Annotated in this window: 79 protein-coding genes, 2 pseudogenes and 1 CRISPR repeat array (1 of these 82 only partly in view); of the genes and pseudogenes, 24 read left to right on the forward strand and 57 right to left on the reverse strand. The window is 53.4% G+C overall.

Translation table 11 applies throughout. The features are described 5' to 3' along the window. From BM485_01875 to BM485_01920, 10 genes are all read right to left on the reverse strand, one after another. A protein-coding gene (locus BM485_01875) for a ribosome biogenesis GTPase Der (GenBank protein ID OKY76838.1) crosses the window boundary here: on the reverse strand, positions 1 to 1,237 show its 5' portion. The gene continues 107 nt to the left of window position 1, outside the view; only the first 1,237 of its 1,344 coding nucleotides appear in the window; the start codon lies at positions 1,235 to 1,237; the stop codon falls past the left edge of the window. A 3-nt stretch (positions 1,238 to 1,240) separates the two neighbouring features. Further along, entirely contained in the window at positions 1,241 to 2,266 is a 1,026-nt protein-coding gene (locus tag BM485_01880) for a hypothetical protein (protein ID OKY76929.1), read from the reverse strand. Between the two features lie 122 nt (positions 2,267 to 2,388). Further along, on the reverse strand, positions 2,389 to 3,255 hold the full coding sequence (locus BM485_01885; GenBank protein OKY76839.1) for a hypothetical protein: 867 nt from the start codon (positions 3,253 to 3,255) through the stop codon (positions 2,389 to 2,391). A 25-nt stretch (positions 3,256 to 3,280) separates the two neighbouring features. Further along, entirely contained in the window at positions 3,281 to 4,114 is an 834-nt protein-coding gene (locus tag BM485_01890; protein OKY76840.1) for a hypothetical protein, read from the reverse strand. Further along, a complete protein-coding gene (locus BM485_01895; GenBank protein ID OKY76841.1) occupies positions 4,104 to 4,904 on the reverse strand; it encodes an acyl-[acyl-carrier-protein]--UDP-N-acetylglucosamine O-acyltransferase in 801 nt (266 codons plus the stop codon). The genes BM485_01890 and BM485_01895 overlap by 11 nt, the downstream gene beginning before the upstream one ends. 156 nt (positions 4,905 to 5,060) lie before the next feature. Next, entirely contained in the window at positions 5,061 to 5,507 is a 447-nt protein-coding gene (locus BM485_01900; protein OKY76842.1) for a 3-hydroxyacyl-[acyl-carrier-protein] dehydratase FabZ, read from the reverse strand. After that, on the reverse strand, positions 5,500 to 6,558 hold the full coding sequence (locus BM485_01905; protein ID OKY76930.1) for a UDP-3-O-(3-hydroxymyristoyl)glucosamine N-acyltransferase: 1,059 nt from the start codon (positions 6,556 to 6,558) through the stop codon (positions 5,500 to 5,502). Before BM485_01905 ends, BM485_01900 begins: the two co-directional genes overlap by 8 nt. 230 nt (positions 6,559 to 6,788) lie before the next feature. Next, on the reverse strand, positions 6,789 to 7,076 hold the full coding sequence (locus tag BM485_01910; protein ID OKY76843.1) for an integration host factor subunit alpha: 288 nt from the start codon (positions 7,074 to 7,076) through the stop codon (positions 6,789 to 6,791). Positions 7,077 to 7,126: 50 nt separating this feature from the next. Then, positions 7,127 to 8,419 (reverse strand): phosphopyruvate hydratase, encoded by a 1,293-nt coding sequence (locus BM485_01915; GenBank protein ID OKY76844.1) that lies wholly within the window; start codon positions 8,417 to 8,419, stop codon positions 7,127 to 7,129. A 120-nt stretch (positions 8,420 to 8,539) separates the two neighbouring features. Then, positions 8,540 to 9,748: a pilus assembly protein PilC gene (locus BM485_01920; GenBank protein OKY76845.1), complete on the reverse strand. Its 1,209-nt coding sequence runs from the start codon at positions 9,746 to 9,748 to the stop codon at positions 8,540 to 8,542. 414 nt (positions 9,749 to 10,162) lie between these two features. On the opposite strand from BM485_01920, the gene BM485_01925 reads away from it, so the two are divergent. Next, positions 10,163 to 10,432 carry a hypothetical protein gene (locus tag BM485_01925; protein ID OKY76846.1) on the forward strand — a complete coding sequence of 90 codons (270 nt, stop codon included), beginning with the start codon at positions 10,163 to 10,165 and terminating at the stop codon, positions 10,430 to 10,432. An 86-nt stretch (positions 10,433 to 10,518) separates the two neighbouring features. Here the strand turns inward: BM485_01925 and BM485_01930 are convergent, their stop codons facing one another. Both BM485_01930 and BM485_01935 read right to left on the reverse strand, forming a co-directional pair. Continuing rightward, on the reverse strand, positions 10,519 to 11,064 hold the full coding sequence (locus BM485_01930) for a hypothetical protein (protein OKY76847.1): 546 nt from the start codon (positions 11,062 to 11,064) through the stop codon (positions 10,519 to 10,521). 36 nt (positions 11,065 to 11,100) lie between these two features. Continuing rightward, entirely contained in the window at positions 11,101 to 11,493 is a 393-nt protein-coding gene (locus BM485_01935; GenBank protein OKY76931.1) for a hypothetical protein, read from the reverse strand. Between the two features lie 216 nt (positions 11,494 to 11,709). Between BM485_01935 and BM485_01940 the strand changes: the two genes are divergently transcribed. After that, positions 11,710 to 12,648 carry a hypothetical protein gene (locus BM485_01940; GenBank protein OKY76848.1) on the forward strand — a complete coding sequence of 313 codons (939 nt, stop codon included), beginning with the start codon at positions 11,710 to 11,712 and terminating at the stop codon, positions 12,646 to 12,648. Between the two features lie 122 nt (positions 12,649 to 12,770). Here the strand turns inward: BM485_01940 and BM485_01945 are convergent, their stop codons facing one another. Together BM485_01945 and BM485_01950 are read right to left on the reverse strand one after the other, a co-directional pair. Beyond that, positions 12,771 to 13,490, reverse strand: a complete 720-nt coding sequence (locus BM485_01945; protein ID OKY76849.1) for a hypothetical protein — start codon at positions 13,488 to 13,490, stop codon at positions 12,771 to 12,773. A 113-nt stretch (positions 13,491 to 13,603) separates the two neighbouring features. Then, on the reverse strand, positions 13,604 to 14,422 hold the full coding sequence (locus BM485_01950) for a hypothetical protein (protein OKY76850.1): 819 nt from the start codon (positions 14,420 to 14,422) through the stop codon (positions 13,604 to 13,606). A 74-nt stretch (positions 14,423 to 14,496) separates the two neighbouring features. On the opposite strand from BM485_01950, the gene BM485_01955 reads away from it, so the two are divergent. Together BM485_01955 and BM485_01960 are read left to right on the forward strand one after the other, a co-directional pair. After that, on the forward strand, positions 14,497 to 18,642 hold the full coding sequence (locus BM485_01955; GenBank protein ID OKY76851.1) for a hypothetical protein: 4,146 nt from the start codon (positions 14,497 to 14,499) through the stop codon (positions 18,640 to 18,642). A 75-nt stretch (positions 18,643 to 18,717) separates the two neighbouring features. Beyond that, positions 18,718 to 19,161, forward strand: coding sequence for a hypothetical protein (locus BM485_01960; protein ID OKY76852.1), 444 nt, complete (start codon positions 18,718 to 18,720; stop codon positions 19,159 to 19,161). Positions 19,162 to 19,285: 124 nt separating this feature from the next. Beyond that, positions 19,286 to 20,685: a CRISPR direct-repeat array (repeat unit 35 nt; unit sequence GTCGTAATCCCTTCGTAAATCAGGTCAGGTCGGTG). Between the two features lie 281 nt (positions 20,686 to 20,966). Here the strand turns inward: BM485_01960 and BM485_01965 are convergent. The 8 genes from BM485_01965 to BM485_02000 all read right to left on the reverse strand — a co-directional run bounded on the left by BM485_01965 (position 20,967) and on the right by BM485_02000 (position 25,973). Next, positions 20,967 to 21,245 (reverse strand): CRISPR-associated endonuclease Cas2, encoded by a 279-nt coding sequence (locus BM485_01965; protein ID OKY76853.1) that lies wholly within the window; start codon positions 21,243 to 21,245, stop codon positions 20,967 to 20,969. Continuing rightward, complete coding sequence (locus BM485_01970; GenBank protein ID OKY76854.1) at positions 21,245 to 21,520, reverse strand: CRISPR-associated endonuclease Cas2; 276 nt, start codon at positions 21,518 to 21,520, stop codon at positions 21,245 to 21,247. Before BM485_01970 ends, BM485_01965 begins: the two co-directional genes overlap by 1 nt. Before the next feature lie 9 nt (positions 21,521 to 21,529). Continuing rightward, positions 21,530 to 22,693, reverse strand: coding sequence for a CRISPR-associated endonuclease Cas1 (locus BM485_01975; GenBank protein ID OKY76855.1), 1,164 nt, complete (start codon positions 22,691 to 22,693; stop codon positions 21,530 to 21,532). A gap of 256 nt (positions 22,694 to 22,949) precedes the next feature. After that, a complete protein-coding gene (locus tag BM485_01980; protein OKY76932.1) occupies positions 22,950 to 23,441 on the reverse strand; it encodes a hypothetical protein in 492 nt (163 codons plus the stop codon). Positions 23,442 to 23,632: 191 nt separating this feature from the next. Continuing rightward, complete coding sequence (locus tag BM485_01985; GenBank protein OKY76856.1) at positions 23,633 to 24,781, reverse strand: hypothetical protein; 1,149 nt, start codon at positions 24,779 to 24,781, stop codon at positions 23,633 to 23,635. 124 nt (positions 24,782 to 24,905) lie between these two features. After that, entirely contained in the window at positions 24,906 to 25,313 is a 408-nt protein-coding gene (locus BM485_01990) for a hypothetical protein (GenBank protein ID OKY76933.1), read from the reverse strand. 94 nt (positions 25,314 to 25,407) lie between these two features. Further along, a complete protein-coding gene (locus BM485_01995; GenBank protein ID OKY76857.1) occupies positions 25,408 to 25,746 on the reverse strand; it encodes a MazF family transcriptional regulator in 339 nt (112 codons plus the stop codon). Next, a complete protein-coding gene (locus tag BM485_02000) occupies positions 25,731 to 25,973 on the reverse strand; it encodes a CopG family transcriptional regulator (protein ID OKY76858.1) in 243 nt (80 codons plus the stop codon). The genes BM485_01995 and BM485_02000 overlap by 16 nt, the downstream gene beginning before the upstream one ends. A gap of 408 nt (positions 25,974 to 26,381) precedes the next feature. Between BM485_02000 and BM485_02005 the strand changes: the two genes are divergently transcribed. Next, complete coding sequence (locus tag BM485_02005; GenBank protein ID OKY76859.1) at positions 26,382 to 26,675, forward strand: addiction module antidote protein, HigA family; 294 nt, start codon at positions 26,382 to 26,384, stop codon at positions 26,673 to 26,675. A gap of 189 nt (positions 26,676 to 26,864) precedes the next feature. Here BM485_02005 and BM485_02010 read toward each other — a convergent pair whose 3' ends face one another. The 9 genes from BM485_02010 to BM485_02050 form a co-directional block, all read right to left on the reverse strand. Further along, a complete protein-coding gene (locus BM485_02010; GenBank protein ID OKY76860.1) occupies positions 26,865 to 28,001 on the reverse strand; it encodes a hypothetical protein in 1,137 nt (378 codons plus the stop codon). A 1-nt stretch (position 28,002) separates the two neighbouring features. After that, on the reverse strand, positions 28,003 to 29,385 hold the full coding sequence (locus BM485_02015; GenBank protein OKY76861.1) for a type III-A CRISPR-associated RAMP protein Csm5: 1,383 nt from the start codon (positions 29,383 to 29,385) through the stop codon (positions 28,003 to 28,005). Beyond that, entirely contained in the window at positions 29,370 to 30,401 is a 1,032-nt protein-coding gene (locus BM485_02020) for a hypothetical protein (protein OKY76862.1), read from the reverse strand. Before BM485_02020 ends, BM485_02015 begins: the two co-directional genes overlap by 16 nt. 2 nt (positions 30,402 to 30,403) lie before the next feature. Next, positions 30,404 to 31,243, reverse strand: coding sequence for a type III-A CRISPR-associated RAMP protein Csm3 (locus BM485_02025; protein ID OKY76863.1), 840 nt, complete (start codon positions 31,241 to 31,243; stop codon positions 30,404 to 30,406). 11 nt (positions 31,244 to 31,254) lie between these two features. Beyond that, complete coding sequence (locus BM485_02030; protein ID OKY76864.1) at positions 31,255 to 31,671, reverse strand: type III-A CRISPR-associated protein Csm2; 417 nt, start codon at positions 31,669 to 31,671, stop codon at positions 31,255 to 31,257. A 13-nt stretch (positions 31,672 to 31,684) separates the two neighbouring features. Further along, on the reverse strand, positions 31,685 to 34,300 hold the full coding sequence (locus BM485_02035; GenBank protein ID OKY76865.1) for a type III-A CRISPR-associated protein Cas10/Csm1: 2,616 nt from the start codon (positions 34,298 to 34,300) through the stop codon (positions 31,685 to 31,687). 33 nt (positions 34,301 to 34,333) lie between these two features. Then, entirely contained in the window at positions 34,334 to 34,519 is a 186-nt protein-coding gene (locus tag BM485_02040) for a hypothetical protein (protein OKY76866.1), read from the reverse strand. Between the two features lie 514 nt (positions 34,520 to 35,033). After that, positions 35,034 to 36,152 carry a CRISPR-associated protein gene (locus BM485_02045; GenBank protein ID OKY76867.1) on the reverse strand — a complete coding sequence of 373 codons (1,119 nt, stop codon included), beginning with the start codon at positions 36,150 to 36,152 and terminating at the stop codon, positions 35,034 to 35,036. 4 nt (positions 36,153 to 36,156) lie between these two features. Further along, the gene (locus BM485_02050; protein ID OKY76868.1) at positions 36,157 to 37,086 is read right to left on the reverse strand and encodes a hypothetical protein; all 930 of its coding nucleotides are present in this window, start codon (positions 37,084 to 37,086) and stop codon (positions 36,157 to 36,159) included. Between the two features lie 500 nt (positions 37,087 to 37,586). On the opposite strand from BM485_02050, the gene BM485_02055 reads away from it, so the two are divergent. Together BM485_02055 and BM485_02060 are read left to right on the forward strand one after the other, a co-directional pair. Then, positions 37,587 to 38,030, forward strand: coding sequence for a hypothetical protein (locus tag BM485_02055; GenBank protein OKY76869.1), 444 nt, complete (start codon positions 37,587 to 37,589; stop codon positions 38,028 to 38,030). A gap of 12 nt (positions 38,031 to 38,042) precedes the next feature. Then, entirely contained in the window at positions 38,043 to 38,423 is a 381-nt protein-coding gene (locus BM485_02060) for a hypothetical protein (protein ID OKY76870.1), read from the forward strand. Positions 38,424 to 38,447: 24 nt separating this feature from the next. Here the strand turns inward: BM485_02060 and BM485_02065 are convergent, their stop codons facing one another. The 16 genes from BM485_02065 to BM485_02140 all read right to left on the reverse strand — a co-directional run bounded on the left by BM485_02065 (position 38,448) and on the right by BM485_02140 (position 54,421). Next, positions 38,448 to 39,581, reverse strand: coding sequence for a hypothetical protein (locus BM485_02065; protein OKY76871.1), 1,134 nt, complete (start codon positions 39,579 to 39,581; stop codon positions 38,448 to 38,450). A gap of 77 nt (positions 39,582 to 39,658) precedes the next feature. Further along, on the reverse strand, positions 39,659 to 40,501 hold the full coding sequence (locus BM485_02070) for a hypothetical protein (GenBank protein OKY76872.1): 843 nt from the start codon (positions 40,499 to 40,501) through the stop codon (positions 39,659 to 39,661). A gap of 10 nt (positions 40,502 to 40,511) precedes the next feature. Beyond that, positions 40,512 to 40,940, reverse strand: coding sequence for a hypothetical protein (locus BM485_02075; GenBank protein OKY76873.1), 429 nt, complete (start codon positions 40,938 to 40,940; stop codon positions 40,512 to 40,514). After that, positions 40,937 to 43,183, reverse strand: a complete 2,247-nt coding sequence (locus tag BM485_02080; GenBank protein OKY76874.1) for a hypothetical protein — start codon at positions 43,181 to 43,183, stop codon at positions 40,937 to 40,939. Before BM485_02080 ends, BM485_02075 begins: the two co-directional genes overlap by 4 nt. Next, positions 43,176 to 43,670, reverse strand: coding sequence for a pantetheine-phosphate adenylyltransferase (locus BM485_02085; protein ID OKY76934.1), 495 nt, complete (start codon positions 43,668 to 43,670; stop codon positions 43,176 to 43,178). The genes BM485_02080 and BM485_02085 overlap by 8 nt, the downstream gene beginning before the upstream one ends. A 51-nt stretch (positions 43,671 to 43,721) precedes the next feature. Next, positions 43,722 to 44,285 carry a 16S rRNA (guanine(966)-N(2))-methyltransferase RsmD gene (locus BM485_02090; protein OKY76875.1) on the reverse strand — a complete coding sequence of 188 codons (564 nt, stop codon included), beginning with the start codon at positions 44,283 to 44,285 and terminating at the stop codon, positions 43,722 to 43,724. A 67-nt stretch (positions 44,286 to 44,352) separates the two neighbouring features. Further along, positions 44,353 to 45,381 (reverse strand): aspartate-semialdehyde dehydrogenase, encoded by a 1,029-nt coding sequence (locus tag BM485_02095; protein OKY76876.1) that lies wholly within the window; start codon positions 45,379 to 45,381, stop codon positions 44,353 to 44,355. Positions 45,382 to 45,384: 3 nt separating this feature from the next. After that, positions 45,385 to 46,941 carry a 2-isopropylmalate synthase gene (locus tag BM485_02100; GenBank protein ID OKY76877.1) on the reverse strand — a complete coding sequence of 519 codons (1,557 nt, stop codon included), beginning with the start codon at positions 46,939 to 46,941 and terminating at the stop codon, positions 45,385 to 45,387. Between the two features lie 437 nt (positions 46,942 to 47,378). Further along, a complete protein-coding gene (locus BM485_02105; protein OKY76878.1) occupies positions 47,379 to 48,023 on the reverse strand; it encodes a phosphatidylserine decarboxylase in 645 nt (214 codons plus the stop codon). Between the two features lie 217 nt (positions 48,024 to 48,240). After that, positions 48,241 to 48,726: an acetolactate synthase small subunit gene (locus tag BM485_02110; protein OKY76879.1), complete on the reverse strand. Its 486-nt coding sequence runs from the start codon at positions 48,724 to 48,726 to the stop codon at positions 48,241 to 48,243. A 40-nt stretch (positions 48,727 to 48,766) separates the two neighbouring features. Beyond that, positions 48,767 to 50,467: an acetolactate synthase, large subunit, biosynthetic type gene (locus BM485_02115; GenBank protein OKY76880.1), complete on the reverse strand. Its 1,701-nt coding sequence runs from the start codon at positions 50,465 to 50,467 to the stop codon at positions 48,767 to 48,769. A 377-nt stretch (positions 50,468 to 50,844) separates the two neighbouring features. Continuing rightward, positions 50,845 to 51,723, reverse strand: coding sequence for a 1,4-dihydroxy-6-naphthoate synthase (locus BM485_02120; GenBank protein OKY76881.1), 879 nt, complete (start codon positions 51,721 to 51,723; stop codon positions 50,845 to 50,847). Next, positions 51,708 to 52,373 carry a futalosine hydrolase gene (locus BM485_02125; GenBank protein ID OKY76882.1) on the reverse strand — a complete coding sequence of 222 codons (666 nt, stop codon included), beginning with the start codon at positions 52,371 to 52,373 and terminating at the stop codon, positions 51,708 to 51,710. Before BM485_02125 ends, BM485_02120 begins: the two co-directional genes overlap by 16 nt. 8 nt (positions 52,374 to 52,381) lie before the next feature. Then, positions 52,382 to 52,780: an aspartate 1-decarboxylase gene (locus BM485_02130; protein ID OKY76883.1), complete on the reverse strand. Its 399-nt coding sequence runs from the start codon at positions 52,778 to 52,780 to the stop codon at positions 52,382 to 52,384. Between the two features lie 110 nt (positions 52,781 to 52,890). Continuing rightward, the gene (locus tag BM485_02135; GenBank protein ID OKY76884.1) at positions 52,891 to 53,736 is read right to left on the reverse strand and encodes a pantoate--beta-alanine ligase; all 846 of its coding nucleotides are present in this window, start codon (positions 53,734 to 53,736) and stop codon (positions 52,891 to 52,893) included. A gap of 4 nt (positions 53,737 to 53,740) precedes the next feature. Next, positions 53,741 to 54,421 carry a hypothetical protein gene (locus tag BM485_02140; protein ID OKY76885.1) on the reverse strand — a complete coding sequence of 227 codons (681 nt, stop codon included), beginning with the start codon at positions 54,419 to 54,421 and terminating at the stop codon, positions 53,741 to 53,743. Between the two features lie 387 nt (positions 54,422 to 54,808). On the opposite strand from BM485_02140, the gene BM485_02145 reads away from it, so the two are divergent. From BM485_02145 to BM485_02160, 4 genes are all read left to right on the forward strand, one after another. After that, entirely contained in the window at positions 54,809 to 56,152 is a 1,344-nt protein-coding gene (locus tag BM485_02145) for an exodeoxyribonuclease VII large subunit (GenBank protein OKY76886.1), read from the forward strand. A 48-nt stretch (positions 56,153 to 56,200) separates the two neighbouring features. Then, positions 56,201 to 57,418, forward strand: a complete 1,218-nt coding sequence (locus BM485_02150) for a hypothetical protein (GenBank protein ID OKY76887.1) — start codon at positions 56,201 to 56,203, stop codon at positions 57,416 to 57,418. 188 nt (positions 57,419 to 57,606) lie between these two features. After that, positions 57,607 to 59,337 (forward strand): multidrug ABC transporter ATP-binding protein, encoded by a 1,731-nt coding sequence (locus BM485_02155; protein OKY76935.1) that lies wholly within the window; start codon positions 57,607 to 57,609, stop codon positions 59,335 to 59,337. A 1-nt stretch (position 59,338) separates the two neighbouring features. Next, entirely contained in the window at positions 59,339 to 61,189 is a 1,851-nt protein-coding gene (locus tag BM485_02160) for an ABC transporter ATP-binding protein (protein ID OKY76888.1), read from the forward strand. A 97-nt stretch (positions 61,190 to 61,286) separates the two neighbouring features. On the opposite strand, the gene BM485_02165 is transcribed toward BM485_02160, so the two are convergent. From BM485_02165 to BM485_02175, 3 genes and pseudogenes are all read right to left on the reverse strand, one after another. Further along, a complete protein-coding gene (locus tag BM485_02165) occupies positions 61,287 to 61,907 on the reverse strand; it encodes a repressor LexA (GenBank protein OKY76936.1) in 621 nt (206 codons plus the stop codon). Further along, positions 61,907 to 62,242 (reverse strand): annotated as a pseudogene (locus BM485_02170) (hypothetical protein). Before BM485_02170 ends, BM485_02165 begins: the two are co-directional and overlap by 1 nt. A gap of 295 nt (positions 62,243 to 62,537) precedes the next feature. Further along, positions 62,538 to 62,951, reverse strand: a complete 414-nt coding sequence (locus tag BM485_02175) for a hypothetical protein (protein ID OKY76889.1) — start codon at positions 62,949 to 62,951, stop codon at positions 62,538 to 62,540. Positions 62,952 to 63,273: 322 nt separating this feature from the next. Here BM485_02175 and BM485_02180 point away from each other — a divergent pair, with 322 nt between their 5' ends. Beyond that, complete coding sequence (locus BM485_02180) at positions 63,274 to 65,418, forward strand: hypothetical protein (GenBank protein ID OKY76890.1); 2,145 nt, start codon at positions 63,274 to 63,276, stop codon at positions 65,416 to 65,418. Positions 65,419 to 65,437: 19 nt separating this feature from the next. Here BM485_02180 and BM485_02185 read toward each other — a convergent pair whose 3' ends face one another. Continuing rightward, a complete protein-coding gene (locus tag BM485_02185; GenBank protein OKY76891.1) occupies positions 65,438 to 65,968 on the reverse strand; it encodes a hypothetical protein in 531 nt (176 codons plus the stop codon). Here BM485_02185 and BM485_02190 point away from each other — a divergent pair, their 5' ends adjacent. After that, the gene (locus BM485_02190) at positions 65,969 to 66,247 is read left to right on the forward strand and encodes a hypothetical protein (protein ID OKY76892.1); all 279 of its coding nucleotides are present in this window, start codon (positions 65,969 to 65,971) and stop codon (positions 66,245 to 66,247) included. It abuts the gene before it with no gap. 145 nt (positions 66,248 to 66,392) lie between these two features. Here BM485_02190 and BM485_02195 read toward each other — a convergent pair whose 3' ends face one another. Then, on the reverse strand, positions 66,393 to 66,575 hold the full coding sequence (locus BM485_02195) for a hypothetical protein (protein OKY76893.1): 183 nt from the start codon (positions 66,573 to 66,575) through the stop codon (positions 66,393 to 66,395). A 6-nt stretch (positions 66,576 to 66,581) separates the two neighbouring features. Here BM485_02195 and BM485_02200 point away from each other — a divergent pair, with 6 nt between their 5' ends. Both BM485_02200 and BM485_02205 read left to right on the forward strand, forming a co-directional pair. Further along, positions 66,582 to 67,790, forward strand: a complete 1,209-nt coding sequence (locus BM485_02200; GenBank protein ID OKY76937.1) for a hypothetical protein — start codon at positions 66,582 to 66,584, stop codon at positions 67,788 to 67,790. A gap of 295 nt (positions 67,791 to 68,085) precedes the next feature. Then, positions 68,086 to 68,580, forward strand: a complete 495-nt coding sequence (locus BM485_02205; GenBank protein ID OKY76894.1) for a hypothetical protein — start codon at positions 68,086 to 68,088, stop codon at positions 68,578 to 68,580. 21 nt (positions 68,581 to 68,601) lie between these two features. On the opposite strand, the gene BM485_02210 is transcribed toward BM485_02205, so the two are convergent. Together BM485_02210 and BM485_02215 are read right to left on the reverse strand one after the other, a co-directional pair. Then, positions 68,602 to 69,987 carry a threonine synthase gene (locus tag BM485_02210; GenBank protein ID OKY76895.1) on the reverse strand — a complete coding sequence of 462 codons (1,386 nt, stop codon included), beginning with the start codon at positions 69,985 to 69,987 and terminating at the stop codon, positions 68,602 to 68,604. Positions 69,988 to 70,000: 13 nt separating this feature from the next. After that, the gene (locus BM485_02215; GenBank protein OKY76896.1) at positions 70,001 to 70,378 is read right to left on the reverse strand and encodes a ribosome silencing factor; all 378 of its coding nucleotides are present in this window, start codon (positions 70,376 to 70,378) and stop codon (positions 70,001 to 70,003) included. A 333-nt stretch (positions 70,379 to 70,711) separates the two neighbouring features. On the opposite strand from BM485_02215, the gene BM485_02220 reads away from it, so the two are divergent. The 6 genes from BM485_02220 to BM485_02245 all read left to right on the forward strand — a co-directional run bounded on the left by BM485_02220 (position 70,712) and on the right by BM485_02245 (position 77,911). Continuing rightward, a complete protein-coding gene (locus tag BM485_02220) occupies positions 70,712 to 73,279 on the forward strand; it encodes a preprotein translocase subunit SecF (protein OKY76897.1) in 2,568 nt (855 codons plus the stop codon). Between the two features lie 14 nt (positions 73,280 to 73,293). Beyond that, a complete protein-coding gene (locus BM485_02225; GenBank protein ID OKY76898.1) occupies positions 73,294 to 74,013 on the forward strand; it encodes a hypothetical protein in 720 nt (239 codons plus the stop codon). A gap of 116 nt (positions 74,014 to 74,129) precedes the next feature. Next, positions 74,130 to 74,807 carry a preprotein translocase subunit TatC gene (locus BM485_02230; GenBank protein ID OKY76938.1) on the forward strand — a complete coding sequence of 226 codons (678 nt, stop codon included), beginning with the start codon at positions 74,130 to 74,132 and terminating at the stop codon, positions 74,805 to 74,807. Between the two features lie 63 nt (positions 74,808 to 74,870). Next, the gene (locus BM485_02235) at positions 74,871 to 77,285 is read left to right on the forward strand and encodes a hypothetical protein (protein ID OKY76899.1); all 2,415 of its coding nucleotides are present in this window, start codon (positions 74,871 to 74,873) and stop codon (positions 77,283 to 77,285) included. Between the two features lie 31 nt (positions 77,286 to 77,316). Continuing rightward, a complete protein-coding gene (locus tag BM485_02240; protein ID OKY76900.1) occupies positions 77,317 to 77,514 on the forward strand; it encodes a hypothetical protein in 198 nt (65 codons plus the stop codon). Positions 77,515 to 77,536: 22 nt separating this feature from the next. After that, positions 77,537 to 77,911, forward strand: a complete 375-nt coding sequence (locus tag BM485_02245; GenBank protein OKY76939.1) for a hypothetical protein — start codon at positions 77,537 to 77,539, stop codon at positions 77,909 to 77,911. A 15-nt stretch (positions 77,912 to 77,926) separates the two neighbouring features. Here the strand turns inward: BM485_02245 and BM485_02250 are convergent, their stop codons facing one another. Beyond that, positions 77,927 to 78,325 carry a hypothetical protein gene (locus tag BM485_02250; protein ID OKY76940.1) on the reverse strand — a complete coding sequence of 133 codons (399 nt, stop codon included), beginning with the start codon at positions 78,323 to 78,325 and terminating at the stop codon, positions 77,927 to 77,929. Between the two features lie 84 nt (positions 78,326 to 78,409). On the opposite strand from BM485_02250, the gene BM485_02255 reads away from it, so the two are divergent. Further along, the gene (locus BM485_02255) at positions 78,410 to 78,718 is read left to right on the forward strand and encodes a hypothetical protein (GenBank protein OKY76901.1); all 309 of its coding nucleotides are present in this window, start codon (positions 78,410 to 78,412) and stop codon (positions 78,716 to 78,718) included. A gap of 172 nt (positions 78,719 to 78,890) precedes the next feature. Here the strand turns inward: BM485_02255 and BM485_02260 are convergent, their stop codons facing one another. Further along, positions 78,891 to 79,187 (reverse strand): hypothetical protein, encoded by a 297-nt coding sequence (locus BM485_02260; GenBank protein OKY76902.1) that lies wholly within the window; start codon positions 79,185 to 79,187, stop codon positions 78,891 to 78,893. 400 nt (positions 79,188 to 79,587) lie between these two features. Here BM485_02260 and BM485_02265 point away from each other — a divergent pair, with 400 nt between their 5' ends. Both BM485_02265 and BM485_02270 read left to right on the forward strand, forming a co-directional pair. Next, positions 79,588 to 80,487 (forward strand): TIGR01777 family protein, encoded by a 900-nt coding sequence (locus BM485_02265; GenBank protein OKY76941.1) that lies wholly within the window; start codon positions 79,588 to 79,590, stop codon positions 80,485 to 80,487. A 711-nt stretch (positions 80,488 to 81,198) separates the two neighbouring features. Beyond that, a pseudogene (locus BM485_02270) lies at positions 81,199 to 81,996 on the forward strand (hypothetical protein). Between the two features lie 470 nt (positions 81,997 to 82,466). Here the strand turns inward: BM485_02270 and BM485_02275 are convergent. Beyond that, on the reverse strand, positions 82,467 to 83,687 hold the full coding sequence (locus BM485_02275; GenBank protein OKY76903.1) for an IS256 family transposase: 1,221 nt from the start codon (positions 83,685 to 83,687) through the stop codon (positions 82,467 to 82,469). Positions 83,688 to 83,789: the final 102 nt, after the last annotated feature.

The raw sequence follows: 83,789 nt of genomic DNA on the forward strand, positions 1-83,789 counted from the left end.
AATGAATCCCCTTGGGATAATTGGCAAAGATCACCAGAGTCGCCGGTTTGCTGGCGACCTGGGTGGTATAGTAAAGCTTCAGCCGCTTGCCCTTGTGAATCGGCGGGGTATGCACCGCAACCGCCTTGGCAAGAATCTTATTGAGCCGGTTGGTTGTAAATTCCATTTTGTACTGACTGTATACCTCGTCCACTGCGGGAAGAATCTTGTTGACACCCGCGCCGCTCAAGGCGGAAATCTTCAGCACCGGCGCGTATTCCATGAAGCGGATGGCCATTGTCACTTCATCCATGATCCATTTCTGCTTCTTCGGATCACCCTTGACCAGATCCCATTTGTTGACCAGCACCAGGCAGGCCCTGCCCCTTTCCAGGGCATAGCCGATGACCTTGGTATCCTGTTCGGTGATGCCTTCGCCGGCGTCAACGAGCAGCAGGGCGATATCGCATTCTTCAAGGGCGGACAGGGAGCGCATGACGCTATATTTTTCCAGTTTCTCCGTGACCTTGCCCTTTCTCCTGATCCCGGCGGTATCAATCAGCAGATAGTGACGGCCGTTTTTTTCAAGCAGGGTGTTGACCGAGTCACGGGTTGTGCCCGGCACTTCCGAAACAACCATGCGATCCTTGCCGAGCAGCCGATTGATGAGCGACGACTTGCCCACGTTGGGCCGGCCGATGCAGGCGATTTTAACGGTATCCTCGGGCAGTGCCTCCAGCTCCTCGGCAGGTTCCATTTTCGCCACCAGAGTGTCGAGAAAATCAACGATTCCATAACCGTGCTCGGCTGAAACCGGCCAGACCTGATCAATGCCAAGCTCATAAAACTGAGAAAGCAGGGTCATCTCCTGCTCCGGGCCGTCGATTTTATTGACCACGTGAAATATTGGCTTTTCAATGCGGCGCAACATGCTGACCACTTCATAGTCTTCCGCCAGCAACCCACCCCTGGCATCGAGCAGCAGGACAATAATATCCGCCTCGTCAATGGCCTGCATGGTCTGCTGCTGGATGAGACCGCTCATGGTTTCATCCCTGTTTATCTCAATGCCGCCGGTGTCCACCAGCATGAACTGCCGCTCGTTCACCGTAACCTTTTCATAATGACGATCACGGGTTACACCGGGAGTTGGATCGACAATCGCCTTCCGTGCTCGGGTGATGCGGTTGAAAAGGGTTGATTTTCCCACGTTGGGTCGACCGACCAGGGCAACAATGGGGCAAGGGGTATAATCCATAATTTATTCATCCATTTGTAAGAATCGCGCTTTCGCATGCCTGTCCTGCAGTTCATCCACCAGGGAGGTTAACACAGGATACTCTTTTCCCATGGGTTTACGCAAAAGCATTTTCAGCGAGTAAAGGGCCGGGGCGATGAACTGCTCAAAAAAAATCTTTCCCTTCCGGCTGCTCAAAAAGGCAAAGGCCCCGAGGATCTGCAGATTGCGCTGCATGGCAAGACAATAATATCCTTCATAAAAAACACTATGATCCACCTGCAGCACACGGCCGAGTTTCGCAAGATAGGACGCAAGCAGCACATCCTGCTCTTTTTCCCCCAGACCCGCGTATGGATCAAGCAGCAGCGAGGCCAGATCATATCCAAGGGGACCGAGACGAGCGCCCTGGTAATCAATAATTCGCACTTGCCCCTGATGAACCAGGAGATTGCGGGACTGGAAATCACGATGCAGCAGATAACCGGAAGGCTCCCGGGCGGCTCGCCTGGCCAGCTTCTGAAATTCGAGGATCAGCCGGTGATCATCATCAATTTTCCCCATGTAGTCCCGGCAAAAGGAAAAACGGAAATAATCAGACTCCCGTTGCAGCATCAATTTCTCGTCATAACGGGGCGTATCCCAGCAGAAACGGGGATCAAAACCGACACTCCCCTCCAGTTGGAAACGGATGAGACCGTCCAGGGCCTGCTGATAAAGAGGTTCGATCTCGGCAAAGGAACCTGCCTTTTTGACCATCGCCTGCAGATGAAGATCACCCAGGTCCTCGAAAATCAGCAGCCCGTTTTGCCGGTCATAGGCCGCGATGTTCGGCACCGGAACGCCCTTGTCGTGCAGATGAACGCCGATGTGAAAAGCGGCGGCCTGCTCTTCCGCGCCTTTCTCCAGGGTCCGGGAGGGGAAAACTGCGACAAGGGACGTTGCCCCGTCTAACCGGATACGGTAAAATGATCTGTCCGAACCGTCACCGGACATGGCCTCGAGCACGGCGGAGTTCCCGTGGGGAAGCAACTTGTTTTCCTTGAGCAGAGCAATGATCCGTTGCCGCTCTTTTTTCCTGGTGTCCATAAGGGTAAAAAAGAAAAATTTGCGTTCGATGTTCTTGAATCGGATTCGGCAAAGGCGTCAAACGTCATTGTTGCCGCATGATTTCAGGAAATAATGGTGTCAATGAGATGAGTCCCGTCCGGCACCGTCACGCCGTCCCAGACAACCACCCGCTCCAGGCGGCATTGACGTCCCACCCGGATATGGGAGCCGAGGCAGAGCCAGTCCTTCTGCTGAAAATCATCCGCCACGGACACCTCCCTTCCCCGGTAAAATGGGCTTTCTCCCCTGAACGGCTCCCGGGTAAGAAGCGTTCGGTGCAAATCAAGATAATCCTGCGGGGTTCCCATGTCGGTCCAGTAATGCCCCTGCACGATTGTGCCGCAAATTTTTTTCCCGCGCGTCATCCAGTAGCGATAACAGTCGATGCTGTTATAAAAAACACCCGGAGGGATAATTGCAAGCAAAGCCGGATCAAGCACCTGAATGCCGGTGAAAGCCCAACGCGACCCACTTCCGCCTGCGGCAAAATCAACGATCCTGCCGTCCGGATTCATCCTGATCTTATTAAAGCGAGGATGATCGTGCAGCACCAGGGTCGCATCAGCGCCGGAACGACAATGGTCCCGATAGACCGCGGCAAGATCAATGGTATGAAAGATATCGCCGTTGGTGACCAGCACCGGTTCCGTGCCGAAAAAATCCATGGCCAGCCGCATGCCGCCGCCGGTCCCCAGCTCAATCGGTTCCTGCTGAAGATAAATATGCTCCCTGGGGCCGAGCAAATCGACAATCTGCTCCTTGAGATGATGACAGTTGACCAGAATGGGATGAAAACCATAATCGCCGAGCTGTTCGATCAGGCGCAGGAGAAGGGGCCGGTCCAGCACCGGGAAGAGCGGTTTGGGACGCAGCAGGGAATATGGCTTGAGACGGGTGCCGAAACCGGCGGCAAGGACCATCGCTTTCATCAATTTAAACCTTCAGGTTCGGTTCTCAGAAAACCAGGCTGCCGTCCGCTTCTTCGGTGACACCGACAACAACAAGGCCCGCCCTGTCAGCCTGGCGGATCATCGCCTCACGGTCAAAAAGCAGGGATTGCCCCGCTTCCACCGCCAGGACCGCGGCTTTGACCGCAAGCATGGATTCAATGGTGGCAAGACCGGTAGCCGGCAAATCAAAACGAAAATCCTGACTCGGCTTTTTCACCTTGACCACCACCGCTTTTTCCCGCGCCAAGGCACCGCCGCGCCTGATTGCGGCATCCGTTCCCTCGATGGCCTCCACCGCCACCACGGACATATCCCGCACCACCACGCACTGACCGATATCCAGCCTGCCCACGGCCCGAGCAACCTGAAATCCGAATTCAATGTCACGTCGCTGGTCGGCTGACGGTTTTTTTTTGGTCAACACCCCCGGAGGAAAAAGCAAATGCTTCAAATAAAGAGTGGAATCAAGCACCGAGATCCCTTCTTTCTCCAGTTCCCCGGCAATGGCCCGGAGAATTGCGTCATCCTGTTTGATATCGATCTTGTTCCAAAGAGAAATGCCCTTCAGATCAGGCAGGACATCACGGAAAATACGGGTTTTGGTGATGGTGCCGAGAAAAACCGTTTCTCGTACCTCTTCATCCCGGAAAAACTTGATGATCTTGCCCAGTTGCCCGAGCTTGACCCAGCAGAACCGGTCGGCAATGGATTCAAGATCCGGATGGCTCTCCCCTTTATGGGCGACAATCACCACCTCGAGTCCTTCCTTTTTCGCTGCTTCGGCAAAAAGATAGGGGAACTGCCCCCCTCCGGCGATGATACCGATCCTAGTCCTCATCACTGCTTAATCTGACCACGCTGCGGTTGGCAACCCTGAAAAACTCAACCATCCTGGAGACGGGAGCGCTATCGGGAATTTCCTGGACAACTTTTTCAAGCGCTTCCTGCAGGAGCAGCTCTTTTGTTTTGAAAATCAACGTAAAGGCCCGGCCCAGCTTGCGCATATCCTCCGGACTGAAACCCGCCCGTTTCAAACCGATACGGTTGATGCCCCGCACCTGCATGTCATTGCGGATGCCGGCGACAATGACATAGGGAGGGACGTCCATGCTGATTCCCGACATGCCGCCGACAAAGGCATATTCGCCGATGCGGGAAAACTGATGTACGGCCGACATGCCGCCGATGGTGGCACGCTCGCCAATCTCCACATGGCCGCCCAGGGTGACATTATTGACCAGGATTACATGATTGCCGAGTGTGCAGTCATGGGCCACATGCGCGTAGGACATAAGCATGCAGTTGCTGCCGATGGTTGTTACACCATGGCCTGACGGCGTGCCCCGATGCAGCGAACAGTATTCCCGGATAATATTATTGTCGCCGATAACCAGACGGGTTTCCTCGCCCTGATACCTGAGGTCCTGGGGAGGAGCCCCGATGGAGGTGAAGGCGCCGATCTGATTTGCCGCGCCTATCGTTGTCCTGCCCGAAAGATGCGCATGGGGACCTATCCGCGTTTCAGCGCCTATGCTGACGCCTTTTTCAATAACGGCATAGGGACCGACAATGACTGTCGAGTCAAGCTCGGCTCCGGGGTCGATTATGGCTGTAGGGTGAATATTCATTTTTATTTAAGAAGAAGAGTGAATGTCGCTCGATGCACCAGATGTGTCACTTTGTCACACAGGTGTCCGGCTGGGAGTCGGCAAGGAGATAAAAAGAGTGATTATCTACCACAAGGGCGATATTATCGCCACCTTTTCTTTGCCGAAAGGCCATTGTCACGAAAAGGTGGCCATCAGTTCCGCTTCCGCGGCCAGTTGCCCGTCAACATACGCCTTTCCGGCAATCTTAAACAACTTTCCCTTGCGCTTCATCACCGTGAGCTCAAAAATCAGTTGATCACCGGGAACAACCTTCCTCCTGAACCGGACGCCGTCCATACCGGCGAAATAAACCAGGTTGTTGCCTATCTTGTCCTGATCGGTCAGATAGGCGAGCAGGGCGCCGGCCTGGGCCATGCCCTCCATGATGAGAACCCCGGGCATCACCGGCTCGGTCGGGAAATGCCCCTGAAAAAACGGTTCATTCATGGTGACGTTTTTCAGGGCGCGAATGGACTCACCCGGTGTCACCGAAAGAATGCGGTCAACAAGAACAAAGGGATAACGGTGGGGAAGCAATTTCAGGATTTCAAGAATATCATATTGGCGGGAACCTTCACTCATCTTTCTCCTCCTTTGAATTTATACTGTCGGCAATGTCATCAAACTGTTTGCGAAGACGGCGGACATCCTTGAGCAGCTGCGGGATACGGGAGAAGGCGGTTGCCGCCTGCAGCCATTCCTTATAATTTATGGCGGGAAAACCGGCCACCACCCTGCCGGACGCCACATTGCCGTTGACCCCGCTCCGACCGGCAATCATCACCCCATCACCGACCTCGACATGGTCGGCGACAGCGGCCTGTCCGCCCATGACGACATGACGGCCCATTTTGCTGCTGCCGGCAATCCCGGACAGGGAAACGACAATGCAGGACGGGCCGATTTCAACATTGTGTCCGACCTGAACAAGATTATCAATTTTTGTTCCCCTGCCGATCCGGGTTGTGCCGAAAGTGGCGCGATCCACACAGGAATTCGCGCCGATTTCCACATCATCTTCAAGCACCACACAGCCCACCTGGGGCCGTTTGAGATGATTGCCTGCGGAATCGGTGGCATACCCAAATCCGTCACTGCCGATGACGGCGCCACTGGAAACGATGACTCTGCTGCCGATTTTACATCCATGGCGCACGACGGCATTGGCTTCCAGGATGGTTTCCGCGCCGATTTCCACATCATCGCCGATGACGACCCCGGACTCAACAATAACTCCTTCACCCAAGACGACCCTGCTGCCGATAACTGCCAGGGGAGCAACGGAAACGGATGGGGCGATGCGGCAATCAGCGCCCACATGGGCACCGGCATGAATTCCAGGGCACGGTCGAGGTCTTTGGTAAAAAAGATTATGGATAATCGCAGCGGCCAGATTCGGGTCCTTGACCTTTATGGCCGGCAAGGGGACATCGCCGATATCAAGAGGGACAAGAACCGCCGATGCCCTGGTGGCTGCCAACTTATCAGCCGATTTCGCCTTGGTGAGAAAAGTTATCTCGCCGGGCCCGGCGGAATTGACATCATTCAAGGCGAAGATGGAAACCCGGGGGTCACCGGATACTTCACCTTCAACCAGCGCGGCGAGTTCCGCCAAAGATTTTGTCACCTGCATCATTTGTCATCAACTCATAATTTATCAATCGTATCCGTCCGGCTCGTCGTATCCGCGCCATTGGTCATGTGGTTCATTTTTCCAGAACAATCGAACCAGTTGGGCAATGGAGGCCGACAAGGCAGACAAAAAAAGACGGGCGGCTTTTCTTTATGAAAAAACGCGCCCGTCTGCCTAATAATTACCATGAATCGTAAAAAGAATCGACAATCTCCCGTTGATTCGACAGGTTATTGGATTCCATTCACCCTATCGCGCAGAATCCCCGAAGGCTTGAAGGTCACAACTTTTCTTTCGGACAGGATAAGCTCCTTGCCTGTCTGGGGATTGCGCCCTCGCCTGGCCTTTTTTTCCTTGATATTGAATTTACCGAAACCGCTGATAAGCAGGTCATCACCGTTTGCCAGGCAATCTTTACTGATTTTCAGGAAAGATTCGACAATCGAGGTGGCCTGCGCTTTCGTCAAATTATGGGTTTGATAAATCTTTTGCACCAGATCAGCCTTTGTCAGGGTCATGTTGCGCAACCTCCATCACATTAGAATTATGCACTTGCAGGTAAAAAATACTATTTCAAATTTTTCATGCAGCCCATTCCGGCAAACTGTCCGGCCGCACCAAGTTCTTCCTCGATCCGCAGCAGCTGGTTGTATTTTGCCACCCTGTCGGTTCTGGACGGTGCGCCTGTTTTAATCTGTCCGGTATTCAAGGCAACGCTCAAATCGGCAATGGTCGTATCCTCCGTCTCGCCGGACCGGTGGGAAATGACCGCCGTAAATCCGGCGCGATGAGCCATGTCCACCGCGTCGATGGTTTCGGTTACCGAACCGATCTGGTTGAGCTTGACCAGGATGGAGTTGGCAGTTCCTTCCGCAATTCCCCGCGACAGGATCTTTGTGTTGGTAACGAAAATATCATCGCCGACAAGCTGAATTTTGCCGCCCAGGCGATCGGTCAATTTTTTCCAGCCCTTCCAGTCGCTTTCATCCAGACCGTCCTCAATGGAGATCAAGGGATATTTTTTTACCAAGTCCGCATAAAAATCAATTAACTGATCAACCGTCTTGTCCGGTGACTTTTCAGCGGCAAGCACATACTTTTTGCTCTTTGCATCATAAATTTCGCTGGCCGCCACATCAATGGCAATAAAAATGTCCTTGCCCGGCTTGTAGCCCGCCTTGGTGATTGCCTCAAGCAGGGATTCCATCGCCTCTTCGTTTGAACGCAGATTAGGGGCAAACCCCCCCTCATCGCCCACCGAGGTGAGATGACCCGCCTTTTTCAAAACCCCTTTCAGGGCGTGAAACGTCTCCACTCCCATCTGCAGGGCCTCTGCAAAGGAGGATGCGCCGGCCGGCATGACCATGAATTCCTGGATATCGACATTATTATCCGCGTGTGCCCCGCCATTTAATACATTCATCATCGGCACGGGCAGCACCTTGGCGTTGACGCCGCCCAGGTAGGCATACAAGGGCAGCCCGAGTTCAGCGGCAGAGGCCTTTGCCGCGGCAATGGAAACTCCGAGAATGGCGTTGGCACCGAGGTTTTTCTTGTTTTCCGTGCCGTCCAGCTTGAGCATCGCCATGTCAAGCAGCACCTGCTGGGTCGAATCAATGCCGATCAGCAGGGGACCGATCTTGTCATTGACATTGGCGACAGCGGTCTGAACCCCTTTGCCGAGAAAACGTTTTTTTCGCACATCACGCAACTCAAGCGCTTCCCTGGTGCCGGTGGAGGCGCCTGATGGAACCATCGCCCGCCCCATGACACCGGATTCCAGATGCACCTCCACCTCCACGGTGGGATTTCCGCGCGAATCAATAACTTCCCGGCCGATTACACCAACTATTTCACCCATTCATTTTCTCCTCAAATGTATAGCTTGCAATGCCGGCATCCGTGCGATGCCGGCACCTTTGTCTCCAACGACGATCATTCCCTGCTATAACTATTCTTTTTCTTTCGCTTTTTGTCAACATTAACCAACAACGCTGGCCATCTTGAAAATCGGCAGATACATGGCGATAACCAGACCGCCGATGAGCCCGCCGAGGAATACCATCATAAAAGGCTCAATCATGGCAGTCATGTTTTCCACCGCCTGATCGACCTCCTCATCATAAAAATCGGCAACCTTTTCCAGCATGGTATCAAGTGCGCCGGTTGACTCACCGACATTGATCATCTGCACCACCATGCTGGGAAAAACCCCGGTTTCCTCCAGCGGTTCGGCGATGGAACGCCCCTCGGTGATGCTGTCGGCAACACGAAACACCGCCTCTTCGATCACCTTATTTCCGGCGGTTTTGCCGACCACATTCAACGACTCGAGGATGGGCACGCCGCTGTGCAGCATGGTACCAAGCGTCCGGGTAAATTTGGCAACCGCCACTTTTCGCACCAAAGGCCCGAACACCGGCGCCTTCAACATGAGCATATCGATCTTTTTTCTGCCTTTTTCCGTATTGTAAATCTTTTTTACGGCAACAACGACCACGGCCAGGGCGACAAACATTAAAAAGAAATTGCTCTTCACAAAATTGCTGGCATCGACGACTATCTGGGTGGGCGCGGGAAGAGCGGAGCCGAAATCAGCAAACATCTTGGCAAAAACCGGTACGACAAAAATAAGAATAACCGCGGTAATCACCAGTGCAATACAGAGACAGATCACCGGATAGGTCATGGCGCCCTTGATTTTTTTCTTCAAAGCCATGCTCTTTTCCATGAATGCCGCCAACCGATTGAGAATGGTGTCGAGAATACCGCCCATTTCACCCGCGTCGATCATGTTGCAATAAAGATTGTCGAACACCTTGGGATGCTTTTTCATGGAATCGGCAAAGGTCATACCTGTTTCCACATCAAGACGAACCGCATTCAGCAGCTTCTTGAAAGTTGGATTATCCTGTTGCCCGGCCAGAATCTCCAGACTCTGCACCAGGGGAAGGCCGGCGTCGATCATGGTGGAAAGCTGCCGGGTAAAAATCACAACATCCTTGCCGGTAACCTTGGGCTGAAACATGGCGATATTGGAGAAAAGATCCTTGGGCGCCTCCTTCAAAACCGTGGGCTTGATCCTGATCTTCTTCAACTGGGCAAGAGCCCCGGCTTCGCTTTGCGCCTCCAGCTTTCCTTGTCTTTTTTCGCCGTATGAGTTTACTCCCTTCCATGTATAAACAGGCATGAGATATTTCCTTTCTTTTTTTTAAAAACGATGCAGCGGCCGGTGAAAAGCGCTTGTATCACGGATATGCGACAGGCGTCTCGTCACTAAATATAAATTTTATATGAAGATTTTTGGAAAAACAACACAATTAATAATGTTTTCCGTTTCTTAGCTGTTTTTTTTAATCCCGGCGGCCTCATTTGCCTTGGCCGATCGGAATCAAATAAAACCTTTTCTCCGTGCCCGGACCGCAACACGAGACAAAAACGGCAAAAAGCTCGTGCCGGCAAACCGGATGCCTTTTTTCTATTGACAGTATCCCCTCATTCATTTAAATAAATGTGTTTTGGTGATGTTATTAGAGTACAAAAGAAAATAAAATCTTTTTTCTCACGGATATAAATATTTTTGGAACAGAAGGAGATTTCCGTCATGGCGAGCAATGCTCCGGCAGCAAGCGAATTACACAGCAGCGGCTTTTTTAATCCCATCATAGAGGCCTGTGAAGGCTGTGACCGTATCATTGAGGCGAGCAACAATAAATACTGTCAGACATACGCATACCCAGAATCAAAATGGCGCCTCGGATTCTGCAATATGGCCACCCACAAAAAACCTGAAATCACCGTGGGAACCACCAAGGTCAACCCGTTGAAAGCTTCAAAAAGGGCAGCGGCCGGCAGCGCGAAGAAAAAGAAATAACAGTTCCATTTGCAAATTATGCACCAGCCGTTTGCCTTGCAGGCAACCGGCTGGTGTCCTCCTCCAGGCCGGACACCGGCACGCCGTCATCCACTCGCATTTGGATAAAGAGAAAGCAAAAATTCTTCATCCTCCAGGATCGACTGAAACCTTTCGTAATTTTCCAGGAAACCTCCGGCAGTCTTGCCTTCCCAGGCAAGATCACGAACCGCCTCATCAAGCAGATCCCGTGAATAATCGCTGATCGCATAAAAGACTTTATCCAGCACGAGTTGGGTTTTTTTTTCGTAGGGAGGCACCTTCTTCGACAAGGCAAGTTCCACATGTCGCCTGGTCGGATGGGGGCAAAGCCGAAAAAGCTTGGGAGTATCATAAATATCCGCGGCGGCAAGAAGACCGCACTGGACATCTTCATCAAGCTCCTTGAAGATATCGGCGAGCAGCATATCTTCTTCCACATTGTTGTCCTGCAAGAGCAGGCGGATATACGGGGTGATTTCCTCCAGGGACAAAATCTTTTTCTTAAGCGCCCCTTTCAACCATTTTATCTTCATTTTGGGGCTTTTCGACACAAAAGGAAGATAAATTTCCAGCCAGTTATCCCTGTTATTGTTTTTCAGCCATGAAATCATTTTTTTCGTTTTTTTTCAAAATTCAAAAATATTGTTTCAGCGGGACACTCGCCCGGCAAGAGCCCTTTGCAGCACATATTCAAGGTAATCCCGGGTAAAAGGCTTGGTCACATAGTAATCGACTCCCCCCCTGAAAGCGCTGAGAATCTCGCAGAGTTGCGCCTCCGCGGTGATCATGACAAAAGCCAGATCCTTTTGCTCCGGATCACATCGTATTTGCCTGAGCAGATCAAGACCGGTCAGAACGGGCATGGAGTAATCGGAAATCACCAGAATGGGCTTTTCTTTCGCGAGAATCTCACGGGCCGCTGACACACCGGGGGCCTGCACCACTGTATCATAGCCCATTTTGGCAAGAAACGATGCAATAATACGGCGCATTATCATTGAATCATCGACAATCAAAATTTTCAATTCCGCACCTGACATAAAATCCACCGTGGATTGGCCTGCCTGAAGACAGCGAAACACCCGCTCCTGCTTCCGCACAAGAATCCCGTTCAAAAGTAATTCCGTTTGACTCAAAGACCAAACCGCGATACATTGATGATATCATAACATAACAAATAACATCCTCTCTAGTCATGCTGAAAATCTCCCATTGCAAATTAATCCCAGAAAAAACAAAAATGATGAAGTGAACCCATGTCAAACACGAAAAAACCTTCCGGATTCAAAACCGTCTTTTTGCTCATCCTGCTTCTTCTTGGCGGCCTGGCCCTGTTTTTTTTCTTACAATTAAACAAAGGTTCGGACAAAACCCCGCCCATTTCCATGGAGCAGGAACAGCGGGAATGGCAGGACAAGGTGAATGTGCTTGAAAAAGAGAATGCTCCGTCAAATGACCATTCCGCCCAAGAGTCCACCGAAGCACCTTCCGACCGGCTCCCGCTTGCGGACGTCACCTCAACCGCACCGGGCGCCGCGCAACCCCAAACCACCGATCCCTGTCAAGAAGCGACAAACAGAATTGATCAATTTTTCACCCACCTTGATGAACAGGACTATATAACGGACCTGCAACTCGACAAGGGGGCAAAAACCTTTTTCACCCGGATCAGCGACACGCTGTTGCAAACCCAACCAAAAATAACACGGGAAACCGACGACCTGCTCTCCATCCTGCATAATGCCGCTCATTTCTACAAGGTGCTCGGCGACAAGGATGTTTTCATCCTGAAAAAAATAATGGCCCATGAAAAGGCTTATTATGAACCGGTGCTGGCGGATTTTTATTATCTCCTCAAACACGAAAATGACTGCCGCCATATTGACTCTATCATCAAACTTCGGCTGAAAGAACTCTACGGCTACTCCGTCTTTTTTCTCAATACCCTTGGCGGCCAGGCGTATCTTTTCCGTCGTGATATCACTCTGCGAACCCTGATAAAATATTACTGCATCCTGGTGCTTGACCTGGCGAACGAGAACAATGTCAATCACCTCGGCCTCGACGCCAGATACCCGATCAACAGCCTGATCGACGAAATGAGCGCCGTGAGCGGAATCGACGGCAAGGAAAAATACCTGGCCAATCTCCGGCTTCTCAAGGAAAAATACGAAAAAGCATACGGCGCGTTATAAACCGGGCGCCACCGGCAAACAAAAAAAAGGAAGCTGACTTTTCTTGGTCAGCTTCCTTTTTTTTGTTACGCGCCGCCCACGCGGCTTCTCAATTGCCGGGAACCGGAAAAACGGGCAATGGATCAGTCGCGGCTGCCGCCGATAAAATGCAGCAAACTGAGAAAGAGATTGATAAAATCAAGATACAGGGCAAGCGCCCCCATGATGGCGCCCCTGCGAATCGCTGTTTCCCCTTCCTGCATGATGCCTGATGCGCCGATCTGGGTTATCTTCTGCACATCATAGGCCGTCAGTCCGGTAAAGATAATTACCCCGAGACCCGAGACCACCCAGGCCATCATCGAGCTCTGCAGAAAGATATTGACGACCGATGCGATGATCATGCCGATGAGCCCCATGAACATGAAGGAGCCCATGCCGCTTAAATCCTTTTTTGTCACCAGCCCGTAGATTGCCATGGCGCCGAACATGCCGGCGGTGATGAAAAATGTCGCCGCCACCGAGGTGGCGGTGTAAACCTGCAGAATCACGGACATGGTGATGCCGTTCAACACCGAGTACAGGAGAAAAAGCCCTGTTGCCGCCTGGGCGGAAAGACGCATGATTCTGGCGGAAAGATAAAAGACCAGCCCCAATTCAGCGATGATAATACCCCAGCGCATGATCGGATTTTGAATAAAAATCTGCATAGCCGTTGCCGAATTGGCCACCAGAAAAGCGATTATCCCGGTAAGCCCCAATCCTATCGCCATCCAGTTAAAGACCTTGGCCAGAAAGACGGTTGAGGCCTGACTCTGTACCTGGGCCGTTGTTATCGTCCTGCCATAGCCATTATTGTACATTTTTTCCTCCTGTCATTTTTTTGATTACTTGTTTCCTGCCTTGACGATCCGAATTGGAATGTCCCTCGGAGCCGCCTCTTTTTCTTCTTAATATAGCCACTGGCGGATAAGAGTCAAGCAAATCCGGTGGCGATTTGCCCGCCGGGCGAAACAGCATCCTTCTTCTCCGGTCCTGCTCCATCAAGGGAAATTGCTTCCCCCGGCTCCGGCAAAAAGACGTGAAACGAAGCGGCTGCCATCAGATGCCGGATCGCTTGCCGTTCATTTCTCCGGCAATTCCGTTCCAGATGAACGAGGGCAAGATGCCTGGCCCCTGCTTTTGCCGCAAAATCAATTGCGGCAACGACATTTCCGTGACTTTCCACTTCCTTGTCCAGCCAGAAGGCCTCATGAACAAGAAGATCGCAACCAGCCGCCAACCGCCCGGCAGCCGTGGTCGGCCGCCCGTCGCCGCTGTAGTAAAGGGTCCGGCCGCAATCAACAATACGCAGAGCAAGGGCGCGCTGGGAGTGGACATTTTCCGCGCTTGCCCAGCACGTGCCTGCAATCTCAAAATCCCGGCCCGGCTCCAGCGCGACAAAATCCAAAGAAAAACGGAGTCGCGGCATAAAACCGGGGTAAGCCAGCTCCATGGCTGCCGCAACCTTTTCTTCCACACCCAGCGGACCGGCAACAAGAAGCGGTTTTTTCCGCCCCATCTCCCAGAAACGAAGCAAAAGCAGCGGAATGCCGAAAAAATGGTCCCCGTGGAAATGGGAAATCCAGACAGCATCCAGAGCATCCGGGTCATCAGTCAGGGCAAAATAACGATGGGGCGTGGTGAATCCGCAGTCAAGCAGGAAAATCCCGCCGCCATTGCCGTGCACCAGAATGGACGTGTTGGGCAAAAGCGCGTCGCATGCCTCGCCAACCCCTAAGAAATGAATACGCATAAAAAAAAGAAGGGTGAAAGAAAAAATAAACGATTCAACAATTTCTCCATTTCATTATATGGTATACTGACGAAATGGCAACATTTCCCTTCAGCAACGAAAGAACACAACTTTTAGACCGGTTTCACCTGCTGGCACACCATGACCAGGAGATGCTGGAACTCCTTTCCATCATCTATGAACCAGCCGGCTCGGCACATATCGATGCCTGTTTCCAGGAGTATCTTCTTTGTCTCGACACGAACCGGTCACGACCGGACGAGCCGTCCACCGCCATCCTTCGTCGCCTGCAGCAAAACAACCTGGTCACCTGGGACGGCCGCTGCAACCCGCTTATCCGCGAAATCATCAGCAGAATCGCGGCTGCGTCGGGAAATTTTGCCCCGATGGCCGCCATCGTCCGGAAACATCTGCCGGTGGCGGGAGATGAATACGACGCCCTCGCGAAAAAAAGCGATCGCCATCTCAGGGAAATGAGGATCGGGCTGTACCTGGCTGATTTCGAATATTTCAACGAGCACATGCTGCGCTATTATGACTGTCCGGAAATTTCGGATCAGCACTCTCCCCTGGTGGAAATCGTCAACAACCCCTTTGACGGAGACTGGTTCCGCACCCTTCCCTTTCACCTGCAACTGCACAGCCTGCATGAAATCAGCACCAAATGCCTGTTTGACCTCGAACCCTTCGACCTGCCCCTTGCCTATCTCCAGGAAGAACTCACCGGCAAACGCATCCCCCCGCCGGGCCGGCCTTCCGCCTCCTACCTGCTCGTAGCCCACCTGCTCATGTGCGGCGACATGCCAACGGCCCAGACCGAGCTCTTCAAGGCAGGCGAGCTGCTCGACGCCTACGGGCTGGGGGGCTGGATATCATTTCTCAACGGCAACAACGAAGAATCCATCCTCACATTCCGCGCCGACCTTGATGCCCTGCGCCGGAAAAAAAACGAGCCGGACACCTATTTCGTCGGGTTTGAAGGAGTCATTTTCATTCTTGCCTTGCTGAAAAGCGGCGATTTCAGAAACTATGCATTTGCATCATCCATCATCGACCGACTGGAAACGGAGCAGCCGCAGAACCTCCTGCTCCCCGCCTACCAGGTGCTTCGCTCGGTCGCCAAAGGCCGCATGGAATCCTTCAAGCCCGGCTTTTTCGCCCAGTTATGGCACCCGGAAAAAAAGAACGGCGTGACCTCTCTTTTCATGGGTCTGGGCAACTACTGGTTGAACGGCGTCATCGAATCACATCAGATGAAGGAGCTGCACCATTTTTTTGAACTGGCCAGGGAAAACGGTTTCCATTGGTTGGCCATGGAATACGCGTCCCTTCTTGCCTTGGTGCGGGAGAACCCGGAATTAGAAAATTTCAGCCGGTCGATCCGGCAGAAAACAGGAGTTGTTTCCCTTCTCACCGCGGTGCCCCATGAAAAAACATGGCAAAGAGCCCTGAAGGCATTAAATCTGATCAGCCGCGCCGAGGAAGAAAGCGATGTCCAGCGGTATCGCATGACCTGGATGGTGGACTTCAAGGACGGTTTTGTCACCCTTGCGCCCCGGGAACAGAAAATGACCGCCAAGGGACACTGGAGCCAGGGCAGGGCCGTTTCCCTGAAACGCCTTTATTATGGCGAGAACCTTGATTTCCTGACGGAACAGGACAAAAAGATCCGCTCCGCCCTGCACAAAAAGGAATCAAACCAGGCCACGACCTTTGAGTTTGACATGGATGATGTCCTGCCGGCCCTGATAGGCCATCCCCTTCTTTTTTCGGCCATATCCCCGGCGACTCCCATCGAATTTGTCAAGGGAGAACCTGAACTGCAGGCAACCATTGCCGATGAGAAGCTGCAACTCAAATTCTCCCATCCCATCGGCGATGAAAAAATCCTTGTCCTGCGGGAAACCCCCACCCGCTTTTCCATAACTGAAATTTCGTCGAAGCACCGGAAAATCTCCGCAATTATCGGCGATGACGGGCTTCTCGTTCCTCTTGCCGGTCAAAAAGAGGTGCTGGCCACCCTCGGCAATCTCTCTTCCTGCCTCACCATCCATTCGGATATCGGTGAATCTCCGACCAACATCGAAGAGATTCCGGCCTCGGCGCACATTATTATCCAGCTTCTTCCCGTCGGCACGGGTTTCAGGGTCTCCCTGCTGGTTCGCCCCTTTTCCGACCGCGGCCCGTATCTCCACCCGGGGCGCGGCGCGGCAAATGTCATTGCCGAAATAAACGGCAAACGGTTGCAGGCCCTGCGCAATCTCAAAGAGGAACGGGAGAACTGCGAGCGGATTGAAATACTGTGTCCCACCCTGGCACGGCTTGGCGGTGTAGATGAGGAATGGCTGATTGACGACACCCAGGATTGCCTTGAGGTGCTTTCCGAAATCCAGCAACTGGGCGAGCTGGTCAGCGTGGAATGGCCGGAAGGCCAGCGCCTGGCAATCCGCCATCAGGCTTCCTTCGGCAATCTCCACCTGCATATCAGGCAAAAAAAGAACTGGTTCGAACTCGACGGCAAACTGGCGGTTTCCCCGGAGCTGGTTCTCGAGATGAAACAGTTGCTGGAACTGAGCCGGTCCGGCCACGGCAGATTCATTCCCCTGGGCCAGGGAGCGTTTCTTGCGCTTTCCCGTGAATTTCGTCGGCATCTCGACGAACTGAACAGCTTCACCGAGGAAACACGCGGCGCCAGAAGACGCATTCATCACCTGGCGGCATCCGCCCTGGAGAAATTCACCGAAAGCGGCATTACAATCACGGCGGACCGGAAATGGCAGGAGCAGCTCCTGCGCCTCAGGGAATCCCGCGACCTGCAACCGGAAATCCCCTCAACCCTGCAGGCCCGGCTGCGAGACTACCAGACCGAAGGATTCAAATGGCTGGCCCGGCTGCGCCACTGGGGCGTCGGTGCCTGCCTTGCCGATGACATGGGTCTCGGCAAAACCGTCCAGACACTCGGCATCATCCTGCAGGAGGCCAGGGGCGGGCCATCACTTGTGGTGGCACCAACTTCGGTCTGCATGAACTGGGAAGAGGAAATCAAGAAATTCACCCCCACCCTGAACGGTATAATCTTCGGGGGCAAGGACAGAAGCGCGCTTGTTGAAAATCTTGCCCCCTTTGACGTGCTGATCTGCAGTTACGGCCTGCTGCAGCAGGAAGACAAACTTCTTGCCACCCGGGAATGGCAGGTCATCGTCCTGGACGAGGCCCAGGCCATAAAAAACATCGCCACCAAGCGATCCAGGGCCGCCATGGAACTCAAGGGCAACTTCAGGATGATCACCACCGGCACGCCCATCGAAAACCACCTGGGAGAGCTGTGGAACCTTTTTAATTTTATCAATCCGGGGTTGCTGGGCTCGCTTGACCATTTCAATCGTCGTTTTGCCTACCCGATTGAAAAGGAACAGGACAATACGGCCCGGAAAAAACTGAAAAAACTGATCCAGCCGTTTATTCTGCGCCGCCTGAAAAGCCAGGTGCTCGAAGAACTGCCGCCGCGAACCGAGGTCGTGCTCCATGTCGACATGACCCAGGAAGAAGCCGCCTTCTACGAGGCCCTGCGCCAGAATGCCCTGAGAAAGATAGAACGGGATAATATTTCCCAGCCCCAGCGGCAGATGCAGATTCTGGCGGAAATCATGAAACTCCGCCTGGCCTGCTGCAATCCCCGGCTCGTCAGTCCGGAAAGCACGGTGCACTGCTCTAAACTGGAACTGTTCGGCACCGTTATCAGCGAACTCATTGAAAACCGGCATAAAGCCCTGGTTTTCAGCCAGTTTTCCTCGCACCTGAAAATTATCCGCTCCTTTCTCGACGATCTGCAGATCTCCTACAAATACCTGGACGGCTCCACCCCTCCCCGCAAGCGGCAGGAACAGGTCGCCGATTTTCAGGCGGGAGACGGTGATGTCTTTCTTATCAGCCTGAAGGCCGGCGGCGTCGGGCTTAATCTCACTGCCGCCGATTACGTTATTCACATGGACCCCTGGTGGAACCCGGCGGTGGAAGATCAGGCCTCGGACCGGGCCCATCGTATCGGCCAGATCCTTCCCGTCACGGTTTACAGACTGATTACCCGAAATACCATTGAAGAAAAAATCCTTGCCCTCCATCACAACAAACGGGAACTGGCGGTGACCCTGCTGGAAGGCAGCGATTTGAGCCACAGAATGACCGCCGAAGAGCTTTTGCTGATGATAAAAGATAAATAGTAATAGTTATTATTTGTTTACAAAAAGAAAATCACCCGGTACAGTGAAAAAAATTTCACTGTACGGAGGATGATTATGTGTGTTGAAGTCAGAAAAAGATGCGAATGCGGTAAATCCGAGGCCCAATTTCACATGCGGGACAACATCATGAGCGGTGAGGTCATCGAGAATCTCTATTGTCCGGACTGTTCGGCCTCGACAACGTTAAACCACGATACCATGATCCATGACAATGGATGGATTATCAAATATGATATGACTCTGGCGAGGATGTACGGCATCACCAGGCTTTCCATGCTGGCCGAAGAGATGAAACCCGCATTTCTGTTTGACCAGGGCTATGCCGTCTGGCGGGAGATGTATCCGGGTGAAACCGACGACATCGCCGGTGAACGGGAGGCGATCATTGCCCGCAAGGACCAGGACCCGACGGGCTATCTGCGGGAAATCAACGCCTGGGGCGTCAACCGGGTTCTGCTCCTGAAAAAAGCCGGATGGCGCAAGGCCATGCTTGCCTGATTCCCGGAAACCCTTTGCGTTTTCCTTGCCCTCGCTTTTGCGGGGGCTTTTTTTTTAAAGCGCTCTTTCCTTCATCCGATCCTCCCTTTGCGTTTTTTCCCGAGCGCAGGCAAGGCGCTTCTTCGTCGTAATCCCTTCGTAAATCAGGTCAGGTCGGTGCAGGCCGCAAATGGCGAAGAAGCACAAAAAAATCTCGTCGTAATCCCTTCGTAAATCAGGTCAGGTCGGTGCTCACGAGTGAAGGTTACAGGAAAATACATCCCATAGTCGTAATCCCTTCGTAAATCAGGTCAGGTCGGTGGTTAACCATTCCCCCGGCCCTGGACACGCACCAGGTCGTAATCCCTTCGTAAATCAGGTCAGGTCGGTGACCATCAACGCGCCCCAAGCGCATCTTGCCACAATCGTCGTAATCCCTTCGTAAATCAGGTCAGGTCGGTGAACACAACCGCAAGGCCGGATGACTCACACGAGTTGTCGTAATCCCTTCGTAAATCAGGTCAGGTCGGTGCCGACAAATCGGTATAACCCAATCCGAGCTAGCTCGTCGTAATCCCTTCGTAAATCAGGTCAGGTCGGTGGGCAAGGGGTGGAGCACAACCTGGGAGTGGGCGCAAAGGTCGTAATCCCTTCGTAAATCAGGTCAGGTCGGTGGCCCATGTATATTTTTAATTGACCTGCCCCGGCAGAAGTCGTAATCCCTTCGTAAATCAGGTCAGGTCGGTGGCCCTATTGGCAGAGAAAACTGCCTAGCTGCTGGGTCGTAATCCCTTCGTAAATCAGGTCAGGTCGGTGCTTAAGTGATCTGCATGAAGAAGATGACAAGCAAAGAAGTCGTAATCCCTTCGTAAATCAGGTCAGGTCGGTGCCAGACAGTTGAATATTGGATGGCGTCTGGTGTTTTTGGTCGTAATCCCTTCGTAAATCAGGTCAGGTCGGTGTCACGACCATCAACCACGAGCTGAGCGACGCGAACGTCGCGTCGTAATCCCTTCGTAAATCAGGTCAGGTCGGTGTGGAAGAACGCAAGCCCGTTACGCGAATATGCGAGGAAGTCGTAATCCCTTCGTAAATCAGGTCAGGTCGGTGAAGCTGGCCGCCCTGCTTATGAAATTATAGAGGAGGGGTCGTAATCCCTTCGTAAATCAGGTCAGGTCGGTGAGCAGCGCAGGGATGACGGCAGTAAATATCTATGATGCAGGTCGTAATCCCTTCGTAAATCAGGTCAGGTCGGTGTCCGACCTTGCAAGAATAATGGGCATGACCCAGCCTGCGGTCGTAATCCCTTCGTAAATCAGGTCAGGTCGGTGGTGGCCGCAGTATTTCGAAACGGTTGAAGCGGATTAATCGTCGTAATCCCTTCGTAAATCAGGTCAGGTCGGTGGTGGTATTTTCTGAAAACGAACTGATGCGGCTGTCGTAATCCCTTCGTAAATCAGGTCAGGTCGGTGCTTGACCACGATAAACATTACCGACCGACACAATTGCTGTCGTAATCCCTTCGTAAATCAGGTCAGGTCGGTGAGCGGCTTCCTCCAGCCCAGGCACTGCAAGCGTTCAGGGTTGCCATTCCGCAGACCTGACAGCGCCGGAAAATAAAAATCGCAAAACAGCTTGTTTTTCATGTGTACCCTCCATCGGTTTCAATTGATTTTACTGGAGTTTTTTAATTTCCGCAGACCGTTTTTTTGCTGAAACAAAAAATATCATATATTCCGCCAAGTTGTCAAAGAGCACATTCCCGGCGGCGGGGGTCTGCGGACTACCTGCACCGCAAGGCCTCAGCCTTACAGCCTCAGCCATTTTCACACTATCACAAACTCATGGTCCGGGTCAACGTATCGTCCCAGGCCGATGATTTCCGTCTTGCCCCGGCAGCGGTCACACAGCGGGATATACTTGACGCCGTCCACGCTGTCTTCTATCACCCCGGCGATTCTGGTTCGCAGCTCGGCAAAGGAGCGGTCGCTCACCTCGATTTCAAACTTCGACTTCTGCACCCGGTAACCGTAGTCCTTGAGAATTTTTGCCACCCGGTTCAAACGGCGGGGTTCGCAGATATCGTATATGGCGAGAATCCACATCAGATCACCTCCCAATCAAGCCGGCTGAAAGTAAGTCCCTGGCCCTGGATGATTGCCTTGTCCATACAGCCGGCGCAGACCCGGTAGATGCGCACCGCATCCTCCGTCAGATTGAGATGTTCACAGCAGTATAGCCGGATCTGCCGCACCTCGCGGGCATCAAGACGGCACTCAAAAACAGACTTCTGGCTGCGGATGCCAAGCTCTTTTAGAAATTTATGAAAGCGGACCCTGCGGCGATTACTGACAATATCATACACCACTACCGTGTTCATGGGCCGTCCTCATTTTAATTGCAGGGGCTGGTAAACCAGAAGCGACCCCTCGATCACCTTGCGATACATACCGGCCTGGGCCACCAAAGCCGCGTCATAGGTGATGACCCGTTCTTCCGGCGGGTAATAAAACTCGGTGGTCAGCTTGCGCTCGAAATTTTCCACCACCCGACGAAAGGCATCGTCGTGCAGCTTGACCGCGGGCTTGCCGCCGCTGTCTTCCATGTCAAGATCATCCGGAGTGTTCTCACCCATACGCTGGCTCGGCACGTCGAACTGATCGCTGCTGTCAAGATCACTCATATGGCCGTAAGGATCGGCGGTCACGTCAACGAGCGGCTCGGACGGCGGGGCGGGCAGCGCAGCCGGGGCCGGATGCTCAACGCGAAAATCTTCTTTTTTGAGTATCTTGAGATTAAACAGGGAAAGCACCAGGGTATCGACGATAATCACCCGGAATTCCTCCATCAGATCCATGACCAGGGAGTGCCGTCCGTAATCCGGCACATGCAGGAAGGCGGGATGCGGATCGAGATTGACCTGGCGGATGGCGGCATAGACCCGGTTAAAGAGAAAGGTGTAAAGCAGGGAAAGCACGGCGTTGACCGGATCAGTGGGCGGACGGCGCACCCGGCGGGCAAATCCGTGATCCTGCTGCAACCCCCAGCGCAGGGCGTTGAAATAGATGGCGCTGCCCCGGCCCTCGTAACCGCGCAGGGAGTCAATGGTTTCGGCGGCGGCGATGCCGGTAAAGAGCGCGCGAATCTCGCGGGCGGCGATTTTCGGTTCGTTGCGGTCTCTGGTGCGGCGGATGCGCATGAGCAGGGTGACCATGTTGGAGAGCTTGCCGCGCACGATCTCGCGGCAGAAACGCAAACCGAAATCCTGGTCGTCGAGCAGGCGGAACTGGCGCTTGCGCAGCATGACGTTTTTCGGCTCGGGCGTGGCAAAGCGGCCCTGGTAGCGCCCGTCCCTGGTGCAGAAAACCGTATCAACCCCGTGCCGGAAAAGCAGGGAGCGGGCCGCCGGTGTCAGTTCGATATTGCCGAACAGCACCACCTGTTTCAGTTTTTCGACAAAAAGGGTGCGGTAGGTGTCCTCGCCTTTTTTGACCAGCAGATGGCGGCCCTCACGGACAAGGCGGGAACCCTGGGTGGTAATATAGATGTGCATGATTCTTCCCTTTTAAAATTGATGGTTCCGTAAAAACTAAAAACCAACCACAGAGGCCGAGGAGCACACAGAGATAAGCGCTTGTAATTTAGAAGATTTTCCCTGTGCGCTCTGTGATCTCTGTGCTCTCTGCGGTAAAGAAAGACTTTTTACGAATCCATCAAAATTCAATGACAAAAGTTTTTCCGCAAGATTGCCGATGAACCGGGAGCCGCCGCATGCCGAGGAAAACCAGACAACACGGCAACTCCTCCGGTCAACGGCTTTCCAGCCTGACCAGATTCCCGCGCAGATGAGGCGGAACATCGTCCAGCATCAGGAAGCTGACGTTGCCGCCCTCGGCTGTCTCGGGCGTTGACGGCTCAAGGGTGGTGGTCACCGTGTCGGGCAGGTTCCACATGCAACCGGTTGCCGGATCGACCACCAGCCAGCCGATGAGGCCGCCGAAGAACAGGTTGCCGGCCACGTACCAGCCGCTGACGCCGCGCTGCACGGGCACGGTCCGGTCGGCAAAGCCCTCCTTGGTGAAGGTGATGGTGTAGTCGCGTCCGCTGAAATAACCGGACTTGGCATCAAGCGTCACGGTGGTGGGCGTGGTACCGGTGAAAAATACCTGGCCGCTGCCGTCGGCAATGGTAATGGCGGCCTTGTCCGGTTGACTGTTGATCGCCACCGGATAAACGGATTTGCCGACAATGCTGGCGCAGCCGGCGGTGAGGCCCAGGGTCAGCATGGCGGTGACCGTCATGGTCAGGGTGGGTGTTTTCATGTTTTTTCTCCTTGTCGGATGATGAATGAGGACAGCGGCAGTGTGCCGTGCGTTTTTTTCTCATTCAACACAAGGAGCGGGGGAAAACCAAGGATTGCAACGTTGCAAAGAACCATCAGCCATCGGCCATCAACCATCAGCCATCGACCATCGGCCATCAGCCACGAACCTCAGCGCTCCTCAATCCAGCGGAGTAATTCATCGCGCAGATGGTTGACCGTCTCGCCCTCCACCAGGAAGATCTTCATTTTTTGGGCGCGCTCCCGGTCGTAGTCGGAAAGCCTGCGGGCCGAGACCAGCATGGCACGGCCGAAAATCCCGCCGGCCCGGTCGGCCAGGGCATCAAGTTCGTTCAGAGCCTCGGTGGCCCGGGAGCCGGAGGCGGTTTCCCGCTCGGGGTTGCCGGCCTTGCAGGAAATGAGGTGCAGACGGTTGACATGGGTAAAGAGAACGTCGAACTCGTTTTCCGTCGGCCGACGGCCCTTGCCGTCCCATTCCACCTTGACGTTCATGGCCGAATCAAGACCGCGCAGACCGAGATCCTTGACGCGCCAATAGACGTATTCCTCCAGCCAGCCGCCCCGGCAGAAAAAGATTTTTTCCCTGGAAGGGATATTGAGTCCGGTGGAACTGACGCGGCCGGCCACGCCGCAGCCTTCGAGCAACGACACAAGTTCATCCGCGCCCGGCCCCAGATCGTTGACATCGAGCGTGGCATACGCAGGATTTTTACCGCAGCGGGCTATGGCGTTGTTCAACCGGCCAAGCAACCCGCTGTCAACGGTGAGCAGGCGAGCCAGGTCATGCAAACCAGGGCGGCGGACGGGAGCCGGGTTTTTGCCGGACAGCGGATTCATGCCGTAGGCGCGGAGGCAGTCGCGCACCTTGACGAGATTGTCCCGCACAGGGATGGAATCGTTTTCCGGGGCGAGCTGCACGAGCATATTATGAAACGTGTCAAGGTAGACGATGCGCCGGTTGTTGAAATAAAAGGATTGAAAGGCGGCGAGCGCGGCAATCTTGGTGCCGCCGGTGACATTCAGCGTCAACTCCGCATTCGGGCTGTTTGTGATGATTTTCTCACAGGTCTGCTGCATGGCGCCGAAATCATAGGCTGAAGCAATTTCCCTGATTTCCACCGCGATGCCGTGCGGTTGCACGATATTTTTCAGCCGATCCGCCTGGGCCTTCATTTCCGGCGAAACGAGCAACAGGGCCTTGTCCGGTTTTTCCAGGAACAACGGAACAAGATTGGGCATGGGCTGGTCGGAAATGAGGCAGACATGGATCTGGTGCTGAACCGGCTTATTTTTTATCATTTTTTACTCTCGACTGGCTTTTCTTGTCCGCTCGCCATTGCCCTGCCTGGCACATACAGTTTATGCAATTTTCAATTTCAATTTGAAAATTACATAAAACCGCCCATGGGCACCCGGCCCTGACTCACTTTGCGTAGCGGCGAAAACGGACATGGCCAAAGACATGGCTGATCTCCACCCTGCCGTCCGGCAGATGCTCTTCCACCGCCTGACGGCTGGTGGTGGAGTAAACCGGAATCAGACCCAGACGATGCGCTTCCCGCACGGCCAGAAAGGTGGCCCCGAATTCCCCCTGGATGAGGACAAAATCACCGGGCCGGGCCTCGGCGGCCAGCCAGGTGAAAACCGGCGCCAGATAGGGGCCGAGATCGTCGATCTCCGGCGGCACCTGGGACCAGAGGGATTGAATAGCCTCGGGCGGGGCAACGATGCGGCCGACGCCGAGGGAAGCACGGGCATCGTCCGCCTGCTGTCCGGTCAGGCGGTGATTGAAAAGCAGGAAGAGGGAAGATTTTTCAGGATTGATTGACATGGGGATTTCTTTTTCGCGCATTCATCGAACAGGATATAATCACAGAAGTATCTCTTGCAAAAGAAGCAAAAAAACAGGCTGTGGATCGACAGGTTTAACCTGCGATTATTTCATTGAGACCTGCAACTACGAGATCTAATTCCCTGGCGGTGGCTTTACCGATTTTTTCCCCAAGGCGATTGATTGACAGCGTTCTGATCTGGCTGATTTTCACCCAGGATTTTTTAGGAAGTTTTACTCCGTCAAGCTCCAGGGTTAACGGAAAAGCAGCTTTTTGCGGCTGGCTTGTTATTGCAACAGCGATCACTGTTCCTGAGTGTTTATTGAAAACATCCTGGCTCAGGATAAGCACAGGCCTGAGACCCGCCTGTTCATGGCCGATAGTTGGATTTAAATTTGCCCAATAAATGTCGCCCCTTAATATTCCGGCCATTCTTCTCTTTCCGTGGAAATTCCTTCGTCAGCAAGAGCCTGTTCAAATTCCGGATTCAATTTCGCGCATTCAACCGCTAAACGGTTTTGTTCGATCTTGTTCAGCTTTTCCCTGATCGCTTCCTGAATGGCCTTGCTCCGATTTGGAAAAGCGCGGGATTTGACCAGAATATCAAGACGGTTCAAAATATCTTCTTCAATTGAGATAGCGATTTTTGCAGTTGCCATGATCTCACCTCCTGGTATTACAATATATCATACCCAAATATTTGGCAACACCTACGGCAGAATGCAGGTTGGCAGTGTGCTCAATATTTTTTTTGCGCACACGGATGAATCCGCGCCCTGGTTCCCTACTGGACAAAGATGGCCCGCCAGAGAGCGGCGAACAGACCTGCGGGAACGGCCAGCAGGATCACAACACCCAGGCAGCCGCCCTTGCCGTTGCCGCCTTGCCCCTGCCCGCCTCTTTCTCGCATTCCTCGAACATGATATAATCGAGGGCGTTGTTGCGTCGAAGAGGTTGTCGTTGTTGTCGTTGGGCATGAGAACTCCCGTGTTGCAGGAATATTACCCAGTCCTCAAAAGGGTCAAAGTGAGGTCGGTATAAAAAACCATCATGAAGAGGTCAATATAATGAACACAATATTTAACCCGCCGCACCCCGGCGAAGTGCTCAGGGAAGAGATCCTGAAACCCTTGGGGCTTACCGTCACCATGGCGGCTCCGTTGCTTGGTATCAGCCGGAAGTCGCTTTCCAGGATTGTCAACTGCCAGGGAGGCATCACTCCCGAGATGGCAATCCGGCTGGAAATGGCATTCAAACCAAGCGCGGAATCGTGGCTGCGGCATCAGATCGCCTATGATTTGTGGCAGACCCGACAAAAGGTGAATTTTCATGTCAACCCCATTGGCGGCCATGGTAAGTAATCTTCATCCTCTATAAATCTTTCCCGCAGTTCACTCCATAAACAGTGAAGGGCTGTGGCAGACCGACGGCAAGGTTTTGACATGAAAGTGAACATTTCCCACCGCCCAGGAAGGTGTCCTCCTTGGCGCGAAACTTCAGGTGTGCTTGAACTGAGGCCGACAGAATATTGTTCGCAAGATTTCACATTTTCAAATATTCGCTCCAAAAAACTTACCGGCAAGAATCTCAGCAATTCGGTTATTCTCCTCTTCGTTCCTCGCTGTTGTGGCAACAAGCAGGGAATACCCCTTGTCGGAGTTGACGTCTGTCACCATGCACACATCTACTCTTTCTGTTTGAATATGCCCTCGGCATTCAACCCTTGAAAGCGATTTCACCCACTTCCTGCTCTTTGGCTGGAAATCACAACTGTTGAGCACCTCGGCCACAAAGGGGGAAAGAACCAATTTGTCAGCTATGTTTTTGAGGCGACTTTGCCCGTGATGTCCGATTGCTCCAAGGTTGATCTTCTTTCCTTTCGGAGGCATATCGGTGCGCAGTAAATCTTCCGGATAATCCGCCTTGAATTTCTCCCAGAAAAGAAATCCGAGCCCGCTCAGGGTTACCTGGTCGTCCGACTCCTCCACGAGAATATCGAACCGACGATCGTAAAAAGCTATCCCCTGTTTCCAGTCAGCCACGGGAATGGATGATTCCCGCTCAATGAAACGCAACTTCCCTTCCACCTGGAAGATGATGTCATCGTCAAGAACAACGGGGAGCCCGGCCAGAGTGATCAAATCGTCTGAATCTTCATGAATGTAGCAAACCGGCTTATTGAAGAGCATGCCAGCAAGCGTGACATAAGGGACAACGCTCTTAAAACCTCCGGTTGGATTGAAGAGCGCGTCTTCATGCTCAAACCGCAGCAGATAATCAAATAGATTCTTGAGCCCTTCCTTGCGGAATTTTAGACCGTCGGTCGCCTGCAAGCCGACAATGTTCTCGATGCGGACTGACTCTGCCGGGCAAATGTTTCTCTCAACCAGAAAATCCCGTACGATCTCCGCGCAAAGCCGCCCGTCCAGCGTGTCCGTCGCGATAAGCTCTACCTTGTCATCACGGGACACATTCATGCGAACCAGGCTTTTGATTTCGGCGGAGGTTTCATTGAGGTCACCGGGCAAACGAAGAAGCTCAAGAGCGTCAAGAGCGCGGTCTTTCAATGCATTGATTTCAGTTTCAAATTTTGCCCGCTCTGACAGCGGCACATGGCGCAACCGGTCGAAATCCATCCGGCGTTTGACCAGCACCGAGACGCCGCAGGTACAAAGATAGGTTTTCATTTTACCGTCCTTTTTTCCCGAACTTTTCAAGAAGGCTGGAAACATCCAAAGGGGAATTCGACTCTTTGCTCTTCCGGGTCTCCGCTTTCTTCTGGGGAGTCTCACGATTGTGAGTGCCGGGCGGCATCAGTTTGACCCAGCCGGCGGTCAGTTCCGTATTGTTCGCCCACTGGACAAGCTTTCTGGTTTTCGGCAGAAGTCCGCCATGCTGATCGTCATAGCTTTTCCCGGTTGTGGCATGGATCAGGGCGTTTTTATAGAGATCCGGCCAGAGTTTTTTAATGGCCATGCCCATGGTCAGACTGAAAAAGCCCTCGTCCTTGCCGATCCGTAGCACCGGGCTGTCTGGCGTATTCTGCTTTTCTATTTCGGAGAGATGCGCGACTACTCCAGTTTTCCCTTGCAGCCGGAAATATTCCTTTTCCGTTTGCAACAGGTCCGAGGCAAAAGCATGACAGCAGGCGAGAAAATTTTCCACCGTATCCTTGAATCTGGCTTCGCCATCTGCCGCCATTTTGGCAAGCTTGACCTTCCGCGATTTTTCGTCCTCCAGACCTGTTCCCGGCAGGGACAGCATCAAGTCGGGTTTCAGATATTCGTAATTGATGGTGAACGGTCGTGAAACATTAACCGGTTTGGAAGATGCCACTTTGATGCTCACGACCGAATCAAGAAGCTCACTGTCACCAACGGCAAGAAATTTGAGCAGGTCGAATTTGGCGTCGTTTTTGGTGCGCAGAGCCTTTGCCTGGAAAGAGCCCTCAATTCTCGCAACGGCTTTATTGAGTTTGGTCTTTTGCCGTCGGTCTGGACGCTGTTGGTTTGCCACTTGCTTTATGTCTGTCTGCGAATCAGCCAGAAATTTTTTCAGTTCTGCTTCGAGAAATTCCTGCAAGCTGGCATCGTTCAGCAAACGGGTATATAGCACAGCCGTCCTGATGGCCCCTTTGATCTCGCTGCCCGGCACATAGGGTCGCGCTGCCTGCTTGATGCAAGGGATAATTGTTTGGTCTGCCCAGAAGTTGGATGGCGCTGTCACTTCATAAGTCGCTCGGGACAACAACTCGGTAAAATTAAACCTCAAATTCTGCAAGTATTTCTTGAGAGTAAACTCTCTCAAGAGTTTCTTTTTCTCATCTTTAAGATGTTTTTTTTTGTTATACTCTTTTTCCCGCTTGATTCTTTGTTCCGCAACTTCAAGCTCTCTGCTCTTCTCGGCAATCCAGGTGGCAAAGCGTAGCGCCTCTTTCTGGCCGATGGCGGCAAAAATCCTGTCCGGTTCAAAGTAGAACAACTTTCCCTTATCTGCCAGGTAGCTCAGGCCGTTGTATTCCTCGCCGCAGCCTATATGGAGGGGGGAAAGAATTTTCAGTTGGTATTGCATGGAGCCCCTCCCTTGCCGGCCCAGACCGGATAGGCCAGGCCGTACTGGTAAATGGTCTGGCCAGCCAACTCCTTGACCGGGACGATGCCGCCGAAATGCGCTTGGCGGGTCATCGGCGAAATATAGGAACCGGGCATAAGATACATGACCCGCCGTTTCCAGATGTCGTCCCCGGCGAACTCCAGTCTGCTTTCCACAGTGGAACGCACCGGCGCGATTGCATACCAGGATTTGCTATCAGCCAGAGATTCCTGCGGGATATAACGGGAAAGGGTGAAAAAGCCATCCCCTCCGGTAACGGTCTCGAACATTCTTTTTCCTTCGAGTTCAACTGTAAACCAATTCTTTCCGGTGCGGGCGTCTGCCCCTATCCCAGAATCGGCCAGATAGTTGAGCACCGACAGAAGAAGATCCGTTGCTTCGTCCGCAACTCTAAGCAAGAAATAAAGGCCGTGGCAGCAACGGAATCGGGCTTCATGGGAGTGAAACACATTGCCCGCCCCTGCGGTTGACCCGGCCAGCCGCTCAATGGAGTTTTGCTGCCGGACAGCGTTTGTTTGGAAACGCGGCGCGAGGTACAGCCCATCAAGGAAGGCCTGGAAAAGGACTTCTTCCCGTGGATCGTGCAGGATCCGCTGAAAAATATCCTGGGGTATCCACTGGATTTTCTTGAACTCCTTGTAGCGTTGCGCGCCGCGCACCAGAGAATATTTTTCCGAATGATAAATGCGCCGCTTCTCATCCGGTATAAGTCCCCGGAGTCTTGCGGCAGGTATCGGCTGGAGAATCGGGCGCGGCAGGAAATAACGGAAACCCCGCGACGTTTCCCGGTATGGAAAGGCCGAACTGAAGAGAAAAGGAGGTTCTTTCTCCCGAAACCGGGCAAGCGACTCCAGCAATTGTTCAAGGCCGAAAAGGGTGCGGATGCCCCAACAGACCGCACCAAAAATGGTGTCGGAATGGATGGCCGGTGCAAAGGCCGAACGCGGAACCAGCCGTACAATGTATTCTTTCATAATCACTGACCCTTGGGATTTTGTGAAATCTCCGGAAAGATCGTATCGAATCGATCACGGAAATTCTGGGCGGTTTTCGCTTCCTCATCGACTTTGACCGCCAAACCTGCCGAGTTGCCGCCGACATAGTGAGAACGGTCCCGGGCCTCGACCTTAATATTTTCAAACACGACCCGGCCTGAACCCCTTGTGCCCCCACCGCCAAGGTAGGTATCCTGAAGAAGCATCATGCCTTCGAATAGCAGCTTGAGGTGTTGTCGGTCAGTGGGCCGGTAAACATCATAAACAAACTCGGCCTTGAATATTGAATCGGCTGGCACCCTTTCCATGTTGCGTGGATTGGCTCTGGAAGTCAGGCGGTCAATGGCGTTTTCCGTCTTGTTCTCCGTATAAATTTTTTCGCCAAGTTCTCGATCCCATTTTTCAATCTGTTTTTCATCCGGAAAGGCATCTCGGACGGTGAGGCGGGTGGGGCCGGGTATTTTTTCGGGATCTTTCAAAGTGTTTCCATGTGCCTCAGCGGCAAGCCCGAAGACGATTGAAATTTTTGAATTGCATTCTGGTTTGTTGCATGGGCCAGCTTTAAATTCTTTCGTCTTTTTGTCTTGTTCTATATGCACACAGTCATGCGCCCATTCCAGAAGACTTCGCATCTTACCCTTGAGGGATGAGCCTGGAATATAGGGCACGCCATTAATGGTGTTTTTGATCACCGGGTTATCAAGACCGCCGATATCGAAGCCCTCGTCAGTGCCGCCTATATGGAGGCCTGTCAGGAGTTTAATGTCTGCGGTGATGATGTATTTGCCAAGGAAAGAGAAATCAGGTTTGCTATTAGTCATGGCGGCCTCCTCTAATTGCCCTTGTTTGTATCGAATTGCTTTTGGTATGCCACTACTGCGGTCATAAATTGGACAAACTGTCTGAAATCACCAACGGTTTTGATTTTGGCATTGTTACCGCCATCGCCGATGATGGTTTTCATGAGATCAAAAAAATTAGGGGTGACCAGTTTCCTAGCATGGGCATAGGCAAGATGGGGCAGCAGCATGTACAATTCAGGCGAATCAAATGCCTCAGCATTCTCTCTGCCTTGAACCTTCCGTTCAATCTGCTTAATGGATGTGAACAGCTTGCGGAGCTGGGCGGTTTTCATCTTCTCCATTCCCTTGGCTACAGTTTCAGCCCACTTCCCAGCCGGAGCGAACTCCTTGACCGTGACTTCGCTAAATGATGTTTTTCTTTTGATAGCGTCTATGATGTCATTCATCTGTTCATCCTCCTTATGATTTTCTGCTCTTCATGAGCACACTTTTGCAGGGGAAATAGGCCTGACGGACGTAGGCTGGTGTGTCTCCGGTCGTAATCAATCTGGCCTTGAGTTTTTGTCTCGCCGTTTCGGAAGCGTTTCTCTCCAGATTATAGAGAAGGTACGGAATCACCATGAAGTTCGCCTCTTCCACAACGCGGTCTTGCTCGTCGTCATATTTTCGCCTGAAAAAGGTATGGCTCGCGGTGATAAAATGTTGCGGCAAACGACGAGAGATGCCGCCCGAACGGAGGGCCGCATCAAGTTCGGACGCGAACTCCCGCAGCTCCGCAAAGGTAAGGGTTGTCACCTCATCTGGTTTCGTCGAACCTTGTTGATAAACTTTTTCCGTGATGATCTCTTCTTCTTCAAACTGGCTGCAGGGATAGGCCCAGGCCAGTTCCTCCTGGAATACTCTGCTTTTTTCGTCTTCCCTGGCCCAGACCATGGTCTCGCCCATGACCGTGATCCGATTCCTTCCCTTTTTCTTGGCCTCGCCAAGGGCTTCTTCCGCCTTGTTCATGGTAAAGCCGATGGGCTCTTTTGGCTTGCAGATATAAATTCCTGCCGAAATCGAGAGGTTTGGGTTGTGGCAGGTATAGTCCTTGAACTGCTGCCTGATCTCCCCTGCCAGCTCGATGATCCGGTCCCACGGCCCGATCACGGCGAGATCGTCGCCACCGGAAAAAACCAGGTAGAAGATGTTTCTCACTTTATCTTTCCATGGCCAGAGGTTGGCGTCATCCTCCCGCCATTTTTGAAAAATCTCTTCGCAGGCGCCATTCACACGGGACGAAAAAAACACGGTCATTTCCCGGCTCAGTGTTGCAAGACGCGAAACGGAGCGAAGCCTGTCAGCCCCAAGGTTCGCCCCAGCGCCTTCCCCGCCCAGGCCGATGGAAAAGACCTGGCCGAGGTTATCGACATCCATCTTCAATACCCCGATCCGCTTGTCACCCGCAGCCATCTGCGCCAGGGTCGTAAACGACAAAACCTGACCCGCGTGGACTGTGCCATCTTCGTACTCGTCGGCTTCGGTTTCAAGCTGTATCTTCTCCATCGCCACTGGAAGGACTGCACCCAGGCGATAAAACGCTTTCCCCTCAGATGCGTCTCCGGTTATCCGATACACGATATCGGACGGTGACTGCTTATTTCCTTTCTCATGATAATTTTCGCAGAGCAGAACGGAACCGAACCTGCCGAATGGAATTTGTACAGAAGCCGAATGAGTGACTTTGTCGATGCTGGCGGAAAACACGAGGTATCTGGCCTTTGGCATGAACGAACCGACTTCCCGGTCCCTTGAGCAAGCATCGCAAACATCTTCCGCATGGCTTTTCAGACGAATGGCGCATGATGGACACGCTGTAACCCTTTCGCTTTCTTCATCCTTTTCTATCCAGAAACCGTCTTCCTGGAAATTGGTATGGTACTTTTGCAGCTTGGCGATACCAAGGGCATCTCCCAGCTCTTCCCTCCGATGCGCATATCGGTCGTTGCGAAGGTCATCGGCGGACAGATCAACACATGCCCCGACATAGCCAAGTTCTCCCTGAAAGGTTTCGATCAACCAGGTGTTGGCATCTTTCTCAAATTCCGCAAGAAGGTTTCTTGCCTCCGGTGTGTCCGGCAGGAGGATTTCCAGGTTGCCGCCGCCGCAGAAATTGATATTGGCGATAGTGAGTCCGAAAAGCCTGCAAACATACCGAGCGAAGACCTCGGCGAGCATGCTGACTGTGAAGGAACGACCCCGCAATCGTTTGGCGATACCGCCTGTCCCTTGCCCTTGGCTGATTTTGTAGATGTAGTTTTTGATCCCGGTGATGTCGCCGCCATACAGAAGAAATTTTCCTTTTGCAGAGTTGCCGGCCAAGTGAAGAAGCGAGGCAAGGGCGGCGGTTGTCCTGGAGTGGTCGAAAAGGGAAATATCAGGGAAAACATTGGTCGCACTTGGTATCCGGGAGGTATATTTTTCCAGGAGCCAGTAGATCTCATGAAACCACGCCGCGGGAGAACTGCCTTCGATTTGTTCGACTTCCTCGACAAATTGCTGCCAGAGCTTTTCATAGGAAATCTCGCTGAGGTCGCGGGATATCGTTTCATCCAGATACGGAAAAATCTCTTTCCCTGGATTTTCTCCCATAGGGGCAAGGGGGAGAGTCCATTTGCTTTTGAACTGTCCCTTTTTGTCACGAATCATGTACTGAAGTTCTATCAGGTCGAAAATCGAATGCAACCGGGCTTCCTTGTAAGATTTGCCCTCGTCATGTTCGTAGACTGACCTGTCCATACCAGCCGAGAGCATGTCGGCTTCCTTATAGATGTCGCCGCGTGAGTTTTTGTGGTGACGAGCGCCATTGTAAAGCTCGGTCTTGTCAAAAAGGCGTTCCGGGATGTACTGCTCAATGAAAAAGGCCGTATGAGCGGCATGAAGATACCCGTGGTGGCCATCTTTCACAGGACAGAATTCGTCGTAATTTTCGATGATCTCCGGAAACACCTTTTCAAGATTGGCCCGTTGCGCAAACTTCCCCACATCATGCAACAACCCGGCCAGGGCGATTTTCATTACGGTAGCATCCGCCATATTTCCTCCATGTTCTCGAATGGTGATTCTTTTTCAGTATGCCGTGACTGATTTGTCCCGATAATTTTCTTTCTCTTCTTTCCGTTGACCGATTACACGCTGTCCGTCGCCAATACAACCATGCCCGACAACCACCCCTGCCGCAACCTGTGCAACGTTGCAATCCATCATTTCGGTCTCTCGGAGAAAGTCGAAAGCCTTTGGCCGGGAGTGTGTCATAATGGTATGCTGAAAGAGTCAAAATGACGCTTATGACTCTTTTCCAGAGGTGAAACCAATGCCAACAATTTCCCTTGCCGAGGCCAAAAGCCATCTTTCCTAACTCATTGCCAGGAGCGACAAGGGCTTGCCGCAGTGGCCGGAAGCCGGCCTGATTTCACCGAAGTTGCCGAAGCCATTGACGATATCGCCGAACTTCGCCGTCAGGGGGATGGCGGATTCCCTTCTTTGTCTTTGCGTTGTCTTTGCGCCAGCCATCATAACCACTAATCTGATTAGATTACGATGAATGGTTTGCCGGGTCAACCCCAAAAAAAGATGAATTGATCCTTTCCCCTGACATCAAGGGCACGACAGGAATATGGCCGGCGGCGGAAACCAGTGCGATCTTTGATTTGAATAATTTCAACACTGACAATTCCGCTTTTATTCGGTTAAATTGTCAAGTATCTGGATAGAAAGGGAAATATCGCAGGAAAAACATGAATTCCAGGCCTCGCCCTTTCTCTGCCTTTTACCATTCCAGCCTGATCTGCCGTCGATCCAGCCGGATGCCGTAGCGGGTGTCGGGGCGATCACCGTGGGAGGTGATTTCCAGTTCCGCGGCATGGGCCTGACCAAAGACGCGGAGCAGGTCCGTGCGAATTTTCGACTTGTAGGAGTTGAAATTTTCCTTGGACAGGGAACCGATGCCGGTGTCGCTCATTTCGGCAAGCAGCCTGCCGCCGGGAATGCGACCGTACATGATTGAAATACCCGTCCCACTGATTACCGATGCCGCGTCGAGAAAACAGTCATAACAGCCGGAACAGGATTTTTTCCCGGTACACTTTTTCTTCTGCTCGGCAAAAAAGGCATAAAGCGCCAGGCGGGCCGGATGCATGTCAAGCTCCATGCCGTTGTAAACAATTTTCCCTTCAGCCAGCTTAATCGTCAGCATTTTCGGGGTATCGCGGATCAGCGATTGCAGCAGATCGGCCGGCGGCCGGGGCTGATCGAGCATGTCCCCTGCCAGCAGGGGCCGTATCGAAACAAAAGGAATGGTGACGAGCTGCACTTCCGCATAGCGGGTTTCTTTCAGGAAGGGCTGTCCTTTGTCATCAAGCAGACTGATCATGACGGACTTTTTCGGCGGGAACCAGAAAGAGGGACAGTTTTCAAATTCCGGCGACACCAGCACATGAAAAATGCGGTCCCGGGGCCGCCCATAGAGCTGAGCGGCCAGGGTCAGGCATGAAGTCATGGTTTTTCTGCCGCCGGCCACCAGGAACCAAAGGGCCGTATCATCATCACCGGCAAAATGAAAGGTGAGCTCAAGACAGGTCTGCAAAAGAATTTCGTTGTCTTCCGGGGTGACAATATCTTCAAGCTCCACGCCGGAAGCGTTTTTCAGGCTATGGATATTGTGGACGCCGAAATCAAGTGATGCGGGGCTGAGTCCGAAGTCGGCCAGCAGGCTGTCGATCCTGCGGCAGTCCGGATCAAAAAAACCGGACAGCAAACGGTCTTTCCCGCGCCGGGTGGTTATGACATGGAGCGCGTGCACCTGCCTGCCTTCATGAAGCAGGGCGTACAGCGCCTCGGTGATGACTTGCGGCGAAAGCCCGCTGACGGCAAGAAGTATATTTCTCAAGGAATCACATCTCCCCCACCGAGATACGGCCGAGGCCGAAGGATGTCTGTTTGCCGAGATTGACGATCTCGCAGTAACGAAGCAGGGGAAGGAAGTCCTCCAGGTTGTCGCCGCAATAGATTATCCGGCCCTGCACTCCGCCGAACAGCATGGAACTGCGCTGCCGGTTACTGTAACGTTCAATATCGACCCAGCGACAGTCCGACGAGTCGATTTCCACCTCCCCGGCTCGGGCGGCAAGGGTGCGGTAATCAATATCAGGCTCGCCGTTGCCGTAAACCGCTTCAAGGCTTGCAACGCGTCGCAGTGCCGCTCGAATGACGAAATGAAAAGGAAGAGTGCCCTGCAGTTCGTTGCCGTGTTTGAGTCGCAGGGGCGTCAGGCAGGAAAGGGAGATTTTGTCGTGTGCGCCCTCTGCCGGGGACTGAAGGCAAAGCTGCGGCACGGGCTGCGACTGCCGCAGGGTGCTGCCGTCAAAAAGAATGTCCTCACCCATGCGCACGGTTTCCAGAAGGAAGCGGCCCGGTTCACTGCTTCTTTTTCCCAGTCCCGTCTTTCCCATTTCCTGGACAGCGTAGACTATGTGCGGAAGGTATGTATTCGCCCGGCCAAAAAGGACAAGTCCGAAAGTAAAAGTCTCGTCTTTTTCGTAGGCCCGTTTCTGCTTTTCCGGCGGAAAAAGCACATAGGGATGGGGCCGATGCGCAACCCGCGTCTTGCCGGACTCAACCGGCCGGGAATTTTTCACCTCAAACAAAAAGGCATAGGCGCAGTTGTTTGACAGCAGACAATTCCCGCATTCCCGTTGCCGGAGGGCGCAGCTAATCTTTTTCAAGGAATGACCGAGCCCGCCCCGTAAAGTTGAGCCTTTAAAAACCGGCAACACGGCGGCTGACTCAAACCGACAAAAAAACGTATATATTCCCGCCAGCATATCTCTTCCTCATTTTTGTTCAGGAACGTTGTGATTCATTCATGGTGCCCCGCCATACCTCACCAGCATACCTCGAACCGGATGGAAATGAAAAAAGTGCAACGTTGAACAATCAGGATATTCGCGCCATGTCCCCCTTTTTTTCATAACCTGAGGCGGGTGAGTGGCGCGAAGTTGTTGTTGAAAGAAAATATCTTTCCTGAAAATCCGGAGACGGCTCCTCATTTCCTGAAGATCATTTCCTCCAGCTCTTCCTGACAAAAATCACCTCCATCCTGATAGCACAAAATTGACTTGCCGGGCAATAAATTTATTTGCCGGCACGGCGATCGGTCCAAAAAATTCCTATCAGGCCGCCCATTGCTTGACATGAGGGCACAATGCAATTACTGTTTTTAAACATATCGATCAACATATTGATATAACTAAAAAATCATTTTCAGCTTGTCGAGCGGCACATTTTCGATAACACCCAACCACCTTTTTCAAGGAGAATCGGCATGTTCAGGAAATTAAATGACATCGACAAAATTTTCGGCACCATGGATTTTTTCAAAAACCAGATGAATCGCCTTTTCGAGGATTTTGAGAGCGGCCGCGGGAATTTCACCCAAGGCGGAGGCCGGCCGCGGACCAACTTTTTCGATGATGGGGAAAGTCTTTTGGTTTACTGCGAAATTGCCGGGATACACGAAAATGAGATTGCCATCAAGCTGCACAACAATCTTCTCACCATCTCAGGCGAACGCAAGCCGTCCCTGCCGGAAGGCTATGCCGTTCTCCGCCAGGAGCTGCAATACAGTCCTTTTTCCAGAAGCTTTACCCTGCCGGTTGAAGTGGAGCCGGAAAAAACCTCCGCCACCCTGAAAAACGGCATCCTCACCGTAAAGCTGGTCAAGGCCCAGGCAACAGCGCCGAAAAAAATTGCCGTGAAAGCAGCATAAGGGGAAAGAACCATGGAACAGGAAACAGCAAAAACGTCCAACGAGAATGCGGAAGTGTTGAAATCAGGCCAGACCGCAACGCCAGATGTGGATATCTACGTCAATGACGAAGAAATACTGCTGGTGGCCGATCTGCCGGGAGTTGCCAAGGAAGATCTCTCCATCAACCTGGAAAACAGTACCCTGACCATTGAAGGCAGATCATCGGTTCGATTCAGCGGCAGCCCGCAACGACAGGAGTTTGAGCCACTTGATTATCGCCGGGTTTTTACCCTGCCGCAGGGACTTGACCTGGAAAAAAGCGTGGCGGAGTTCAGCCAGGGGGTTCTGCACCTCCATCTGCCGAAATCAGCCACGGGCAAGCCCTGCCGGATCGAGGTCAGGGGAGAGTAAAGAGGCTTTGCGCGAAACGCCGATTTATTCCGGAGGGGGAGAGTCCTCTTCCTCCGGCACCCTGTCTTGATCATTTTCCTCGTCAATCTTCCGCAAACCATCCATCAGCAGTTTCATGAACGGGGCAATGGGCGGCGCTCCCATCTCTTCCAGGGAAAGGGATGAGGTGAATTTGAAGCGCCCTTTCTGCTCCTTCAGAATTTCATAGATGGCCTCGGGGCCATCCAAATTTTTCCAGCGCGCCCGCACCACGTCTCCCTCGCTGAAAGTGACCGACGCCTTGCCGCCCTCAAGCTCAAACTCCACCACGCCGGTCTTGACGTTTTCATTGAGCATCTGGAATATTTCAGAGGGGGTGATTTCGAGCAACTGCCCGGAAAAGGCCATGGATTCCTTCTCAGCCTGACTGACGTTTGTCGCGCAAAGCCGCTGAACGAGCAGGCGGGTGAAGGCCATCTGCAGGAAAGGATGCTTGATCAGGATATGACTCAGGTCCTTGCCGCTCAACATCAATATCTTCACCGGTTCCTCGGCCTTGATGGTGGCGCATGCCGGTTTACCGCTGAACAAACTCATCTCTCCGAAGATTTCACCGCGGCCCAGCAGGGCGATGGCCTTGTTTCCTTCATCCAGCACGGCAACACGGCCGGATACGAGAAAATAAAGATAACGGCCCGGATGGCCGCGATGAAGGATGATCTTGCCGGCCGGGAAATTCTCCAGGGTGAGGCAGGAAAAAATGTCCTTCAGACTTTCTTCCTCCAGGGTCTGAAAAAAGGAGAAGGTATTCATCATGCTGAAGAGGGAACCCATCTTCCGCGACTGGTCCCGGCTTTCCACCGCCGCCAGCATCCTCATCTGCGGCGTGAAAAACTTCGTTTCCTGAATATAGGCAAACTTGATGAGACCGGTGCAGCCGCTGCAATTGAATTCCTTCCTGCTCTTTTTCTCCTCCTGGTTTTTCGTTGCCGAACCGGAATCCGCCTCCATTTTTTCGACAACAATGGCGGTTATTTCACGGGCCAGAAACAAGCAGGCGGGTTTGCCGGGCGGAGGATGCAGCGCGACGCCGGAAAGGCTGAACTCCTCGCCTTCTGCATATAAAGGACAGTCTTTTGCATCAACGATTCTGAATTGGGCTTCAAGCAGGTTTCCCATGTATCAGCGGTTCTCCTGTCGGTTCAAAACTTCCTCATGATAGTCAACAGTGCAACAATGCCTCTTCCCTGCCCTGATCAAAAAAACTTCCTTACCAGGGCAATGAGGCTCGCAATCCCATAGAAAAGAAGCCAGCCGCCGGCAAAAAAACGAGCCCTCCGGCCCACGGGCTGATCCGCATCCAGAAAGGCCAGGGCCACCAGAAAAAGCAGGGGAAAAACGATCCCGGCCCAAAAAGGCTGGATATAGCGCAGCAACTCCTGCAGGCCGAGAAAAAACCAGGGTCCGGCAATATAGAAGACGCCGACCCGCATCGGTTCCATGGGTGCATTCCACAATACGGCAACAACAACAATGGCGGCGATCAGCCCACCGTGTTCAAAGACCTGGACCCGGTAGCGCCGCAGATGATCCCAGACAAAAATCACCCACAGAACCGCAAGACCGATGACATGGTTGGCGTAAATCCGCTTCATCCCCTCCTCGCTGATGGCAAAGAGGAGGGAATTGACCATTTCCCCGGCCACCGGAATGGACAGGCAGATATTTTCCGCAATCATGCCGGCGGATTCACCGGTGGCATCGCCGCGCAACACATAGCCGGTGAAAAGCAAAAGAAGGGCCACCGGCATGGAGGCGTTCAGCCATATCCATCTTCCCAGGGAAAGACGTTGGGCTGTTCCTAACAGAATAACAAGAAGATGGACAATTGACAGAAGAAAAAATATCTGGCTGGAATAAAAATGCAGCGAACGCCAAAACAAACCGAACGGGATGAGGAGATCAAGGGATGATGTTGAATAAAACGGATTTTCCGGGTCATACTGCCAGGCAAGCACAATCCCGGAGATGACGGAGATATAAAGGGCAATCAGACTCTTGGCGCCCCATTTTGTTTCAAGAAGAAAACGCTTTCCCATTATCACGGCATCACAGGGAGACAATGTATCCGGTTTTTTTGGGATCACTCAACTTCTCCACCCGAAAAAGCGGCAGATTCCTCTTTGCCGGGCCGTCAAGCCTTTCGCCTTTGGGGGTGAACTTGCTTTGATGGCAGGGACAGATAAGCTGATGCTCCTTTTCACTGTAATTGAGACGGCAGCCGAGATGGGTGCAGGTGCGGGAGACGGCCCAGGCCTCCTTTTCGTCGAGAAAAAGGGCAAACTCCTGATCAAGATACACATCGCCCGGTTTCATCAGTTTTTCAACTTTTACCAGTCTGGGCTTTTTCGGCACATTAAAAGCGAGAAAACGAAACAGCGGATAACAAAGGGCGGCCACGGCGGCAAGCCTGATCCAGTTCCATCCGTCGCGCAGAACCCCCCTTCTGCGCTCAGCCATGCCGGCTTCCTCGTTCAAACCTGCCCCTTCACCGGCTGGAGACGAACAAAATTGACCCGCATGCCGCGAATACCGCTGACCGGGTCCTCGATGCTGCGCGTCATCAGCGAGGTGTCGGACACGCCACGATTAAAGGCAAGATGGAGATGGGAAGAACGGCAACCAAAACCATGGGCCATATACACACAATCCGGACGGATACCCGGCGTCACTTTGACCTTTATCGGCCTGACTGTCCGGATGCCGTCCTGGTTCTCCAGGAAAACGCCGTCCCCGTCGTTTATGCCCAGACGTCCGGCCGCGACAGAGTTCAGCCACAGTTCATTTTCCATCATTTCATGCTGCAGCCAGGGGTTATTGGCGGTGGCGGTAAGGGTATGAACCGGGCTGCGGCCATAAAGCAACCGTAAAAAGCCGGCGGCAGGAGGCGGCGTCTCCTGGAACACGGGCAGCGGATCCCACCCCTGGTCGGCGAAATCAGACGAATAAAGGGTTACCTTGGCATCTCCGCCCGGCAATCGGCCAGGCGAACCGTCCGGTGCCGCGCCGTCATTTTCCGCAACGGCTGCCGCCGGGGAGGTCACCTCCTGCCCCGGGACCGGCCAGGCAAATTCCTTCACCCCCCCTGCTGCCTGCAGATCGGCCAAAGTCAGATTGATTCCGGCAAGTTGCCCGTCGAGAAACGCCTTGCCGTCACCCTGGGAAAAAGAATGATTGCCGGCCAGCTGCTCCGCCATGCCTTTGACAATCCAGTAGGGTTCACGGGCCTCGAACCGGGGCTCTACCGCCGGAAAAGCGGCGGCAACCAGGGCAATATCACCGCGCATTGTTGTTTCCAGAACATCGAACCGTTCAAGAAATATCGCCTCGGGAAGAATGATGTCGGCATACAGGCATGTTTCAGAAGGCAGCACGTCACAGCAGAAAACAAAATCAGCCCGTTTAAAGGCCTCGGCCGTCTTAAAGGGGGAAGAATGATTCTGCAGGGGATTCTGGCCCCAGCAACCCACCACTTTCACCTTGTTTTCCAATACATCGTTCATTATGCGCGAAAAAGAAGCGGTCCCCTCGGCCTTGATGCGGGCAAATTGCGCCAGACTGTCCGGCAATGGCGGAAAGGGCGGTTGCAGGGAGCCGGGGCGGTTGACCGCGCCAAGCAGGGCGGTGAGCAGGGCCTGGGCGCGCACCCGCTGCACGTCGTTGCCGTACCAGCTGAGATGGCCGCCCGGATGGATAATGACCGCCGGGGCATTTGCCGCCATGACTTCAGCGGTATTGATGATATCAACCCCGGGTATGCCGGTGATGTCCGCCACCCGGTTGACCGGATATTCGCGCAGATGTTCCTTTAACTCGTCAAACCCACGACAATTGGCGGCAACCCATGACTTGTCGTACAGTTCCTGAAAAACAACATGGTGCATCCAGCCCAGCAGCAGGGCGGTGTCCGTGCCGGGCTTGATCGGCAGGTAATGACCCGCCTTGGCCGCAATGGATGAGAAACGGGGGTCGACGACAATAAGCTTCCCGCCCCGCTCCAGACAGGACAACACCTGGCGCAGCTCGGGAACCTGAATGTTTTCCCCGAAATGGCCGCCAAGCAGAACCATGCATTTACTCCGGGAATAATCAAGCCGGGGCGGATCGCCGGGCGAAAAGCCGAAGGTGGCCTGGTAGGCCTGATTGCGAATTGCGTCACAGTGGCTGACGGCCGCGTCATGAATTGCGGTGATGCCGTTTTCCATGAAAAATTTCTTGATATAAAAAGAAGACGGACCCCCGGCAAACAAGGAGATGCTGTCGGGACCGTGGGCCGTGATGTTTTTTTTCAGCTGGGAAACAATCGCGGCAAAGGCCTCCGTCCAGCTGATGCGTTTCCATTTCCCTTCACCCCGTTCGCCGACCCGCTGCAAAGGGTATTTCAACCGGTCCGGGTCATGGAGAAGTTGCACCGCGGCCTGACCCCGGGCGCAAATCGTCCCCTCATTGGCCGGACTCTGGGGATTGCCCTCCACCTTTTTCACCCGGTCGCCAATTACGGTTGCCTGCACATGGCAACGAGCCCGGCACATGGCGCAGACCGAAGGCACCACGGTCGACTCGGCAAGGGGAACCGGAGATGGGGAATCAGTTACAGGTGTGAAGGCGCAAACCTGATTTCCCGTCAGCGGAAGCGACAGGAAGCCCAGGCCCGTTGTTTGCAGAAATCTTCTGCGGGAAATATGCGTTTTCATGGAGGGAACCTGCCTCTTCTCATTCATGCGTCATAAAACATTGCCGCAGTTTTTCACAGACGTGGTCCGGAACCAGACCGCTCACATCACCGCCATGGCGGGCCGCCTCCTTGATGATGCTCGAACTGATATAGATCCAGCGGAAACCCGTCATGAGAAAAACCGTTTCCACCTCCCGCTCGATGCGACGGTTCATCAGGGCGAGCTGAAACTCATAGTCAAAGTCGGAAACCGCCCGCAGACCGCGCACAATGGCCTTGGCCCCTTTGGTGTAGGCATAATCCACCAGCAACCCCTTCACCGCTTCCACCTCGATCTGCTTTTCATTCTCGGGGAAACAGTCGCGGATCATCTGTATCCTTTCCTCCAGGGAAAAAAGGGGCTTTTTGGAGGCATTGACGGCGATTGCCACCACCACCTTGTCAAAAAGATGCAGGGCCCGCTGAATAATGTCAAGATGTCCCATGGTGACGGGATCAAAGGTGCCCGGATAGACGGCGATGGTTTCCTTCACGTCCGGGGCGACAAACGGTTCATAGTCGCTCACTTGCTTTCCTCACTTTGTTCATTTCTTTTCGTAAAACCAGAAACCGGCCTCGCCATAAGAGCGTCGGTCATACAGCTGAAATCCTGAAACCAGCTCGGGCAGCGTATCGCCTGACCGCGATTCGGCAATCACGATTGCCCCGGGATACAGCAGATCCGCCTTGTCGATTTCAGCAACGATCCGGTCGGCAAGCTCCATGTGGTAGGGAGGGTCGACAAAGACCAGCGAAAACCCTCCCTCCGGCACAGCGGGCTGTAAAAAAAAAAGGCTCCTGGTCAAATCCCTTTTGACGATAACGGATTTATCCCAGAAGCCGCACAACCGGATATTTTTCTGCAGCAGGCTGATGGAGGACTGACTTTTATCGACAAACAGGGCCGACTCGGCCCCACGACTCAGCGCTTCCAGCCCCATGGCCCCTGTCCCGGCAAAAAGGTCGAGAACCCTGGCCCCATGAACCGCCTCTCCAAGTATGCTGAAGATCGCCTCCCGGGCCCGGTCCGATGTGGGCCGGATATCCCCTTTGCCGCCGCCGGGAGAATGAAGTCTGCGTCCCCTGGCTGTTCCGGAAATAATACGCATCAGCAAGGCCCGGCGGCAAAAGGCAAAACAGGAACAGCTGCCCGGTTTTGCCTTTTGCCGATTTTCATTATTTGATATATTTATCGATCAGGACCTCGGCAATCTGCACGGCATTCAGCGCAGCTCCCTTGAGGATATTATCCGCCACAACCCACATATTGATCCCGTTGGCGATGGACTCATCTTCCCTGATACGGCCGACCAGCGTTTCAAATTTACCCTGACAGTCAAGGGCCAGCGGATACTGGCTGAGCTGCGGGTTATCCACCAGCTTGACCCCCGGCGCATCGGCCAGCAGTTCTTTCACCTGGGCCGCGGTAATCTTTTCCCTGGTTTCAATATTGACCGATTCGGAATGACCGTAAAAAACCGGCACCCGCACCGTGGTCGCGGTTACGGCAATTTTCGGGTCATCAAAGATCTTTCGCGTTTCATTGACCATCTTCATCTCTTCCTTGGTGTAGCCGTTCTCAAGGAAACTGTCAATATGGGGCAGACAGTTGAACAGAATCTGATGCGGGTAGACGGCTTTTTCAACCTTGGCGCCGGCAGCCCAGGCTTTTGCCTGATTTTGCAGCTCTTCAATGGCCTTGGCGCCGGTACCGGACACCGCCTGATAGGTGGAGACCACGATGCGCTTAATGCCGACTTTGTCATAAATCGGTTTCAGCGCCACCAGCATCTGGATGGTGGAACAGTTCGGGTTGGCGATGATTCCCCGCTTGGTGTACCGGGCGATGGCGCCGGGATTCACCTCGGGAACAACCAAGGGGATTTCCGGATCCATGCGAAAGGCGCTGGAGTTATCAACCACCACCGCGCCGGCCGCCGCCGCCGCAGGCGCAAAATCCAGGGAGCGGGATCCGCCGGCGGAAAAAAGCGCCACATCGATGCCTTGAAAGGCATCCTTGTCCAGCAACCGGACGGGAATTTCCTTGCCCTTGAAAACCAGTTTCTTGCCGACTGATCGCTCGGAGGCGAGAAGCCTGAGCTCCTTGAGTGGAAAATTCCTGCGCTCAAGCACATCCAGCATGGCGCCGCCAACCGCACCGGTGGCGCCGGCCACCGCAACATTATATCCTTCTGCTCGACTCATGTATCAACCTTTCTCTTTTCTTTCTTTTTTAAGATAAACCAAGCGGTTTAATGCATTTAAATAGGCCTTGGCCGCAGCGGTGATAATATCCGGGTCCGCGCCCTGACCTATGACAATTTTTCCATCATCTTCAATTCGCACCATCACTTCACCCTGGGCATCCGTGCCGCCGGTAATGGAACTGACGGCAAAATAAAGCAGCTTGCTGGTGGTGCCCGTCAGCCCGGCTATGGTCCGGAAAGCACTGTCGATCGGCCCGACGCCGATGGCCGCATCCTGAACCTCCTTGCCCTCGACGAGCAATTTCACCGCCGCGGTCGGCATGGTTTTGTTGCCGCTCATGGCGCCAAGCGAAACAAGCTGATAGGTTTCCGGAATACGGACGATCTCATCCAGCAGGATGGCCTCGAGATCCTCATCAAACATCTCTTTCTTGACGTCGGCAATCTCCTTGAACCTGAGAAAAACCCTGTTGAGTTCGTCATCGGTAAGATGAAGATACCCCATCCCCTTGACCCGCTCCCGCAGGGCATGGCGGCCGGAATGTTTGCCCAGGACAAGATTGCCTGAGGTAAGCCCGATATCGCAGGGATTCATGATCTCATAGGTGGTCCGTTCCTTCAGAATGCCATCCTGATGAATGCCCGATTCATGGGCAAAGGCGTTTGCCCCGACAATGGCCTTGTTGGGTTGAACGATGATGCCGGTAATGGAACTGACCATGCGGCTTGAGGCATGGATGTGCTCGGTAACAATGTCGGTCCGCGCATTGATCAGGTCCCCTCGGGTGCGCAATGCCATGACCACCTCTTCCATGGCGGTGTTGCCGGCCCGCTCACCGATGCCGTTGATGGTGCATTCCACCTGCCGCGCTCCGGCATTGACCGCGGCCAGTGAATTGGCGACAGCCAGACCGAGATCATTGTGACAATGAACGCTGACGATGGCCCGATCAATATTCGGGATATTATTCATCAGGTAGCGGATCTTTCCGCCGAACTCTTCCGGCAGGGCATAACCGGTGGTATCTGGAAAATTCAGGACAACCGCTCCGGCATTAATCACCGCCTCAAAAACCCGGCAGACAAAATCAAGATCGCTGCGCGAGGCATCTTCGGCGGAAAACTCCACATTGGAGGTGTATTTGGCCGCATGCTTGACCGATTCCACCGCCAGTTCAAGCATCTGTTCCCGGCTCATCCGCAACTTATGCTGCAAATGAATGTCCGACGTGGCGAGGAAGGTGTGGATACGCGGATTCTCCCCGTTTTTCAAGGCCTGCCAGGCGGTATCGATATCCTTCTTGTTGCACCGGGCCAAACCCGCGATCTGGACACCCCTGATATTGTCGGCAATATTTTTAACGCAGTCAAAATCCCCGGTCGAGGCAACCGGAAAGCCGGCCTCGATGACATCCACCCCCAGCTTGACCAGCTGTTGGGCCAGACGGAATTTCTCCTGCATGTTCATGCTTGCCCCCGGAGACTGCTCACCGTCCCGCAGGGTGGTATCAAATATGTAAACTTTATCCTTACCGGAATTGATGTTGCTTTCTTTCATATTCTTTTCCTCAACCGGCGCCCCGAGCGCCTATGCGCCGGTCACCGTCAGAATCGTTTCTTTTTTTCATACACCTTCTTGCCGAATGTCCCGTTCCCGCAAAACCCCCGCAAGGGGTCCGGATAGGACAGCCGGAAATCCGACAAAAAAAGAAAAAAACCGCGTTGCGGCAACGATACCCCTGGGAAGCTGAATTATGGAAAACATGCGTATCACTCTACTTGCCTTGTCACAACCCTTATTGAATTTGCACTATGGATGAACCCGTAAAAAGTCTTTTTTACCACAGAGACCACGGAGCACGCAGAGGTAACATGCTATAATTTAAAATATTTTCTCTGCGTCCTCTGTGCTCTCAGTGGTTAATTTTCAGTTTTTACGAAACCATCATATTTCTTCGCGCCGCAAATGCGGCAACTGCCTCGGTTCCGCGAATCTCAGGCCAGATAGCCAAGGAGTGTTTCACCGGCCTTGACCTTCTGCCCCACCCGCACCTCAACCTGGGTTTTCAGGGGGAGATACAGATCAACGCGGGAGCCGAAACGAATGAGGCCGAAACGTTCACCCCGTTTCAACGAGTCACCTTTCTCGGCCCAGCAGACAATACGCCGGGCAATGAGCCCGGCGACCTGGACCACGGCAAACCGACAACCAGCGGCGGTTGACATGGTCACGGCGCCGTATTCGTTTTCCAGGGCGCCCCGCTCCGTATTGGCGGAATAAAAACGCCCCGGAGAATAGCTGACCGATTCAACCGTGCCGGGAAACGGGCAGCGGTTCACGTGAACATTAAAAATGTTCATGAAAATGCTGATTTTATAAACATGCTCATTGACGAATTTGTCGTCAAATACCTTTTCCACCAGAATAACCTTGCCGTCCGCCGGTGCAACCAGGGCGTCCTCCGCTTCCGGCGTGATGCGATCGGGATCACGGAAAAAATAGAGGACAAAAATGGTGAGAGCCATGGCGCCGAAAGCGGCGGTATCATAATCAAGCAGGGCAAAGACTATGGTGACAAAGGCGGCAAGACCGATAAACGGGTAGCCTTCCCTGGCAACGGGAATTCGTGGTTCTTTCATTTTCAATGGTCCCCGGGAGATGCCGGCAGAATGTTGTCTTATGCGCTTCTTTTACAGGCGACGGCATTTCCATAAAGGGTTTGCGCCGCATGCCTCAACGCGTGTCCCTTTCCTTGACGCAATAAACCGGTCCCCTTGAGGATACCGGTTTATTGCCCTGTATTTAAAAAATTAAAATTTGCCTCTGCTGTTGTCCCGTGGGACAAAAAAAGGGAAATTAAATTTTCTTGCTGGCGCGGGTCATGGCAATGGTTCCTGTACGGACGATCTCCTGGATACCGATGGGTCGGAGGATATCGATCATCGCCTGTACCTTGTCACAGGTTCCGGTTACCTCCACCGCATAACTTTTCGTGCTGACATCGACCACCCGTCCCCTGAATATATCGCATATCCTGAGGATTTCCGCCCGGGTGGAAGGTTCCGCCTTCACCCGGATGAGCGCCATTTCACGCTCCACATATTCCGTTTCACTGATATCGGTGACCTTGATGACATCAATGAGCTTATGGAGTTGTTTGGTGATCTGCTCAACAATCGCATTATCGCCCGAAGTTACCAGGGTCAGACAGGAAACATCCTGTTCCAGGGTGGGGGCCACGGATAAACTTTCAATATTAAATCCCCGGCCGCTGAAGAGCCCGGTCACCCGGGAAAGGACTCCGGGCTTGTTTTGCAATAGTACGGATATGGTATGTTTCATGGAAATAGCCTGCCTTTTTTTTATCTCTTGATTTCCGGCGTTACACCAGAAGCATTTCAGTTGTCGCTTTTCCGGCGGGAACCATGGGATAAACCCCTTCCTCCCGGTCGATCACAAAATCCATAATCACCAGATTTTTTGTTGCCAGGGCTTCCTTGATTACCGGCTCAACCTCGCTCGGTTTCGTCGCCCTCAGTCCTACCGCTCCGTATGCCCTGGCCAGGGCAACAAAATCTGGAGCCACATCAAGAGGTGTGGCGGAATATTTCTTGTCATAGAATAGTTCCTGCCACTGCCGGACCATACCAAGGAAATTATTGTTTAAAATGGCAATCTTGACCGGCAGCTTATACTGCATGGCGGTGGCCATTTCCTGAATATTCATCTGGATGCTGCCGTCGCCGGCTATGTCGATGACGGTCCGATCCGGCGCCGCCATCTGCGCGCCGATGGCCGCGGGAAAACCATATCCCATAACACCAAGCCCGCCGGAGGTCATGAAGGCCCTGGGATGGTTGAAATGATAAAACTGCGCGGCCCACATCTGATTCTGGCCGACCTCGGTGGTTATGATGGCATTGCCGCCGGTCAGCTCATGGAGCTTCTGCACGACGAACTGCGGCTTGATCACATCCTTTTTCTCGACATAGCCAAGGGGATGCGCTGCTTTCCATTCCTTGATCTGCTGCAGCCACGGCTGGTGTTTTTCCATCTCCGCCGTGCGGTCGAAATCGGAAGTGCGATCAAACCAGCTGTTCATACTGGTCAGTGCATGTTTGCAATCGGCAACAATGGGAATATGGACCTTGACGTTCTTGCTGATCGAGGTCGGATCGATATCGATATGAATAATTTTGGCGTGGGGCGCAAAGGCATCGATGCGCCCGGTAACCCGGTCGTCAAAGCGCGCGCCCACCGCGATCAGCACGTCGCAGTTCGCCACCGCCATATTGGCGTAGTAGGTGCCGTGCATGCCCAGCATGCCCATGGAAAGCGGATCGGTGCCGGGATAGCCGCCGAGACCCATCAGGGTCATGGTCACCGGGATGTCGAGTTTTCGGGCCAGTTCGGTCAATTCCTCATGGGCATTGGAGAGAATGACCCCGCCGCCGGCATAAAGGACCGGCTTTTTCGCCTGCATGATTGCCCGGCAGGCCTTTTCAATCTGGCCGGGATGGGGCTCATAGGTGGGGCGGTAGGTGCGCATTCGCACATCCTGCGGTTCCGGGAACGTTATCCTGGAGGCAAGCACGTCCTTGGGAAGATCGACAAGCACCGGGCCGGGTCTTCCGGTCCGGGCGATATGAAATGCCTCCCTGATAGTGGCGACAAGATCCTTGGCGTCCTTGACCAGATAGTTATGCTTGGTGCATGGCCTGGTGATACCGACGATATCAACCTCCTGGAAGGCGTCATTGCCGATAAGGGCGGTCGGCACCTGACCGGTAAAAACAACGATGGGAATTGAATCCAGGTAGGCGGAAGCAATACCGGTTACCGTGTTGGTCGCGCCCGGACCCGATGTTACCAGGGCGACACCCACATCCCCGGTGACTCGGGCATAGGCATCCGCCGCGTGGACCGCCGCCTGCTCATGGCGGACGAGAACATGGGTCAGTTTATCGGTTGCCAGTATTTCATCGTAAAGATCGATGACCGCACCTCCGGGAAAACCGAAGATTGTGTTCACCTTCTGTTCTTCCAAGCATTTCAAAAGTGCCTGTGCGCCTGTAATTTTCATAAAATCTTCCTGCTGCTGTTGTTATTGATTATTCTGTGGAATCAAAAGAAAAACCACAAACATTAATGAACTCACCAAAAGGACTGTTGGACCGGGCATGGCAAAAACACCAAGCATTTCTACTTGTTACCCGAAAATGACGGCTTTACAAAATTCCCGCAACTCGTTTTTCACCAAGGGGAATTCATACAAATATCCCGCACCGGCAAGGCCGGATTTTTTTGAAAACCGTCAAAATTTAAGCAGAAAATTAATATAGCCCCTGACCTTAAATTGTCAAGCGTGTAATACACCATTAATCGAAATCAGGCAGGAGCACAATCAAAATCGATAATAATTACCAACAACCCTGTAACTCCTTCAATCAATGACTTTGTTCATGAAACAAAAAATTCCTTTTCCGATGCCTGAAAAATATGCGCCTCCCGGCCGCGGCGAAAAAATTCCTGAACAGCCGCGATTCCTTCCTTGCCCAGGTCATGGGAAAAGTGGTTGACGTACAGATTGATATGGCTTGCCACCACCGCATCGTCCAGCTCCTGGGCATGCTTTTTGACATACATGCGGCCGGCGTCAGGCGCGGCAAAGGCCTTTTCGACGCTCCGCGCTATGCATCTTTCCACCGCAAGCAGCTTATCGCGGCCAAGAGTGCGGCGCGCCGCTATTCCCCCCAGGGGAATGGGATGGCCGCTCGTTTCCTCCCACCACTGCCCCAGATCCCGCAGGCAGGCGAGACCATGGGACATGTATGTGAAACGGCTTTCATGGATAATCACCCCGCAATCGGCTTCGCCCCGGGCAACGCAGGGCATGATTTTTTCAAACGACATGGGAACCAGGCGGTAATCGGCCTGGGAAAACAGCTGCAGCAGCATGGCGGCGGTGGTGTATCTTCCCGGAATGGCTATCGTTTTTCCTGACAGATCGCGGCCATCAAAAGAGGGGCGAGCAACAAGCAGCGGTCCGCAGCCTCGGCCGAGGGCACTGCCGGCGCGCAGCAGAACATAATCATCCAGCACATGGCCCAGGGCGTGAAAGGAAAGTTTGGTCACATCAAGACGCGACTCCATGGCCCACTTGTTCAGGGTTTCGACGTCGGCCAGAATCGGATCGGCAAACTCCGGGCAGCCCGGGTCCGCCAGGCGGTTTACCAGGGCATGGAAAATAAAGGTATCATTGGGGCAGGGAGAAAAACCAAGGGTCAGCATGTCGGCAACCGGCAGAAAGTCCTGAGTGTTGTTCAGCGATACGACCATTCAACATCGCACAAGCCGCGAATAATCCTTGCCGCGGCATCGCCTGCATTTTCGCAGGCCTCGCGCAGACGCCATCCTGAAGGGTTGCGATCTTCCACCATGTTGCTGACACAGCGCAGCTCCAGCAGCTCAACGCCAAATCCCAGGCACACCCTGGCAAGGGCCGCTCCTTCCATGTTTTCACAGATGGCGGAAAATGTCTCTTTCAGGTAACTGCCGCGGTCGGCGGTGCCGCTCGCGCAACTGACGGTCAGAAACGTTCCGCGGTCAAACGGCATATGTTCGAGCTCGAGAATCCTGCAGGATTCGGAAAAAAGTTTGTTTTCAAGGTCAAACTCCCGGTTAATGGCCATCTTTTCAGCGGGGAGCGGGTCGATCCGGCCGGGATAGCAGATGCCGAAGTCGGCAAGGATCTCTTTGCGGGCAAGACAGAGACGCAAAAGATCCAGATCGCAACCATGATAGGCCCCGGCGACACCGACATTGACAACCGCGGAAACATTCTGCCGGATGGCGAGATAACGGGTCAGGGCAAAGGCGGATTCCACCTGCCCCACTCCGGTGACCAGGAAAGAGACATTACGGGAAGACGACAGGGCATGTCTGGCAGGTTCAAGTTCGAATTCCGTTGCAGCCACGAGGAGATACATGGCAAAAATCAGAAAAGATGGCGCACGAGACTGCTTTGGGAAAAATTGGTCTGTATTCTTTCTTTGACCTTGTTGTCGCGATCCAAAATAACAACCTTGGGATCATAATTTTTCAGCTCATCCTCCGTATACAGGGCGTAGCTGACGATGATGATCAGGTCGCCCACCTGTCCCTTGCGGGCGGCAGCGCCGTTCAGACCGATCACCCCGGACCCGGCCTCGCCCTCGATGGCATAGGTGTCAAACCGGTCGCCACTGTAAATATTGTAAATCTTGATCTTTTCATAGGGATACAACCCCGCCTCTTCCATCAGCAGCTTGTCGATGGTCAGACTTCCCTCGTACATGAGATCGGCTTGGGTGATCGTGGCCTTGTGCAGCTTTGACTTCAACATATATCGCATCATAATTTCTACCTTTGACGGCGTCGTAAAATCTCCGGCGTGAGCCGTTCTCATGCCTGTTTTTTTTACGAATCCACCAACTTTATGAATTTATTAAACCAGCGTAAAACCCGTCACTCTTTCAACAGGGTATTATCAATCAGCCTTGTCCGACCGATCTTCACCGCCAGGGTGAGCAAAGATTTTTCGGTAATCACTTCGCACGGCTGCAACGTCTCCGAATCAACAACCGCAACATAATCAATGGATATTTTACCACAATCCGTCAGGTATGTAATCACTTCCTCGCGCAACCGGACGGCATCACTCTCCCCTGCGGCAACCTTCTTCGCGGCAAGCCGCAATGAACGGCAGAGACAAAGGGCGCGGTCCCTTTCTTCCGGATCAAGATAGGTATTGCGGGAGCTCATCGCCAGTCCGTCTTTTTCCCGGACAATGGGATGAGGGACTATTTTCACGTCCCAGTTCAAATCAGCCACCATTTTTTTTATCACGGCCAGTTGCTGAAAATCCTTTTCCCCGAAAACGGCGCAATGGGGCTTTACCATATGGAACAGCTTGGCAACAACGGTGGTGACCCCGGCAAAATGGCCGGGACGGCTGGCGCCGCAAAGGGTTTCGGTGAGCCCATCCACCTCGACCCTGGTTGCAAACCCCCTGGGATAGACGTCCTCGGCGGCAGGGACGAAAAGAACGGCAACACCGGCATTTCCGGCAAGCTCCGCATCGCGCCCAAAGGCACGGGGATACCGGCCCAGGTCTTCACCGGGGCCAAACTGCATGGGATTGACAAAAAGCGAAACAACCACCTCATCGGCAATCTCCGCACCTTTGCGCATCAACGCCAGGTGGCCTTCATGAAAAAAGCCCATGGTGGGAACAAGGGCGATGGTTCTGCCCTTGCCCCGCATTGCATCGGCCCAGGAGCTCATCGCCCCGGGTGAACGGATGACGTCCATGGTCTTACATGCCGGCAAGTTTCGCCTCCACCCACTCCAGCATGGAGGGGTTGAGGTCGGTCAATGTCTTGATTTTTTCGTAGGTCTCCCGTGCCTTGCCGTTTTCATTGGTCAGTTCGTAAATACGTGCCTCGCCGAGAGAACCCAGGACGGTAAAACCGGCAATCTCGCGCAACGCGGCGTAATGACTCAAGGCATTTGCATAATCCTCACTCAGCTCACAGGCCTGGGCGATATCAAGCAGCAGAAGGGAGTACAGCGGGTCTTTTTTGTCCACGGAATCAAGCAGAGCGGCAATCGCTTCTTTGGCCTTGCCGTATTCCTTGTTGTCCATCAGATCATGGGCAAGGGCGATTTTTCCCCAAACAGCCGCCCCGCTGCGGGGATACTCGGCAATCACCTTGTTGAGTTCGTTTGCGCGCGCTGCGGGATCAGGGGAAGCAATCGCCTGGGCCAGCATGGCGGTGGAATCGTTTCGTTGCTTGCCCGTGTAATAATCATAGAAGGTCCAGGCACAAACGAGCACCAGCAGCGCCACCAGGGAATTCTGCAAAATTTTGGCGTTATCACGGATGAACTGTGTTACCTTGGGCGGCAGGTTCAATTCATCAAGAAGGGTCCTTTTGGCCTGGGTAACCTCTTCGACGTGCAGTTTAAAAAAAGGGCTTTTCTGTTCTTCCGTCATGTGCGAATCCTTGTCCGGGTGGATTGGGTTTTTCTTCCCGTTCAGGCCGGAATCACCGGCTTTTTACGGCAATATCGTTTTTTTTGTTTGAAAGTCGGACCGGCAGCCAATATGATAGCTGAACCGTCTCGCCCGTCCGGCAGCTTCTTGACCAACCACGGTTGACCAAAATACAATTTATACAAGCCAGGGGAAAAAAAATCAACGCAACACTTCTTCCGCGCAACAGAAACAAAGAAAAGATCTCCATATCGCGGATTTGGGATTGGCGATTGCGCAAAGAGAATGAGCTGAAATTTTCAAGTTGTTGTCCTTTGTCGCCTTTATGTGGTTTGGTCGTTTATTCTCCCTTTTTGTGCTCTTGAATTCGAGATTTGCGGGAACCCTATGCCCCTGTCACCCTATGCAACCAAAGTCCAGACCGTCGGCGAGCTGACCCGCTCCATCCGTGGACTGCTGGAAACGGAATATTCGTTTGTCACCGTGACCGGCGAAATATCCAATCTCAAACGTCCTTTTTCCGGTCATCTCTATTTCACCCTGAAAGACCAGGAGGCACAGATCCGCGTCGTTCTTTTCAAAAACCAGCAGCGTTACCTGGACGCCCCCCTGCAGGACGGCAGGCAGGTTATCTGCCGGGGAAGATTATCCGTTTATGAGCAGCGGGGGGAATACCAGATCATTGCTGATTTCGTTGACGGCAAGGGAACGGGAGCCCTGCAGATCGCCTTTGAAGAACTCAAAAAAAAGCTTGCCGCCGAGGGTCTTTTCGACGTCGGCCGCAAAAAAAAGCTGCCCTTGCTGCCGGAAAAAATTTTTCTCGTCACCTCCCCCCGGGGTGCGGCGCTCCATGATTTCCTCCACATCGCCGGGACACGCTTTCCTTCGGTTGCCGTCGAAATTTATCCGGTCAAGGTGCAGGGTGACGGCGCGGCCGCGGAAATCGCCCAGGCGGTGCGGATCATCAACAGCAGGGAAGAGGCGGGAGTCATCGTTCTCTGCCGCGGCGGAGGTTCGCTTGAGGACCTGTGGGCCTTTAACGAAGAAAAAACGGCTCGGGCGATTTTTGCCTCGCACCTGCCGGTGGTTTCCGCCATCGGCCATGAGGTGGATTTCACCATTGCCGATTTTGTGGCGGATCATCGTTCCGCGACTCCCACCGCAGCCGCAAAAGACGTACTGCCGGACCGGCAAAGCATCAGCCTGCACGTCGAGGCCCGGAAAAAGCGATTACAAAACAGCATGCACAGGAAGATCGAAATCCTTTCCCAGCGCGTCCGCTTTGCACGGCAGCAGCTTGGCGATCCCTCCTTCCGCTTCAGCCATTTGCGTTTGCAGCTTGACAACCGCCAGCTCACCCTGGCAGGGGCCATGACCGCCATCCTCCAACGGCACAAGGAAAAACTGGCGCGTCTGGAGAACCTTTTGTCCCGTTTCAATCCAGTGGAAAAACTTGCCGGACAAAAAAGGCTGCTGGAAAAGCTGGAGGAAAAACTCATCTCCCACACCCTCCTGCAACAGGAAAGAAGAAACAAGGCACTGGAAAAGGCGGCGTCCCTGCTCGATGCGGTGAGCCCTCTCGCCGTGCTCGGCCGGGGCTATGCCATTGTCAGCCGGGAAGACAGCGGACGAATTCTCCATTCCGCCGGCGAGGCCGCGCAAGGTGACCTGCTGCGCATCAGGCTCCATGAAGGAGTTCTCCGCGGCAAGGTTGTTGGAAGCGACGAATGACGGCACGAAATATTTTACGTTTTTCCCCATTTGGACGAAAGTGACCCGATGCTGCCGATAAACACCTCTCACAAACAGGAAATCAAGGCCATTCAACGGGCCTGTTCCTATCTTTTCCCGCCGGAAAAGATTTTTGATCTGAAGTTCCTGAAACAGATCAACGAATTCATTCTCAAACAGGCCTACCTGAAGCAGATCAGATATTGCCACCCCGCCGCCTCGGTGGGTGACCCGCAAAGCCGCCTGGACAAAAAGCTCGATTACCTGCGCAAGGCGCGGGCCGCCTTTGATTTCCTTGTCGACCGAGTCAAGATGGGCGCGGCTGACAACGGGCCGCAACCAAAGGGGAAAATCATCGCGGTGGGCGGTGCCAAGGGAGGTATCGGCAAAAGCATGTTTGCCGCCAATCTCAGCGTTTTTCTGGCCCAGAGAGGATACAGAACTGTGGCAATGGATCTTGATCTCGGCGGCGCCAACCTGACCCTTTATCTTGGCGACAAATATATCCTTGACCGCACGATCAATGATTTCCTGGAAAAAAAAGTCCCCTCCCTCGCCGACATCATGATCCCCAGCCGTTACGGGCCGATGATGATAGGCGGCAACAGCTCGGATCTCGGCGCGGCCAATATCCATCACGCCAAAAAGATGAAACTGATGAGAGCCGTCAGGGATCTTGAGGCGGATTACATCGTGCTCGACCTCGGCGGCGACACCTCCTTCAACATGCTTGATTTTTTCCTGCTGGGCGACTACGGGCTGGTCATCACCACTCCGGATTCAGCTTCCTATATCGGCGCTTACCAGTTTCTCAAAACCGCACTGTTCCGCAAATTAAACCGGATTTCCGGGCCGGAAGCGGAAAACGACAAAATAGACGGCAAAGAACTGGCCGGACTGCTCAGGGATTCCACCCAGTCATCCGAATTCCCCGCTGTTCGCACTATTTCCGAGTTGCTGCACAAGGTGATCGACCACGATCCCCTCGACCTGCCCCTTGCCCTGCAACCGATCATCGACTATAATCCCTATCTCATCGTCAACCGGGTGAAAAACGCGGTTCAATCCCGGCAGGTGGCGCAGACCATCACCTCCCTTGCCGACAAAACCCTGTCCATTCACCTTGAAAGCGCGGGCTCCATCCGCAAATTTCCGGAGATCGAAGACAACCTGCGCAATCCCGGCCCGCTGGTGGCTCAGGCGCCCAAAGGAAAAATGGCCCATGACATCGGCAACATCGCCGCCCGCATCGGCCTTCTTGCCTGATTCCAACCTCCCGGCGCCCCCGCCTTTGCCACTCATTGCTTGACATTCTTCCGGAAACATATTTTTAATTCATTGTTGCCGATAAAAATCATTAAAAACCCAAGAAAATTCCCGCTCCATCGAATTTCTCCCGCAAAGCCAGGAGTCAGAAGACGTTGCATACAAACGATCCCAGATTCGGCCATGCCGTGACCCTGCTGATCCCCTTCTTCAAAAAGTACCGGCTGCGCCTGGCGGCTGGGTTCATGGCTTTGCTCGCAGTGGACTTTCTCCAGCTGCTCATTCCGCGCTTTATCAAAAAAGCGGTTGACGCCCTGGAACAAGGCACGGCCACGGACGCGCTGCTGCTCAAATATGCCGGACTCATCCTGCTGCCCGCCCTCGGCATTGCCCTTTGCCGTTTTCTCTGGCGCTATTTCGTCCTCGGTTTTTCCCGGCTGGTGGAGCGGGACCTGCGCGACCGGTTGCTGGCGCACATCCTTACCCTGGACCACCGATTTTTCCAGCGCTTTCCCACCGGCAACATCATGGCCCTGACCGGCAACGACCTCACGGCCGTCCAGCTGGCCTGCGGCATGGGCATGATTGCCGCGGTGGATGCGGTGCTGATGACCCTGGCCGCCCTGGCCTTCATGGCGTACATTCATCCGATGCTGACCCTGATCGCCGTCATGCCCATGCCGGTGCTGGCCCTGTCCACCCGTTTGCTTTCTTCCCTGCTGCACAAACGCTTTGAAAAGGTGCAGGAGATGTTTGCCTCACTGACCGAGTTTGCCGGAAACACCCTGAAGAACATCCATCTGATCAAAGCCTACACCCAGGAAAAAAGCCAGGGAGAGCGTTTCGGCCTGCTGGGCGAAAAATATGTGGCCGCCAATCTGAAAGTGGCCGCCGTACAGGGCACCCTCTTTCCCCTGTCTGGACTTGTCGCCAACTGCTGCCTGCTGCTGGTCCTCTTTTTCGGCGGGCGGCTGACCATCCGCTCCGCGATCACGGTCGGTGATTTTGTCGCCTTCATCTCGTATCTGTTCATGCTCACCTGGCCGATGATGGCCATCGGCTGGGTGGCCAATCTCTTCCAGCGGGGGGCAACCTCCATGGGGCGAATCCAGGCTGTTTTCGCGGAAAGACCGCAACTGGCTGATCCTCCCGGAGCGACGGAACTCCCGCAACGGCCGCGCACAATCACCCTGGACCATCTTTCCTTTACCTATGACGGGCAAAAAGAGCCGGACCTGCGGGACGTCACCCTCACTCTCACGCACGGCATCATTGGTGTCATCGGCAAAACCGGCTCCGGCAAAAGCACCTTGTGCAATGTCCTTTCCCGCCTTTATCCGGTGGACGACGGCACCTATCTCATCGACGGCCGGGATGTCAACGGCCTGACACTTGCCACGGTGCGGGGCAATATCGCCTATGTGCCGCAACAGGCGACCCTTTTTTCCGAGACCATCCAGTTCAACATCGCCATGGGCCGGGCGGATGCCGACCTGCGGCAGATCCACGAGGCGGCCCGGATGGCGGCGATCCATGATGAAATCATGGCCCTGCCGGAAGGGTATCAGTCCCGGGTCGGCGAGCGGGGCGTCAAGCTTTCCGGCGGTCAACGACAGCGAATCGCCCTGGCCCGGGCGCTGCTGCTCGACCGGCCGATCGTCATCATCGACGATGGCCTGTCCGCGGTGGACATGGAAACCGAGCATGACATCATCCGCCGCATGGCCGCCTCGCTGCAGGGCAAAATCTGCATCATCGTTTCCCACCGGGTAGCGCCCCTGGCCGATGCCGAGGAAATACTCGTCATGGAGGATGGGCGCATCGCGGCAAGGGGCGATCACCAAACCCTGCTGGCCGAAAATTCCTTTTACCGGACGATTTACCGGCACCAGACCATTGCCCAGGGAGGGCCCGCCTGACATGCGCTACGGATTCGGCTACTTTGAGGAAGATCAGCTGGGGCGGGTGGGCGACAGCGGCATCTGGCGGCGCATTATCGCCTATTCGCGACCGCACTGGAAAAAAATGGCCCTGGCCATTCTGCTTTCCTTCATCGTCATCGGCGCGGGTCTTGCCTTGCCCTATATGGTGCGCATCGGCATCGACCGCTTCATCATCACCAGCGATCTCGACCAATCGGCCCGTATTGACGGTCTGGCCCGCCTGGCAAGCCTTTTTATCGGCGTCATCATCAGCGGCTTTGTCGCCAACTTCTGCCAGGTATTCATTCTTGAATGGATCGGCCAGACCATCATGCACCGCTTGCGCCAGCAGCTTTTCCGGCACATGCTTGACCTGGATCTCGCTTTTTTCAACAACAATCCCGGCGGCAAACTAGTGACGCGGCTGACCAACGACATCCAGAACATGCATGAGATGTTCACCTCGGTCATCGTTACCCTGTTCAACGATTTCATTCAGCTGGCCGGCATCATGGTCATCCTGTACTGGATGAACTGGCGGCTGGCCCTTATCCTGACGCTGCTGGTGCCGCTCATTATCGGCAACACCCTCTGGTTCAGCCGTCTTGCCCGGGATGCCTTTCGGGTAATCCGTACCCAGCTTGCCCGGATCAACTCCTTTCTGCAGGAATCCCTTTCCGGCATCGCGGTCATCCAAACCTTTCTCCGGGAAAAGGACACCTACCGGAACTTTGTTGAGCTGAGCCGGGCCTACCTGGAAAAAAATCTGTATCAAATCAAGATATTCGGCATCTTCATGCCGGCCATCGAACTCTTTTCCGCCGTTGCCATCGCCTCCATCATCTGGTATGGCGGCGGCAGCGTCATCCAGGGGCAGATGACCCTGGGCGAACTCTCCGCCTTCATCGCCTATATGCGCCTTTTTTTCCAGCCCATCCGCGAGCTTTCCCAGAAATACTCCATTGTCCAGTCTGCCCTGGCCTCGGCGGAGCGCATCTTTCAGTTGCTCGACACCCCTGCCGATCTGCGCAGCGGCGTGTTGCGCACAAAAGAGACGGCGGATCGCGGCACCGTCACCTTCAGCCATGTATCATTTTCCTATGACCAGGGAACACCCATTCTCCACGACCTGTCGTTCACGGTGGAACCGGGGAAAACCCTGGCAATCGTCGGCGCCACCGGCTCGGGCAAATCAACCATCGTCAATCTGCTGGAACGTTTCTATGAGCCGGAGCAAGGAGAGATCCTTCTCGACGGCCGTGATCTGCGCGACCTTGACAGCAAGTGGCTGAGAAGCAGGATGGGCCTCGTGATGCAGGAAGTTTTCATCATTCCCGGCAGCATCAAGGAGAACATCCTGCTGGACCGGGAAATTGACGATGACAGGCTGGCGGATATCATCGACCGGGCGCAACTCACCGGGCTTATCAAGCGATTGCCGCAAGGAGAGGACACCCTCATCGGCGAAGGCGGCATGGGGCTTTCCGCCGGCCAGAAGCAGTTACTGGCCTTTGCCAGGGTCCTTGCCCGCGATCCGGAGGTGCTGATCCTTGACGAAGCCACCTCAAGCGTTGACTCGGAAACGGAGATCCTCATCGACCGGGCCATTGCCTCGACGCTCTCGGGCCGCACCAGCATCGTCATCGCCCACCGGCTTTCCACCATCAGAAAAGCCGATACCATCCTGGTGATGGAACATGGCCGCATCATGGAACAAGGCAGCCATGATGAGCTGATGATAAACGGCGGCCTCTACCGCCGCCTGCACGACTTACAGCTGAGCGGCGGCGTGAACGGCGAGCCGGCTAACCTTCGGAAACCCTGGGATGCAAACCAAAAAGCTCCGTAACTATTCAGCAGCACGGGGGCGAATCGAACGTTTTTCGTCCCAAGCCGGATAGTTACAAAGCTCCTTAAGAAACTCCTGCCGACGCAGGACTTTCATCCTACCCCGACCTTCTGATCACGCCGACGAATTTGCCGACTATGCTGACCCGCGCTGCGTCACTCCCCTCAAACACCAGAGGGTCATGGGAACTATTGGCTGCGTGCAGCTCCACCCCATTTTTTCCCCTGCGGAATATCTTGAGTGTCGCCTCCACAAGAAGATCATCGACCAGCACCGCGGCTATCTGCCCGCTTATCACTGTCGGCTGAGGTTGAATAATCGCCAGATCTCCATCCATGATATGTGCATCGATCATGGAATCCCCCTTGACCAGCAAAGCGAAACAAGATTCGCTGCCGAAAAACCCAGGATCCAAAGGCAGTTCATCCTGACATTCGCCAATCGCCTCAACCGGCGCTCCGGCGGCTATAGAACCGAAAACAGGGAGTGATTTCCCAGTCGGTCCGCCCACCAACTGCCAGGAACGATTTTTCCCAGACAGAGAACGCAAGACATTTTTCTCAATAAGACGTCGCAGAATTTTATGCACACCGGCCGGTGAACTCAAGCCGAAGTGAACGCAAATCTCCCGGACTGTCGGCGACATCCCATGCTGCTGCTGGTATGACCTGAGATAGTCCAGGACATTTTTCTGACGATCCGTCAGTTTGCCCGTTATCAAAGGCTTCCCCCGTCGGCTGCGGCAAAAAGCATGTCTGCCGGACTTCGCACTCCCCTGCCGCCCCGGTTGAGGACATGGGTATATATCATCGTTGTGCTGACATCCTTGTGCCCAAGCAAATCCTGCACAGTGCGGATGTCGTACCCCGACTCCAGCAGATGCGTGGCAAATGAATGTCGCAGAGTGTGACAGCTGCCGTGTTTATTGATTCCCGCATTCCGTATGCCTGCTTCATTGCTCTTTGCAGGACGCTCTCCGACAGGTGATTCCGGCGTCTTTGCATGCTCCGCGGGTCGGTTGAAATTGCAGTTGCCGGAAAAACACCGCTTGCCAGCAGTACCTATCAGTCCCGGCATATTGCGTAATGTGGCCGTAGGTTCTGTCCGAGATTTCCCAGTCCCATTGGTCGGTTTCCGCTTTCGTGTTCTGTATCCATGCGTTTTGCATTTCGTTCTCCGTTCAATCGCCGGGGCACAACCCGTCGGTCGTGTGGGACCTGCCGCATAAAGCCGCGTCAGGCCCCACACCTCTGTCGTTCGCCACAAGGAGAAGATATGAGTTTTAAACCTGACTATGGTTTACGGCAGATGAAAGATGGGGTTTCTCGAAATTGTGCCCGCAAGTCATTTAACTGAAAGGGGCGGGGGGAGCCTCGGCAGGATCGCTGAGGAATTTTTTTTCCAATCCCACTTTCAAAGTGGTCAGCAGTCCCTTTGTGGCAGCAACAAATTCAGGATCATGCTCAGTTCTGTTGATGGTGGCATGCAGGACAATTTTCTCAGGAAAGGGCGGGCAGCCTGTTGTGACGGTCCAGGCCAGGGCGTTAGGACAGTCCGGCACGGAAAAACGCACACCCCACATAACACTCTCCCTGCGGATGTGAAAACGTCCCCAGTGGCGGAAATAAATGACCCTGCCCAGTTCTTCAGCATCATCCACAGCCTCAATATCCAGGCAAAAATCAGGAAGCTTGTCGAGAGACAGTTTGTCCCTGATTTCCTCCTCGGTTGTCACTACCTCGGCGAACTCGAAAAATTCCATGAAATTCTCTCCTCATGATAATTGCAACTCCGGGGACATTCATGATTAAATCGTGCAATGGATAGAAAAAAATGGAATGCCTTATTGTGATGTGATAATCTTTGTTAACTTATTTTTTGCTTATGTCATTAATATTATGACACTTTGTGGCGATATTGTCGTTTTTTATTTGTTCGTTAATGAGTGCGGTGAACGGGTTTTCAGGCGTTTTTCAAGATTTCTGACTCTTGGATAGTACGGAACGATAACCAAAGTTGGCAAGGTAAATTTTAAGCGTTGTCATGGAAATAAACAATAAACATCAAACATGAGGGGGGTTGTGATGAAATGGAAGGATCTTTCAATTTCCATCAAACTGGGAATCGGATTTGGCGGCATAATACTGCTCACACTTATTGTCGGTCTCGTGTCCACGGCTGGGGTTGGCAAGATAGTCAAGGGCGCGGGGGATTTTTCCGCAGTCAATAAAGTTAATACCGAGATTACGGAAGCAGAAATAGCCCATCTGAACTGGGCCAAACAGGTTGCCGCCTTTCTGGCTGATCCGAACATTCATGAACTGGATGTCCAGTTGGATGACCACAAATGCGCATTCGGCAAATGGCTTTATGGTGAAGGCCGAAAACATGCGGAGGAACTGCTGCCTTCCCTTGTTCCCCTCTTGAAAGAGATTGAACCCCTGCATCATGATCTGCACATTTCTGCGGCGGAAATTAAAAAACATTATAAAGACGCTGACCTTCATTTGCCTCTTGTCATGGCGGAAAGAGAGGCTGATCACCTGAATTTCGTCAATAAGATCCAATTGGTTTTCTCAGGCCAGGCATCAACGTTCAAAGTAGAGACCGACCCTCAGAAATGCAAACTGGGTCAATGGTTGTATGGTGACGGCGCAAAGAAAGCCATAGAATCTGATCCTGATCTGAAACCTGTCATTGACGGACTCCTTGATCCCCATGCCCGTCTGCATGGATCGGTGGTGACAATGCAGGGTGCCTGGGTTGAGGGTGATCCGGATGCCCAGATGCAAACCAAAGAGATTTTTAGTTCTGTAACCATGCCTGCTCTGGGAGAAATAAAGAAAGGGCTCGACAGCATCAAGCAAAGAGCTCTTGATAATATGGCCGGTCTGAACAAAGCCAACGAAATTTACCTCACTGTCAGCAGTCCCGCCCTTGATAAGGTTCGTGGTGTCCTGAGAAATATTGGTAAAGAGCTGGATGACACCATGGCGGAGGAAGAGAAGCTTTTTAATGCAAAAGCTTCGCAGACCAGGCAGCTTGTCATCGCCATAGTGCTTGTCGCCATTGGCGCCGGCATCATTGTTTCTTTTTTTCTGGCACGGAAGATTTCAGGACCCATTGCCCTTGGCGTCGGATTTGCCCAGAAGGTTGCTGATGGTGATTTAAGGGAAACACTTGCCATTGACCAAAAAGATGAGATAGGCCGACTTGCCGCGGCATTAAACACCATGTCCGCCAAACTGCGTCAGATCATGTCTGATATTTCTGAAAAAAGCAATATGGCGGCGGCTTCTTCCGAGGAACTGTCCGCCACATCTGAGGAAATGGCTTCCGGGGCGGAAGAACTCTCGGCTCAGTCTGCATCGACATCCGCCGCTACTGAAGAGATCTCGGTCAATATTCGAACTGTGGCAATGACAGCAGAAGCCATGTCGAAAAACTCATCCAGCATCGCTGCGGCTGCAGGTGAGATGTCGGCCAATGTCAATAATGTTTCCGCCGCTATGGAAGAAATGACCGCATCAATCAAGGAAGTCGCTGAAAATTGTTCAAATGCCCAGAGGTATTCAGGATTTGCCAAGGAGAAGAGTGATTCCTCCATGCAGATGATTAATGAGCTGGATCAGGCGGCCAAAGACATCGGCAACGTCATTAATGTTATAACGGAAATCACGGAGCAGACAAAGCTACTGGCGCTCAATGCCACCATTGAGGCGGCAAGAGCGGGAGAAGCAGGGAAGGGGTTTGCCGTTGTTGCCAGTGAGGTCAAGGAACTGGCCAAGCAGACGGCTGAAGCAACGGATAATATCGTCCGCCAGATCCGGGACATGCAGTCGCGAACCGGCTCCGTTGTCACCGTTATTGGGGAAATTTCCGGAATCAGTGAAGAGGTTAACAAAATCAATACGAGTATTGCTGCGGCAGTTGAAGAGCAGACCGCCACCGTTGGTGAAGTTGCTAGGACAATCGCAGGAACAGCCCAGGGTGTTGATGAAGTTTCCGCCAATATTCGCGAGCTTGCGACAAATATTGAGCAGGAAATCATCACAAGCATTCAAGAAATTGCCTCTGGTGCCGAAGAAATATCGAGAAATATCAATGGAGTGAGTGCAGTTGCCGGAGAGTCAGCCCAGGGAGCTTCTGTTATCAAAAGTTCCGCCGGAGAGCTTGCCGGTATTGCCTCGGAGTTGCAGGCACAGGTTTCCCTGTTTAAATTGAATTAAGCTGTTGGTGAATCGATTTTCACAAATCCCGCAAAACCGATTTTACCGCATCTTCCTGACGGGGGGTAAGATTCAGCTTTTTGAGGGCGAATTTTCCGATCTCAGTGAGAGTTTTTTTGGCCGGCCGGTCGGTTTCGGAGAAGGGAGGAGGGGACGGAGGGGCTGCATCAATGTACCATTCCTCCGGCTGGTAATCAAATAACGCCTCAACGAGAAACGGCCGGAGCTCATCGGGCAGGGATTGCATCACCATATGCTTGCAGAGTGTGAGGAGCGGCATGTCTGTGCGTCTGGGGAGAATCAATTCGCGCATCCAGCTTATCTTTTCATGTCTGTCCTGGTTCGGATCAACAAATTTCCGTTCAAGCAAGGCGAGGGCCGCTTCACTTTGGTTTGCGCAGAGGGATTCGATGACATCATACGTAAAAGGGCTTTCAGGCAGACTTAAAAAAGAAAGGGGGGGGGGCGGGGTCAAGTCTGCTCTTAGCTTTTGTTTGCGGAGTTGGAGTTGAGCTGTAAATCCGCCTCCCGCCTTGCTGGCGGCCGGCATTTGGCTACGCTTAATTTTTTTCCTCCCTGGGAGCGTCCACGTGAGTTCTCTGACCTTTTTTGTTCTCGAGAGTTCTATCTCCAGCTCAGTCCCGCGCACAAGAAATACGAAGTGCAGGGCACAAGCCTGACGTCCGACACCGTGATCGACGTGTGGGAGGAAGCCGGAAAGAGGCTCGTGGTGCGTTTGCAATTTGAATTCACCTGTCCCTATTTGCCCCTACCTCCCACGATCGGCACCACTCTGTCACAATTAACAATGTGGTATAAATTCAAGTAGTTATATTACATTGTTCCACCTGTTAATCAGTCACGATCTGACCAGCCGCTCATCAGTTTCTGATGAGCATCTCATCCTGCCGTACTCAGTCCGGTCTTTGTCTTAACTTATTTTTTGATTGAAAATAACCGGCAACAACAGATAGTTACGCAATAATATCAGAAAAAAAACAGCAAAAATCAACTGATGGCATCCCCATTGCTGAATAAGCACGCCCAAGAGAAGTACTGTTGAAAAAAAATTTAAAAACGGCCGTTTTTAAAGAAAACAACTTGATCCATCGCTCACGCAGTTTTTGCAGGAACCCCTCAAAACGTAAATGAAACATAATTTCATGAATGGAGAAACGATGATGAAAAAAACAATCTTTATCAGTGCGGCATTCGGACTTCTGGCAGCGGCTTCAGCGAACGCGGGTATTATTACGGAGTGGGACAAAAGCCTGGTTGTCACCGACCCTGAGCCGGTCGGCGGCTATGTGGATTACATCACCTACAACAGTATTATCTACCTTGATGACACCATGACAGCCAGCAACGGCCGAGTGGTCTGGAAACATGGAGACGTGCAACCGGACGGCCTCAAGGTGGTCAACCACGATGATGTCGACGGCTCCAACTGCATCATGACCACCGGCTACAACCCCTATGACCTCAGCGACAAGCAGTGTTCCGATCCGCTGCAGTCCAGCAAGCGCGCCAAAGTAAAAAATACCGTCAGCGGCCCATTGGATGTTGACCTGCATGTCATTGCCGGCCCCACCACCACATATCGCATGGAGCAGAAGCTGACCAACGGTACCGCGGCAGACCTGTGGGCCGGGTTCACCATTCAACTCGGCACCAAGGATGCAGGCGGCAATTTCATCCCGTCAACACCCGGCGACGGCCTGGGATTTTCCGACAACAAGGGAAACATCTGGACTTCCCTGGTATCCACCGCCACCCAGAAAGACCTGGTTTTCTCCGCCAATTTTGCCCAGGGCCTGGCCGGACCGGCTGACAAATACCATCCCGAGCCCGGTTACTTCAACCCTGTCGAGCGCATGATTTTCACCATGGTGGCCGACGAAAACACCATCACCAGCGCCGGTGTCTCCTCCACCTATTCCAATGTCTTCGGGCCGTGGGTCAACAGCGCAGGCGCTCCCGTCGCCATCTTCTGGGATGATGACGGCGACATCAACACCGACAACATCCTGATGGGCAACTGCGCCGACTCCGCCAACCTCGTTCACGTCGGCACCCACAGCGGCGACGACATAACCGGTTTTACCTGCAACGGCACCTGGGTTACCTTCCGCGGCACCACCCCCGGCACCCCCGAGGTACTCGGTGACCTGGAAGCCGCTTTCGGACAGCCGGTCTACAGCAGTATCAACGAGGCCATCGCCGCCGTTGCCGCAGGCGAGGCCACCAATCCGATGTATATGGATTACATTGAAGATGCGGCCAACCTGGGCCTCAATTTCTGGATCACGGTTGCCGACAGCTTCGCCGGCGACAATATCGTTATTCGCTACACCCCCGTTGTCACCGAGTAATCCCAAAAACCTTTTCTTCAGCCCCTTTGACATGGCCGCCATGGCAGAGGCGCTGAAATCATTTTTCCTCTTAAAAAGGCCGGGATGGGGTGTCCCGGCCTTTTTTTATTGTTGCCGGGCAAAAATTGCGTGCCCACGCCGAAGACACCGCGACAGCCGATCCGGGATTGCCTCCGCCGGCAGGGATTTACCGGAGCAGGATTGCTGCAAATCGGCGGGATGATACATTAACAGCTTGATTTTTCTACGCCTTTCAAATTAAAGTGAGCAAAATAACTTTCACGGGAGGCTGAAAATGAAAAAATTTTATCTGGCGTTGTGCTGTTGTCTGCTCCTGGTCAACGGATGCGGAAACTCAACAGAAGAAAAGGTCATTGAAAAACAGATCGAAAAGGAAACCGGAGGAAAGGCGGATGTGGACCTCGCGAAAAAGGGGATGAAGATCACCGGAGAAACCGAGGGTGAAAAATATTCCGTCACCACCGGCGAGGTAACAGAAATTCCGAAGGACTTCCCGGCCGACGTATACCTCTACCAGCCGTCCAAGGCGGTGCAAGCCGTCGAGGTGACCGGCGGCTATTCCGTTTCCCTGACGACGCCCGACGGGGTGGAAAAAGTAGCGGCACGCTACAAGGAGCAGATGGTTTCCCAGGGATGGGCTGAACAGGCCTCCATGAACATGGGTGGCCAGACAATCCTCATTTATGAAAAGGACGGGCGGGCCGCCAACATTGCCGTCATGCCCCTGGAGGGTGAAACGCACATTACGGTGACCATCGGCACGGAGTAAAGCAAAAAGGCCGGCAACGGCTCAAATGGCGTTCTGCTCGACAAATTCCCTGATCTGATCCACATCGGCATCAAGCACCCGACAACGGGTCTCCCGACCGTGCAGATCACGGAAGCTTTCCGGCATCTCCGGCGGTCGGCCGATGGCGGCAAGCACCGCATCCCCGAATTTGGCGGGATGGGCGGTGGCCAGGCAGACCATGGGAACCGCCGGATCACGATGCCGGATCCCCGCACCAACGCCTACCGCGGTGTGGGGATCAAGCACATAGTCGTTCCGCCGGTAAAAATCACCAATCACCTCACTGGTCTGCTGCCGGTTCACGCTTGCCGTGAGAAAAGCGGCCTGGATTTTTTTCTGCTCCGCCGCGCTGAACCGCAGGCTGCCGCTTGTCGCGAAGGCAGCCATGGCTTCCCTGGTGCGATCCGCATTCCGGTCATACAGAAAATAGAGATAGCGCTCAAAATTGCTGGCCACCTGGATATCCATGGAGGGGCTTGAGGTCTGCACCACCTTGTCCAGCGAATAGTCGCCATGCTGAACAAACCGGCTGAGCAGATTATTTTCATTGGTGGCCAGCACCAGATGGCGGATCCGGCCGGGCAGCATCTGCCGCGCCACAAACCCTGCGAAGATATCGCCGAAGTTGCCGGTGGGCACGGAAAAATCCACCTTGCCGCCCGGCCCGCTCAGCTTAAGCGCCGCAAAGACATAGTAAACCACCTGGGCAAGAATGCGGGCCCAATTGATGGAGTTGACCGCGCCCAGACGATACTTCTCCTTGAAGGGAATATCATTGAACAGGGTCTTGACGATGGACTGCCCGTCGTCAAAGGTGCCGCGGATCGCCAGATTGAAAACATTGGCGTCAATGACCGTGGTCATCTGCAGCTCCTGGACGGCGCTGACCCGTTTATGGGGGTGGAGGATGAAAATATTGAGCCGCTCCTTGCCCCGCACGCCGTAAATGGCGGCACTGCCGGTATCCCCGGAAGTGGCGCCGAGAATATTCATCTTTTCCCCGCTCTCCTTCAACAGATACTCAAAAACATTGCCGAGAAACTGCAGGGCCACGTCCTTGAAGGCAAGGGTCGGGCCGTGAAACAGCTCAAGGATATGCACATCGCCTTTTGCCGTCAGCGGCGTGATTGCCGGATGGGTGAAGGTCGCGTAGGAGCGATCGACGAGCTCCTTGAGATCCCGCGGGGGGATATCATCAACAAAAAGGGAAAGCACGGCATGGGCCAGATCCTGATAGGACAGGCCGCGCCAGGCCGCGATCGTCTCTTCGCTCACCTGGGGGATCGATTCCGGCAGCAGCAAACCGCCGTCCGTGGCGAGCCCCATCATCACCGCCTGCTTGAACGATATGGGGGAGATCCCTCCCCTGGTGCTGATATATTTCATCATGGCCCCCCTGTCATTCTTCCTCGACGCCGATTCTCGGGGCATCATGCCACAACCCTTCAAGGTCGTAGAAGGCCCGTTCCTCATGATAGAAAATATGCACCACCACATCGCCGTAATCAAGAAGCACCCAAAAGCCTTCCTGCGCCCCTTCGGTGGTGCCCTCCTGCAATCTTTTCAGGCGGAGTTCACTTTCGATCGCATCCGCCAGACCCTGAACATGACGGGTGGAGCGACCGCTCATGATGACAAAATAATCGGTAAACGAGGAGAGTTCATGCACATCAAGGATAACCAGATCCTCGGCTTTTTTATCGAGAGCGGCCCCGCTGATAATGCGGGCAAGCTCCAGACTCGACTTTTCCTGATACTTCTTCGGAGTTCTCTTCATCCTTACAGTCCGTGTTGAATGGTAGGCTTTTCGCTCTACCGGTATTGACATAAACACCCATCAGGGCCATGTTTTATCCGGAAAGGACAGCAGCTGACAATGCCATATTTCAGGTTGATCCAGATAACAGGGATGCGGAACGCCGTCAATGACAAAAAAAATGCGCTGCCGACCTGCAAGACCAACTTCATCACATACCATAAACCATAATGGTAAAAACTTAAATCCTCAATTGAACATTCATGCGATTGACTTCTGTGGCATCTGGAGTATAATCTCGCAGCGTATAAATCCAGACAAATCATGCACCAGGCCGTCAAAGGAGCACTGTGAATGAATAAATCATTAAAATGGAAGTTTCTTCTCCTCTTCACCCTTATCGCCTTTTCGGGATTGACCCTGCTCCCCACTTTTTACGGCAACCTGCCGGACTGGTGGAAAAAATACATGTCGCCCGAGGGGCTGAATCTCGGCCTTGACCTGCAGGGCGGCATGCATCTCGTCCTCAAGGTCGACCTTGACAAGGCCATTGAAAACTCCCTGGATTTCGCCGCGCAGGACCTGAAAAACAACCTGAAGGACCAGAAGATATCGGTGGTCCAGAGTGCCTCCGGTGACAAGCAGAAAGTGGTCTTCGTCCTGCCCAACGCCGAATCGGCGAACACGGTGCAAAAGCTGGTGCAGGACGATTTCCCCAACCTTACTATCGACGTCCAGACGGTTGAAGGATCCTTTCCCCGCGTCACCCTGACCCTCAATGACGACCAGATCGACTTTATCAATAAAAATGCGGTCAATCAGTCCCTGGAGATCATCCGCAACCGTATAGACCAGTTCGGCGTTGCCGAGCCGGTTATTGTCCGCCAGGGCAAGGACGAAATCATTGTCCAGCTGCCCGGCGTCAAGGACCCGGAAAGGGCCCTGAGCCTGATCGGCCAGACCGCCCAGCTGGAATTCAAGGTGGTGGATGACAGCGGCGTTGACCTGCCCGGACTGATCAATCAGGCGGTGACCGCCGGCCAGTGGCGCGAAGGGGACAGCCGGGAGAAGCTCAACGAGGCGATCAAACGCTTTCTGCCCAATGACACCCAGATCTATTTTGAAAAAGAAACAGACCAGCAGACCGGCCGCGAGATCAAAACCCCCATTCTCCTGCAAAATCAGGTGTTGATGACCGGCGAAATGGTGAAAGACGCCCAGGTGCGGGTGGGAGGCAACTTTAACGAGCCCTATGTCAGTCTTGACCTGACGGGCCGGGGCGGCAAGGTTTTCGGCCAGATCACGGAAAAAAACGTCAACCGCCGTTTGGCCATCGTCCTTGATGAGGTGGTGCGTTCCGCCCCGGTCATCCGCGAAAAAATCCTGGGCGGCAGCGCCCAGATTTCCGGCAGCTTCACCTATGAAGAGGCCGCGGACCTGGCCATTATCCTGCGGGTCGGCGCCCTGCCCGCACCGGTTTCCATTGTCCAGAATCTGACCATCGGCGCCTCGCTGGGTCAGGATTCAATCAACAAGGGGATCTCCTCCGGCCTGCTCGGCACCGCCCTGGTCATCCTGTTCATGATTATTTATTACCGGCTGTCAGGCGTGATCGCCAACGGCGCCCTGGTGCTGAATATCCTTTTCCTCTTCGGCGGATTGTCCGCCCTGCAGGCGACCCTCACTCTGCCCGGTATCGCCGGTATCATCCTGTCTATCGGCATGGCGGTTGATTCGAACATCATTATTTTCGAGAGGATGCGGGAGGAATTCGATATCGGCAAATCAATGCGCTCCGGGGTGGAGGCCGGCTTTGACAAGGCTTTTTCCACCATTGTCGACTCCCATGTCACCACCCTGATCACCTCGTTTGCCCTCTTTCTCTTCGGTACCGGACCGATCAAGGGTTTTGCCGTCACCCTGACCCTCGGCGTATCCATAAACCTGTTCACCACCCTCTTCTGCACCAAGATGGTGTACGACACCCTGCACTATAAAAGGCTTCTGCGCCCCGTCAAGTTTCTGCATCTCATTAAGAAACCCAATCTTGACTACATGAAAATGCGCAAATTCACCTTTACCGTCTCCGCCGTCATGACGCTGATCGGACTGTTTTCCTTCGTGCAGCTGATGCGGGGCCAGGGCAATATCGGCGTTGACTTTGCCGGCGGCGCCCTGTTGCAGTACCAGGCCGCGCAGTCCTATGACCTGGAAAAGGTGCGCAAGGCATTTGCCGAAAGCGACCTGCACGGAGTGGACCTGCAGCCGGTCACCAGCGAAAACCGCTTGATCGTTAAAATCAAGAAATCGGCGCAGATCGTCGGCAAGGACACGGAAATCATCACCGCCTTTCTGGGTGACAAACTGCCGGAATACAAATTCAGCCTGGAAAGCCAGTCGGAAATCGGCGCCTCGGTGAGCGATACGCTGAAAGAAAAGGCACTGCAGGCAATTCTCATCTCCCTGGCCGGTGTCGTCGTCTATATCGCCCTGCGTTTTGATTACCGGTTCGGCATGGCGGCGGCCATCGCCACCTTCCATGACGTCGTGCTGGTGCTGGGCATCTGCTGGATGCTCGACATCGAGATCACCCTGCTCATCATCACCGCCCTGCTCACCCTGGCCGGATATTCATTGAATGATACAGTCATCGTTTTTGACCGTATCAGGGAAAACTTGCACAAACAGATCCAGAACCCTGACCTGGGCGGCATCATCAACAACAGTGTCAACGAGGTCATGACCCGGACCCTTGCCACCGCGCTGACTACGCTCATCGCCTTGGTACCGCTCTATTTCTTCGGCGGCACGGTCCTCCACGACTTTACGTTTGCCCTGCTGATCGGCATTCTCGTCGGCACCTATTCCTCGATTTTTGTCGCCAGCCCGCTGCTGATTTTCTGGCAGAAAAAAGCTGCCTGAGCTGGGAAAGAAAAATGACGGACGAACCAGATCTGCATCTGTCGGAGCATGTCTCCCGGCTGCGGGAAGGAGAGAATTTCACCTTTGCCTGCCATCCGGGAGTGGACTGTTTCACCGACTGCTGCCGGCAACTGGACCTGGCCCTTTCGCCCTACGATGTTTTGCGCCTGTCCAGGGAATTAAAGATTTCCGGCAAGGAATTTCTGGACCGTTACGCGGTTGTGGAATTCGAGGAAGGGGACATCTTTCCCCATGTTTATCTGGGCATGATTGACGACGGCAGGGCAAGCTGCCCCTTTGTCTCGGAGCAGGGATGCCGGGTTTATCCCGGCCGCCCGGCCGCCTGCCGCACCTATCCCTTGGGGCGCGGCGCCCGGCGTGATGAAAACGGTTGTGACCATGCCTTTTTTGTGCTGCTGAAGGAACCCCACTGCCACGGCTTTGCCGCGCCGGACACGATAAACCTGGAGCTGTGGATTGCCGACCAGGGCTTGGCCGACTATTACGCGGCAAATGATTGTTTACTGTCCCTGCTGCAGCATGAAAAAATCAAACAGGGATTCCGCCCGTCATCCGCACAGCGGGATCTGTACCTGAACACCCTCTACAATCTGGAAGAATTCGGCACCAGGTCGGGTTGCGGCCCAAGTGCCATGACGGATCTTGCATTGCTGCGGTCAGCGGTCGACCGGCTGATTGAAACATATTTCAATGAACGGGAAACCACGATCTAACTCCGAGCACACACTTTTCTCCGTGCCCTGCATGGCGAATGAATGAGCCTTTGAACCCACAAGCACTCCCCAAAAGCGACCACCCGGAAGAACAGAGTGTTCCCCCGGGCAAAAAGCTGCTCGGTTTCCTGCTGGAAATCCGCAAGACCATTCTTTCGCTTGCCCTCGGCATTGCTCTCGGCACCCTGGGATTTTATTTCATCTCTCCCGCTCTTTTCAGCGGAATGCAAAATCATCTTGACCAGAAGCTTGCCTTTTTCACCGTGGCCGAACCCTTTCTCGCCCATGTCAAGCTGGCCCTCTTCGCCACCCTCTTCTGCCTGATGCCCTGGATTGTCACCTGCTTCTGGCGGGCCATGGCCCGTCCTTTCGGCCTGTCCGGCAAGGCCCTGTTGGTCTTTATCTTTTTTACCTGTATCCTTTTTTACAGCGGCACCCTGTTCTGTTACTTCGTCACTTTGCCTTTCGGGATAGAATTTCTCCTCGGCTTTGAATCGGAGCAGCTGAAATCGATTATTTCCGTGGGGAAATTCGTTTCCTTTGTCACGGTTTTCGTCCTGGCCTTCGGCCTTATCTTCGAACTGCCGATCTTCATGGTTTTTTTCGCCCGCGCCGGCGTCTGCCCCCGCTCTACCTTTGAAAAAAACCGGCGCTATGCAATACTCGCCATCAGCATTGTCGCCGCGCTGCTCACCCCGACTCCGGACGTGGTGAACATGCTGCTCATGGGCGGCCCCCTGTATCTTCTTTATGAAACCGGAATTATTATTCTGAAATTGCTGAAAGTGCGATAGTATGAATTAACAAGATCCCGTTGTTTTTCCGCCGCAAGGCAATACCTCCATTAGGCGTCCCTTATGCCGGCTCAAACAAAACGCCTCCTGCTCCTGCTCGCCATCCTTTTTGCGGTCGTTCCCCTCGCGCTCTGGGCCTTGTTCACCCTCACTCTGCCCTGGTATATTTCCGCCCGGCTCCTGCCCTCGCTTGCCGCGGATCACGGCATCAGCACCTTGCAGGCCCGACCGATCCTTATCGGACGCACGGGAATACACAGCGGATTTTTCCTGGGTTCCGAGCCATCCCCTGTTTTGCAGGTTTCATCCCTGGACGTCGACTATTCCCTCGGCGCCCTGATCGGCAAACAGGAAATTGAACGGATAACCTTAAGCGGCGTGGAGATCCGCTGCCGCCTCGCCGGCAACAAACTGCTTGTCGATGATGCGCGGTTGCAGCAGATCCTTGACGACTTGCAGCAAAAACCCGCGGCGGAAAAAAAGAGCTCCCGGCAAAATCCTCCTTTTTCCGTGAAACAGATACGCATCCGCCAGGCGACCCTGATCTGCCGGACCGACAAAGAGCTTTTTCGCCTCCCCTTTGCCGCGGACATGGACAGGCAGGACCCCCCGGCCCACACCACGCAACTTTCCTTCACCATCACCATCTTCCCACGGGAACAAGAGATCCGGCTTTCCGGCATGTACGACGCCGACGCCGGCACGATCCACTTCGAGCTTGCCGCGCCGGACCTCAATCCCCGTCTTTTTGCCGATCACGGGCCGATCCTCGCCCGACTGGCGCCACAAACCACGATCAACATGAACGGCAGCGGCACTCTGCACCTCAACCCCTTTTTTCCGGCGGAGTTACAGGGCAGCGTCATGTTTCACGCCCGACAAATGACGCACCGGGACATCATCGTCTCCCTGGATGACGAAACCCCTTTCACCCTTTCTTTTCAGGCAACCCAACCAAACAGCACGGAGCCCCTGAAGTTTGAGCTGAATGGCTCGCCCCTTCAGCTTGCCGTTCACAGCGGCGGCACGAAACTTCATGTCCATTCATCTTCTTTTTCCGTACACGGCTCCCTGCGGCCTGACCTGATCGATATCACCTCCCGCTGCCTCCTGTCCCTGGAAATGAACCATGATGATTTCCAGGCCAAAATTCCGCAGTGTGCCGTCACCATCGAGACAACAGGGAAACCGGGAGAGGGATTTCACGGTCGGGCGGATATCGGCATTGGCGCAGTGTCGATTATCCCGCCGTCAGGCGAGGTGAAAATCAGCAACAGCCGTCTGCTTCTGCCTTTCAGCCTGCCCTTTTCCGAACAGACGCAGGAAGGCAAGGTGACGATTGAGGCAATCAGATGGCGCGACCAGCTCATCGGCCGCTTCAACGGACGGATCAATCAGCAGCAAAAAAGTATGATCATGAAGGGTGATTTCCACACCGATTTTCTGCCCGGGGCACGGGCGACAACAACGATGTCGGCCGATTTCAATGCCGACAAGGCCAAGATGGAGCTTGCCGTTGATTTGCCCCTCACCCGGCTGCACAACTTTTCATTGCGGCAACTGCTTCCGGCCGCCGCGGACATGGTCGTCAGCGGGGCCCTTGCCGCAAAGGCAGGCATGACTTTTGCCGACGACAAACCGACCGGCACCGGACAAATAACCGTTCACGAGGGGGCAGTCGAACTGGCCGGCCGCAAAACAGCGATCACGGGCATTGAAACAGCGATCACTTTTCCCAATTTGCCGCGTCTTCGCAGTGCGCCGAATCAGAAACTTGGCTTCAGCCGGGCAAACATCGGCGATCTGCAACTTGACGGCGGAACGGTCAACTTCAACATTGAATCACCTGACTCATTTTTTCTGGAAAAGGCGACTTTCAACTGGGCCGGAGGAACGATCTCCAGCTATGCCATGCGTTTTTCAGAGCAGCATCTGCAGCCGGAAATGGTTTTTTACTGCAATAAGCTGAAGCTTGCCGCCATCCTCTCCCAGGCAGGCATCAAGAATGTCGAGGGAGAGGGCACGGTCAACGGCCGCATTCCCATTCTCTTCACCGACAAAAAAATCACCTTTGAACCGAGTTTTCTCTACTCAACCCCGGGAGAAGGCGGTGTCATCCGCATCAGCGGCGGCGATTTCCTGACCCAGGCCATCCCCCTGACCAACCCCCAGTTCGGCCAGCTCGCTTTCGCCCAGGAGGCTTTGCGCAACTTTTCCTACAACTGGGCCAAACTGCATCTGTTCAGCGAGGACGAAACCCTGGTCATGCAACTGAACCTTGACGGCAAACCCGCCTCTCCCCTGCCCTTTTCCTACGACAGCAAAAGCGGCGCATTTCAGCGTCTGTCGGACAAAGACGGCCGGACCGCCGGAATTTCCCACCCGATTGTGCTGGACGTCAATTTCCGTTTCCCCTTGAACACCTTTCTCGAGTATGATAAATCGATAAAGGACTTTTTGCATAGAAAGGCCGAATAAAGGTAATTTCTTCACAAGAGGAGTAAATTAAATGCGCCCCAGAATTGTGCTGCTTGCCCTGCCGTTGCTTCTCCTGTGCGCCTGCACCAAGCATGAAATCGATTCCCGCCATGAGATCCAGGTTGCACCGGTGGAAATAAAGCCGATTCACATCACCATTGACGTCAATATCAGAGTGGACAAGGAACTGGATAACTTTTTCGAAGACATTGACAATGCTCAGCAATAACCAAAAGGATAGAACCATGAAGATGCAAACGCCTGTTCGTTTTCTTATTTTTGTTCTCCTGGCCGTATTATTTTCCTTTTCCGCCTCCTGCCTGGCCGCGGGCAATGATGTAAAAAACAGGATGAAGGAACGGTTGCCGGCACTTACCAGCTTGAAGGCGGCAGGGGTGATAGGAGAAAACAATGCAGGTTTTCTGGAATTCCGCGGGGGTGAAAAAAAACAGGAAGCACTGATCAAGGACGAAAATAACGATCGCCGCCAGGTTTATGACGCCATTGCCAAAAAACAGGGGGTGGACTCCGGACTGGTGGGTTCCCGTCGTGCCCTGCAGATTGCCGAACAGGCCCCTGGCGGAACCTGGCTGCAGAAACCGGACGGTTCCTGGTATCAGAAGTAAAGAAAGCGGGCAAAATCAGAATTCCTTCAGGGCAAAACCATGCTGCCGCAGCAGGGCGGCGGTGACGCCGAATCTCAAACCCATGCCGCAGGATGGGCTCTTTGACTTGAGCAGGATTTCATCAATCCGCCGGCCTCCGGCAATCGCCAGCACCTGCCGTGCTCCCTGGAGAAATTGCGCCGTGACATCCATGCCGCTGCCGGTGACAACCCGGGCCCGGCCGGACAGAACATCATACCCGTCACCGCCGACAATATCGGCCGCCGGCCTGGGAGTCGGCAAGCCTCCCAACTGTTCCGGGCAAACAGGAATCCACACCGCGTCCCCGATATACGAACGACAACCATCGCAAGGCTTGACGAGAGCGTCATAGCGCGTCCGCAAACCAACCAGACAGGCACTGACAAGATATATCCTCGGCCTCCCGCTCAAAATTGTCTTTTCCTTTTCCCTGCTTTGGTTTACGATTCAAGTTTCTTTGTTAACATGACCGTGACTATGCGCCAGACAAATAACAGCAAACTCCTCAACACAAAAGAAATCAGACTGCTCGTCTTTTTCTGTGTTTTCTCATTATGCGCGGTTGCCTTGTGGCTGACTTTTTCGCCCAACGGCATTTTAGCATATCGTGCCGCAAAAAAACAGATGGAGAACGTCCAGGCGGAAAACGCCAGACTGAAGGAAGAAAACCGTCAACTCCAGGAAACACTGGACAAAATCAGCAATGACCCTTCCTATCTGGAAGAAATTGCCCGCAGCGAGCATAAATTTCTCAAAAAAAACGAAACGGTTTTTGAATTCAAGTAAGATGGACGGGCAAAACCCTGACGCCCGCCGACGATCATCGCAGGGTCTTGCCGCTGACGGGACGGATTGGTACGGAAAGGATGGCCGGCAACAGGAAACCGGCCATCAATCAAAGCATGTAGTACAGGCCGTCACCGGCCGCACAAGGGGACAGCCGGCAACTCCGGCGGTTTCAGCCTTCGCAACCTGAATCAGTTTTGACTTTCATGGCCGCATCCCAGTTGATCGTCACTGGGCCAATCGTTTCATTGCGGGGCAATGTTCGCCGGGAGATGGGGCAGGTATTTCGCAAGGCATGCACCCGCTCGTCAAGGGCGGCGATGATCACATGAAGCTCTTCGAATTCATCAAGGGCCTTCCCTTGCATCTTCCCGCTTTGCTCGGCAAGTTTATGGTCCAGCAACGCCAGTCTTTTCCGCCAATTTTCAAGCTCTCCCACCACCGTCTGGCAATATTCTATCACATTCATAACAGTCTCCGGATACCTGAGAAGGGAATATTTAATTATTTAATTAAATTTATAATCATCAAATCCCTTTAATCAAGTCAGCACAGATGGGAACTATTTTTCATTAAAGTTACACCCTCCCCGGATGAGCCTCCCGGCAAAGGAAACAGGTTCGGCACGTCAGCGAAAAAATTTACGGCGTGGTAATAGAAAAGAGCAACGGCTTTTTTCAAATCCGGGTCGCGGGCAGCCATTGCCTGCTCGATAAAGGCAAGTCGAAAATGACGGTTCCATGGGCAAACGGTTTGTCGTATACTTTGAAGAAACCATGACACCGCGCCTTTGCTCGGCGAGACCATGCAGTGGCCCGGAAAAATATCTGCGGGTGCGATCAACCAATCACAAACAAAAGGAATACACCATGAAAGCGATGATGAGCGGAGGAACCGGTTTTGTCGGCAAACATCTTGCCGCGCGGCTTGACACTCCGATCCTTCTCGGACGAAATCCGGCACGGATACAACGGGAGATGCAGGGGGTCGAAGCGCGGCAATGGGATCTCGGCCGCCCCCTTGACCCCGCCGTCTTTTCCGGAGTGGATACGGTTTTTCATTTGGCGGGAGAATCCGTATTCAAGGGGAGGTGGAATGCGGAGAAAAAGGATCGCATCCTGCGCAGCCGGGTGGAGGGGACCAAAAACCTGGTCACCGCCCTGGGTCAGACACCAAATCCCCCGGCCACGCTGCTGTGCGCCTCTGCCATCGGTTATTACGGTTCCCGCGGAGCCGAAATGCTCAACGAATCGTCCCCGGCCGGCAATGATTTCCTGGCCACGGTCTGCAAATCCTGGGAAGAGGAGGCGCGCAAGGCGGAAGAATTCGGCATCAGAGTTGTTTCACTGCGGATCGGCGTGGTGCTCGGGGCCGACGGCGGCGCACTGCCGCAGATGCTTCTCCCCTTCAAGCTGGGGCTGGGCGGCAGGCTGGGCAGCGGCGATCAGTACATGTCCTGGATACATATTGATGACCTGGTCAGCCTCATGCTCCATGCGGCAGGCGACAAAAACATCAAAGGCCCGATCAATGCCGTGACGCCGAATCCCGTGACCAACCGGGAGTTCACCGCGCAGCTTGCCGCCGCGTTGCACCGACCCGCCCTGCTTCCGGTTCCGGGATTCGCCCTGAAAATCGCCCTGGGGGAATTTGCCGAGGTGCTGCTCTCCTCCCAGCGGGTTCTGCCGGAAACAGCGCTGCTGTCGGGATTTCACTTCGCCCATCCAGTGCTGCGCAACGCGCTTGCAGACATCCTGTCGTCCCGTTAGGGGATATTTACCGGCCACGCCCCAAGAGAATTTTCTGACGGTGCCGGAAATGCCTCCGGGGTGTATAAAAATTCCGGATAAGCACGTAGGAAATACGCCATCTTGTGTTGTCTGATACCGCGTACGTCATAAACAGGTGTCGGATCCGACCAAGTTCCGTCAGTGTTTTGCGCATTCATGACAGTGGGGAAAGTATCTTCAAATGTTAGATCGTCAGTAAATGAAGTGATGTGCAAGCGAATCCAATATTCTCCGACATTACCGGTGATGATGATAATTTGGGCATACCGTGCCGGTTGGAGGTCATTTATTTGCGCAATTATGGGCAGATCAACACCTGGTGTGCTTTCCGAGAATGAAATGGTCTCGGAAAAATTATGGGGATATATGACTTTTCGTGTGAATATTATTTTTTTGATGACACAACGAAAACTTGACCCTGAAAGTGTCCATAGTTGGCAAACAGATGAGCAAATCCGTTGACTTTTTATTCATGAGAAAGATTATCGTTTTTTGGATAATTGTCTTTTTCAGAAACAAACCTAAATTCAAAAAGGAAATAGAAGAAATTTTTTTGACTCGGAAATAGCTGGATAAAAATATCCTAGGTGATATTATCCTCAGAAATGTAAGATGTTTTTTATGTTTTCCTAAGGCTGTGACATTCTGCGTCTCTTCAGGAGTCGACAATTAATGAGATATGGAGGCATATTGGTATCCCCACGACTAGTCGCAAAAATTGAGTCCGAAGAGCCAACTCTTCGTTTGGCAGTTCTAATTGATGCTGATAATGCTCAAGCAACTGTTATAGAAGGCCTTCTTGCAGAAATTGCAAGATTTGGAGAAGCAACTGTTCGGCGCATATACGGGGATTTTACCGCCCCAACAAGTTCCTCCTGGAAGAAAGTACTGCAGCGATATGCTATCAAGCCGGTTCAACAGTTTGCGTATACGACAGGAAAGAATGCCACGGACAGCACTTTAATCATTGATGCGATGGACTTGCTTTACACGAGAAAATTTGATGGTTTTTGCCTAGTCACAAGTGACAGTGACTTTACTGGCCTGGCCATGAGATTGCGCGAGGAGGGCCTCACTGTTCTTGGATTCGGTGAAAAGAAAACACCGGAGGCGTTCCGCAATGCCTGCCACAAATTTGTGTTCACTGAAATCCTTCGTGCGAGCACCGAAGTCGAGTCAGAGGGCCTGCCGTCAAAAACTGTGAGTGGGCCAAAATCCATTCCACCTCAGCCTCCTTCCGAGTCAACAGAGCCAAAGTTAAAATTTCCCAAGACGTTCGTCTTAACTGCACTCGAGCAATCAATTGACGACGCGGGATGGGCACATCTTGGCACCTTCGGCAGCTATCTGACTAAGTTGCAACCCGATTTTGATCCTAGGCTATACGGCTATAAGAAGCTTTCTGATCTCGTCAAAGCAAAGACTGACCTCTTCGAGACCGAAGAAAGGAAAATTCCGGGCGCAAATCAGAAGGTTCACCTTCAGGCCGTCTCAAAAGAAAACCACATCGAATTGCATGATGCCAAGGGCAATATTGTTGCCCAACTCTCACGAGCTGCATGTGAGAGTTGGAAGGGGCGATTGGAAACTATCGAACGAATTACTGTGCTTGCCATAGTGCAGCGCCAGTCTGATGATTCAGGAGAGGATTATAAACGGCTCTGTCAGTGTGAACAATGGGAAGTCCCTCTGGCAGAGATTACGTATCTTGCCCCTGCTATGGAATAGTGGACACGAGTAAGTTATTGATCAAGACAATGGCGGGAGGAAATTTATGAACGTTCAACAACGAAGTAAATATGATCGGGCTTTAAAAATAATGCCTGCTTGGCAGCAGTAACCTGGCCGGACAGTTAGAAATAAGCAATTTAACCTTATTCTGAGCTTGCGCCTGACAAAATGTATTATTCCTTAGGGCCTGTAAAGAATTTTGTGTAAATGGTTTTCATTTTTAATTTTCAATATGCAGGCATTCTGTCGCCGAACAAGATTGAAAAGCGGTTCAAGGCAGCCTTCCAGTCTCTGATTGGCATAGTCCATTTTTTGGCGATATTGTTCAGCGCCATGTAAAGCAGTTTAAGCATCGACTCGTCATTGGGAAATGAACCCCGGTTCTTGGTAACTTTGCGCAGTGACATGTTCAACGACTCAATAGCATTGGTGGTATATATCACCTTGCGTATCTCGGGCGAATACGCAAAAAATGGGGTGATTCTTTCCCAATTTCTTCGCCAGGATTGGCCGATGGACGGATGCGTTTTGTCCCATTTTTCTTCAAAGGTCATCAGTTCCATTTCGGCCTGCTCGGCTGTTGGCGATTGGTAAATGGCCTTGAGATCCGCAGCCACCTCTTTGCGCTGTTTCCATGAGACATATTTCAGGGAATTGCGCACCATGTGGACGAGACAGAGCTGGACCTGGGTGAAGGGGAAAACCGTCTCAATGGCTTCAGGAAAACCCTTGAGGCCATCGACGCAGGCAATGAAAATATCCTGCACGCCACGGTTTCTTAGCTCAGTCACTACCTGCAACCAGAACTTGGCGCCCTCGTTTTCGGCAACCCACATTCCCAGGACATCCTTGACGCCGTCCATGGTGATGCCAATAGCCAGATAGACCGCCTTGTTCTTAACATGCCCATTGTCGCGCACCTTAACCCGGATAGCGTCCATGTAAACAATGGGATAAATGGGGTCCAACGGGCGATTTTGCCAAACTTTAACCTCGTCAGCAACGGCATCGGTGACCGTTGAAATCAGGGTGGGAGAGACATCAACTCCGTAAATGTCTTCCAAGTGCCCCTGAATCTCCCTGGTAGTCATCCCTCGGGAGTAGAGAGAGATAATCTTGTCGTCAAAGCCGGGAAAGCGGGTTTGCCCTTTGGGAATGATGACCGGATCGAAACTGCTGTCGCGGTCGCGCGGGACCTCAATCGGCATTTTACCGAAGTCGCCCTTGATGGTCTTTGCAGAGTTACCATTTCGGGCATTACCGCCTTTGGTGACGATGGTTCCATGTTTTTCGTGGCCCAGGTGGACGGTCATTTCCGCCTGTAACGCCCGCTCCAGTAAGGCCTTGGTGAGCTGCTTGAGCAGCCCGTTTTCACCGATCAGTTCTTCGGGCTTCTGGTAATTGTAGTCGGCAAGTAAACGATCCAAAATTTCTTTATCAATGGCCATATGAGCTCCTTTTTAAAGGGTAGTTTTTTGACTTACTCAGTCATAGCCATTTACACAAACTATTTTACACCCTCCTTAAATAACGATAATTGCTCGATACGC

This window comes from Desulfobulbaceae bacterium DB1, assembly GCA_001914235.1.
Taxonomy (GTDB): domain Bacteria; phylum Desulfobacterota; class Desulfobulbia; order Desulfobulbales; family SURF-16; genus DB1.

Excerpts from the sequence above, each read along its gene's own strand:
- BM485_01965 (OKY76853.1), bottom strand. The coding sequence starts at position 21,245 with ATGTGGATTCTCGCCATATACGATATCTGCGAACCCCGCCGTTTGAAC.
- BM485_01945 (OKY76849.1), bottom strand. The coding sequence starts at position 13,490 with ATGTACAATAATGGCTATGGCAGGACGATAACAACGGCCCAGGTACAG.
- BM485_02055 (OKY76869.1), top strand. The coding sequence starts at position 37,587 with ATGTTCAGGAAATTAAATGACATCGACAAAATTTTCGGCACCATGGAT.
- BM485_02150 (OKY76887.1), top strand. The coding sequence starts at position 56,201 with ATGCTGCCGATAAACACCTCTCACAAACAGGAAATCAAGGCCATTCAA.
- BM485_01995 (OKY76857.1), bottom strand. The coding sequence starts at position 25,746 with ATGGCCGGAATATTAAGGGGCGACATTTATTGGGCAAATTTAAATCCA.
- BM485_02035 (OKY76865.1), bottom strand. The coding sequence starts at position 34,300 with ATGGCGGATGCTACCGTAATGAAAATCGCCCTGGCCGGGTTGTTGCAT.
- BM485_02180 (OKY76890.1), top strand. The coding sequence starts at position 63,274 with ATGAAATGGAAGGATCTTTCAATTTCCATCAAACTGGGAATCGGATTT.
- BM485_01890 (OKY76840.1), bottom strand. The coding sequence starts at position 4,114 with ATGAGGACTAGGATCGGTATCATCGCCGGAGGGGGGCAGTTCCCCTAT.
- BM485_01930 (OKY76847.1), bottom strand. The coding sequence starts at position 11,064 with ATGATTTCATGGCTGAAAAACAATAACAGGGATAACTGGCTGGAAATT.
- BM485_02160 (OKY76888.1), top strand. The coding sequence starts at position 59,339 with ATGCGCTACGGATTCGGCTACTTTGAGGAAGATCAGCTGGGGCGGGTG.
- BM485_02130 (OKY76883.1), bottom strand. The coding sequence starts at position 52,780 with ATGATGCGATATATGTTGAAGTCAAAGCTGCACAAGGCCACGATCACC.
- BM485_01895 (OKY76841.1), bottom strand. The coding sequence starts at position 4,904 with ATGAATATTCACCCTACAGCCATAATCGACCCCGGAGCCGAGCTTGAC.
- BM485_02010 (OKY76860.1), bottom strand. The coding sequence starts at position 28,001 with ATGAAAACCTATCTTTGTACCTGCGGCGTCTCGGTGCTGGTCAAACGC.
- BM485_01950 (OKY76850.1), bottom strand. The coding sequence starts at position 14,422 with ATGCGTATTCATTTCTTAGGGGTTGGCGAGGCATGCGACGCGCTTTTG.
- BM485_02240 (OKY76900.1), top strand. The coding sequence starts at position 77,317 with ATGCGCCCCAGAATTGTGCTGCTTGCCCTGCCGTTGCTTCTCCTGTGC.
- BM485_02120 (OKY76881.1), bottom strand. The coding sequence starts at position 51,723 with ATGGTCGTATCGCTGAACAACACTCAGGACTTTCTGCCGGTTGCCGAC.
- BM485_02200 (OKY76937.1), top strand. The coding sequence starts at position 66,582 with ATGAATGGAGAAACGATGATGAAAAAAACAATCTTTATCAGTGCGGCA.
- BM485_02225 (OKY76898.1), top strand. The coding sequence starts at position 73,294 with ATGACGGACGAACCAGATCTGCATCTGTCGGAGCATGTCTCCCGGCTG.
- BM485_01920 (OKY76845.1), bottom strand. The coding sequence starts at position 9,748 with ATGCCTGTTTATACATGGAAGGGAGTAAACTCATACGGCGAAAAAAGA.
- BM485_02205 (OKY76894.1), top strand. The coding sequence starts at position 68,086 with ATGAAAAAATTTTATCTGGCGTTGTGCTGTTGTCTGCTCCTGGTCAAC.
- BM485_02040 (OKY76866.1), bottom strand. The coding sequence starts at position 34,519 with ATGACACACTCCCGGCCAAAGGCTTTCGACTTTCTCCGAGAGACCGAA.
- BM485_02210 (OKY76895.1), bottom strand. The coding sequence starts at position 69,987 with ATGAAATATATCAGCACCAGGGGAGGGATCTCCCCCATATCGTTCAAG.
- BM485_01990 (OKY76933.1), bottom strand. The coding sequence starts at position 25,313 with ATGTCAATCAATCCTGAAAAATCTTCCCTCTTCCTGCTTTTCAATCAC.
- BM485_02100 (OKY76877.1), bottom strand. The coding sequence starts at position 46,941 with ATGAAAGAAAGCAACATCAATTCCGGTAAGGATAAAGTTTACATATTT.
- BM485_01935 (OKY76931.1), bottom strand. The coding sequence starts at position 11,493 with ATGTCAGGTGCGGAATTGAAAATTTTGATTGTCGATGATTCAATGATA.
- BM485_02025 (OKY76863.1), bottom strand. The coding sequence starts at position 31,243 with ATGACTAATAGCAAACCTGATTTCTCTTTCCTTGGCAAATACATCATC.
- BM485_01925 (OKY76846.1), top strand. The coding sequence starts at position 10,163 with ATGGCGAGCAATGCTCCGGCAGCAAGCGAATTACACAGCAGCGGCTTT.
- BM485_02090 (OKY76875.1), bottom strand. The coding sequence starts at position 44,285 with ATGCGTATTATTTCCGGAACAGCCAGGGGACGCAGACTTCATTCTCCC.
- BM485_02255 (OKY76901.1), top strand. The coding sequence starts at position 78,410 with ATGCGCCAGACAAATAACAGCAAACTCCTCAACACAAAAGAAATCAGA.
- BM485_02065 (OKY76871.1), bottom strand. The coding sequence starts at position 39,581 with ATGGGAAACCTGCTTGAAGCCCAATTCAGAATCGTTGATGCAAAAGAC.
- BM485_02030 (OKY76864.1), bottom strand. The coding sequence starts at position 31,671 with ATGAATGACATCATAGACGCTATCAAAAGAAAAACATCATTTAGCGAA.
- BM485_01940 (OKY76848.1), top strand. The coding sequence starts at position 11,710 with ATGTCAAACACGAAAAAACCTTCCGGATTCAAAACCGTCTTTTTGCTC.
- BM485_01985 (OKY76856.1), bottom strand. The coding sequence starts at position 24,781 with ATGATAAAAAATAAGCCGGTTCAGCACCAGATCCATGTCTGCCTCATT.
- BM485_01955 (OKY76851.1), top strand. The coding sequence starts at position 14,497 with ATGGCAACATTTCCCTTCAGCAACGAAAGAACACAACTTTTAGACCGG.
- BM485_02265 (OKY76941.1), top strand. The coding sequence starts at position 79,588 with ATGAAAGCGATGATGAGCGGAGGAACCGGTTTTGTCGGCAAACATCTT.
- BM485_02145 (OKY76886.1), top strand. The coding sequence starts at position 54,809 with ATGCCCCTGTCACCCTATGCAACCAAAGTCCAGACCGTCGGCGAGCTG.
- BM485_01915 (OKY76844.1), bottom strand. The coding sequence starts at position 8,419 with ATGGGTGAAATAGTTGGTGTAATCGGCCGGGAAGTTATTGATTCGCGC.
- BM485_02080 (OKY76874.1), bottom strand. The coding sequence starts at position 43,183 with ATGAATGAGAAGAGGCAGGTTCCCTCCATGAAAACGCATATTTCCCGC.
- BM485_01910 (OKY76843.1), bottom strand. The coding sequence starts at position 7,076 with ATGACCCTGACAAAGGCTGATCTGGTGCAAAAGATTTATCAAACCCAT.
- BM485_02105 (OKY76878.1), bottom strand. The coding sequence starts at position 48,023 with ATGAAAGAACCACGAATTCCCGTTGCCAGGGAAGGCTACCCGTTTATC.
- BM485_02135 (OKY76884.1), bottom strand. The coding sequence starts at position 53,736 with ATGGACGTCATCCGTTCACCCGGGGCGATGAGCTCCTGGGCCGATGCA.
- BM485_02020 (OKY76862.1), bottom strand. The coding sequence starts at position 30,401 with ATGAAAGAATACATTGTACGGCTGGTTCCGCGTTCGGCCTTTGCACCG.
- BM485_01975 (OKY76855.1), bottom strand. The coding sequence starts at position 22,693 with ATGCACATCTATATTACCACCCAGGGTTCCCGCCTTGTCCGTGAGGGC.
- BM485_02275 (OKY76903.1), bottom strand. The coding sequence starts at position 83,687 with ATGGCCATTGATAAAGAAATTTTGGATCGTTTACTTGCCGACTACAAT.
- BM485_02125 (OKY76882.1), bottom strand. The coding sequence starts at position 52,373 with ATGTATCTCCTCGTGGCTGCAACGGAATTCGAACTTGAACCTGCCAGA.
- BM485_01970 (OKY76854.1), bottom strand. The coding sequence starts at position 21,520 with ATGAACACGGTAGTGGTGTATGATATTGTCAGTAATCGCCGCAGGGTC.
- BM485_02110 (OKY76879.1), bottom strand. The coding sequence starts at position 48,726 with ATGAAACATACCATATCCGTACTATTGCAAAACAAGCCCGGAGTCCTT.
- BM485_02175 (OKY76889.1), bottom strand. The coding sequence starts at position 62,951 with ATGGAATTTTTCGAGTTCGCCGAGGTAGTGACAACCGAGGAGGAAATC.
- BM485_02220 (OKY76897.1), top strand. The coding sequence starts at position 70,712 with ATGAATAAATCATTAAAATGGAAGTTTCTTCTCCTCTTCACCCTTATC.
- BM485_02095 (OKY76876.1), bottom strand. The coding sequence starts at position 45,381 with ATGAGTCGAGCAGAAGGATATAATGTTGCGGTGGCCGGCGCCACCGGT.
- BM485_02245 (OKY76939.1), top strand. The coding sequence starts at position 77,537 with ATGCAAACGCCTGTTCGTTTTCTTATTTTTGTTCTCCTGGCCGTATTA.
- BM485_01900 (OKY76842.1), bottom strand. The coding sequence starts at position 5,507 with ATGAGTGAAGGTTCCCGCCAATATGATATTCTTGAAATCCTGAAATTG.
- BM485_01905 (OKY76930.1), bottom strand. The coding sequence starts at position 6,558 with ATGCAGGTGACAAAATCTTTGGCGGAACTCGCCGCGCTGGTTGAAGGT.
- BM485_02015 (OKY76861.1), bottom strand. The coding sequence starts at position 29,385 with ATGCAATACCAACTGAAAATTCTTTCCCCCCTCCATATAGGCTGCGGC.
- BM485_02260 (OKY76902.1), bottom strand. The coding sequence starts at position 79,187 with ATGAATGTGATAGAATATTGCCAGACGGTGGTGGGAGAGCTTGAAAAT.
- BM485_02140 (OKY76885.1), bottom strand. The coding sequence starts at position 54,421 with ATGACGGAAGAACAGAAAAGCCCTTTTTTTAAACTGCACGTCGAAGAG.
- BM485_02185 (OKY76891.1), bottom strand. The coding sequence starts at position 65,968 with ATGCCGGCCGCCAGCAAGGCGGGAGGCGGATTTACAGCTCAACTCCAA.
- BM485_02215 (OKY76896.1), bottom strand. The coding sequence starts at position 70,378 with ATGAAGAGAACTCCGAAGAAGTATCAGGAAAAGTCGAGTCTGGAGCTT.
- BM485_01960 (OKY76852.1), top strand. The coding sequence starts at position 18,718 with ATGTGTGTTGAAGTCAGAAAAAGATGCGAATGCGGTAAATCCGAGGCC.
- BM485_02235 (OKY76899.1), top strand. The coding sequence starts at position 74,871 with ATGCCGGCTCAAACAAAACGCCTCCTGCTCCTGCTCGCCATCCTTTTT.
- BM485_02195 (OKY76893.1), bottom strand. The coding sequence starts at position 66,575 with ATGTTTCATTTACGTTTTGAGGGGTTCCTGCAAAAACTGCGTGAGCGA.
- BM485_02060 (OKY76870.1), top strand. The coding sequence starts at position 38,043 with ATGGAACAGGAAACAGCAAAAACGTCCAACGAGAATGCGGAAGTGTTG.
- BM485_02070 (OKY76872.1), bottom strand. The coding sequence starts at position 40,501 with ATGGGAAAGCGTTTTCTTCTTGAAACAAAATGGGGCGCCAAGAGTCTG.
- BM485_01885 (OKY76839.1), bottom strand. The coding sequence starts at position 3,255 with ATGAAAGCGATGGTCCTTGCCGCCGGTTTCGGCACCCGTCTCAAGCCA.
- BM485_02000 (OKY76858.1), bottom strand. The coding sequence starts at position 25,973 with ATGGCAACTGCAAAAATCGCTATCTCAATTGAAGAAGATATTTTGAAC.
- BM485_02050 (OKY76868.1), bottom strand. The coding sequence starts at position 37,086 with ATGCTGGCGGGAATATATACGTTTTTTTGTCGGTTTGAGTCAGCCGCC.
- BM485_01980 (OKY76932.1), bottom strand. The coding sequence starts at position 23,441 with ATGACGGTCACCGCCATGCTGACCCTGGGCCTCACCGCCGGCTGCGCC.
- BM485_02005 (OKY76859.1), top strand. The coding sequence starts at position 26,382 with ATGAACACAATATTTAACCCGCCGCACCCCGGCGAAGTGCTCAGGGAA.
- BM485_02115 (OKY76880.1), bottom strand. The coding sequence starts at position 50,467 with ATGAAAATTACAGGCGCACAGGCACTTTTGAAATGCTTGGAAGAACAG.